At 47.6% G+C, this 98343-nt stretch carries 93 protein-coding genes and 1 riboswitch; of the genes, 69 read left to right on the top strand and 24 right to left on the bottom strand.

What is annotated here, in order from left to right:
- The first annotated feature begins 240 nt into the window (after positions 1–240).
- The 16 genes from LCF57_RS00475 (at position 241) to LCF57_RS00400 (ending at position 21656) form a co-directional block, all read left to right on the top strand.
- Positions 241–657, top strand: coding sequence for a cupredoxin domain-containing protein (locus tag LCF57_RS00475; RefSeq protein WP_318840565.1), 417 nt, complete (start codon positions 241–243; stop codon positions 655–657).
- 194 nt (positions 658–851) lie between these two features.
- On the top strand, positions 852–1838 hold the full coding sequence (locus LCF57_RS00470) for an ABC transporter permease (RefSeq protein WP_225998962.1): 987 nt from the start codon (positions 852–854) through the stop codon (positions 1836–1838).
- A 15-nt stretch (positions 1839–1853) separates the two neighbouring features.
- Positions 1854–2756 (top strand): carbohydrate ABC transporter permease, encoded by a 903-nt coding sequence (locus tag LCF57_RS00465; protein ID WP_225998961.1) that lies wholly within the window; start codon positions 1854–1856, stop codon positions 2754–2756.
- Positions 2757–2818: 62 nt separating this feature from the next.
- Positions 2819–4513 (top strand): ABC transporter substrate-binding protein, encoded by a 1695-nt coding sequence (locus LCF57_RS00460; RefSeq protein WP_225998960.1) that lies wholly within the window; start codon positions 2819–2821, stop codon positions 4511–4513.
- A gap of 104 nt (positions 4514–4617) precedes the next feature.
- Positions 4618–7098 (top strand): glycosyl hydrolase family 95 catalytic domain-containing protein, encoded by a 2481-nt coding sequence (locus LCF57_RS00455; protein ID WP_225998959.1) that lies wholly within the window; start codon positions 4618–4620, stop codon positions 7096–7098.
- Positions 7095–8441, top strand: a complete 1347-nt coding sequence (locus tag LCF57_RS00450) for a GH1 family beta-glucosidase (RefSeq protein ID WP_225998958.1) — start codon at positions 7095–7097, stop codon at positions 8439–8441. Before LCF57_RS00455 ends, LCF57_RS00450 begins: the two co-directional genes overlap by 4 nt.
- Positions 8442–8653: 212 nt before the next feature.
- Entirely contained in the window at positions 8654–8902 is a 249-nt protein-coding gene (locus LCF57_RS00445; RefSeq protein WP_225998957.1) for a hypothetical protein, read from the top strand.
- Between the two features lie 341 nt (positions 8903–9243).
- A complete protein-coding gene (gene cyoA / locus LCF57_RS00440; RefSeq protein ID WP_225998956.1) occupies positions 9244–10227 on the top strand; it encodes a ubiquinol oxidase subunit II in 984 nt (327 codons plus the stop codon).
- A gap of 25 nt (positions 10228–10252) precedes the next feature.
- Positions 10253–12229 (top strand): cbb3-type cytochrome c oxidase subunit I, encoded by a 1977-nt coding sequence (locus LCF57_RS00435; protein WP_225998955.1) that lies wholly within the window; start codon positions 10253–10255, stop codon positions 12227–12229.
- Positions 12229–12837, top strand: coding sequence for a cytochrome o ubiquinol oxidase subunit III (gene cyoC / locus LCF57_RS00430; protein WP_225998954.1), 609 nt, complete (start codon positions 12229–12231; stop codon positions 12835–12837). The genes LCF57_RS00435 and cyoC overlap by 1 nt, the downstream gene beginning before the upstream one ends.
- Positions 12838–13173, top strand: coding sequence for a cytochrome o ubiquinol oxidase subunit IV (gene cyoD, locus LCF57_RS00425; RefSeq protein WP_025718003.1), 336 nt, complete (start codon positions 12838–12840; stop codon positions 13171–13173).
- A gap of 184 nt (positions 13174–13357) precedes the next feature.
- Positions 13358–14479 carry an NADH:flavin oxidoreductase gene (locus LCF57_RS00420; RefSeq protein ID WP_225998953.1) on the top strand — a complete coding sequence of 374 codons (1122 nt, stop codon included), beginning with the start codon at positions 13358–13360 and terminating at the stop codon, positions 14477–14479.
- Between the two features lie 106 nt (positions 14480–14585).
- Positions 14586–14954, top strand: coding sequence for an ArsR/SmtB family transcription factor (locus tag LCF57_RS00415; protein ID WP_007432172.1), 369 nt, complete (start codon positions 14586–14588; stop codon positions 14952–14954).
- A gap of 187 nt (positions 14955–15141) precedes the next feature.
- Positions 15142–17571: a heavy metal translocating P-type ATPase gene (locus tag LCF57_RS00410; protein WP_225998952.1), complete on the top strand. Its 2430-nt coding sequence runs from the start codon at positions 15142–15144 to the stop codon at positions 17569–17571.
- A 319-nt stretch (positions 17572–17890) separates the two neighbouring features.
- A complete protein-coding gene (locus tag LCF57_RS00405) occupies positions 17891–19327 on the top strand; it encodes a PEP-utilizing protein (protein WP_225998951.1) in 1437 nt (478 codons plus the stop codon).
- A 346-nt stretch (positions 19328–19673) separates the two neighbouring features.
- Positions 19674–21656, top strand: a complete 1983-nt coding sequence (locus LCF57_RS00400) for a heavy metal translocating P-type ATPase (RefSeq protein WP_225998965.1) — start codon at positions 19674–19676, stop codon at positions 21654–21656.
- A gap of 110 nt (positions 21657–21766) precedes the next feature.
- Here LCF57_RS00400 and LCF57_RS00395 read toward each other — a convergent pair whose 3' ends face one another.
- Positions 21767–23290, bottom strand: a complete 1524-nt coding sequence (locus LCF57_RS00395; RefSeq protein WP_225998950.1) for a DHA2 family efflux MFS transporter permease subunit — start codon at positions 23288–23290, stop codon at positions 21767–21769.
- Between the two features lie 9 nt (positions 23291–23299).
- Positions 23300–23935 carry an HlyD family secretion protein gene (locus tag LCF57_RS00390; RefSeq protein ID WP_225998949.1) on the bottom strand — a complete coding sequence of 212 codons (636 nt, stop codon included), beginning with the start codon at positions 23933–23935 and terminating at the stop codon, positions 23300–23302.
- 130 nt (positions 23936–24065) lie between these two features.
- Here LCF57_RS00390 and LCF57_RS00385 point away from each other — a divergent pair, with 130 nt between their 5' ends.
- Together LCF57_RS00385 and LCF57_RS00380 are read left to right on the top strand one after the other, a co-directional pair.
- Positions 24066–24620, top strand: coding sequence for an NAD(P)H-dependent oxidoreductase (locus LCF57_RS00385; RefSeq protein ID WP_225998948.1), 555 nt, complete (start codon positions 24066–24068; stop codon positions 24618–24620).
- Positions 24621–24629: 9 nt separating this feature from the next.
- Complete coding sequence (locus tag LCF57_RS00380) at positions 24630–25091, top strand: hypothetical protein (protein WP_225998947.1); 462 nt, start codon at positions 24630–24632, stop codon at positions 25089–25091.
- A gap of 80 nt (positions 25092–25171) precedes the next feature.
- Here the strand turns inward: LCF57_RS00380 and LCF57_RS00375 are convergent, their stop codons facing one another.
- Positions 25172–25903, bottom strand: coding sequence for a ZIP family metal transporter (locus LCF57_RS00375; RefSeq protein ID WP_225998946.1), 732 nt, complete (start codon positions 25901–25903; stop codon positions 25172–25174).
- A gap of 280 nt (positions 25904–26183) precedes the next feature.
- On the opposite strand from LCF57_RS00375, the gene trxB reads away from it, so the two are divergent.
- Both trxB and LCF57_RS00365 read left to right on the top strand, forming a co-directional pair.
- A complete protein-coding gene (trxB, locus tag LCF57_RS00370; protein WP_225998945.1) occupies positions 26184–27125 on the top strand; it encodes a thioredoxin-disulfide reductase in 942 nt (313 codons plus the stop codon).
- Positions 27126–27187: 62 nt separating this feature from the next.
- Complete coding sequence (locus tag LCF57_RS00365; RefSeq protein ID WP_007432162.1) at positions 27188–27418, top strand: glutaredoxin family protein; 231 nt, start codon at positions 27188–27190, stop codon at positions 27416–27418.
- A gap of 66 nt (positions 27419–27484) precedes the next feature.
- Here LCF57_RS00365 and LCF57_RS00360 read toward each other — a convergent pair whose 3' ends face one another.
- Positions 27485–28657, bottom strand: a complete 1173-nt coding sequence (locus tag LCF57_RS00360) for an ROK family transcriptional regulator (protein ID WP_225998944.1) — start codon at positions 28655–28657, stop codon at positions 27485–27487.
- Positions 28658–28816: 159 nt separating this feature from the next.
- Between LCF57_RS00360 and xylA the strand changes: the two genes are divergently transcribed.
- Both xylA and xylB read left to right on the top strand, forming a co-directional pair.
- On the top strand, positions 28817–30133 hold the full coding sequence (gene xylA / locus LCF57_RS00355; RefSeq protein ID WP_225998943.1) for a xylose isomerase: 1317 nt from the start codon (positions 28817–28819) through the stop codon (positions 30131–30133).
- Between the two features lie 57 nt (positions 30134–30190).
- On the top strand, positions 30191–31714 hold the full coding sequence (gene xylB / locus LCF57_RS00350; RefSeq protein ID WP_225998942.1) for a xylulokinase: 1524 nt from the start codon (positions 30191–30193) through the stop codon (positions 31712–31714).
- An 87-nt stretch (positions 31715–31801) separates the two neighbouring features.
- Here the strand turns inward: xylB and LCF57_RS00345 are convergent, their stop codons facing one another.
- From LCF57_RS00345 to LCF57_RS00335, 3 genes are read right to left on the bottom strand one after another with little or no spacing between them, the layout of a single operon-like run.
- Complete coding sequence (locus tag LCF57_RS00345; RefSeq protein ID WP_225998941.1) at positions 31802–31978, bottom strand: FeoB-associated Cys-rich membrane protein; 177 nt, start codon at positions 31976–31978, stop codon at positions 31802–31804.
- Positions 31979–32013: 35 nt separating this feature from the next.
- Positions 32014–34023: a ferrous iron transport protein B gene (feoB, locus tag LCF57_RS00340; protein WP_225998940.1), complete on the bottom strand. Its 2010-nt coding sequence runs from the start codon at positions 34021–34023 to the stop codon at positions 32014–32016.
- Positions 34014–34226 (bottom strand): FeoA family protein, encoded by a 213-nt coding sequence (locus tag LCF57_RS00335; protein WP_413232174.1) that lies wholly within the window; start codon positions 34224–34226, stop codon positions 34014–34016. The genes feoB and LCF57_RS00335 overlap by 10 nt, the downstream gene beginning before the upstream one ends.
- Positions 34227–34540: 314 nt before the next feature.
- Between LCF57_RS00335 and LCF57_RS00330 the strand changes: the two genes are divergently transcribed.
- Positions 34541–35668: a transglutaminase domain-containing protein gene (locus LCF57_RS00330; RefSeq protein ID WP_225998938.1), complete on the top strand. Its 1128-nt coding sequence runs from the start codon at positions 34541–34543 to the stop codon at positions 35666–35668.
- Between the two features lie 48 nt (positions 35669–35716).
- Positions 35717–37099, top strand: a complete 1383-nt coding sequence (locus LCF57_RS00325; RefSeq protein WP_225998937.1) for an MFS transporter — start codon at positions 35717–35719, stop codon at positions 37097–37099.
- A gap of 113 nt (positions 37100–37212) precedes the next feature.
- Here LCF57_RS00325 and LCF57_RS00320 read toward each other — a convergent pair whose 3' ends face one another.
- The 4 genes from LCF57_RS00320 to LCF57_RS00305 form a co-directional block, all read right to left on the bottom strand.
- Positions 37213–38679 (bottom strand): amino acid permease, encoded by a 1467-nt coding sequence (locus LCF57_RS00320; RefSeq protein ID WP_318840563.1) that lies wholly within the window; start codon positions 38677–38679, stop codon positions 37213–37215.
- Positions 38680–38813: 134 nt separating this feature from the next.
- Positions 38814–39016, bottom strand: a riboswitch (Lysine riboswitch).
- A gap of 122 nt (positions 39017–39138) precedes the next feature.
- Complete coding sequence (locus LCF57_RS00315; RefSeq protein ID WP_225998935.1) at positions 39139–40272, bottom strand: virulence factor; 1134 nt, start codon at positions 40270–40272, stop codon at positions 39139–39141.
- A 302-nt stretch (positions 40273–40574) separates the two neighbouring features.
- On the bottom strand, positions 40575–41807 hold the full coding sequence (locus tag LCF57_RS00310; protein WP_225998934.1) for an MFS transporter: 1233 nt from the start codon (positions 41805–41807) through the stop codon (positions 40575–40577).
- 89 nt (positions 41808–41896) lie between these two features.
- Positions 41897–42451, bottom strand: coding sequence for a MarR family winged helix-turn-helix transcriptional regulator (locus LCF57_RS00305; protein ID WP_225998933.1), 555 nt, complete (start codon positions 42449–42451; stop codon positions 41897–41899).
- Positions 42452–42811: 360 nt separating this feature from the next.
- Between LCF57_RS00305 and LCF57_RS00300 the strand changes: the two genes are divergently transcribed.
- The 4 genes from LCF57_RS00300 (at position 42812) to LCF57_RS00290 (ending at position 46554) form a co-directional block, all read left to right on the top strand.
- Positions 42812–44158, top strand: a complete 1347-nt coding sequence (locus tag LCF57_RS00300) for a cytochrome ubiquinol oxidase subunit I (protein ID WP_225998932.1) — start codon at positions 42812–42814, stop codon at positions 44156–44158.
- Positions 44155–45186 carry a cytochrome d ubiquinol oxidase subunit II gene (locus tag LCF57_RS00295; RefSeq protein WP_225998931.1) on the top strand — a complete coding sequence of 344 codons (1032 nt, stop codon included), beginning with the start codon at positions 44155–44157 and terminating at the stop codon, positions 45184–45186. Before LCF57_RS00300 ends, LCF57_RS00295 begins: the two co-directional genes overlap by 4 nt.
- Before the next feature lie 5 nt (positions 45187–45191).
- Positions 45192–45302, top strand: coding sequence for a cytochrome bd oxidase small subunit CydS (gene cydS, locus LCF57_RS28060; protein WP_404520786.1), 111 nt, complete (start codon positions 45192–45194; stop codon positions 45300–45302).
- A gap of 241 nt (positions 45303–45543) precedes the next feature.
- Positions 45544–46554, top strand: coding sequence for an MBL fold metallo-hydrolase (locus LCF57_RS00290; RefSeq protein WP_225998930.1), 1011 nt, complete (start codon positions 45544–45546; stop codon positions 46552–46554).
- Positions 46555–46651: 97 nt separating this feature from the next.
- On the opposite strand, the gene isdG is transcribed toward LCF57_RS00290, so the two are convergent.
- From isdG to LCF57_RS00270, 4 genes are read right to left on the bottom strand one after another with little or no spacing between them, the layout of a single operon-like run.
- Positions 46652–47002: a heme oxygenase gene (gene isdG / locus LCF57_RS00285; RefSeq protein WP_225998929.1), complete on the bottom strand. Its 351-nt coding sequence runs from the start codon at positions 47000–47002 to the stop codon at positions 46652–46654.
- A 2-nt stretch (positions 47003–47004) separates the two neighbouring features.
- A complete protein-coding gene (locus LCF57_RS00280) occupies positions 47005–47796 on the bottom strand; it encodes an ABC transporter ATP-binding protein (RefSeq protein WP_225998928.1) in 792 nt (263 codons plus the stop codon).
- Positions 47793–48791: a FecCD family ABC transporter permease gene (locus LCF57_RS00275; RefSeq protein ID WP_225998927.1), complete on the bottom strand. Its 999-nt coding sequence runs from the start codon at positions 48789–48791 to the stop codon at positions 47793–47795. The genes LCF57_RS00280 and LCF57_RS00275 overlap by 4 nt, the downstream gene beginning before the upstream one ends.
- Before the next feature lie 3 nt (positions 48792–48794).
- Positions 48795–49775: an ABC transporter substrate-binding protein gene (locus tag LCF57_RS00270; RefSeq protein WP_225998926.1), complete on the bottom strand. Its 981-nt coding sequence runs from the start codon at positions 49773–49775 to the stop codon at positions 48795–48797.
- 398 nt (positions 49776–50173) lie between these two features.
- Between LCF57_RS00270 and isdC the strand changes: the two genes are divergently transcribed.
- The 8 genes from isdC (at position 50174) to LCF57_RS00230 (ending at position 60586) form a co-directional block, all read left to right on the top strand.
- Complete coding sequence (isdC, locus tag LCF57_RS00265; protein WP_225998925.1) at positions 50174–50689, top strand: heme uptake protein IsdC; 516 nt, start codon at positions 50174–50176, stop codon at positions 50687–50689.
- A gap of 70 nt (positions 50690–50759) precedes the next feature.
- Positions 50760–51227: an NEAT domain-containing protein gene (locus tag LCF57_RS00260; protein ID WP_225998924.1), complete on the top strand. Its 468-nt coding sequence runs from the start codon at positions 50760–50762 to the stop codon at positions 51225–51227.
- Positions 51228–51258: 31 nt separating this feature from the next.
- Positions 51259–51756: an NEAT domain-containing protein gene (locus LCF57_RS00255; protein ID WP_225998923.1), complete on the top strand. Its 498-nt coding sequence runs from the start codon at positions 51259–51261 to the stop codon at positions 51754–51756.
- Positions 51757–51855: 99 nt separating this feature from the next.
- The gene (locus LCF57_RS00250; RefSeq protein WP_225998922.1) at positions 51856–55830 is read left to right on the top strand and encodes an NEAT domain-containing protein; all 3975 of its coding nucleotides are present in this window, start codon (positions 51856–51858) and stop codon (positions 55828–55830) included.
- Between the two features lie 160 nt (positions 55831–55990).
- On the top strand, positions 55991–56950 hold the full coding sequence (gene isdE / locus LCF57_RS00245; RefSeq protein WP_225998921.1) for a heme ABC transporter substrate-binding protein IsdE: 960 nt from the start codon (positions 55991–55993) through the stop codon (positions 56948–56950).
- A 14-nt stretch (positions 56951–56964) separates the two neighbouring features.
- A complete protein-coding gene (locus LCF57_RS00240) occupies positions 56965–57948 on the top strand; it encodes a FecCD family ABC transporter permease (protein ID WP_225998920.1) in 984 nt (327 codons plus the stop codon).
- Positions 57938–58717, top strand: a complete 780-nt coding sequence (locus LCF57_RS00235) for an ABC transporter ATP-binding protein (RefSeq protein WP_225998919.1) — start codon at positions 57938–57940, stop codon at positions 58715–58717. The genes LCF57_RS00240 and LCF57_RS00235 overlap by 11 nt, the downstream gene beginning before the upstream one ends.
- A gap of 240 nt (positions 58718–58957) precedes the next feature.
- Complete coding sequence (locus LCF57_RS00230; protein WP_025717063.1) at positions 58958–60586, top strand: ABC-F family ATP-binding cassette domain-containing protein; 1629 nt, start codon at positions 58958–58960, stop codon at positions 60584–60586.
- A 190-nt stretch (positions 60587–60776) separates the two neighbouring features.
- Here the strand turns inward: LCF57_RS00230 and LCF57_RS00225 are convergent, their stop codons facing one another.
- Positions 60777–60962, bottom strand: a complete 186-nt coding sequence (locus LCF57_RS00225) for a hypothetical protein (protein ID WP_010344684.1) — start codon at positions 60960–60962, stop codon at positions 60777–60779.
- Between the two features lie 323 nt (positions 60963–61285).
- Between LCF57_RS00225 and LCF57_RS00220 the strand changes: the two genes are divergently transcribed.
- Positions 61286–62155, top strand: a complete 870-nt coding sequence (locus LCF57_RS00220) for a cation diffusion facilitator family transporter (protein ID WP_318840564.1) — start codon at positions 61286–61288, stop codon at positions 62153–62155.
- 190 nt (positions 62156–62345) lie between these two features.
- Entirely contained in the window at positions 62346–63515 is a 1170-nt protein-coding gene (locus tag LCF57_RS00215; RefSeq protein ID WP_225998917.1) for an SH3 domain-containing C40 family peptidase, read from the top strand.
- A 13-nt stretch (positions 63516–63528) separates the two neighbouring features.
- Here the strand turns inward: LCF57_RS00215 and LCF57_RS00210 are convergent, their stop codons facing one another.
- Positions 63529–63666, bottom strand: a complete 138-nt coding sequence (locus tag LCF57_RS00210; RefSeq protein ID WP_225998916.1) for a hypothetical protein — start codon at positions 63664–63666, stop codon at positions 63529–63531.
- A 264-nt stretch (positions 63667–63930) separates the two neighbouring features.
- On the opposite strand from LCF57_RS00210, the gene LCF57_RS00205 reads away from it, so the two are divergent.
- The 11 genes from LCF57_RS00205 to LCF57_RS00155 all read left to right on the top strand — a co-directional run bounded on the left by LCF57_RS00205 (position 63931) and on the right by LCF57_RS00155 (position 75987).
- Positions 63931–64452 (top strand): DUF948 domain-containing protein, encoded by a 522-nt coding sequence (locus tag LCF57_RS00205; RefSeq protein ID WP_225998915.1) that lies wholly within the window; start codon positions 63931–63933, stop codon positions 64450–64452.
- A 50-nt stretch (positions 64453–64502) separates the two neighbouring features.
- Positions 64503–65021, top strand: coding sequence for a hypothetical protein (locus tag LCF57_RS00200; RefSeq protein ID WP_318840562.1), 519 nt, complete (start codon positions 64503–64505; stop codon positions 65019–65021).
- A gap of 97 nt (positions 65022–65118) precedes the next feature.
- A complete protein-coding gene (locus LCF57_RS00195) occupies positions 65119–65460 on the top strand; it encodes a general stress protein (RefSeq protein ID WP_225998913.1) in 342 nt (113 codons plus the stop codon).
- Between the two features lie 252 nt (positions 65461–65712).
- Positions 65713–66894, top strand: coding sequence for a PP2C family protein-serine/threonine phosphatase (locus tag LCF57_RS00190; RefSeq protein ID WP_225998912.1), 1182 nt, complete (start codon positions 65713–65715; stop codon positions 66892–66894).
- Positions 66878–70594: a response regulator gene (locus tag LCF57_RS00185; RefSeq protein ID WP_225998911.1), complete on the top strand. Its 3717-nt coding sequence runs from the start codon at positions 66878–66880 to the stop codon at positions 70592–70594. The genes LCF57_RS00190 and LCF57_RS00185 overlap by 17 nt, the downstream gene beginning before the upstream one ends.
- 79 nt (positions 70595–70673) lie before the next feature.
- Entirely contained in the window at positions 70674–71543 is an 870-nt protein-coding gene (locus tag LCF57_RS00180; protein ID WP_225998910.1) for a CheR family methyltransferase, read from the top strand.
- Between the two features lie 19 nt (positions 71544–71562).
- Entirely contained in the window at positions 71563–73233 is a 1671-nt protein-coding gene (locus tag LCF57_RS00175; RefSeq protein WP_225998909.1) for a response regulator, read from the top strand.
- A gap of 100 nt (positions 73234–73333) precedes the next feature.
- Entirely contained in the window at positions 73334–73672 is a 339-nt protein-coding gene (locus LCF57_RS00170) for an STAS domain-containing protein (RefSeq protein WP_225998908.1), read from the top strand.
- Between the two features lie 18 nt (positions 73673–73690).
- Positions 73691–74143: an anti-sigma B factor RsbW gene (rsbW, locus tag LCF57_RS00165; RefSeq protein WP_225998907.1), complete on the top strand. Its 453-nt coding sequence runs from the start codon at positions 73691–73693 to the stop codon at positions 74141–74143.
- Entirely contained in the window at positions 74140–74913 is a 774-nt protein-coding gene (locus tag LCF57_RS00160; RefSeq protein ID WP_225998906.1) for a sigma-70 family RNA polymerase sigma factor, read from the top strand. The genes rsbW and LCF57_RS00160 overlap by 4 nt, the downstream gene beginning before the upstream one ends.
- 114 nt (positions 74914–75027) lie before the next feature.
- Positions 75028–75987, top strand: a complete 960-nt coding sequence (locus LCF57_RS00155; protein WP_225998905.1) for a magnesium transporter CorA family protein — start codon at positions 75028–75030, stop codon at positions 75985–75987.
- 116 nt (positions 75988–76103) lie between these two features.
- On the opposite strand, the gene LCF57_RS00150 is transcribed toward LCF57_RS00155, so the two are convergent.
- From LCF57_RS00150 to LCF57_RS00135, 4 genes are all read right to left on the bottom strand, one after another.
- Complete coding sequence (locus tag LCF57_RS00150; RefSeq protein WP_225998904.1) at positions 76104–76577, bottom strand: DUF5665 domain-containing protein; 474 nt, start codon at positions 76575–76577, stop codon at positions 76104–76106.
- A 96-nt stretch (positions 76578–76673) separates the two neighbouring features.
- A complete protein-coding gene (locus LCF57_RS00145; RefSeq protein WP_225998903.1) occupies positions 76674–77078 on the bottom strand; it encodes a YtxH domain-containing protein in 405 nt (134 codons plus the stop codon).
- Between the two features lie 43 nt (positions 77079–77121).
- Positions 77122–77379 (bottom strand): GlsB/YeaQ/YmgE family stress response membrane protein, encoded by a 258-nt coding sequence (locus tag LCF57_RS00140; RefSeq protein WP_225998902.1) that lies wholly within the window; start codon positions 77377–77379, stop codon positions 77122–77124.
- Between the two features lie 154 nt (positions 77380–77533).
- Entirely contained in the window at positions 77534–78247 is a 714-nt protein-coding gene (locus tag LCF57_RS00135; protein WP_225998901.1) for a phosphatase PAP2 family protein, read from the bottom strand.
- A gap of 157 nt (positions 78248–78404) precedes the next feature.
- Between LCF57_RS00135 and LCF57_RS00130 the strand changes: the two genes are divergently transcribed.
- The gene (locus tag LCF57_RS00130) at positions 78405–79202 is read left to right on the top strand and encodes a pirin family protein (protein ID WP_225998900.1); all 798 of its coding nucleotides are present in this window, start codon (positions 78405–78407) and stop codon (positions 79200–79202) included.
- Between the two features lie 198 nt (positions 79203–79400).
- Here LCF57_RS00130 and LCF57_RS00125 read toward each other — a convergent pair whose 3' ends face one another.
- Complete coding sequence (locus LCF57_RS00125; RefSeq protein WP_225998899.1) at positions 79401–79628, bottom strand: DUF1128 domain-containing protein; 228 nt, start codon at positions 79626–79628, stop codon at positions 79401–79403.
- Between the two features lie 120 nt (positions 79629–79748).
- Between LCF57_RS00125 and yyaC the strand changes: the two genes are divergently transcribed.
- Positions 79749–80339, top strand: coding sequence for a spore protease YyaC (gene yyaC / locus LCF57_RS00120; RefSeq protein WP_225998898.1), 591 nt, complete (start codon positions 79749–79751; stop codon positions 80337–80339).
- A gap of 88 nt (positions 80340–80427) precedes the next feature.
- Positions 80428–81222, top strand: a complete 795-nt coding sequence (locus LCF57_RS00115) for an alpha/beta fold hydrolase (RefSeq protein WP_225998897.1) — start codon at positions 80428–80430, stop codon at positions 81220–81222.
- Positions 81223–81348: 126 nt separating this feature from the next.
- Here the strand turns inward: LCF57_RS00115 and LCF57_RS00110 are convergent, their stop codons facing one another.
- Positions 81349–81915, bottom strand: coding sequence for a pyridoxamine 5'-phosphate oxidase family protein (locus tag LCF57_RS00110; RefSeq protein WP_225998896.1), 567 nt, complete (start codon positions 81913–81915; stop codon positions 81349–81351).
- Between the two features lie 401 nt (positions 81916–82316).
- Here LCF57_RS00110 and LCF57_RS00105 point away from each other — a divergent pair, with 401 nt between their 5' ends.
- Both LCF57_RS00105 and LCF57_RS00100 read left to right on the top strand, forming a co-directional pair.
- Positions 82317–82973 (top strand): DUF6483 family protein, encoded by a 657-nt coding sequence (locus tag LCF57_RS00105; RefSeq protein WP_225998895.1) that lies wholly within the window; start codon positions 82317–82319, stop codon positions 82971–82973.
- On the top strand, positions 82960–84174 hold the full coding sequence (locus LCF57_RS00100; protein WP_225998894.1) for a class I SAM-dependent methyltransferase: 1215 nt from the start codon (positions 82960–82962) through the stop codon (positions 84172–84174). Before LCF57_RS00105 ends, LCF57_RS00100 begins: the two co-directional genes overlap by 14 nt.
- Before the next feature lie 136 nt (positions 84175–84310).
- Here the strand turns inward: LCF57_RS00100 and LCF57_RS00095 are convergent, their stop codons facing one another.
- Positions 84311–84634, bottom strand: coding sequence for a dehydrogenase (locus tag LCF57_RS00095; RefSeq protein WP_225998893.1), 324 nt, complete (start codon positions 84632–84634; stop codon positions 84311–84313).
- Positions 84635–84779: 145 nt separating this feature from the next.
- Here LCF57_RS00095 and LCF57_RS00090 point away from each other — a divergent pair, with 145 nt between their 5' ends.
- The 15 genes from LCF57_RS00090 (at position 84780) to LCF57_RS00020 (ending at position 97892) form a co-directional block, all read left to right on the top strand.
- Entirely contained in the window at positions 84780–85394 is a 615-nt protein-coding gene (locus tag LCF57_RS00090) for a DedA family protein (RefSeq protein ID WP_225998964.1), read from the top strand.
- A gap of 1 nt (position 85395) precedes the next feature.
- Positions 85396–85965 carry a thioredoxin family protein gene (locus LCF57_RS00085; protein ID WP_225998892.1) on the top strand — a complete coding sequence of 190 codons (570 nt, stop codon included), beginning with the start codon at positions 85396–85398 and terminating at the stop codon, positions 85963–85965.
- 3 nt (positions 85966–85968) lie between these two features.
- Positions 85969–86598, top strand: coding sequence for an MBL fold metallo-hydrolase (locus LCF57_RS00080; protein ID WP_225998891.1), 630 nt, complete (start codon positions 85969–85971; stop codon positions 86596–86598).
- Positions 86599–86840: 242 nt separating this feature from the next.
- Positions 86841–87050 carry a hypothetical protein gene (locus LCF57_RS00075; protein ID WP_225998890.1) on the top strand — a complete coding sequence of 70 codons (210 nt, stop codon included), beginning with the start codon at positions 86841–86843 and terminating at the stop codon, positions 87048–87050.
- A 78-nt stretch (positions 87051–87128) separates the two neighbouring features.
- Positions 87129–87515: an ATPase gene (locus tag LCF57_RS00070; protein WP_225998889.1), complete on the top strand. Its 387-nt coding sequence runs from the start codon at positions 87129–87131 to the stop codon at positions 87513–87515.
- 241 nt (positions 87516–87756) lie between these two features.
- Positions 87757–88044 (top strand): Asp-tRNA(Asn)/Glu-tRNA(Gln) amidotransferase subunit GatC, encoded by a 288-nt coding sequence (gatC, locus tag LCF57_RS00065; RefSeq protein ID WP_025719083.1) that lies wholly within the window; start codon positions 87757–87759, stop codon positions 88042–88044.
- A gap of 27 nt (positions 88045–88071) precedes the next feature.
- Positions 88072–89529 (top strand): Asp-tRNA(Asn)/Glu-tRNA(Gln) amidotransferase subunit GatA, encoded by a 1458-nt coding sequence (gene gatA / locus LCF57_RS00060; RefSeq protein ID WP_225998888.1) that lies wholly within the window; start codon positions 88072–88074, stop codon positions 89527–89529.
- Between the two features lie 26 nt (positions 89530–89555).
- On the top strand, positions 89556–91001 hold the full coding sequence (gene gatB / locus LCF57_RS00055) for an Asp-tRNA(Asn)/Glu-tRNA(Gln) amidotransferase subunit GatB (RefSeq protein WP_225998887.1): 1446 nt from the start codon (positions 89556–89558) through the stop codon (positions 90999–91001).
- A 99-nt stretch (positions 91002–91100) separates the two neighbouring features.
- Positions 91101–91562, top strand: coding sequence for a GNAT family N-acetyltransferase (locus tag LCF57_RS00050; protein WP_225998886.1), 462 nt, complete (start codon positions 91101–91103; stop codon positions 91560–91562).
- A gap of 58 nt (positions 91563–91620) precedes the next feature.
- A complete protein-coding gene (locus LCF57_RS00045; RefSeq protein ID WP_225998885.1) occupies positions 91621–92334 on the top strand; it encodes an MgtC/SapB family protein in 714 nt (237 codons plus the stop codon).
- Between the two features lie 82 nt (positions 92335–92416).
- The gene (locus tag LCF57_RS00040; protein WP_225998884.1) at positions 92417–93070 is read left to right on the top strand and encodes a hypothetical protein; all 654 of its coding nucleotides are present in this window, start codon (positions 92417–92419) and stop codon (positions 93068–93070) included.
- Positions 93071–93077: 7 nt separating this feature from the next.
- Positions 93078–94481 (top strand): DUF4097 family beta strand repeat-containing protein, encoded by a 1404-nt coding sequence (locus LCF57_RS00035; protein WP_225998883.1) that lies wholly within the window; start codon positions 93078–93080, stop codon positions 94479–94481.
- A 108-nt stretch (positions 94482–94589) separates the two neighbouring features.
- A complete protein-coding gene (locus LCF57_RS00030; RefSeq protein ID WP_225998882.1) occupies positions 94590–95021 on the top strand; it encodes a Fur family transcriptional regulator in 432 nt (143 codons plus the stop codon).
- Positions 95022–95188: 167 nt separating this feature from the next.
- Entirely contained in the window at positions 95189–96907 is a 1719-nt protein-coding gene (locus LCF57_RS00025) for a glycosyl hydrolase family 18 protein (RefSeq protein ID WP_225998881.1), read from the top strand.
- 106 nt (positions 96908–97013) lie between these two features.
- Positions 97014–97892 (top strand): nucleotidyltransferase-like protein, encoded by an 879-nt coding sequence (locus LCF57_RS00020; protein WP_225998880.1) that lies wholly within the window; start codon positions 97014–97016, stop codon positions 97890–97892.
- Positions 97893–98343 lie beyond the last annotated feature (451 nt).

Below are 98343 nucleotides of genomic sequence, written 5' to 3'. Positions count from 1 at the left end.
GTCCGTTCTATACAATAGTTACCTATATTATACAACATTAACGCGGTGTCGTCTTAAACAAAATCAACATAAAAAAAGCTGTCGAGACTTTCTCGACAGCCTGAGACGACATGGAAATGTCGTCTTTTACTTTTTTAGCTACCATGTGTGAGCAAGGTATTTAAAATTTTGATTTATTTATATATACTGAGTAGAGTTGATGTGCCGCATGCGGACAATCAACTGGAAGGGATGGATAGAATGAAAACATTCTTTTCTAAAAATTGGCACTTTGTGCTCATTGGTTTTGTCGCGCTTATCGTGGGCGGCTTTGCCTTATTTTATTTTCAGGGGAATGTGTCGTCGTTTCCAGCTAGCCAATCCAAGACACTTCAAGAACAACCGGATCTTACAAAATACAAAATCGCTACGGTCGAGGTCAAGGATGATGGTTTTTATCCCAAAAATATTGAGGTAAAAGCGGGTGCCCCTACTAAAATCAATTTCAAGAGAACCACATCTTTTACCTGCATTGATGAAGTACAGTCGTTGAAGATCGGAATGGATGTTTTTCTGGATCATGAAAATAATTATTTTGACACTCAAGACCTGAAGCCTGGTGTATATAAGTATAATTGTGGTATGTATATGTTCTATGGGACTATTACAGTAAAATAAGCTTGTATACGATAAAGTAAACTTGTAGCCTCCAACACATTTTTTGTGCTGGGGGCTATTTGTTTGCCCAATCCAGCTCCCATATATCTAATTTTGAACTGATTTTTCTCCTAATTCGTCGGGTATCAGCTTCCGATCCAGCACAGTATGATAACTGTATGATAATAGTAACTACAGACGAGGAGGAGCTTGCTATGGAATCTTCAACTAAAACCGCTTCCAATCGAGGCAGACCGCGTAAGGCTCGCGGACCGAAGCCAGAACGTGGCAAAAAGGGCTTGTGGGACAGTGTGAAGCAACAAAAATATCTTTATTTTATGTCCATTCCTTTTGTTATATGGGTGTTTATTTTTAGTTATCTTCCGCTATGGGGCTGGACGATGGCGTTTCAAAATTATAAGCCGGCCAAATCCTTCTGGGATCAGAAATGGGTGGGATTCGACAACTTTATTGAGCTTTTTCAGGATGAACGGTTTTATCTGGTATTACGCAATACGCTGGCGATGAGCCTGATGGGCATTGTATTTGGTTTTGTTGTACCGATCTTTTTTGCAATTCTGCTAAATGAGCTGCGGGGAATGATGTTCAAGCGTTTCGTGCAGACGGTCTCCTACCTTCCGCATTTTGTATCCTGGGTGGTGGTTGCCGGATTGGTCACAAAGATGCTGTCCATTGACGGAGGTGTCGTCAACGATATATTGATAGCGCTTCATATTGTGGATGAGCCGATTCAGTTCATGGCCAAGGGGAGTTGGTTCTGGTATATTGTAACCGCTTCCGACATATGGAAGGAGACAGGCTGGAATACGATTATTTACTTAGCCGCCATCACCGGAATTGACCAGGAACAGTATGAAGCTTCGCGTGTGGATGGGGCGAGCCGCTGGAGACAGATGTGGCATATTACGTTGCCGGGGATCCGTTCGACCATTGCCGTTCTGTTTATTATGGCGATTGGACATCTGGTCAGCAACGGTTTTGAAAAGCAGTTCCTGCTCGGCAACAGTCTTGTTACGGATTATTCCGAAGTGCTGGATTTGTACGCACTGAATTACGGGATTAATTTGGGCCGCTTCTCTTACGGGACGGCGATCGGTATTTTCAACTCGTTGGTCAGCATTTTGTTGTTGTTTACGGCGAACGGTATATTCAAAAAACTGACTAAAGAAAGCATCATGTAGGGAGGGAGAGACGAAATGACAACCAAGGCTTTTAACGCGACCCGGTCTGAAAAGCTATTTGACCTGTTCAACTATATTCTCATGGCTTTCATCGTAGTAGTGACGCTGTATCCGTTTCTGAACGTGCTTGCGATTTCCTTGAACAATTCAACGGACACGGTTCGTGGGGGAATTTATATATGGCCTCGCCAATTTACGCTCGAAAATTACAAAACGATTTTTCAGTATGATGGCCTACTACAAGGACTACAGGTGTCAATTTTGCGTACAGTGGTCGGAACGGTGCTGGGACTCATTTGTGCATCCATGCTTGCATTTACACTGAGCCGAGTCGATTTTCGAGCCCGCAAATTCATATCCACGTTTCTGGCGTTGACAATGTATTTTTCCGGCGGGATGGTGCCTGTATTTATTTTGATGCGTGATTTGCAATTGCTGGGTACGTTCTGGGTATATATTTTTCCGGGACTGATTAGCGCGTTTAACGTTTTTGTCATTCGTTCCTTTATGGATGGTTTGCCGTATGCGTTACAGGAGTCTGCCAAGCTGGACGGAGCAAATGATTTTACAATATATTGGAAAATCATTTTACCGCTGTGCAAGCCTGTGCTGGCGACAATTGCTCTTTTTTTGGCGGTAAATCAATGGAATGCGTGGTTTGATACGTATTTGTACAACGGTACAGCCTCGCAATGGACAACGCTGCAATACGAGCTGATGAAGGTGCTGCAAAGTACACAGCAAGGTGGCTCCAGCATGACAAATAGTAATGATATGGCGAAGCAAATGGCTCAAATTTCGCCAGAATCGATCAAAATGGCAATCACGATTACCGTTACGCTCCCCATTCTGCTTGTGTATCCATTCCTGCAAAAGTATTTTGTAGGCGGTATGACGCTGGGAGCCGTTAAATCATAACAGTTGAAATATAGCGGTCAAATCATAATGAAAAGTCATTAAGAATACAGGAGGATCCGAACATGAAAAAACACTGGTCCAGATTTGCACTCATTCCCCTGCTTGCAGTATCACTTGCTGCACTGGCAGGCTGTGGCGGAAGCCAAAACGCAGCAAAGGAAGGCTCATCCAGCGGAACGGACCCGATTACGTTTAGCTTTTTTGGGGCTGATCCAAGCCCGCAATGGAGCGGCATGAAGGATGAAATAGGCAAGGAAATTACGAAAAGAACGGGAGTAACCCTGAATGCTGAATTTGATGTCAGCGGCGGAGGCGGTAATGATCGCATCGCTTTGATGGCAGCGAGCGGAGAGTACCCTGATCTGGTTTCTGCTAAAGCGAATATCAGCAAGCTCGTGGATGCCGGAGCCATGATTGATCTAACCGATCTAATCAATGAACACGCGCCGAATCTTAAAAAGCTGTACGGCCCCTACATGAATCGACTGAAATACAGCAACAAGGATCAGGCCATCTATGTTATCCCTACGTATGCAGGTGTAGGACAGAAAAACTTTGATGCGACGGGTGGATTTGAAATCCAGCATAGAGTACTTAAGGAACTGGGATATCCAAAGGTAAAAACATTACAGGATTTTGAAAACGTACTCAAAGCCTATGTAGCCAAACACCCAACCATTGACGGCAAAAAGGCAATTCCGCTCACGCTGGACGCGGACGACTGGAGAATCATGATTACCGTCACGAATCCTGCCTTCCTGACGACCGGAGCGGCGGACGATGGCGAATATTTTATTGATCCCAAGACGTTTGAATCCAAGCTCCATTACAAGCGTCCGGAGGAAAAGGAGTATTTCCGATGGTTGAACCACATGTACAATGAAGGGCTGCTGGATAAGGAATCCTTTGTGCAAAAAAGTGACCAATACAAATCCAAAATTGCCAGCGGCCGTGTCCTCGGTCTGATTGACCAGGAGTGGGGCTATCTGGAGGCTGAAAATGCGTTAAAAACGTCAGGCAAGGCGGATGCCAGCTATGCACATTTTCCAGTTACACTTTCGGAGGAATATAAGGATCATTCCTTTCAAGATGCAGGCTTTATGTCCGGTTATGGTGTAGGTATTACCGAGAGCTGCAAGGACCCGGTGCGGGCCATTAAGTTCCTTGATTATCTGGCTTCCGATGAAGGACAGGTGCTGGTGAATTGGGGAATTGAAGGGTTGCATTATGAGCTCAAGGACGGCAAACGCATGATTCCGGCAAATATACTGGAGCAAAAAACGAATAACGCCACCAGCTTCAACAAAACAAGCGGAATGGATCTGTACACGTTGATCAGCGGACACTATGGTGATGGCGTGAAGGACCCTACGGGGAACTACTATACTACCAAATTTCCGGAACAAATTATCGCAGCCTATTCGGAGCCGGAAAAGGAGTCGCTCAAGGCGTATGGCGTAAAAACGTGGAAGGAGCTGTTTCCAAGCGAAAAGGAATTTGAAGTGAAGCCATGGGGCGCTGCCTATAACCTAACGACAGACAATGAATCCAACTATAACGTTACGTTCAAAAAAACGACGGATATTATCCGCAAGCGTATACCGGAAGCTATTTTGGCACCAGCCTCCAATTTTGACACTGTGTACGACAACATGCTGAAAGAGCTGGATGCGGCTGGCGCTGTACAAATGGAACAGCAATACACGCAACTGGTCAAGGACAGAGTGGAGTTATGGAGTGGGAAGGCTTCCAAATAACGAATCCATTGAACCAAACTTTGAAACGCTGAAATGACAGAGCGCTTGTTTTAAGAGCAGAACGTGATCGGCGCTCTGTTTGATCTCAAAGGGGAGGGTTTGACGTGACGAAAGGCGAAAAGCCGCAGTCTCTGCGGTTATGGTATCGCCAACCTGCTGAGGTATGGGAGGAAGCATTGCCCGTCGGCAATGGGAGACTCGGCGCTATGGTGTTTGGCGGGATCAGGGAGGAGCGTTTGCAATTAAACGAGGATACGCTCTGGTCCGGATTTCCCAGAGATGGGGTTCAGTATGATGTATTGCGATACTTGAAGCCTGTCAGAGAGCTGATTGCAGCTGGAAAATACAAGGACGCGGAACATCTGATCAATACGTACATGCTGGGTTGCGATACGGAAGCGTATCAGCCTTTGGGAGACTTGTGGATTACGCAGGAGGGCTTCGGGGAAATCACGCATTATGAACGAGAACTGGATTTACATACCGGAACAGCAGCAATCGCTTTTCATAGCGATGGCATCCGCTATACCCGTGAAGTTATTGCCAGTGCACCAGATGGGATCATCATGGTATCGCTGACTGCGGATAAGGCTGAGAAGATTAATGCATCCGTGCACATCACTACACCGCATCCTTGTGATGACACAACTGGAGAGGATGTATATTTCGGTGATTCGTCCAAATGGGATAGCGATGTGGGTGAGGGGTCATCCGATGAAGCGGCGAAGGACTTTATTACGCTGACTGGACGAGCGCCCAGTCATGTGGAATCGAATGTTCACGGTGATCATCCGCAGTCGGTCGTTTACGAGAATGATTTGGGGATGGCTTTTGCGGTTCAGGCGAGAGTTGTTCCCGAGGGGGGAACTATGACGGTGGAGGCTGACGGAACATTGATCGTCTCAGGCGCCGATACACTCACGATATATTTGGCGGCAGCGACCGGATTTCGGGGATTCCACACCATGCCCAATAGTGATCCAGTGGAGTCAGCAGAAGCCTGCCAAATCACCTTGGATAAAGTGATATTACAGGGTAGCGAGCAGGTGCGGCGACGGCATGAGCAGGATCATCGCGCGCTGTTCGACCGCGTCGCATTAGAGCTGGGGGGTGATACTCTAACCGACAAGTCAGTTCTACCGACCGATCTGCGATTAGAACGTTATCGGAAGGGTGAGGTGGACCCGGGTTTGGAGGCGCTGTTATTTCAGTATGGACGCTACCTGCTCATGGGTAGTTCACGCCCGGGCAGTCAGCCTGCCAATCTCCAGGGCATCTGGAATGACCGGGTGCAGCCGCCGTGGAACAGTAATTATACAACCAATATTAATACACAGATGAATTACTGGCCGGCTGAAATATGCAATCTTGCCGAGTGCCATGAACCATTGCTAGACATGGTTGGAGAAATCAGTCGCACGGGACGCAGAGTAGCTTCCGTTAATTACGGCGCTCAAGGGTGGGCAGCTCATCACAATGTGGACCTGTGGAGATACGCCGGACCGTCAGGAGGCCACGCCAGTTGGGCATTTTGGCCCTTAGGGGGTGTATGGCTGACCGCCCATCTGTGGGATCGTTATCTGTTCACCCAGGATACAGCCTATTTGGCAGAGCAAGCTTATCCGCTGATGAAGGGTGCGGCTGCCTTTTGTATGGATTGGCTCGTAGAAGGCCTGGATGGTTGGCTCGTGACCTCCCCCTCCACATCACCCGAGAACAAATTCATAACGCCGTCCGGCGAGGAGTGCAGTATATCCATAGGTTCTACTATGGATATGTCGCTGATCCGGGAACTGCTCGGCAACTGCATTCAGGCAGCGGATCTGTTGGAATTAGATGAGGAGTTCCGCCATCGCTGCGAAGAGACACGGCTACGGCTACTGCCTTATCAACTGGGTCGTCAAGGGCAGCTGCAGGAGTGGTTTGTCGATTTTGAGGAGGCGGAGCCGGGGCATCGACATGTTTCGCACCTGTACGGATTGTATCCTGGCCGACAAATCCATATCCGCGATACTCCGGAGCTGGCAGAGGCGGCCCGCATTTCACTGCGCCGACGGCTGGATCATGGTGGAGGCCATACCGGGTGGAGCTGTGCCTGGTTGATTAACCTGTACGCCCGGTTGGAGGATGGCGAGGCGGCACATCGGTATATTCGCACATTGCTGTCGCGTTCGACCTATCCCAATCTATTCGACGCCCACCCGCCTTTTCAGATTGATGGTAATTTTGGCGCGACGGCGGGGATCGCGGAAATGCTGCTGCAAAGCCGTCCGGGTGAATTGACTTTACTGCCTGCCCTGCCTGCGGCATGGTCGCAGGGAAAGGTCAACGGATTGCGGGGGCGTGGCGGGGTGACGGTCAGCATGGAATGGTCCGGTTCCCGGCTCGTCCGTGCGGAACTTACTGCATCTGTCTCGACAGGAAGCTGCATCATTCGCAGTGCACAGCCCTTTAGAGCAGATGCCCGGCTAGCTCAGCCTGATCCAAAGCACGGAGGATTTATGTTGTCATGGATTTTTACCAAAGAGCAGGAAATAACGGAAGGACATACGATTATTATTCATGGAGAGGAAGATCAAATATGACCATTTTTCAATTTCCGCAGGACTTTATGTGGGGAACGGCAACGGCAGCCTATCAAATCGAGGGGGCTTATCAGGAGGGGGGAAGAGGCCTGTCCATTTGGGATACTTTTGCCCATACACCCGGTAAGGTGTTCAACGGAGATAACGGAAATGTAGCCTGTGACAGCTATCATCGCTATGAGGAGGATATTCGGCTGATGAAGGAGCTGGGCATCCGTACATATCGTTTTTCAGTATCATGGCCGCGGATATTCCCGAATGGTGACGGTGAAGTCAATCAAGAAGGCTTGGACTATTATCATCGCGTTGTCGATTTGTTGAACGAAAACGGGATTGAACCGTTTTGCACACTGTATCACTGGGATCTGCCACAGGTGCTTCAGGCTGCGGGAGGCTGGGAAAATCGCCGCACGGTTCAGGCATTTGTCCAGTTTGCGGAAACGATGTTCCGCGAGTTTCACGGAAAAATACACCATTGGCTCACATTCAATGAACCATGGTGCATCGCTTTTTTATCCAATATGCTGGGAGTTCACGCCCCAGGTCTGACGAATCTTCAGACAGCCATCGATGTGGGACATCATCTGCTGGTTGCGCATGGCCTTTCTGTGCGTCGTTTCCGCGAGCTGGGCACCAGTGGTCAGATTGGCATCGCGCCAAATGTCTCATGGGCTGTACCCTACAGCACTTCCGAGGAAGATAAAGCCGCATGTGCGCGTACGATTTCTTTGCACAGTGACTGGTTTCTCCAGCCTATCTATCAAGCTTCATATCCACAGTTTTTGGTAGACTGGTTTGCGGAGCAGGGAGCCAGCGTACCGATTCAAGACGGGGATATGGACATCATTAGTGAACCGATTGATATGATCGGTATCAATTACTACAGTATGTCGGTTAATCGCTTTAATCCAGAAGCTGGTTTCCTTCAATCCGAAGAGATCAATATGGGGCTGCCTGTCACGGATATCGGCTGGCCGGTAGAATCACGAGGGCTGTATGAGGTATTGCATTATTTGCAAAAATACGGCAACATCGACATTTACATTACAGAGAATGGGGCATGTATCAATGATGACATCGTAAACGGCAAGATTCAGGATGACCGCCGTATTTCGTATATGCAGCAGCATTTGGTACAGGTACACCGGGCTATTCATGACGGTCTTCATATCAAAGGATATATGGCATGGTCCCTGATGGACAATTTTGAATGGGCAGAAGGATACAATATGAGATTTGGCATGATTCATGTCGATTTTCGCACACAGGTCCGCACACCCAAGGAAAGCTACTACTGGTATCAAAATGTGGTAAATAATAACTGGCTGGAGACCAGACGCTAAAAAAGCTGCTTTGACATAGCGAAGCTAGTTCTGTCTTCACTCCCTTTTGTTTGAACAGCAGGCCCTCTGGGGTAATAATAGTCAGGATGTGCTACAGGTTGTTCCAAGTATGCAGCGGCCACAGGAATAAAAAAAGGAAGATATGTGCATACTGACAAAAATACCTGACGAGGGCGTTTGAAACTATTTTAAACTAAAGGGAGTGAGAGGGTATGGCTGCGAATTTTAGGAAATCTGGATCAACTGACAGGCAAATGAGCCGCACGGTATCTGTTATCGCGTGGATCGCCTGCATTGCAGGTATTATCCTTATTTTGTTTGATCTAGGCAATTTAAGTGATCGTAATATATATTTAATGGTAGGTATTGGCTGCGTCGTTGCCGGAATTTTTATTTTTCTCATTGGGAAATCATTTGTCATTGCCCGTAAGAAGGAAGACCAGGAAAACGGCCGCAGCTAGTATAAATAAAAAATGAAAACAACATATTCAATGAAACCAACATCGTGGGTCTTCGAGCAGTGTAGCATGATAACTGTACGGAGGTCCGCTTTTTGCTTTAATATAGCTTCTTTGCGATATAAAATTAGCGTATTTTATGTCATTTTTTTAGTAATAAAAGATTTTAAATTTGCAAGAGAAATTTTATTTTAAGAGAGGTTTTTCACAAAAAACGGACAAATAATCGACAATTCTGTTAACAATAAAAAAAATGGCCGCTTTTCTGCTATCTTATATAGGGGCAACATTACAGGAGTTCGTTAGTTTTGAGTAATTTACTATTTTAAGGAGAGGGGAACAACATGAACAAAAAACCAAAAGCGATTATTGCGTTGGTTTTGACCGTGCTCACGGTAGCATTGCTCATTTGGACGTGTTTTTATGCTGGCGGAAAATACGTTGTTTTCGATCCGAAAGGACCCATTGGGCAAGCACAAAAAGAATTGATTATTCTTTCAACGGCATTGTCTGCGCTTATAATTGTACCGGTCATGATTTTGACTTTCTTCATTATTTGGCGGTATCGCGATACACCGGCAAATAAGGTCAAGTATCAACCCCACTGGGATGACAGCAGAAAGCTGGAGACTGTATGGTGGGCTATTCCAATTATCGTTATCTGTATTATTGCCGTGATCACTGCGAGATATACCTACTTGCTGGAGCCTTCCAAGCCATTGGCAAGTACACAAAAGCCAGTAACTATTCAAGTGACTTCACTGGACTGGAAATGGCTCTTTATGTACCCGGAGGAAGGGATAGCTACAGTTAACCAAGTTCACATTCCTAAAGGTGTTCCAGTCCGTTTTGAACTGACTGCCGATGCCCCGATGAACTCTTTCTGGATTCCGCAATTAGGCGGTCAAATCTACACCATGTCAGGCATGGCTATGAAACTGCATTTGCAGGCCGATCACGAAGGAACTTACTTTGGCTCGGGTGCAAACTTTAGCGGTGAGCATTTTGGACAAATGCGATTTGATGTAGAAGTCCAGTCGGATGAAGAGTATAAAAACTGGGTCGCTGACATCAAGAAGCAGTCCAAACCGTTAACAAAGGACGGCTATTTGGCGCTTGCAAAACCAGGTTTGTCCCAGCCTGATGAGTATTCTTCAATTCCAGACGGATTGTTCCAGGACATCGTAACCAAGTATGTAGTAGACGGCGCTTCTAACCCGCATGCAGGACATGGCGAAGGAGCATCCACTGAAGATTCTTCCAAGTCCGGCACAGAGGATAAAAGTGCAATGGACATGAGTCATATGAATATGAGCGGACACAATTAAATGATTATAGGGAAGGAGGCCCCCAATGCTTGAGAAAATAAAAGAGTTTGCATCCACTTTCTTCGTCACTGGAGATCCGATGATTTATGGAGCGGACGTTTCTATCGCTCTTGCGACGATCGGGATCGTGTTTGTGCTCACTTATTTCAAAAAATGGGGCTGGCTTTGGAAAAACTGGTTGACTACCGTTGACCACAAAAAAGTCGGTATCATGTATATCCTCGCGTCCATCTTGATGTTATTCCGCGGAGGCGTGGATGCATTATTGATGCGTATTCAGCTTGCAACACCGGATGTTACACTGCTGCATCCTGAGCATTACAATCAGATCTTTACAACACACGGCACGATCATGATCTTGTTTATGGCGATGCCTTTGATGTTTGGTTTGTTTAATATCGCAGTACCTCTTCAAATTGGTGCGCGCGATGTAGCGTTCCCTTTCCTGAACGCACTGAGCTTCTGGCTTTTCTTTATGGGAGCGATGTTGTTCAACCTGTCCTTCGTTATTGGCGGTTCGCCAGATGCAGGTTGGTTGAGTTATCCGCCGCTTTCAGAACTGCAATTTAGTCCCGGCGTCGGCCAGAACTTCTATATCTGGGGTATTCAGATTTCTGGTATAGGTTCATTGGCTACAGGGATCAACTTTATTGTGACCATTATTAAAATGCGTGCACCTGGTATGACTTGGATGAAAATGCCTGTCTTTACGTGGTCCGTATTTTCATCATGTGTTATTATCATTTTCGCGTTCCCGATTCTGACGGTTACTTTGGCTTTGCTATTCCTTGACCGCTTCGGAGGAGGACACTTCTTTACCCTTGACTTTGGCGGCAACCCGATGATGTATATCAACCTGATTTGGATGTGGGGTCACCCTGAGGTATATATCGTAGTATTGCCTGCTTTCGGTATTTATTCCGAGGTCATCAGTGTATTCTCTAAAAAGAAATTGTTTGGCTACAAATCCATGGTTTACGCCATGTTCATGATTGCTATCCTGTCCTTCTTCACCTGGGCGCATCACTTCTTTACGATGGGATCAGGCGCAGATGTGAATGCATTCTTTGCGATTTCAACGATGGTTATCGCAATACCGACAGGGGTTAAGGTATTTAACTGGCTGTTCACGATGTATCGGGGCAAAATCACATTTAAAACTCCTATGATGTGGTCTATCGCATTTATTCCGAACTTCCTGATTGCAGGTTTGACAGGCGTCATGTTGTCTGTAGCGCCTGCTGACTTCCAGTTCCATAACAGTTACTTCCTGATCGCTCACTTTCACTCGGCTCTGATTGGCGGTGTAGTGTTCGGTTATCTGGCAGGTCTGTACTACTGGTGGCCTAAAATGTTTGGCTTCACTCTGCCTGAAACGCCTGGTAAATGGGCTTTCTGGTTCTGGAACATCGGTTTCTATGTATGTTTCATTCCGCAATATTCCCTCGGTCTGATGGGTATGACACGTCGTCTGAGCACTTACGGCTGGGATACCGGCTGGCAGCCGCTTAACATGGTTTCAACCATTGGAGCATTCCTGATGGGGATTGGTTTCTTGTTCCAGGTTCTTCAAATTCTGTTGGGTATCAAGAATTTCCGCAAGCTGAAGGATACAACAGGCGACCCTTGGGGTGGTCATACGTTGGAATGGTCGATTCCTTCACCTGCACCGGAATATAATTTTGCTACCATCCCGCAAGTGGAAGAACGTGACGACTGGTGGGCAGAGAAAGATAAACGTGCAAAAGGTATTTTCAGAAAGCAACCGCCAATTGAAGCAATTCATATGCCGAAAAACTCGGCGATTCCGTTCATTATGTCGGTATTCTTTTTCATCGCAGGCTTCGGGTTCGTATTCGGTTGGTCGTTCTTCTATATTCCAGGGCTGATCGGTGTGGCAATTTGTATGATTTGCCGTTCGTTCTTCTCCTATGATGGCGACTACTATATCCCTGCGGATGAAGTTAAACGCACGGAAGCCGCAATAAGGGGGTCTGTATAATGGCACAAGCAGCAGCACATCAAAGCCATGATCATGACCACGGACATCACGATCCGCAAGAATTGAAGATGCTTGGTTTTTGGATCTTCCTCGTAACAGACGTGATCCTGTTCAGTACCTTGTTTGCTACCTTCGTCGTCCTTCGGAACAATACAGCCGGAGGACCAGGGGGCGCAGAGCTGTTTAACATGACGGGCGTTATTATTGAAACGTTCCTCTTGCTTACAAGCAGCTTTACAAGTGGTCTGGCCGTGTTGGCTATGAACAAGGGAAGCCTGAAGGGATTAATCAGTTGGTTAATCGTGACGGCGATCCTGGGTCTTGGTTTTATCGGTTTTGAGGTTTACGAGTTTGTTGAAATGGTACACGAAGGAGCCAATTTCGGAACCAGTGCGTTCCTGTCGGCATTCTTCACTCTGGTCGGTACACACGGACTTCACGTTTCCTTGGGTCTGGTGTGGATGATCGGACTTATGTTGCAGGTGAAAAAGCGTGGGCTTACTCCTGAAACGAAGGGTAAAGTCTCAGCACTGAGCTTGTACTGGCACTTTTTGGACGCTGTCTGGATTTTCTTGCTGTCAGTCGTTTATTTGATGGGGGTGATGTAGATGGCACAGCATCAATCAGGAGCAGGTTCGCATGGTCATGATGATTCTCACGGTTCAGTGAAATCCTATGTTATCGGGTTCATTCTGTCCATCGTACTGACCATCATTCCTCTCGGTGTGGTTATGAATCATATGTTGAGCCGCACTTCAACCTTGGTCGTTATTTTGGCCACGGCAGTGCTGCAATTTCTGGTTCAGCTTTTCTTCTTCATGCACATTCGTGAGAGCAATGGACCACGCTGGAATGTCATGACTTTGATTTTCGGTGTAGTCATCCTGTTGACCATTGTTGGTGGTTCCGTATGGATTATGGAATACAACATGGTGGCACACTAATAAATGGTGTGAGACCACCGTATAAAAGAGGGATCGGCTTAAAGCCGATCCCTTTTTTGTGTATAGAATATGTTGGAAAAATTAACTGTGGCTTCTTGAACTCAAGTTTACATATGTGTAGAATGGAATTGTATAGCAGAAGAGTAAAAACGATAATACTAGTTGAGAGTGGAGGAACAAGTTAATGAATACCGAATTACTGTTTGCGCCTTTTACTGCAGGTAATTTATCTCTTCCCAATCGGATTGTTATGGCTCCAATGACACGGAATTTTTCCCCTCAAGGTATTCCGGGCTCTGAAGTTGCTGCGTATTATCGTCATCGTGCGGAGAATGCAGTGGGCTTGATTATTACCGAAGGAACCGCAATTAATCATCCCTCAGCCGTGGAGCACACGAGTATTCCTAATTTTTATGGTGAAGGCTTGAAGGGATGGGCGAAGGTTGTCCAGGAGGTTCATGCGGCAGGTGGCAAGATTATACCGCAGCTCTGGCATGTGGGTACAGCTCGCCAAATAGGCGCGGATAACCAACCGAATCCCGAGGCATTGCCTGTCGGCCCGTCCGGTATTTCTCCTGCCGGTGAAAAGGTAGTTGAGCCGTTGACCGAGACCGAGATTGCTGATATTATCGCAGCCTATGCCCAGGCCGCAGCGGATGCAAAGCGGGTCGGCTTCGACGGCATTGAGCTTCATGGAGCACACGGCTATTTAATTGATCAGTTTTTCTGGGACAAAACGAATAAGCGTACAGATCAATACGGAGGCAATTTGGTCCAGCGTACTCGGTTTGCGGTAGAGGTCATTGAGGCCTGCCGCCGTGCAGTGGGCCCGGATTTTCCAATTGTACTGCGATTTTCTCAGTGGAAGATGTACCATTATGGAGAAAAATTGGCACAGACACCGCAGGAACTTGAACAGTTTTTGGCTCCATTGGTGAAGGCCGGGGTGGATGTATTCCACTGCTCAAGCCGCCGTTTCTGGGAACCTGAGTTTGAAGGTTCTGATTTAACTTTAGCAGCTTGGACCAAAAAGCTAACAGGCAAGCCCGTTATTACTGTAGGCTCCATTGGCTTGGAGAAGGCGTTTTTGAGTGAGCTGGAATCTCACCATAGTGAGAGCAATAAATCAAATAGCGTTGAGGCGAGACTAGAACAGCTTGTTGGGCTAGTAGAGCGAGAAGAGGTTGATCTGATCGCGGTTGGACGGGCTTTACTGGTAGACCCGGCGTTTGCGGTCAAGCTGCGGGATCAACAGATAGATGAAATTATCCCTTACAGTGATGAAGTTTTGAAATCGTTGAATTAAGCTTGAAATTTCTCTGTTACAGGGCAAGCTGTAATATAAGCTATTCGTAAATTCTACGAATTTGCTATAATAGGAGCATCAAGTCGAAACACATGGGGTGAAAATGATGAATTCTGAAACGGAAGCTTTGGATTGCGAGCCGGCTTGTCACGGTTCAGACCAAGAAATTGAGCGCATAAAATCTTCCCTTGTTGAGGATTCCATCGCATACAAAATGTCGGAGCTGTTCAAAGCACTGGGTGATCCGACACGGATCAAGCTAATATACGCCCTGGCTCAAAAGGAACTGTGTGTTCATGATCTGACTCAGGTGTTGAACATGGGCCAATCTGCGGTATCCCATCAGCTTCGTTACTTACGCAACCTGCGTATTGTCAAACGGCGCAAGGAAGGCAAGACGGTGTTTTATTCGCTGGATGATAATCATGTGGAGCAGATCTTTTTGCAAACCCACCAGCACATTTCACATCAATAGTTTTATGGATAAACAAACAGCAGGGCGCCAAGGGATTGGCGCTCTTTTGGTGCTTGTCCGTTGAAAATGATTTTTTTGGTAAAAAGGGGCTATGATCATTGACTTCTGCCCCTAATTCTGAATATAATGGCCTTAACAAATAATATATGAATAATTGCTCATATATAGCTATTAGGAGGCCAATGATATGGATGCTCTGAAAAGAACGGAACGTCACGAATGGGTTTTGGAAGGCTTGGATTGCGCCAACTGTGCTCTAAAGATTGAAAATGGAGTCAGTAAAATAGAAGGTGTTCTTGATTGCTCGGTCAATTTTGTTACGAAAACATTGACGATGACCGCAAGCCCGGACCAAGAAGAAGAGGTTCTTCGTCAAACGGAACGCAAGGTTCACAGACTGGAGCCTCACATTCGGATGATTGTCAAAAATGCCCGGGGACGCTTGCGTGAAGACAGCCGAAGTGAAGTTGGCACAGTGCAGGCAGGCAGCACAGAGGACTGCGCATGTGGTGGTCATGAGCATGCTGATCATCCTCACTCGCATGCTGGTCATCATCACAGCCATGAGGTACATGGCGAGGAAGCTCATGTGCGCGACGGGCATGACCATGACGATCATGCAGATGGTAAACGTGCACACGCGCCTCATGACCACCACACAACGGATGGTCATAGTCACGCCACCCATTCTCATTCTCATTCGCATGGAGATGACAGCCACGCCGGGCATACACATGATCATGGGACTGAAGGTATGCGCCCTATGATTGCACGCTTGGCTGCCGGTGCAGTCATTGCTGCTGTTGCCTGGTGGTTGCCCGTGGAGGGTGTGGGCAAGCTGGCTCTGTTCTTGCTGGCATATATCATCGTTGGCGGTGATGTTGTCCTACAGGCTGCGCGCAGTCTGGTGCGGGGAATGGCCTTTGACGAATACTTCCTGATGACACTGGCTACGGTAGGTGCATTTGCGATTGGAGAATACCCTGAGGGCGTAGCCGTCATGTTTTTTTATCAGATCGGAGAGCTGTTCCAAGGCGTTGCTGTCAACCGTTCGCGCAAATCCATCGGTGATCTGATGGATATTCGACCGGACTATGCCAACCTGAAGACGGCTGACTCTGTGCAGAGGGTTTCGCCAGAGGACGTGCGCATAGGTGATTTGATCGTGATTAAGCCGGGCGAGAAGATTCCGCTGGATGGTAAGGTTGTAGACGGTGAATCGCATGTGGATACCTCGGCGTTGACAGGTGAATCTGTGCCTCGCACCGTTGAGCCGGGAAGCAGTGTATTGAGCGGATTTATAAATACGAACGGACTTTTGACTGTAGAGGTCGGCAAGGAATTTGGCGAATCCGCAGTCTCTAAAATTTTGGAGCTTGTGCAAAATGCGAGCGCCAAGAAAGCGCCGACTGAAAAATTTATCACCAAGTTTTCCAGATACTACACCCCTGTTGTGGTTATCGTCGCGCTGCTGCTGGCGGTCGTTCCACCGCTTGTCGTTCCGGGTGCACAGTTTGCTGATTGGATATACCGCGCGCTTGTTTTCCTCGTCATTTCTTGTCCATGTGCGCTGGTGGTATCTATTCCGCTGGGTTTCTTTGGCGGAATCGGGGCAGCGTCACGTTCAGGTGTGCTGATCAAGGGCGGGAACTATCTTGAGGCTCTGAATGATGTAAAATACGCTGTTTTTGATAAAACAGGTACGCTCACCAAAGGTGTTTTCCGCGTAACAGGGATTTATCCTGCCGAAGCCTTTACGAAGGAAAGTCTGCTGGAAACCGCCGCATTGGCGGAGCTACACTCCACGCATCCTATCGCAGCATCTCTGCGTGAATCCTATGGCAAAGAGCTTCTGACAGAGCGGGTTCAGCAATATAGTGAAATATCCGGTCACGGAATTCAAGCACAGATTGATGGTCGTCTGGTGTTGGCCGGAAATGCGAAGCTGATGGAGCGGGAGCATGTTGCTTTTGACGCAGCACAGCAGGCAGGGACGTTGGATGAAGGAACGGTCGTTCATGTAGCTGTAGATAAAGTTTATGCCGGATGCATTCTGATCTCGGATGAGGTCAAGGAGGACGCGGCGAAGACGATTGCTTCGCTGAAAAAGTTGGGTGTGGTGAAAACCATCATGCTAACGGGTGATAATCGGACGGTTGCTGAGGCTGTAGGACGCCAGCTGGGTCTGGATGAAGTACGGGCAGAGCTGTTGCCTCAGCATAAAGCCGAAGCGATTGAGCAGCTGTCTGCAACTAAGAAAACGAGTGACAAGGTTTTATTTGTGGGCGATGGGATTAATGATACCCCTGTGCTGGCACTGGCAGACGTAGGTGTAGCGATGGGCGGTTTGGGTTCGGATGCTGCGATTGAAGCAGCAGATATCGTAATCATGAACGATGAGCCCTCAAGATTGGTTACGGCGATTCATATCGCCAAGCGTACGCGTCGTATCGTATGGCAAAATATTATATTTGCGTTGGGTGTCAAAGCGGTATTTCTCACGTTGGGCGCGTTTGGTATTGCTACCATGTGGGAGGCTGTATTTTCCGATGTAGGTGTAACACTGCTGGCCGTATTGAATGTGATGCGTGTATTGAAGGCCCGCTCTTATGAATAAAACTTACGAGTAAAAAATGAACACTTCCGGACGAACATTGGATGTATGCATCCTGTGAAACCCGGAGGTGTTCTTTTATAACCAGCACGTTTCGGATGGAACTTGCTGTCGGCAGTAATGGAGGGTATTTTATGATTTTTGATCGTTGTGTAGAGATGTATAAATGCAGGGTGTACCTAATACGTTAAGGTAGGGACTTTACAGGTAAGGTCCATGTGAAATTGGCTTGACCATTAATGAGTAAGCGCTCTCTTTTTGGGTGGTATACTCGAATTTGTGTGTGCCAACTTGCTGATGGAAGAAAGGATGGATTAGTAGCATGGAGGCTAAACTGATGCATGTATTCGCAGAGCTGTTGGATAGTCAAAACAGCCGGGATCGCAAAGATCAAGAGCCGGGCAGCAAGGCTGCTGCACGAAGGTTGATTATCAATTCGTTTATGACAGGGTACAATGAAATATCTGCTTCGCAGGAGGAAGATCCGCTGAACTGGCTGGTCAATTTAGCCGATCAGGGCCTAATCAGTCGGGAGGAGGCATTGCTGGCTGCGAACCCGGAGTTACTTGAAGAAATAACGCTGAATAAGGGTAACACCTATGGCAGGGAAGCGATAGATGCACTATTAAAATGGAGCGATGAATACAGGCGCACACCTATACGAATTTATGCGGATGCTCCTGCCAATGTCAGTCGTATAGGTACAGAGCCAGCATCCAGACTAGAAGTAGGAAGTCTTGACGGCTACAGCCTTCTGCGCGGTCCTTTGTCACAGACGTCTAGTCGTGTAGCGGAATTATGCTATGCCTATCTGGATGCCGCAGAGTCTGGGCAGATGGTTCATGTCCCTGACGGGGAGCCGAATCCCATCCTTATTCCCGGCGCTTGTGCATCAGACGTTTACAAAAGCTTTAACCAGGCTTCTGGCTTGCCTGGATTGTGTGAGCATTTGTCCCGGCGAATCATCGGTCTGCTCGAAACAGAGTATGAAGGCTTGTTCGAATCTCTCGACGGATCACCGCTCACGATAGCCCTGATCGAACAAAGCAACGTAGTGGGGATTGCAAGCCTGCAGGATATGCAATTGGAGGCATTGCTGCGTGCAGCGTTGCGAAGCGTACGACAAGGGGGAGAACCACAGCTGGAGATTATGGTACGCAATCCGGCTGATGCTAATCAATTCCGGGCAACCCGAGACTGGATTGATGGTGTGGCGGAGCAAACCTTATGTGGACGTTTGCGGTGCATTCCATATCGGGTAGGCGTGCTTTTGACGGTTGATGCGCCTTTAACGCCTGACGTAAGCCAATCATGGAATGGGCAGGCGGTACGTTCCGGGGAGTTCGCCAGTGCCAATAATATGCCAGAAGTGAAAGCGAAACAGATCAAGCAGGCGACTCAAGCCGCAGATATGGCACGTTTTGCCGATATGATGATTTTGAATGTCGCACCGATTCCAATCGATAGCAGTGAGACCGAGGACCAGCTAAATCCAGCTTGCGCTCATGGTCATATGAATGCTGATGCTGCGATAAAATGCATAACAGATGCTATTCGGCGTGTAAAGCCAGAGCTTTCCATCTGGGTGGCGTTAGATGAAATTCGCCAGTCTCTGGATGGGAATGCGATTTGGGGAAGCGGTCTGACGGGGGTCATTTGTCCAGGCGAAGCAGTCTCCATTGCACGTCTGGCGGCTGCACGTTATGGACTACTGCAATATGCAGAGCAGCAACAACATAACTCTGACGCTTTACACTAGCACGCACAGCAATATCTACTGTAAGAGCCAGAGCATGAAGGTAACAATAAATCTCATATGCTGATTGCTTCAAATTAAAAAGGGTACCCGCATTGTCTTCGCGGGTATCCTTTTTAATTGGGGCTATTGCGGGTTTACAACAAGAAAAGAAGAGTATATAATAAAGCAAAAGTTTCACCAAACCAAAATAATTGTATTAATGCAAAAATGATTATCATTCTCATTGCCAAACATGCTGCTTCGGGCCTCCCGAAGCAGCATGTGCTATTTTAAGGCCCTTAACAATGGATATCATTCTCAATGGGATGCAGGCACAAATAACAAATATGGAAAGGAACGTGACATGATGCAAGCTGTTCAACAACTTCAAAAGACATTATCTCCTTCTAATCAGATACGTTCAAAAAACAGTGGCAGCGGACGACCCGGCCCGAATCGCAAACCACAGTTTCAGCTCAAAAGCATGCTGAAAAACAAGGAGATGCAGGCTGCCCTGGGCAGCGGAATGCTGATGCTGATGGCATGGGGCATCTCGCATTGGTCGCAATGGCTATCGGTCATCTTGTATGTGGTGTCCTATGCTCTGGGGGGATGGTCCAAGGCCAGAGAAGGGATCGAAACACTGATCCGAGAACGTGATCTGGATGTTAATCTGCTTATGATTGCAGCGTCTCTGGGAGCTGCGACCATTGGCTATTGGAATGAAGGAGCCATGCTGATTTTCATTTTTGCACTCAGCGGTGCGTTGGAGAGCTATACAACCGAGCGCAGCAGCAAGGATATTTCCGAGCTTATGGCGTTGAAGCCGGAGACGGCTTTGCGTTTGTCTCCCGAGGGGACAGAAACTGTCGGCATTGAGCAGCTGCTGCCAGGTGACCTGCTGCTGGTGAAGCCGGGTGAACTGATTCCGGCAGACGGCCGAATTTCCAAGGGCATGTCGGCGGTGAATCAGGCGTCCATTACCGGAGAATCCGTTCCGGTGAATAAGGTGGCGGGTGACGAGGTATATGCGGGCACCATTAACGGGGAAGGTGTGCTGTACGTAGAGGTTAGCCAGTCCTCCGAAGACACTTTATTTTCAAAAATCATTCGTATGGTAGAAGAAGCCCAGACCGAGGTTCCCGATTCCCAGCGGTTTATCAAAACGTTCGAGTCGGTGTATGCACGTATTGTTGTTGTTGTCACGCTGATTGTCATTGCAGGTGCGCCCATCGTATTAGGCTGGACGTGGGCAGCAGCCTTTTACAAGGCGATGGTGTTTCTCGTCGTTGCCTCGCCATGTGCTCTCGTGTCTTCCATCATGCCAGTGATGCTGTCGGCCATTTCCAACCGTGCTCGCCGGGGTATCCTGTTTAAAGGTGGCGCGCATGTGGAAAATATGGCATTGACTTCTGTTGTTGCTTTTGACAAAACAGGCACGTTAACGATGGGAACACCTGTCGTCACCGATTGGGTTACCGCCTCAGACTACGATACGGATGAGCTTGTGCACATTGTCGCCACGATCGAAAGCTATTCTTTGCATCCGCTGGCCCGGGCGATTGTAGCCAAAGCGGAAGTCGAGTTCGGATCGAGAGAGCCTCTCGCAGCCGAGCAGGTGCAGGCAATCACCGGATGGGGGATGGAGGGAATCATCGGTGGGGTGAAGTGGAAAATCGGTCGCACAAATGTGCTGGATGGATCTAGTCCTCTGGCAGAGCCGGAGTGGATAGAGACTCGCGCCCAACTGGAGGCTGAGGGCAAAACCGTATCCATCATCCTCGCAGATGACCGGATTGCCGGGATGCTGGCACTGCGTGACGAGCTGCGTCCACAGGCGCAGGAGTCCGTGAAACGCCTGCAGACACAGGGCATCCGGGTCGTCATGCTGACCGGAGACCGACCAGAAACCGCCGCCGTGATCGCGGCGCAGGCCGGAGTCGACGCCGTATATGCCGGCTTGATGCCGGAGGACAAAGTCAGCCATATTCGCATGCTGCGGGAGCAATACGGGCATGTCGTCATGGTTGGCGACGGTGTAAATGATGCTCCGGCGTTGACCGCAGCAACCGTCGGACTAGGCATGGGCATGCACGGCAGCGGAGCTGCGCTGGAGGTTGCAGACGTCGTGCTGATGAACGACGGAATTGAAGAGATTGCTCCGACGATAGCGCTGGCGCGCAAGGCGCAGCGGGTGGTCAAACAAAATATGATCTTCGCCGTAAGTGTCATCTTGCTGCTTGTGGTTAGCAACTTTGCGAAAGATATAGCCCTGCCATTTGGTGTTATTGGGCATGAGGGCAGCACAATACTTGTTATTTTGAACGGCTTGCGCTTGCTGCGTTCATAAGCTAATAAATCACACGACAACAAGAAGGAGCATTCAACCCTCTTAAAATCCAAGGGGGTGAATGCTCCTTCTGTCCATCTCATACATCTAGCTCGCCAGGTGCTGTATGTCTATCTTCGGCGCGGTGTAGAGCGCCGCAAGAACAGGGAAAAAATGAGCCCTGCTATCGCAATCCCTGTGGCAATGATAAAGGCATCATTAATGCCATGGATCGTCGATTCTGTAACGGCACTTCGGTATACCTGCTGTAGCGCCAGTGCTGAGCCGGTTTCCGTCGAGACGCCCGCCGTTTGCGCGAGGGTTTGTCCCAGTTGTGATACCCCTTCCGTTACAGAGGCATTGGCTGTGGTAGCTGCATTGGCATAATCCGCCAAATGAATCGTAGTTCGACTGCTCATTACAGTAATAAGCCAAGCCGTACCAATGGAGCCAGCAATTTGCCGCACCGTATTGGACATGGCTGTGCCGTGGCTGCCGAGATGGGGAGGAAGCTGGTTTAGTCCCTCCGTTTGTACGGACATCATCAGCAAGGACATGCCAAAGCTGCGAATCGTATAGATGATCATAATGTGCCCGTAGGTGGTCGCATCGGTCAGCAGACTGAATTCCCATGTCGTCACTACTGTAATGATCAGTCCGATAATCGCCAACGGCCTCGCGCCGATACGGTCGAAAATGGCCCCCGATATCGGTGACATCACACCCATCAGCAATGCACCCGGAAGCAGTAGCAGACCGGATTGCAGCGGCGTAAAACCGCGTATATTTTGCAGATAGATCGGTAGTAGCAGCATCCCACCGAACATCGTCATATTGACCGTCGCCCCAACCAGCGTAGATACCGTAAAAATATCATATTTAAACACACGGAACTCCAGCATGGGCTGTATCATGTTCAGCTCACGCACGACAAAAAATACAATAAACACGATCCCGGCAGCGAGGGAGAGTATGACGGTGTTGCTGCTCCAGCCCTTGTCTCCGGCGGAACTAAAGCCATACAACAGAAGGCCGAAGCCAAGGGTGGAAAAAATGGTTCCCAGCAGGTCAAACTGCGGCTTCGTCAGCTTGGACACATTTTTGAGCCAGCGTACGGCGAACAGAATATCAATGATCGCCAGCGGAATAACGAGCAAAAATAGCAGCCTCCAGCTATAATGCTCTACAATCCAGCCGGATAAAGTTGGTCCGACCGCCGGGGCAAACATCATGGCGATACCCATCGTACCCATGGCGGCGCCACGTTTTTCCGGGGGGAACACCGTCAGGAACACGTTCATGACCACAGGCATAATGATGCCCGCTCCGCTGGCCTGAATAACACGTCCGACCAGCATCGGTGCAAATCCGGTACTGGTAGCGCAGACGACAGACCCGGCGGTGAATAACCCCATCGCGGTGATAAAAAGCGCACGGGTTCCGAATGACTCAATCAAAAAAGCGGTGATTGGAATCAGAATCCCGTTCGTCAGCATATATCCGGTGGATAGCCACTGAACGGTAGTAGCCGACACATTGAAATCATTCATCAAGTGTGGAATGGCCACGTTAAGCAGTGTTTGATTTAAGATGGATATGAAGGCGCCTAACAACAGGACGGACAGAATACGCCCGACGGACATTTTTTGATCCATGACAGCCTCCTACTTGTGAACTCTGATGGTTGCACTCATCCCCGGAATAATACCTAACCCTTTATAACCTTGAATGGATATATTAACAGGTACGACCTGTGTCACCTTGGTATAGTTGGCAGTGGTGTTGGAAGTGGGCAGTAGTGAAAAAGTCGATGCGGTTGCTAGGCCGATTTTTTCGAGTTTACCGCTCAGGGCCGTATCCGGATATGCATCAATATATACATCCACCGTCTGTCCTACCTGAAGATCCTGTATAGCCGTTTCATCTATATTGGCGGTAATCCATAAATTGTTTAGATCAAAAGCCTTCGCTAAAGGTGTGCCTGCCCCAACAATCGAGTTGTTAACCGCCGATTGCTGCACAATGGTACCATCGGTAGGAATCGTGACGCTAATCCGGCTTCCGCCTCCCTCTACCGTACCGATTGTGCTTCCGGCGGTGTAGGTTTTGCCAACCTCAGCATTCCAGCCCGTGAGTTTGCCCGCACCTGGAGAGGCAACGGTAACCGCTTGTCCGCTTACTTGGGCATTGTCCGTCTTTATGTAGTTGGCGGCTTGATTGTAGTAATAGGCGGCGGCTCCGCCTCCTGCCAGAATAATGATAATAACTAGCAGGTTGACTAATATGGCGCGTGAATTCATGTTACATGCCTCCCTAGTTCTTGGATTTTCAAAGTATGCGCCATACGTTTCATAATATTCAGATGGATTTTGGGAGAGGCTAAGAGCGCATGCGAAAAGATGATTTTGCAGACAAAGGATGATGCGCATAATGACGACTAGAATCATGATTGTATATGATAGTGAAAATGGGCATACCGAGCGTCTGGCTCGTTCGATCGCAGAAGGCGCGCGCCAGGAGCACACGGAAGTGATGCTAAAGCATGTGAATGAGGCCGATGTGAAGGATCTGGGAAGTGTAGACGCGATTATATGGGGATGTCCGGGTCATTTTGGCACGATCAGTAGCGGTCTGAAAAGCTGGATCGACAAGCTTGGGTATCTGTGGGCACAGGGCAAGCTGGTGGATAAAATCGGTGCGGTGTTCTGCACAACCGCCACGGTTCATGGTGGCTTGGAATCAACACTTCTCAATTTGATTACCCCGATGCTTCATCAAGGCATGATTATTGTAGGACTACCCGCCAATATTACGGAAAATGCACTCTACGGCTCTTATTACGGCGTGGGGATAACCTGTCCGGTGGAGACAGACCCGAATGGGCCGCCAAATTTCCCAACAGGTGATGATCTTGCATTAGGTCGCTCTCTGGGCAAACGGGTCGCTAAGATGGCGGGACGGTATCGTAACGCTGCAAAAGAATAGGAGGCCCCCATGACCATTGCTTTTATCGGAGTAGCTGCGGTTGCCCTTATCTTTTTGCTGGTATTTAATACGAAGATGGCGCGCAAGTCCTCACCCAAGGCTCGTCAAGCCGATGAGGATTCACGGCAAAGGAGCAAACGTCCTTATCCTGTGCAAGTGGAGCCCGAGACCCGGGAGTTGACGGATCATGCGCGAGAGGCACAGCATAAAGCTGCTGATACCAGGGAACATCATGCCGAGGAGCATCACAAGGTGCCTGATACCCATGCAGATGTGAAGGTGGAAAGGGAGCATGGAGATCACCAGGCTACTTACGATGATCAGGATTACCGAGCGGCTTTACGTGGATTTGCTGGAAAGGGCGAGGAAAAGGATGGACGCTCCCAAATGACCCATGGAGAGAATGAGACTCCGAAAAGTGAGGACGAGCAGTACCGTGAGGCACTGCGCTCCATGAATCGGAAAAAATAAGGGTTCTTCATTGAACACGCCAAAAGGCTGTTTTTCTGTCTGGATTACAGGCAGAAAAACAGCCTTTTTGTGTTGCCCGGCTATAGCCATTCGGTCAGCCCAATCATCGTAATCAAGCCGAGAATAAAAGAGAATGTGGCGATCCGCTGGTTGCCGTCCCCGTGACTTTCAGGAATCAGTTCCTTGTAGACGATAAACATCATGGCTCCAGCGGCAAAAGCAAGTCCATAGGGTACCAGTCCGTTGACCCAGCTGCTCAAATAAAATCCGATCAGACTCGTAATGATTTCTACAGCTCCGGTGAGGGTGGCAATGCCCAATGCCTTGAAACGACCGATGTTTTGATTCACGAGAAATAAGGCTACGATAAAGCCTTCCGGGGCATTTTGCAGGCCGATGGAAAAGGCGATCAGATTGCCGAGATTTTGGGTTTCACTTGCATAGCTGACTCCGACGGAAAGCCCCTCCGGCAAATTGTGCAGCGTAATAGCCGCAATAATGAGGAAAGATTTGGACTCCAGCTGAAAGGTCTTGGAATCCGGGTCCTCCAGGTCGGCGTGGGGGATATACATTTCCATCACCAATAATACGAGACAGCCGAGCAAAATGCCGGCAGACAGCACAAACCAATTGGAATGCCGGATGGCTTCGGGAATCAAGTTATACACAGATGCAGAGGTCATGATTCCTGCGGCATAAGCCAGCAAAACATCGCGAAGTCGATGGGTAACATTGCGCATAAATAATATGGGCACCGCGCCGAGTCCAGTGGACAGGGCAGAAATCAGACTGCCTACAAAAACGTCATTCATAATCGGGATAACCCCTCCATACCTATTAATCTTCCAGCTTCGCTTCATGAAAACTTCATTTGACTGTTTACAGCTATTTCCGCATAATGAAATTAGGATTTAGAATCAGTCTAAGTCATAGGAAGTTATTAAACAAGTGATTCGTTTTTGCAACAGCCGGGTGTCCACATTTTGGGATAGGCTTCTGACAGAACTGCTTTTAGAGTATATGCAGTAGCCCAGCGCCCGGTACCGAAAACTCGCTATATAATACTTATGATATTTTAGGAGGAACCAAGATATGTACAAGTCCATTATTATAGGCACCGGCCCTGCCGGTCTGACCGCTGCGATCTATCTGGCACGTGCCAACATGAACCCACTGGTGATCGAAGGACCACAGCCAGGTGGACAATTGACCACGACTACAGAGGTCGAAAACTTCCCCGGATTTCCTGAAGGGATCATGGGACCCGATTTGATGGATAATATGCGTAAGCAAGCGGAGCGTTTTGGCGCTGAATTCCGTACAGGCTGGGTGAACAAGGTAGACACAACCACTCGTCCTTTTACATTGGATGTTGAGGGTTTGGGTGAACTGGTTACCGACACACTGATTATTTCCACAGGCGCAACTGCAAAATACCTGGGGATTCCCGGCGAACAGGATAACATCGGACGTGGCGTGAGCACCTGCGCAACCTGTGACGGATTCTTTTTCCGTGGTAAGGAAATTGTGGTCATCGGTGGTGGGGATTCCGCGCTGGAGGAAGCTAACTTCCTGACACGTTTTGCCTCCAAAGTAACGTTGATACATCGCCGCGAAGAACTGCGCGCCTCTAAAATTATGCAGGATCGAGCTCGTGCCAACAGTAAAATTGAGTGGGCGCTCAATCGTACTCCTGTAGAAGTGATTGCTGACGAGAACGGGGTAACCGGCTTGAAGGTACTGAACAATGCTACAGGCGAAGAAGAAATTATTACGGTTAGCGGCGTATTCGTAGCCATCGGTCACCATCCGAACACAGGCTTCCTCGAGGGTCAAATTACAACCGATGCGAACGGTTATATCGTCGTAAATCCAGGTACTTCCGAAACGAACGTACCTGGGGTATTCGCTTGTGGTGACGTACAGGATACACGCTACAGACAAGCGATTACAGCAGCAGGCAGCGGCTGCATGGCCGCTATGGACAGCGAGAAGTATATCGAAAGCCTGGAGCACAGCGCACTGGCTCTGTAATATTTCGTTACAAGTATGAATAAAAATATTATTTACAACAATAATTGATGAGGTGAGCTATCATGGAAAAAGCAATTGTATACACATCTACAAACTGCCCGCATTGCCGTCAAGTCAAAAGCTATTTGAGCGAAAAAGGCGTAGAGTACGAAGAACGCAACATTGAAACAAATGAAGCGTTCGCACAAGAGGTTTGGGATATGGGCATTCGTGCCGTTCCGTTGACTCTGATCGGGGAAGAACGTATTTCCGGTATGAACAAAACCAAGTTTGAAAAAGTGTTGAACGCTTAATCAACTGGGGAATAATCAAAATAAAAGGGCGTATAGGAGCTTTTAATGTTCCTGTACGCCTTTTTTTTACAGAGATACCCGTACACGCCCGAGAAAAGGGGCTGTCGCTGCATAGGCAGCGCCCAACATGGTCGAACGGCTGCCCAGCGTGGAAAAACGGATTTGCAGTTGCCGACGATGATAGGGCAGGGCACGTTCTTCAATCACCTCACGCATACTCTGTTCCAGCCATGGTCTGGCTTCGGCCAGTGGACCGCCGATGATAAGCATTCCGGGGTTAAGGCTGTTCACAATGTTGGTAATGCCCACACCCAAATATCGCCCGATGTCATGAAAGACGCTTAACGTATCCGCGTCACCTTGCCGGGCATACGGCAGTAATTCCGCTGTACTGTGCGCGGACAGGGCGAGGGTGGATGCTGTATATGCTTTTTCCGAAGCATACAGCTCCCAACAGCCCCGGCTACCGCAGGAGCAGAGCCGTCCATTCCAGTCAATGGTCATATGACCCGTCTCTCCGGCATATCCCCAGGCTCCTTGATACGGCTTGCCGTCAATGATAATTCCGGCCCCAATCCCGGACCCTGCACTGATATAGACCAGATCCCGTACCAGCTGTCGATGCTCGCCGTCCATACCATAGTACAGCTCGCCCTGCGCGCCAACGTTGGCCTCGTTATCTACGATGACGGGAAGGCCAAGCGCTGTCTCAAGCTGCTGCCGAAGTGGGACCTCTTCCCAGCCCAGATTGGGTGCGAATAGAACCGTTCCTGATTCATCCACCATACCCGGCACCCCCAGTCCAATGCCGACGATACCGTGAGGGGAGGGAGGAGTGACCTGCATAAGCTCCTGAACCAGCTTTTGAATCTGCTCCATGACAAAGGCAGGATCATGCTGTCTCAGGGGGAGGGTAAGCTCTGTCTCAATGGCTCCTGCCAAATCAGTTAGAGCACCCTTGATATACTGCACACTAACCTCGATGCCAAGCACAAAGCCAGCGCGGCTGTTGAACAGCAGTATTAAAGGCTTGCGCCCGCCACTGGATTCACCTAATCCCGTTTCATATACAAGTTCCTCGGTGATCAGCTCCGCTACCAGATTGGAGACGGTGGCCTTGTTTAACCCGGTTTGACTTGATAATTGTGCTCGGGATAGTGGGGCATGGAGGCGGATGCGCTCCAGCACAATGGATTTATTCAGCTTTTTGACAAGCGCCTGATCGCCAGTGACATTCATGATCTTTTCACTTCCTGTTGGTGTAATTCTCGATATTATATCATAAAAACAAACTTAGTTTAAGCAATAGACAAAGTCTTTTTGCTGTGCTAGAATCTTTTTTGTAAACGGTTACTATAACGATTGACATAGCAGTTACTATAAAGGAGGAACTTATTGATGGCTTATTTCGAGCAGGTATCTAAAATTAATTTTGAGGGCAAGCAATCCAATAATCCTTTTGCATTTAAATTTTATAATCCACAAGAAGTTGTGGCTGGGAAAACGATGGAAGAGCATATGCGTTTTAGCATGGCTTATTGGCACACACTCGTCGCAGGCGGCACTGATCCATTTGGGGTAGAGACAGCTGAACGCCCGTGGTCCAAGTTCAGCGGGCTGGATTTGGCGAAGGCTCGTGTGGAAGCTGCCTTTGAGCTGCTGGATAAGCTGAATCTGCCTTATTTCGCTTTTCACGATGTGGATATTGCCCCGGAGGGCGCTTCCCTGAAGGAATTCCACAGCAATCTGGATACGATCGTGGACCTGATTGAGGAACATATGAAGGCTACGGGGAAAAAACTGCTGTGGAACACGGCAAACATGTTTAGCCATCCTCGTTATTTGCATGGAGCTGCAACCACCTGCAATGCGGACGTATACGCCCATGCAGCCGCCCAGATTAAAAAGGGCCTGGAAGTAGGCAAGCGCTTGGGCGCAGACAACTATGTGTTCTGGGGAGGCCGCGAAGGCTACGAAACACTGCTGAATACGGATATGAAGCTGGAGCAGGACAATTTGGGACGAATGTTCCATATGGCTGTGGACTATGCACGTGAAATTGGCTTTGACGCTCAGTTCCTGATCGAGCCTAAACCGAAGGAGCCAACCAAGCATCAGTATGATTTTGATGCGGCAACGACGATTGCCTTCCTGCAAAAATACGATCTGGATCAGCATTTCAAACTGAATCTGGAAGCGAACCATGCGACGTTGGCAGGTCATACTTTTGATCATGAGCTGCGTGTGGCACGGATTAACGGTATGCTGGGATCACTGGATGCCAACCAGGGAGATTTGCTGCTGGGCTGGGATACAGACGAATTCCCGGTTGATCTGTATGATGCGACCCTGACCATGTATGAAGTGCTGCAAAACGCGGGCCTGGGCCGTGGTGGTATCAACTTTGATGCCAAGGTGCGCAGAGCATCGTTTGAGCCAGAGGATCTGTTCCTCGCACACATTGCAGGCATGGATACGTATGCAAAAGGCTTGAAAATAGCCGCCAAACTGATCGAGGATCGTGTATTTGAGGACTTTATTGAAAAACGCTACAGCAGCTTTAAAGAAGGCATTGGGGCAGATATCGTTTCTGGAAAGGCAACGCTTGCTTCTCTGTCTGAATATGCACTGGCGAACGAAGCACCACGCAAAAACATGTCCGGTCGTCAGGAGTATTTGAAGGCGACATTAAATCAATACATTTTGGCGGATTAAAGCCAGAATTTGTACATGAAATCAAGGCTACACGTTAGCAGGGAAGGAGGAACTTCGATGCAGGAAAAGCTAAAACAGGAGCAGGAACACTATGTCATCGGCGTCGATCTGGGTACCAGCGCAATCAAAACGGTACTGGTCAACCGCAAGGGGCAGGTAGCTTGGGAAACCTCCCAGTCTTATCCACTCCATCAGCCCAAGGCAGGGTATAGCGAGCAGCATCCCGAGGATTGGGTCAGCGGCACGTTAACAGCATTGAAGCAGCTCGTTGAAAAGGCCGGAATCGGCGGGGCAGAGGCCGTGGACGGGATTAGCTTTTCGGGACAGATGCACGGGCTTGTGCTGATCGACAAGGACGGCCAGGTTTTGCGTCCGGCTATTCTGTGGAATGACACGCGTACAACGGCTCAATGCCGCCACATTGAAGAAAAGCTCGGACCGGAGCTGCTGAGCATTGCACGCAATCGCGCGCTGGAGGGCTTCACGCTGCCCAAGCTGCTGTGGGTGCAGGAGCATGAGCCGGACGTGCTGGCTCGTGCAGCTCATTTTATGCTGCCGAAGGATTATGTGCGATACCGTCTGACAGGAAAGCTGGCAATGGAATATTCGGATGCGGCGGGCACGCTGCTGCTGGATGTCGCTCAGAAGCAGTGGAGCCAAAAGATTGCCGCTGCTTTTGAGCTGCCGTTGTCATTGTTCCCTCCGCTGGTGGAATCCTTTGACCAGACGGGTACATTATTGCCGGAGATGGCGGACCAGAGCGGACTTTCGCCTGCAACGAAGGTATATGCAGGGGGAGCGGACAACGCATGCGGTGCGATTGGCGCTGGCATTTTGAGTGAAGGCCGTACCTTGTGCAGCATCGGCACCTCAGGCGTTGTGCTTTCCTATGAGGAACGCAAGGATATTGATGTGCAGGGCCGGGCGCATTTTTTTAATCATAGTGAGCAGGACGCTTATTATATCATGGGCGTTACACTCGCGGCCGGCTATAGCCTGACCTGGTTTAAGGATACCTTTGCACCGGAGCATTCCTTTGATGCGCTGTTGGAAGGTGTAGACTCGGTTGAACCGGGTAGCCGCGGGCTGCTGTTTACGCCTTATATTGTCGGCGAACGTACCCCTCATCCGGATGCCACCATTCGAGGCAGCTTTATCGGGATGGATGCGGGGCATAAGCTGGCGCATTTTACACGGGCGGTGCTGGAGGGAATTACGTTCTCGCTCAAGGAATCGATTGATATTCTCAGAGGAACGGGCAAGACGGTGAAGGAAGTCATCTCCATCGGCGGTGGGGCCCGTAATGAGGCGTGGCTGCAAATGCAGGCAGATATTTTCAATACGGATATCATCAAGCTGGAGAGTGAGCAGGGACCTGCCTTGGGGGCGGCCATGCTGGCTGCATACGGTAGCGGCTGGTTTGAATCGCTGCAAGCGTGTGCTGAAGCTTTTCTTCGGGAGGCGGCGAGATATTCCCCGAACCCCGAGCGTGTGGCACGATATGAAGGATTATATGAGCTGTATCGTGAAGTTTATCTGCACACGCGTGAGCTCAATGAGCATTTGGCGGAATATCGCTAGATAGGGCGGGCTTTGAGTGTAAAGGAAAAGCGTCTGCGGGTTAGGATCAACCTGCAGACGCTTTTTTCATGGGATGCTGAGTACGGATTAGATATTTCTCTTAATGTTCGCAGGGTTTTCATTCACAGCACTCGCGGCACAGCCCGGACATGACTTGCTCGATGAGCACCCGGCACAGGCGCCTTGGCGGCTTTTTCGCAAAAAGCGTACCAACACCCACGCGCTATAACCAAGGATCGCCAACAAAATAATAATATTAATCATGGAATCCACTTCCTTTTATATTCATAGCGTCTAGCTTAACCCCAACCTAATAATCTGCCACACTGATAAATGAAGACGGCGATAATATATGCAACGGTCAAAGGATAGATCACAGAAAATGCGGTCCAGCGCCACGAAAGTGTCTCTTTACGAATAACCGCTACCGTAGCCAGACACGGCACATACAACAGAATGAACACCATAAAGCTAAAAGAGGCCAGCGGTGTAAAGGCATGGCTAACTTGCAGCTCCAGTCCCTGCATATCGGGAACGTGGTAAATGATATTCATCGTTGATACGATAACCTCCTTGGCCATAAAGCCCGTGAGCAGAGACGCGCCTGCTTGCCAGGTGCCAAAACCGAGAGGGGCCAATATGGGTGCAAACCATCCTCCAACCGTGGCTAGCAGACTGTCATCCATTTCTGCACCGAAGCCTTGCGGACCAAAATTGGACAACAGCCAGATGCCGACGGAGCCTGCAAGAATAATCGTTCCGGCCTTACGGACGAAGCCCTTGACCTTCTCCCATGTGCTGCGAAACAGTGTAAGAGCTTGCGGCACCCGATAGGGAGGGAGCTCCACGATGAAGAGGGAGGGCTCGCCTGACAAAACGGACACTTTGGAAAAAATTTTGGCAAGTATAAGCGATACGGTGATTCCGAGTACGTACATCAGCATAATGATGCTTGCCGCATGTGTCGGGAAAAATACCCCCGCAAACAACGCATACACCGGCAGGCGGGCCGAGCAGGACATAAAAGGCACCAGCAACGTTGTAATGAGGCGTTCTCTCGGCTGCTCGATGGTGCGTGCCGCCATAATCGCCGGAACATTGCAGCCAAATCCGATGATGAACGGGATGAAGCTTTTCCCGTTCAAGCCAACCGCCTGCATCAGACGGTCCATTAATATCGTGACCCTCGCCATATATCCGGAATCTTCAATCACCGAGATGATCAGGAATAAGATAGCGATCTGAGGCAGAAAAACGAGCACGCCCCCTACTCCAGCCACGATGCCGTCCACGACCAGACTTTGCGTAAAAGCAGAGGCATTCCATTGAACAAGCACTTCGGAAATAAAGCTGCTTAGTGTCCCGGAAAAGAATCCGTCCAGCATATCTGAAAGGATCGTACCCGCCCAATCGAAGGTGAACTTGAAGGTAGCGTACATCAGCAGCAGAAAGATCGGAATTCCCAAATACCGATGGGTTAGCACCGCGTCCAGCTTATCCGTCAGACCGTGTGGCTTGAGCTTGGAGGTGTCGAGCGTCTTGGCGCACAGATCAGCGATCCATGCTGAACGTACAGAACGGATATGCTGGGCAGGGGTGGCTGTATAACCTTCGCCGAGAAGATCTTCCTCGCAGCGCTGGATACGTGCAGTGACCTTTTCACGCTGTACCTCATTCGTCATCCAGTCCATGACGACAGGATTGTTTTCCAGACATTGCAGCGCGGCCCATCGAAGTTGAAGTACAGGTGCCTCCGTCAACAGGCTGCTAATATCTGTAATCGCGGCTTCGACGGCGGGACCGTAGTCCAACCGGAAATTATTGGATGTACGCCGTACCTCTCGCAGAGAGGCAAGCATTTGCTTACTTCCGCTGCCTGTACGGGCCACCATAGGAATAATAGGAACGTTCAATTGCTTAGCCAGCAATTCTTTGTTTACGCGAAGACCCGTCGCATCAGCTACGTCGGTCATGTTTAAGCCGAGTACAAGCGGACGGCCATACTCCAGTAGCTGTACGGTCAGATACAGATTTCGCTGGAGCTGGGAGGCATCCACGATGTTAATTAGGGCCGCTGGTGGCTCCTCCAGCAAATAACGGGTTGCGACACCTTCATCCAGCGAAAGAGGAAGTAGGGAATAGGCACCTGGCAAATCCACCAAAACGGCAGACTTGTCGCGCAGGAGCCCTGTTTTCTTTTCCACTGTGACTCCCGACCAGTTGCCTACCTCTGCATACGTACGAGTCAGCTTGTTGAATAATGAGGTTTTTCCCGTATTGGGATTACCAAACAGAGCGATCATGTCCATGTCGGGACGACCTCCAGTTGCTTCACTTGATTTTGACGTAGGCCAACCAGTTGACCATTGCATTCAATGACAATAGGACCGCCCAACAAACTGATTTTTTTCAACCGTATAATGGAACCTTCGTCAATACCCATGTCCGTTAAGCGGCGGCGCAATGAGGGATGGAGAGGTGCAAGAGATTGCAAACGCACAGTCTGGCCCAATGGAGTACGAAGGAGCGAGATACATTCTGGCATGGTGCTCAGCCTTTCTGATGTAGAATGAGAATCAATATCATTTAGTCCGATGCCAGTACCATATCATAAGGAGTGCCAGGCTGCTGTGATAAAATTCTCTCTGTGAATGACATATATGGCTGCTGTCCCGTCTGTTATAAAGGCGGGGATGGTGTCGCAACCTGCCTCTGATTGGGCCCATACTCGTCTGCAACCGACAAAACTAGAGCGCTTGGGGCAGCTGTTTTTATGGTAAGATAGAGCTGTTTACAACTATGTTAAGAAGGGCAGGAACGCTCTGTATGAATAGAAAAATCGGGGTTAGGCTTGTAAAATGTCTGGTTGCGGGTGCAGCGCTGGCTGTGTTGCTGCCGCAGGCTGTGGAGTGGGGGAACAACGTATATGCGGCGTCGGTCAAGCCGACTTTATCCGTATCATCGCAGCAGCTTCAGAATAAGCTTCTGCAGGCCATGGATACGCGGAGTGAAACGCTGACCTTTACATATCAAGGGCGGGTGAACGGCCTCAAGCAGCAGCTAGAGACAGCCATCCAACAGGCCATGGAGAGCGATCCGTATGTGAATTATACGATCAAAAGTTATGCATTCAGCTATACTGGCACCACCACGTCCGCTCAGGTTACGATTCGTTTGAGCTACCGTGAAACGAAGGAACAGACGGCCTACGTGGATAGCACGGTTCAATCTGTGCTGGGTGACATCATTACGAAGGGCATGACCGATCATGAGAAGGTAAAGGCCATTCACGACTGGATCGTGGTTCGTCTGAAATATGATGAAACGCAGCAAAAGTATACAGCCTACGATGGTCTGAAAACCGGGAGCACTGTCTGTCAGGGCTATTCACTGTTAGCCTACAAAATGCTGGAACGTGCAGGGATTACGAATCGGATTGTAGAAGGAAGAGCAGGGGGCCAGCTGCATGCATGGAATCTTGTATTGCTGGATGGTCACTGGTATCACATGGATACGACCTGGGATGATCCAACCCCGGATCGCGGGAACGAGGTAAGTACTTCCTATTATCTGCTGACTGATACCGAAATGCGCCGGGACCATTCATGGGTTAAACCGTACCCTCAGGCGAACACAACATATCGGCAGACCTTATCAGCACGGATAGCTGCGGGAGGACCAAAGGCTGCTGTGTATCAAAAGCTGTACAATAACCTGGAATATCCACTGCAAGACGGCAAAGGGTTGGTTAAAACATCTACCGACATCAAGGAGCAGGTTCGCACGGCTATAAATAAAGGGGGGACGACGCTTACCTTCGGATATCAGGGAACAGAGCGAAGCCTCAAGGAAGATTTGCAGCCATTGTATCAGCTCGGTTTGAAGTCTATCTCCTATCAGATTACGAATTTAGGCAGTACCGGGAATCTTCGTGTAACGCTGAAATGGACCTGATCATCTTGCTGTAAATTAGCTACACTACTAAAGGAGTATTTTATTGATATGCACAAGCGTTCCTTTACCTATTTGCTTGGCACGCAGACGATGTCAAATGCGGCCGACATTCTTTATATTATGGCACTTGTATCGCTCGTTTTTCACGAAACGGATTCGATCTTTTCCTCGGTGCTGGTTCCGTTGCTGCGGATGGGGGCACAGATGATCAGCGGCTTTTTGGCACCGCTGCTTTTGGCCCGATTTCAGCTGCCTTTTATTTTATTCGTTTCCCAGCTCGGGCAGCTGGCTTTCTTCGCCGTTCTGCTGGGTCACTTGTGGTCAGCGGGCACGGAGCCGATATGGGTGTTTGTGTTTACGATGGTGGCAGCCATGTCTTTTCTGGACGGCTGGACTACGCCTGCACGTAATGCGCTGATTCCTCGCCTTGCTTCCGGGGATGGGCTGATGCGGGCGAACAGTCTTGTATCGGTCAGCGATCAGACGGTGCAGTTAGCGGGTTGGGGGCTTAGCGGTGTGCTTGTAGCCATGTTGGGCTCTGAGAAGACACTACTGGTGGCTGGTGGGCTATATATGGTGGCTCTGATGTTCACCAGCTTGATTCGAGATCCATTAGAGGGCAAGGTTCATTACTTGCTGCAGCCCGGAACACGGGTACGAAGCGGAGATGCTTTAGCGTCCGAAACTGTATCTGAGCCGGGGCAAGGGCATCATGACATGCCTCCTGTGCATTTGGAAGATACGCTGCTTGGCCATGAGTCAGAGAGCCCGGCATTACCTCCGAAGCGTAAAAAGGAGATACTGCGTGAAGGCTGGAGCCTTATCGGAGCCAGTCGAAGGCTCAAAGCTCTTATTTTTATGGATATGATTGACCTGCTAGGAGGCTCAGTTTGGGTCGGTGCGTTCACGCTTGCTTTCGCTCAGCAGGTTCTGCACAAGAGCGAGGCATGGTGGGGATACATTAATGCAGCGTATTTTGCAGGCGCCATCGGTGGAGGCATCGTTGTCCTCGCCTGCGTCAAGCTTTTGCAGCGCAGACTGCTGCCTGCCATGCTGGCGGGGATGGCAGGCTACTGCCTGCTGACAGCTTGGTATGCACTGAACACACTGCCGCCGCTGACGTTGCTTATCGTGCTGTTGATGGGACTACCTGCGGAAATGTCTGTCGTATCCCGCCGCACGATGATGCAAATGAGTGTGTCTGTGCATGATTTGCCCAAGGTGCTGTCTGCCCAGGCCACACTGACAAGTCTGACCTTTTGCATATCGCTGCTCTTAATGGGCTGGATTGCAGATCATCTGGGCATCGTTAATTTGTACTTGTTTTCCTCATTGTTGACACTAATCGCTGTGATATATGGCATCTTTAGCCGACGTGCCTTAGCTACGTCTTTGACAGCTACAGTAGCAGCAGCTCCTTCCTCCAAATAACAATAAAAAGCCCGTCTCCGGGCATATAAGGTGAACATGCGGATGAACGGTCTAGGACCAGAAATACCGCATGTTTTCCCTGATATGTGGAGACGGGCTTTTTTATTTATCTTTTATTTTTCCGAAGATGCATCTGAGCTCAAATCGCATTCTTTTAATGGAACGACTTTGGTACGTTTGATCCATTTGTAGCCGAACCACAAAATAAGGAATAGAGGCACACTCATGTACGTAGCAATCATCGTCTTCCAGTCGATTTCCTGTCCGGTGAAGGCATCCGCACCTTGCCCGATAATAACAATGATACACAGCGCAAAAGCGAACAACGGCCCAAACGGGAACCAGCGTGCTGTGTATGGAAGCTCACTCAGACTGCGGCCCTGTGCCGTAAAGGCACGGCGGAAGCGATAGTGGCTGACCGCAATCCCGACCCACGTAATAAATCCGCACATCCCGGAGGCATTTAGCAGCCAGTTATAGACGACACCGTCCCCGTATAGAGAAGCGAGAAAGGCCAGCATCCCGACAGCAGTTGTAATCAGCAAGGCATTCATAGGAATGCCGCGTCGATTGACGCGTCCGAGGAAGCGGGGAGCTTTGCCTTCACGTGCCAAAGCAAACAATACACGTGTCGCCGCGTACATCCCCGAGTTGCCTGCCGACAATACGGAAGTCAAAATAACGGCGTTCATGACAGAGGCGGCAATCGCAAGCCCGGCTTTTTCAAACACAAGCGTGAACGGGCTGACTCCAATGTCACTGATATCTCCCCGCAGCAAATTCGGATTCGTGTACGGAATGATCAATCCAATGACGAGAATCGCCAGAATATAAAAGAACAGGATGCGCCAAAAGATTTGGCGAATAGCACGCGGCACGTTATCACGCGGATTTTCACTCTCTCCAGCGGCTACGCCGATCAGCTCTGTTCCCTGAAAGGAAAAGCCCGCAGCCATGAATACACCCAATACGGCAAAGAATCCGCCATGGAACGGAGCGTCTCCGACAGTGAAATTGGCGAAGCCAACCGCCGGCCCCCCCATAATGCCAAAGATCATCAGCACACCCACAGCCAAAAAGATCACAACGGTCACAATTTTAATCATGGCAAACCAGTATTCAGACTCACCATACCCTTTGACCGTCAACGCGTTCAACGCGAAGATTACGGCCAAAAATAATAGACTCCACCAGGCGGAGTGGCTTTCCGGGAACCAGTATTTGATCAGCACTGTCGCTGCTGCCAGCTCGGCGGCAATCGTTACCGCCCAGTTGTACCAGAAGTTCCAGCCCATAGCGAAACCAAAGGCCGGATCGACGAAGCGACCTGCATAGGTGTTAAAAGAGCCGGATTCGGGCATAAACGTAGCCAATTCACCAAGGCTGGTCATCAGGAAGTAAACCATGAGGCCGACTGCGGCATAGGCCAGCAGGGCTCCGCCGGGTCCAGCTTCGGCAACCGCGCCTCCACTGGCGAGGAACAGGCCTGTTCCGATGGAGCCCCCGAGGGCGATCATCGTCATATGACGGGCTTTGAGACTTTTGCGCAAGGTTGCGTCAGGTGTTGCTTTGTGTTGCACGTTCAAACACTCCTTCATGAAATTGTATTTCATGTCAGGGCAAGAGCCAGAAGGAGGGGGAGTATATAAACCAAAAGACCGCAGGGAATACGCCTGCGGCCTTGTCTATGCATTCCGCACCATACCTTCTTCTATAACAAGATAGCTCAACACACGTGTCTGTGTTAGGACATCGTGTGACAGTTCTGCTCCTTTCGGTCAGCAGCCCCAGCATTCGGAGTATTTACAAAGAGTCAGCTCCGCATACTTCGGCGGGTGTACCTTTCCACTGGAATCACAGACGGCTCTTGACGTCTCCCCCGGTGTACTGATTACATCCGCGACCTCTACCTCATCATAAAACAGGGTTGATGAGGTGTATGACATGATATTTTATTGTATAGCGAACTACAGTATAACGTACCTGTACATCTTCTGACAATCGACAATTTTTTGAAAATCCACTCGTAAAATCTTAAATCAAGAGTTGCGCTTGGCCATCTGCTGCCACACGGTGCCTGCGGCTTGCTCGCCTGACTCGATGCGCTCCAGCGCCATTTTGGCCTGTAGACTGACCTCGAATTCGGGGTCATCGACAGCCTTCTCCAGCGCGTCACGCGCATCCTCGGTTCCGACCTCGTATAAAAAACGGGCGGCCCGCCAGCGCACTAGCTTGCTGCTATCCGATAGGGCTCCAATCATCGCACCAGTAGCGACCGGATCGCCGATGTCCGACAGCGTGTCGCCTGCGGTACGGCGTACTGCCGCTGAAGGATCGCGCAGCGCCTCGCCCAGCAGCTCCATCGCCTCCGGTGAGCGAATATCGCCCAGATAGACGACAGCCAGCCGTCGCAGCTGCATTTTTTCGTCATGCAGCGCTTGCCGAATAAGCGGCAAATGCTCAGGTGTTGGCTCCAGCCGATCAAGCGCGGCATAGCGTGTGCGCCAATCCTCGTGCTGCAGGGCTTGCTCCAGTTCGGCATCGCTCCACTCGCGGCGCTCCTCCACGAATTCGTTGTTGTCTGTGCCGTGGGCAATCGCCTGCTGGATAATCTGCTCCAGCCGTTCCTGCGGGAAGGCGGCCTCCAACTCCTGCTCGACCTCGCGTGCAATGTCCGGCAACTCACCGTAACGAACGCCATAATCACTGAGCTTGCGCTCCTTGATTAGCGTAGCACTCGCTACACGCGTAACGGCTTGCACAAAGCGGTCGGACAATGAAATCCGTTCCTCCTTCTGTCCCGCCTTAACCCGAATTTGCATTGGAATGCCGCGGAAAAATTGCACAAAGACCTGTGCTTCGCCAAACGCTTCCCCCGAGGTTTCCTCCGGCAAATCCCAATTGGCGTCAGCACCTTCCTCGCCCAGTTGATCCCGGACTTGACCCAGAATGATAGACCAATCTGCATTTCCTTTGCGATCAAGGGCGACAAAATCCGTCGTGTGAAACACACTTTTGACCCCTTCAATAGCCAGCATACGCCGGATAAATGGGGGGGCGGAACGCTCATTGTCTCGTGTATATGTTCTGCGGATACCTGCTTCCAGTCGCTCATCCAGATGCAGCATCATGGTGTTCGGACTGGGAGTCGGCTCGATAGATGTTATTTTCATAGCTCGGTACAGCCTCCTGTTCAAAAGTTCTCCATATATAGCTTATCTGTATTGTACCTCATTCTACGTATGTCTCCAAAGAGAGAGTTTGTAATTTTGAGGAAAATGCAATGACATATCTCACACAAATCGTATAAACATGCCTGATGAATATGGAGTTTTTAAGTGAAAACAGGATGAATGGTGCTGTACAAGCGTAGCGGTCGCTTTAAAAGCTTTCCATAGGAAAGCTCGCTTCGGAAGCATCACTTCCTCGGATTTCTACCCTAATCATAGGCTTTTCTAGATAGTTTGATACTGTACTATGCATTCTGCTTCAGCGAATCGTTCTGGTGGTTGCGAATGAGCAGGGAGGCGATAAAGCCCACAGAGAGTACAGCTGCCAGCAGCATAAATGTAGCCGCCTGATTTCCGCCATCACCCATCAAACGAATAGAAAGCATAGGGGCTAGACTCGTACCGGCAAACAGAATGAAGGTATACAGTGAGACCGCTATCGCTCTTGCCGAACCTCCAAGCTGGCCGACAATGGCAATCAGTGAAGGAACGCTGAGGGCAATGCCGCTTACATAACATATACTCAACACCACGATAGCGATAAGAGAATGCGTCATTCCCATCAGCGCCAAGCTGAGAATGGCAAGGACAAGAGCTGTACGTAATATAAAATGTACACCGAATTTTTGAGCTAGCTTTCCGGCAAACGGTGATAGAAGCATGCCGATGATGCCAGCGGATCTTACATAAAGCATCTGTGTGCGATTCAAGGCAAATTCGGATCCGCCCAGATAGTTGCCTAAAACGGTATACATGCTCACAAAGGACATCAGGAGAACAAAAGCGACCGTGTAGCTTAACCATAAAGGATACGAGCGCACAACGGTGCCCAACTGACTGAAGGCCGCTAAAACTCGGACGTCTCGTTGTGGTGAGGAAGCTTTAGGCAGGAAAAAAAAGACGATCAGGAAGGTTATGGCGTACAATACGCCTAGCATCCGAAATACCATATTCCATCCCATAGATTCACTAACAACAATACTAAATACCTGCCCGGCAATACCTGCTACCAGAAACCCGGTGCTGATAAAGCCAATGGCTGTTACCCGCTTCTCGGTCGGAAACATATCTACAGCGTAAGCCAGAGCTACGGGAGAAAAGGTGGCTGCCGCCAAGCCCTGAAGCAAGCGCAGTGTCACCAATACCGAATACTGACTGGTTAAGCCGAGGCACAGCGAAATGATCGTTAATGCGAGCAGTCCGTAGACAATTACCTGCTTTCGTCCAAAGCGGTCAGACAGTCCCCCATAAACAAGGCAACCCGCCGCAAAGCCCAAAGAAAAGATACTGCCTGGCAAGGTCGCTTCGGCAGGCGTTATTCCAAATATACTGTCAAAGAGGGGAACCAGAGGAACTGTTACATACAGGCTGGACATGACGGCAACCGCTGACCAGCATAGAATGACTATCATCCAACCATAAGGGAGAACTGTAGTTTCCTTCTGTGTAGCGGTATGATTTGTTCGTAATTTACTCATTCATTAAACACTCCTTCATGACAAAATAATCAACTGTTAATGTATACAATTGAAGCTATTAGATAATCTAATTATATACTCAAAAAAAATTATCTACCCACCCCCAATCTGTGCTCCATATGATGGTGGAGCTTCTCTATAATCCGCGAAAAAACGACCTGCTCCTCAGGCTCCAAAATGCTCGCCAGAGAAGCACAGGAAGACCAAAATACAGGGAGTACCTGTTGTACAAGCCGGGAGCCTTCTTCTGTAATACGTACATGAATCTTACGTCGATCTGTGGAAGTATGTTCCCTGATAATCCATCCTCTTTGCTCTGTCCAGTCCAGGATCGATGTCACGGATGCGCGTCGAATTCCAAGACGGTCGGCAATCATAGATGGGCTCATCTGATTTTGTGATTGGTGCAGGGTTAGCAGCAACAGCAAATCCAGCTTGCTCTCTGTCAGTCCGTAAGCAGACAAATCCAGATCAATCGCGTCGAGCACGTTATCACCCGTCCATAGCAAAAACAGACCCATACGGGCAAGATCCCGATCCGTTTCCGGGAGAGCAGTTTCATCCATTAACTCCAGATAGGGCTTTGGACCAAGACGGGGAAGGGGGGGCTGAACGGTGTCCCGCTTATGTTGTTTTGGCGGCATACATTCACTCTTTTCATGTAATTAGGTTATCTAACTATTTTTAATATAGCGGATTTGAAGGCATAAAACAATATCTAAATAGAAAAACGGCTACATTCAGCACCAAAGCAGGGTTAAAAATCGGCTGAGTGAACCAAACTGAGAGTAGGTTACCAAAATGCGCCAAAAGATAAGTGAAGGAGGCGTTCCCATGTTCCGCAAGCAGGAAAGAACGCTCATTATTGTATGTATTGTGATTGCGGCTATTATGCTGTACGCCGTAATTAAAAGCATAGCTCGCTTGACTCCTTAGCTGGTAATCAAGAGCAATTCACGATGTTTTTCCTATTTTAAAATGTGAAATGAAGGAGTGAATATCATTTGTCTTCACTGGACCCTGTATTGCTAAGCCGGATGCTGACCGGAATTACCCTGTTTGTTCATATTGTATTTGCATCTATCGGCGTTGGCGTACCCTTAATGATTGCACTTGCAGAATGGCGCGGGCTGCGAACCGGTGATCCGCATTATACTTTGTTGGCCCGACGGTGGGCGCGGGGGTTTGTCATCACTGTTGCCGTAGGTGTCGTTACAGGCACCGCGATTGGTCTGCAGCTCAGCCTACTCTGGCCTACCTTTATGCGGGTGGCTGGACAAGCGATTGCGTTGCCTTTGTTTTTGGAGACGTTTGCTTTCTTTATCGAAGCTATATTTCTGGGGATCTACTTGTACACCTGGGATCGGTTTAAAAGCAAATATTTTCATCTGATGCTGCTTATCCCGGTAGCGATTGCCTCATCTGCATCAGCGGTTTTTATTACGACTGTGAACTCGTTCATGAACCAGCCCCAAGGCTTTACACTCAAAAATGGAGTCATGACAAATATTCATCCCATCGAGGCCATGCTGAATCCGGCCACGCCGACCAAGGTTTCACATGTACTGGCTTCCTCGTATACATTGAGCGCCGGGGTGCTGATGGGACTGGCTGCTTACAGTATGCTGCGGGGGCGTAATCACCCGTATTTCAAAAAAGCGCTGAAGCTGACTGCGACCTGCACCATTGTGTTTGCCATCAGCACAGTAATGATCGGGGACGCCTCTGGCAAATTTTTAGCCAAATATCAGCCTGAGAAGCTGGCTGCTGCCGAATGGCACTTTGATACGATGACGCATGCTCCCTTTGTATATGGCGGCTACATGGATAAGAACGGTGAAATCAAGTATGCCCTGAAAGTGCCTTATGCGCTTAGTGTGTTGGCCGGGAATTTGCCCAGTACGGAGGTCAAGGGATTAAATGATTATCCCGTAGATGAGCGTCCGCCGCTGTCTATCCACTATATGTTTGACCTCAAAATTACCACCGGGGTGCTGATTTTGGTCATCCCGCTGCTATATCTGATCCGCAAGCGTTTGCCGGGTCGCAAACCATATCCCAAATGGCTGCTGCTAGCGCTCATTCTGGTCGGACCGATGGCTATGGTGGCCATTGAACTGGGATGGATGTTCGCAGAGGTCGGCAGACAGCCGTGGATTTTACGTGGATACATGAAGGTGTCCGAGGCAGCAACCACCTCTACCAGTGTCGGGTGGATGCTGGTGCTGTTTGTTATTTTGTATCTCGTGTTGTGCTTCTCGGCCATTAAGGTACTAAGCAAGCTATTCCGTAATAAGGATGCGGTAGAAGAGATGAAGCAGCTGGGCCTGGAAGGGGCTGAAAGCAAGTGAGCTATGAAATTGTCGGTATCGCCATTTTGTGGACCTTCCTGTTTGGTTATTTGGTTGTGGCATCTATTGATTTTGGTGCAGGCTTTTTCAGCTTTTACAGTGTGCTGACAGGTCACCAGAACAAAATCCACAATATCATTCAACGGTATCTGTCCCCGGTGTGGGAGGTAACGAATGTATTTCTTATTTTTTTCGTGGTGGGATTGAACGGGTTCTTCCCGGATGCGGCTTATTATTATGGCACAGCGTTACTCGTTCCCGGCAGTATTGCGATTGTGCTTCTCGCGATCCGGGGAGTGTATTATGCGTACAATACGTATGGGCATTCCGGTACAAATAATATTGTCTACATGGCGTTGTACGGTGCGACAGGGTTGCTGATTCCGGCGGCACTGTCCACGGTTCTCGTCATTTCGGAAGGCGGCATTATTATGGAAAACAGCACAGGTGTTCATCTGCAATGGGGCCAGCTATTAAGCAACCCCTACACGTGGGCAGTTATTATTCTGGCGCTGGTGAGTGTGCTGTATATATCTGCGATGTTTCTGTCCTTTTATGCCAAAAGGGCGGGAGACAAGGTCGCTTTCGAAATCGTACGGGGATACGCGTTGTTCTGGAGTGTTCCTACGATTTTGGCGAGTCTGTTCGCATTTTTTCAGATTAACAAACAAAATCCGGACCATTTTGCCAATATGCTGAGCATGGCCTGGATGTTTGTCGCATCCTTCATATGCTTTGTGGGGGCTGTTTATCTGGTATGGCAACGGCGCTATTTGGGAACCTCATTCATCCTGGTGATGCTGCAATTTGCATTTGCCTGGTATGGCTATGGGCGCTCACATCTTCCGTATGTTTTGTATCCCTACATTAATGTGCATGACAGCTTTACGAACCCTGTAATGGCGTATGCATTGATTACAGCGTTTAGTGCGGGACTGCTGGTATTGATCCCTTCGCTAATTCTGATCTTAAGACTGTTCCTGTTCGATGCAAAATATGTGCGAGGACAAACGGGGAAGAAAGGGTGAGTTCAATGGCTGCTTTCGAGCATTTTACGATTATGTACGAGTCGCCTATCATTATTGTCGTGGCGATTGTGTTTTTGTTTATGTATTCGGCACGCTTTAAAAATCCACAGGACTAAAATCATCGGCAGACGGGCCTTCCCGATTCATGAGGAGGGTCCCTTGATGTGCCTTGATGTGCTTTGATGTATGCTGTGGAATTTCCATTACATATTTCCATTAGATTGGGGATTGAATTATACTTTACATATACCAGCATGTTGTATCATTTGGTTTTCATACTCATGTGTACAATATATAGATGAATGAAACCCTTTGGATCACTTGGGAGAACGGGTTTGTCAGGGAGGGAATTACATCATGCCCAAAGTTCGTTTTAACAATATGGATCATGTAAATACCGATAAAACCATCAAGCAATTCAGACAATGGCGGCAGGAGCGACGCAGCAAAATAAAGGATTATACGTTCGTTGTGCCAAACCATCCTCCAGAGCTGGAGTTTTTGCACAGTAATCGGGAAATGACGACAGCAACCTGGGTAGGGCATTCCACCTTTTTCATCCAGTATCTTGGGCTGAATATCATCACTGATCCGGTATGGGCCGAGCGTATGGCCTTGGACAAAAGGTTGGCTCCGCCTGGCATTCGCATTCAGGATGTACCGCCGCTGGATATCATTCTGTTGTCCCATTCGCATTATGATCACTTACATATACAATCGTTGCGCAAATTATATCGCGCAGACACGCTTATGCTCGTACCCTCGGGGCTAAAGTCGAAAATGGTCCGCAAAGGCTTTCGCAATTGCCATGAGCTGCAATGGTGGGAGCATTTTACGGTAGGCGGGGTGCGGATTACATTTGTTCCGGCACAGCACTGGACACGGCGTACGCCGTTCGATACCAACACTTCACATTGGGGTGGATATATACTGCAAAGTGAGCAGCAGGTGATCGGCTCTGCCACGTCCGTTTCGGACGTAGATTCTCATGCAGATTCAGATTCAACGAATGCACCGACGTTGTATTTTGTGGGAGATACCGGGTATTTTCGTGGTTTTAAGGAGATTGGCGAGCGTTTTGCCATTGACCTGACTTTTATGCCGATTGGCGCGTATGAACCGGAATGGTTCATGACCTCGCAGCATGTGACACCAGAGGAGGCATTGCAAGGATTTGTCGATTGCGGCGCAGATCAGATGATCCCGATGCATTACGGAGCCTTTAAGCTGGCGGATGATACGCCGAGAGAGGCCTTGGATCGTCTCGAAGCCGAGCGCGAGCGTTTGGGCATCGCGAAGGAACGTATCCATGTATTGGGGCACGGAGAGACGCTAAAAATTGGGCGCCGCAGCTCCACTACAATCTGAGGAGTTCAACAAAATACTCATTGAAAAAAGCGACCCTGCGGACATATAATGCTGTCTGCGGAGCCGCTTTTTTTGTTTTTAAGGCTATGATTCAGGATTAAACGGCTTCGGTGTCACTCGCCAAAGAGGAGTCGCTGTTGGCGATGGGATGACGAACGATTTTAACTTCATAGAACGTGATTTTATTTTCAATAATGTAGTCCGGAATTTGACGGTGGCTATGGGACTCGCGGAACGCTTCGCTTTTCGTCCAGCCTTGGAAGTTCTCTTTTTCCTTCCAGCGTGTGCTGATCGTTACTTCCTCATAATCCTCCGTGTTTTCAGTCAGCAGCACTTCCAGACCAAGGAAGCCCTCCATTTTCTCTACTTTTCCTTCTTTGTTGAAGCGTTCGATGAGCAGATGGGCATTGCCCGGTGTGATTTTAGACGTATTTGTAACGATAACCATATTTAAATTCCTCCTAAATGATGTGGTATGGTCGGTATAATGACCGGATAGCCATCCTCGAATTTGATCGTGGCGTTCATTTCATAAATGTCGCGAAGAAAATCAGATGTCAAAATCTGACGGGGTTCGCCGGCAACGGCAATTCGTCCCCTTTTAAGCGCAATCATATGATGACAATAGGCCGCAGCTTGCTGCAAATCATGCAGTACCATAACAATCGTCAAGCCGGACTCGTGATTGATACGCCGCAGCATATCCATAACCTCAAATTGATGGGCGATATCCAGAAAAGTGGTCGGTTCATCGAGCAAAAGAATACCTGTTTGTTGGGCCAAAGTCATTGCAATTCGCGCTTTTTGTTGTTCACCTCCCGATAGAGTATGGAACATCCGATCCGCATAGGGCTTGATACCTGTGATTTCCATGACATGGTCCACGATATGCTGGTCCTGTCCGGTATGTCGTGTTCTCAAGCCTTTGGCATGAGGAGATCTTCCGTAAGCGACCAGCTCACGAACCGTTAATAACGGCAGCATATCCTTCATTTGCGGCAGCATCGTAATCGTCTGGGCAAAATCGCGCCGCTTGTAGTCCTCTACTTGCTTACCTAGTACGGAAACCTGCCCCTGATCCTGCTTGAGCAGCCGGGTCATAATGCGCAGAAGCGTAGATTTGCCTGAGCCGTTGGGTCCGACAATTGCGGTGAGCTTCCCGGCGGGCAAGGTGATGTTTACATCGTTCAGCTGGAAATATCCGCGCTGTAAGAAGAGATGCTCACCCTGTATGGCTGTCATCCGAAATTCCCCCGTTTCTTGAGCAGGATTAAGAAGAACGGCGCCCCGATGACGGCCAGTAAAATACCCACAGGCAGCTCAATCGGATCAAACCAGGAGCGTGCCACCGTATCCGCCAGGACTACCAGCGTCCCGCCGCCCAAAATGGAAAGGGGCAGGAGGAAACGATAATCCTCCCCAATCAGCAGTCGTATGACATGGGGAACGACCAGTCCTACGAAACCGATCAGCCCGGCTACACTGACCGCTGTACCGGCGAGCAGGGCTGAGAGCAGGATAATCAGCAGACGTTGAAGCTCTACCCGCTGACCTAGCAGCTGAGCTGAATCGTCGCCTAGTAGCAGCAAATTGGCAGGCTTGATCGCCAACAGAGAGGCGATTAAGCCAACGATGGCGTAAGGAGCCATAAACTCCAGGTGATGCCAGCTTCGCCCGTTTAATCCGCCGGATAGCCAAGGGAGAACGGCCTGGACGCGGTCGCTGTACATGACCATCACGCCATTGGTGAGTGCACCCAGCAGCGCGTTGATCGCAACACCAGCCAGCACAATTTTGACAGGGGAAGCTCCTCGGTCCCATGCCAGCAGGTAAATGATGAGCGCGCTCAGAAAGGCGCCCAAAAAGGCCGTTACCGGAAGGAGGTAGCTAAGCTGTGGAAGCATGACCATCGTAATGACGGCAGCGAGTCCACCCCCGGCAGATACACCAATAACACCAGGGTCGGCCAGTGGATTTTTCATGACTCCTTGAAGAAGGGCTCCAGAAGCTGCGAGGCAAGCTCCTACAAGCAAACCTACGAGCACTCTGGGGAGCCGGAGATCCATCAGGATCGTGCGATAGATAGAGTCATCGTTATGTAACAAAACCTGATTGATTTCTTGGAGCGGAATCGACACCGAACCGTAGGCCAGGCCGTACACAGAGACAGCCAGCAGTAGGACCGGAAGGGTAATCCAGGCGATGGTGCGCCTTCTGGCACGCTGTAGTTTGTTCATCGCCTATTTCGCCGGATACAGCTTGTCGTGCATCAAATCCAGCGCCTTTGTCACCCGCGCGCCTGGATTCGTTCCGAACAAATCTGATGGCAACACCTCGACCTGATTGCTTTTGACCGCCTGAATTCCGTTCCAAGCTGCATTTTCCTGCATTTCCTTTAAAAATGCGGCTTTCACTTCTTCAGTATTGCCATGGGTCATGATGAAGATGTAATCAGGGTCGGCCTGTATGATACGCTCTGTGTTTAGCTGTGCATATTGCGGGAAATTTTGCAGGCCCGGAAAATCAGCGGCAATATTGGAGCCGCCTGCAACCTCCAGAATGTTTCCGCCTAGTGAATTCGGCAATGCCGCCATATACGTGGCTGGGGCTCCGTAGACCAGCAGCACCTTCGGTTTGGAGCTGGAGGCTGTATCCTTTTGCAGCTTGGCTACCTGTTGGTCAATTTGCTCGTTCAGCTTCACGGCCTGAGCCTGCTTTTGCAGTAATTGTCCGAATAATGTAATTTGCGATTGAATATCTTTGACTGAATTAGCTCCAGTCAGCAGCAGTTGTGAACCGACCCCTTCAATGGCCGGAATGTCCTTTTCATTCATTGGGTAATTGCCCAATACGACATCTGGTTTGAGCATCGTAATTTTCTCCAGATCGACCTCATGAGTAGAGCCTACCTGTTGAACATTCTCAGCAGTTGGGACGACGGAAGGTCCATTCGAGTTGGGTCTGCCGACGGCAGTCCCGCCCAAAGCATATATAATGTCCAGATCGCCGTTGCTTAAAGCCACGATATGTTGAGGGATACCTTGGAACGCCAATGTTCGCTTGGAAAAATCAGTAACCTGAATCGTGGCATTGTTTGCCCGGCTTGAAGTGGCAGATACAGATACATTGGTTGGTTTGTGATCTGCGGTCGGAGCGCCACTACTACATCCGGTGACAGCCAATAAAAGCGCCGCGGATGACCACAACACATGAGATTTCATGTCATTCCTCCTGCAATTTTGTGTTGAATAATAATGATAATCATTTTCATTTAAACATAAGAGAATGATAATGAATATCAATGGGGATTGTCAATTAAAAAAACAAAATTTTAAATAAATTTTGAATTGAAAATGAGGAGGGGGTTGTTCATGTTATAGAGGAAGATGCTCCAAATTTTTCTTAAAAAATAGCATATATCAAGGAGTTATATACACGCAAATACATATTGACATTTTTGAAAAGTGTAAGATATATTGATGATGGGTTCACTTGGTTTTGCGAATTTCTGGAATAGAGAGGTGGGGAGAGAAGCTCAATAAGAGCTATTTTTTTTCAATTATCAATTGAGAATGATAATCAATTAGTTATATTCTCGTGGGGAGGGACTGCTGTCAAAATGAAGAAGGGGCTTTCTGCAATTATTGGTGTGTTTCTGCTGGTGAGTATGCTGGGCTTCTGGCCAACTTCGTCATCTGTAGGAGCCGCTTCGGCTTCTCCAAAATTGGCGGATGGTACATACACGCTCAAATACAATATTCTCAAGGCGGAAAATGATTCGGTATCCATGGCTAATGATTATTTTGAGAAGCCAGCTAAATTGTATGTGAAAAAAGGCCAAATGACGATGCAAATTAAGCTGAATCATAGCGAATGGACAACCGGGTTTAAAGTAGATCACAAAGGCAAAATCATAGATACAAAGGTCATCCATAAGGATGCCAAAACCGATACCCGAACTGTACAATTTCCAATTGCAAGTGTGAACAGTCCGCTGATCTCTAAAATTCATGTTACTGTTCCTGCGTATAACTACGATCATGACTACACGATCCGTTTCGCGTTTGATTCCAAGAGCGTCAAAAAAGTGGCAGCCGTCCAGTCTGCGAAATCATCCAAATCTTCCAAGAAGTAATTCAAGCATCTTTATCGTTCATAAAATCAACATAAATTCAAGCATAAACCATTGAGGAGTGTGTGTAGATATGAATAGGGTAATGAATCGTTTTGAGCCATTTTCTTTGAAGAAGGTTTTTGTAGCGTTGATCATGACAGCACTTGTTTTTGCACTCATTGCGCCATTCTCAGCTAAAGCGGCAGCAGCCGATGGGACATACACCGTAAACTATACCGTTTTGAAGGATCAAACGAATGAAACGTCCCGATTGGACAGCTATCTGACGAAGCCAGCTCAGGTTATTGTAGCTAATGGTAAAAATGTCGTTCGTCTGACTGTGAAAAGCAGCAATCTGATTACAGCGTTCAAAGTAGAGCAAAATGGCGTTCTGCAAGACGCAACTGTAGTGAGCACGGATACTGCCAGCAACACTCGTGTAGTGGAATTCGAAGTTGCTGATCTGAATGCCAAAGTGAATGCTTATGCTGAAATCACAATTCCGGTCATCGGCTACACAGGCAAGTACCATGTACAACTGCAATTCGACGAAATCTAATCCAAATACAACGTAAAAGGAGATTGAGAACATGAACATGGTAATGAATCGTATGGAGAAATTGTCTTTGAAAAAGGTAATGCTCACGGTATTGATGGCAGCGCTTGTTTTTGTGGTACTAGCTCCATTTTCCTCTAACAAAGCGAGTGCGGCTTTGCCAAATGGTACGTATCAATTGCCTTATACCGTTTATAAAGATGGAACCACCGAACCATCTTACATGGATACAAATGGTTATGTGAAAAAACCAGCCACTCTGATTGTTACGAATGGTCAATATAAAGTGAGAGTAGCTATTACCAAAAGTGCCTGGGTCACTGAATTCAAAACAGAACAAAATGGTCAGTATGTGAATGCGACTGTGGTAAGCACATCAGGAGACACAAGAATAGTAGAATTCCCTGTAACTAGCCCTTCCCAAAAATTGAACGTTAAACTACATGTCAGTGTACCTAAAGAATACACTGGTGGTATTCCATACGATCACGATTATGTTGTTCAATTCCAATTTGACGACAGCGATATTTAACAGTTTCTTTGTGGAAATATGGATTTGAATTGAATACTCATTTGGAGTTTAGTTTCAAAGCTCCAAATGAGTATATTTTAAGTAGGGGGATACATCACCTTGAAAAGCCGATTTAACAAATATATTACGACATTTGCAGCTATTCTGATGTTGTTTTCTTTATTTTCACCATATGTACGGGCGACACCTAAGGGGGAGTCCACCTCATCGAATTCGTCTGATTCAAGCACTACAGTGACTAGTGCTACTTATGCTACTTATGAGGTTCCGGCAGAAGTGCCTACCCCATCTTCTGAACCTACTACTACTTTAACCGCTAGTGACGCGACCTATGCAGATGGAGAGTATCTTATTGACTACAAGCCTTTAAGAAAAACAGTCAGTGGAAGCACCAAGGATTCGAGTTTCAAAACAAACTACACCTTTCCTGGAGATTTGATCATTAAAGATGGAAAATACCATTTTTCATTTAAGTTTGCGGAAGCACAAGGTCTCTCGAAATTTTTAGTAGAACAAAACGGGGAAACGGTTCCCGCCAAAATAGAAGTAGATTCCGGAAAATCTTCCGGGACTGTAAACTTCGATGTTTATGATTTTCATCAAAATGTAAATACGGAGTTTGGATTTAATAGCAGTTCTCCATGGTATGTAGATACCGATCCGGACTATTCGGTGAAGGAATGGATTGAGTTTGATCCCTCCAGTCTGAGACTTAAAAACTCGACGGAGAATCCAACCGTTCCACCAGTGACACCGCCGGTAACGCCTCCTATCGGAGGAGACAAGCTATCTGATTTGGACTTTTCTCTTTTAAAAGATGGAACGAATGAAAAGTCCATGATGGATGGATATACGGAAAAGCCAGGCGTTTTGATTGAACGTGATGGCAAGAAGTATGTTCGTTTTACCTTGAAAAATAGCAAGCAGATTGATGGCTTTAAGGTAGAGCAAAACGGAGTATTGACCAATGTTGCCACAGTAAGTGAAGATCAAACTGCGAATACACGCGTGATCGAATTCGAAGTAAAAGAAGTTCCTGCCAAGCTGAACGCATGGGTGAGTATCAACTGGCCTGAGCTGAGCTACGTGAATACGTATAATGTGGATCTTGAATTGGCTTCTGTACCTGCACCATCGGATTTGGCAGATGGAACGTACTCGATTAACTTTAACGCGCTGCACGCAACAAAAGATCAACCGTCAGCCATGGCGCAATATCTGTTATCTCCGGCAACTTTGACGGTATCCAAAGGGAAAAAAGAGGTTTCCTTTACCATCAAAGACAGCACCACGGTGACGGAATTCAAAACAGAACAAAATGGAACATTGACGGATGCGAATATTGTAAGCGAAGACAAGACAGCCAATACCCGTGTGGTGAAATTCAAGGTAGCGGATTTGGATGTTATTCTGAACGCACAGGTGCATGTAAGCACGACCTATCCGGGTGGAGTTTATGAGATGGATCATAAGCTTCGTCTTCAATTTGACAAGAGTAGTATTACTGAAAATGGCACCTCTCCAGAAACGAGCTCCAATCTGGACTTCACCCTTTTAAAAGATGGAACGAATGAAAAGTCCATGATGGATGGATATACGGAAAAGCCAGGCGTTTTGATTGAACGTGATGGCAAGAAGTATGTTCGTTTTACCTTGAAAAATAGCAAGCAGATTGATGGCTTTAAGGTAGAGCAGAACGGAGTATTAACGAATGCTACGACAGTAAGTGAAGATCAAACTGCGAATACATGCGTGATCGAATTCGAAGTAAAAGAAGTACCTGCCAAGCTGAACGCGTGGGTAAGCATTAATTGGCCTGAGCTGAACTACGTGAATACCTATAATGTAGATCTCCAATTAGGAGCGACAACAACTCCGGTTGATCCTGGAACGCCAGGTACCCCGGGAAAGGTTTTAGCCGATGGAACGTACTCGATTAACTTTAACGCGCTACATGCAACAAAAGATCAACCATCAGCCATGGCGCAATATTTGTTGTCTCAAGCCACACTAACGGTATCGAAAGGCAAGTATGAAGCCTCTTTTACCATCAAAGACAGCGCCACGGTGACAGCGTTCAAATCGGAACAAAACGGAACGTTGACGGATGCGGATATTGTAAGTGAAGACAAGACAGCTGATACACGTGTCGTGAAATTTAAAGTAGCGGATTTGGACGCTATTCTGAATGCACAGGTCCACGTAAGTACGAGTTTTAATGGATCGGTATATGAAATGGATCATAAGATCCGTCTGCAATTTGATCGTAGCAGCATTGCGGTGAAAGGAACGGATGGCGGTACAACTCCTGTGACTGAAAACGGCAGATATAGTATTGATTTTTCTGTACTTAAAAACGGAAGCAATGAAATATCTGTGATGGATGGCTATATGCAAAAACCAGCCACGCTGTTAAGACAGTCTGGTAAAAATGTGATTCAGATCAAAATGGACAAGAGCAGCTGGATAAAAACGTTCAAAGTCAATGGTTCAGAAGCTCAGGTGGTTGATCAATCGACCTCTGCAGATACAAGAACGGTACAATTTGAAGTGCCAAATCTCTCGGATAAAGTGACAGTAAATACTCATGTGATCGTACCTGGATTGGATTTGGGTGGCATCCCATATGATCACGTATATGACGTGCAATTCCAATTCGAGCCTGCTACCATTCGCAGCTTTGTCGAACCGTCCTCTTCAGGAGCGGCAGATCCTATCGTTAAATTGGATTTTGACAAGCTTGTCAATGGTAAATATGCTTTGAAATTCAGCATTGTTTTACCAGATGGCTCGACAGGAGTGGATTCACCGGCTCAACGCTTCATCAGCGATGAACCTGCGCAATTGGTCGTGGAAGGCGACAAACGTTTTGTAGGTCTGAAGCTGCAAAACAGTAATGAAGTGAAGGCGTTGCGCATTTGGGATAACACAACTGGGGACTACCGAGACGCAGAAGTGACCCAGGAAGATGCAGCAAGCAATACGAAGGACGTTCGTTTTGGCGTAAATGACTTTAAGAGCAATGTGAAAGGCCAACTGGTTGTTTATGAAGCCCCTAAAGTGGCAATTGCCACTCCGATGGTCTTCAAGGCCGAGGATCGTGTTGAAAAGGTATACGACTTTGAATTTAAATTCGATACCAGTAATGTATCGTATTACAACGACAAGAAGTCAGCTGAAGAAGAAAAAGGGAAAAACAACTTGCCAGACGGAGAGTATACAGCGGATTTCCGTCTTCTGGCGAACGGTACAGAGAAGGACTCTATTGTAGCTCTTTTTGTAGAGCCTCTCGCGAAGCTGGTCGTGAAGAACGGCAGGGTTCAGGCTCATCTGACCATTACGGACAGACAGGCTTTGAAACAATTCCAAACCGATTTTGAAGGTCGTTATACCACTCCGACTATTGTTGGTTCTAGCACCAAGGGTGATACGAGTACCATCGCTTTTGAAGTCCCTGATTTGGACAAAAAGCTGAGTGTGTATACCCAGGTATATCTGCCTGAGAAATACATTTTAAATGAGAAGTTCGGCGGACAGATTCAATTTGACCGTGCATCGCTTAAAGGTGAGGGAGTAAGTGCAGCTACAACTGCAACCGGCGCTGAACCGGCACCAGCCTCTCCGGACAAAGCAGCACAAACAACCACACCTGTGGCTGAACAAAAGCCCGTAGCGGAACAACCTGTTCAGCCCGCAGCTACCGAGAAGCAGTACACGATCAATTACAACGTATTTAAAGATAAAACGAGCGAAGCTTCCGTTATGGATGGATACCTCGATAAGCCAGCTACACTGATTGAAAAGGGAGACAAGCGCTATATTCAAGTCACTTTGAAAAATAGCTCCTGGATGCCGGTTCTACAAGTGGAGCAGAACGGTACCCTGAAAGACGTAGAAGTAATCTCGACATCCGGCGATACGCGCATCGTTCAATTCGAGATAGGGGACTTGTCCCAGAAAATCAGTGCCTACACCCACGTCATTGTACCTGGCTTGGTCCTGGGCGGGGTGCCATATGATCACTGGTATACGGTTCAGTTCCAATTTGATGAAGCAAGCCTGAAAGCGAAGTAAATTCAGGCTACAACATCAATGAAACTCCAATAAACAGTAAAATTTGTATGTAAGCAAGTCTTGGTGCCTGGCATCAAGACTTGTCAGCATTTACATACCCGAAAAAGCTGGGGCTTATGCTGTTCTCTCTAATATTTTGAATTGAGGTGATTTGATTTTCATGAAACGCTATACAGCTTTTGCACAAGGCAAATCATTCTGCTTTTACATGTTGATCGGTATTCTAATCTTGTTGCTCGCCGGATGCTCGGGAGGAGCAGAGGCCGAACCGAGCAGTAGCAATGGTTCGAAATCGTCAGCGACGTCTGAGACCGCAGGAAAGTCGTCTGATGATAAAGCCCAAACCCCGCGTATTGTTGCGACTACGGTAGCCATTACAGAAATTACGGATGCACTGGGTTTGGATTTGGCAGGCAAGCCGACAAGTACAAAAGCACTGCCTGACCGATACAAGGATGTCCCTGATGTGGGTAATCCGATGAGCCCTGATATGGAAAAAGTGATGTCACTGAAGCCGACAGATGTATTATCGGTCACGACGCTTAAATATGATCTGGAGCCCAAGTTTAAGGACTTGAACATCAATGCTGAATTCTTGAATTTTGAAAGCCTTGCGAATATGCAAAAGGAAATCCAAAAGCTGGGAGACAGGTTTGATAAAGCCGATAAGGCAAAAGAGATGAATGGAGCTTTGGATGCCAAAGTAGCCGAGGTTCAACAGAAAATCAAGGGAAAGAAATCTCCTAAAGTCCTGATTTTGCTGGGGGTACCGGGAAGTTATCTGGTGGCTACTGAGCATTCCTATATTGGCGATCTGGTCAAAATTGCAGGCGGGACGAATGTAGTCCAAGATCAGAAGGTTGAGTATATTGCTCACAATACGGAAGCCTTGCAGCAGTCCAATCCAGATATTATATTGCGCGCCGCGCACGGGATGCCGGATGAGGTGGTCAAAATGTTCGACGATGAGTTCAAAACCAACGACATCTGGAAGCATTTTAACGCTGTGAAAAATGGACACGTCTACGATCTGCCTGAGCCGCTGTTTGGCACCACAGGCAATCTGGCTGCCAGCTCGGCGCTGGATGAGTTGATGAAGATGATGTACCCTTCGAACTAAAGGAAGCTGATGACATGTCAAAAAAAGGTTGGAGCATTATCATTGTGATCGTCCTGCTCATCGGCGTCATTTTGTATTCGGCGATGACGGGCAGTCTCAAGGTCAACTTGGATCAATTGGTTACAGGTTTGTGGACAGGGACAGATGAGCAGGTCAATGTGGTTAAGGATTTGAGATTACCGAGAATTATTGTGGCTGTGATGGCTGGAGCAGCTCTTGCAGTGGCGGGCGTCTTGCTGCAAGCTGTCATGAAAAATCCGCTGGCAGATGCCGGGGTTATCGGCATTTCTTCGGGAGCGGCATTGATCTCGCTGATTGCGGTGACGATCTTTCCGGCGCTTTATTTCTGGATGCCGTTCTTTTCTTTTATAGGCGGCGCGCTGGCCTGCCTGATGGTCTACGGATTTTCTTGGAAATCAGGTCTGCACCCGATTCGCCTGATCTTGATCGGGGTTGCTGTGAATGCCATTTTTTCCGGTCTGGGGCAGTCGTTTAACTATCGGGGAAGTTATGCGGTTACCAGCATTAATCAGGTCACTACCTCTACCCTGTCCATGAAAAAATGGGTTGATGTTGAGGTGATCGTGAGCTACGGCGGAATTGGGTTGATTTTGGCCATGCTCGTGTTTTCCTGGTGTAATTTCTTGTCCCTTCAGGATAAAACGGCTAAAAACCTCGGATTCAATGTGACGCGCGCACGACTTTTGATTTCCGTCATTGCCGTGCTGCTGGCAGCAACGGCTACAGCCATCGCAGGAGTTATCGCCTTTATCGGCCTGCTCGTTCCGCATTGTGCCCGCTACCTGGTTGGCTCGGATCATAAGTGGCTGATTCCGTTCTCTGCCTTATGCGGCGGCTTGCTGTTGCTGCTTGCGGATACACTGGGGCGAACGGTGCTTGCTCCCAATGAAATTCCGGCTTCTATTATTATGGCCGTCATTGGTGGACCGTTCCTGATATTCCTGATCAGAAAGGCGGATCGCACCTATGGACATTAAGGATATTACCTTTTCATACGACCGCAAAACGGATCGTCTACACGCCATTAATGCTGTGATTGAACCGGGACAGATTACCACTATTATTGGTCCCAATGGTTGCGGCAAATCGACGCTGCTTAGTGTAATGTCCAACAATGCGGTTCCCCGGTTGGGACAAGTAGTTTTGGACGGCAAGGAGCTTGCTCGCTATAAGCCCAAGGAATTGGCCCGTCAATTAGCGGTGGTTCACCAGCAAAATGAGGCGCCATCGGACTTGACGGTAGAGAAGCTCGTCAGCTTTGGAAGACTGCCTCATAAGCATATGTTCACAGGCAACCGGGACGAGGACGAGGAAGCAGTTGAATGGGCGATGGCCTGTACCAACCTGGAGGAACGCAGAACACGTACGCTGGATCAGCTTTCAGGGGGAGAACGACAGCGCGTATGGATTGCGATGGCCTTGGCACAGCGAACGCCGATTTTATTTTTGGACGAGCCAACTACTTATCTGGATATGTATTACCAGCTTGAGATTTTGGAGCTTATCCGGCAGCTAAATCAGGAGCACGGTCTGACCATCGTGATGGTGCTGCATGATATTAATCAGGCTATTCGGTATAGCGACGTGATGATCGCTATGAAGGAAGGACGGATCATAGCAAACGGCCCGCCCGCAAAGGTTGTAACATCCGAGCTGATTCAAGCCGTCTATGGTGTGGAGGTCGTTGTAAGACAGGACGACGAGGCGGGAATGTATCTCATTCCGATGGGTGTCGGTGTTTCCTGACAGTTCTGGCTTCTGGCGGTATCGAGTTTAAAAACAAGAAAATGGTTCTGGTCCGCGTATTTGTCAGGGGTGACAATTGTGGAGACAGAAGCATTTTTTATTTTATTTTAAGATATGACCTGATGTTCTGGAGGTATTCTACTTATACTACGGTTCGAATCCGATCTTTTGTGTGTTATACTATTGCCGTCGGTAATTTTGTGTTTAGCACTTAACTAATGATAAGGATGGTATGCTTATATGATCAGTACAAGCGGCGTAACGCTTCGTTATGGTAAACGCCCACTTTTTGAAGACGTAAATATCAAATTTACTCCTGGGAACTGCTACGGCCTGATTGGGGCGAATGGCGCGGGCAAATCCACTTTTTTGAAAATTCTTTCCGGTGAAATCGAAGCCAATTCAGGCGAGGTCCACATGACACCGGGCGAACGGATGGCAGTGCTCAAGCAGAACCATTATGAATACGATGAATTCCCTGTTCTGGAAACCGTTATTATGGGTCACACGCGCCTGTATGAGATCATGAAGGAAAAGGATGCGCTGTACGCTAAAGCTGAGTTTTCTGAAGCAGACGGTTTGCGCGCTGGTGAGCTGGAAGGCGAATTTGCAGAGCTGAACGGCTGGGATGCCGAGCCGGATGCGGCCGCATTGCTGATCGGCCTCGGTATTCCGCGTGATCTGCATGATAAAAAGATGGCTGAGATGAGCGGCAACGATAAGGTACGCGTTCTCTTGGCACAAGCGTTGTTTGGTCGTCCGAACAATTTGCTGCTCGATGAGCCTACGAACCATTTGGATCTCGAATCCATTCAATGGCTCGAAAACTTTCTGATGGACTATGAAGGCACCGTTATTGTCGTATCCCATGACCGTCACTTCCTGAACAAGGTATGTACGCATATTGCGGATATTGATTTCGGTAAAATTCAGATGTATGTCGGTAACTATGACTTCTGGTATGAGTCCAGCCAGCTCGCGCTTACACTGGCTCGTGATGCCAACAAGAAGAAGGAAGAGAAGATTAAGGAACTGCAAGCCTTTATCCAGCGTTTCTCCGCAAATGCTTCCAAGTCCAAACAGGCAACCTCGCGTAAAAAGCAACTGGATAAAATTACGCTGGACGACATCCGTCCGTCGAACCGTAAATATCCGTTCATTAACTTCAAGCCTGAGCGTGAAGCGGGCAAGCAGCTGCTGACCGTAGATAGCCTCAGTAAAACCGTTGAAGGCGAGCAAGTGCTGAACGAGTTCAGTCTGGTTGTGAACAAAGGGGATAAAATTGCGTTCGTTGGCCCGAACGGCCTGCCTAAAACGACGCTTTTCCAAATCTTGATGAACGAGTTGGAAGCGGACAACGGCGAATTTTCCTGGGGGATTACGACCAGCCAGGCGTATTTTCCGAAAGATAACTCCACCTATTTTGAAGGTGTGGATATGAATCTTGTGGAATGGCTGCGTCAATATTCAAAGGATCAGGACGAAACGTTCCTGCGTGGCTTCTTGGGACGTATGCTTTTCTCAGGTGAAGAAGCGCTTAAGAAAGCAAGCGTGCTGTCCGGGGGAGAAAAGGTTCGCTGTATGCTTGCGAAAATGATGTTGAATGGCGCCAATGTGCTGTTGCTGGAAGAACCAACCAATCACTTGGATCTGGAATCCATCACAGCGCTGAACAATGGTCTGATCGACTTTGACGGTACCATTTTGTTCACTTCCCATGACCATCAGTTCATTCAAACCATCGCGAACCGCATCGTCGAAATTACACCAAACGGTGTAATCGACCGTACGATGAGCTATGATGAATACTTGGAAAGCGAAGAAATTGCGAAATTGCGTGAGCGTATGTATCCGGTAGAAATCGGCTAATACCCTAACAGCTAACCCAGCTAATTTCAGCAAATAGATACGAAAGAGGAGCTCCCTGAGCCATGGATATGGCTGGGGAGGCTCCTCTTTTTCGTTTGTGCCATTGTCCATAACTAACTCGGTTCCGGTAACGAGGTCAGATTTACCTCGTCAGGCCTCTGTTACCGTAACAGCCTATGAACGGGGTGGCTTATGATCCGCCTGTACGACGGCGTTGGTTGTTCGGCTTCTTCGTATTTTGGCTTTTCAATGTTTTGGTGGAACCGCCTTGAAAGCCGCCCTGCTGTGAAGCCCCGGACTGCTGTTTTTTTTGTGCCAGTTTTTCCTTAATGGCATCTGCAAGATTAATTTTACGTGGTTCATTGGCATCGCTCATGAATAAATTCCTCCTGTTGCCGCCAGATTCATGTCAATCATGCTGATTGAAGAACAACGCGGCTGTGTCCTCATTTTATACGTTTTTAAAAGAAGGGACAAGGGCAACAATAATAACACGAGCATAGGGCGGATTGGGAGCGCAGAGCCTGTTTTTTGCACGAAGGAAAAAATGTTTTGCAACCCCTACAGGAATGGGGCTCGGCAATACTTTTTCGTTGCCTCTACAGCGGTGCGGAGAGGAAAGACTGTTTCTGTAGACCCACACAAAGATCGTCTGCTATGCTGAAACTAACAGTTGCTTTTGAAGGAGTGTCCTCCGTTGTGGTAAATGTTTATGATGAAATACGAAAAGGTGAGCGAGGGGCGTGGGTGAGCATTGGCGCTTACCTTTTGCTGTCCGGATTCAAGCTGATTAGTGGATATATTTTTGCTTCCAGCGCGTTGCTGGCCGATGGTTTTAACAATGTCACCGATATTGTAGTGTCTGTTGCCGTGCTCATTGGCCTGAGAATATCCCAGAAACCGCCGGATTCTGATCATGCCTACGGACATTTTCGGGCAGAAACGATCGCAGCGCTGCTGGCGTCCTTTATTATGGCTGTCGTCGGTCTTCAGGTGCTTATTGATGGAATCGGGAGTATTTTTAAGGGTGGAAAGCAAACACCGGATATCATCTCCGCAGGTGTAGCAGTGATTTGTGCAGTTATTATGTTGGGAGTGTACCTCTACAATAGCAGACTGGCCCGGCAGATTAACAATAAGGCTTTGCAGGCGGCGGCTAAGGATAATCTGTCAGATGCGCTAGTCAGTGTCGGAGCAGCGGTAGGTATTATCGGCGCACAGTTCGGATTGCCATGGCTCGATACTGTTGCGGCGATCGCGGTAGGATTTATTATATGTAAGACGGCATGGGATATCTTTAAAGATTCTACACACAGTTTGACAGATGGATTTGACGAGCAGGAGCTGTCTGACTTACGGAGTACGATTGCCCATATACCTGGAGTAGAGGGGATTCGAGACGTTAAGGCACGGGTACACGGTAATCATGCGCTGGTGGATGTGGTCATTGAGGTGAATCCGAAACTCAGCTTGATTGAAGGACATCGAATCAGTGACCGAATTGAAGAACGCTTGCAAGAGGTTCATAACACGATGCATGTCCACGTTCATGTGGAACCCAAATTATAGTTTAATTATTAAATAGTTAACGTTAAAAGAGACTTTAGACCTATATATAAAGAGTGGATGCGTTCTCTTTTGTGACTTTTGGATTATATCTCTCTTCCTGCTGCTTTTACTATAATGAAGGCATGTCCGGCTATATTGGTCGGAATTGGACAGCTCTTCAAATTTGTAAAAACAGCCAGGAGGTGCAACATTGAGAAGACGCGTGATGGGAACGCTCATGACGTCAGCCGCGCTATTGGCAGCAATTCACATATCGCCGGGTCAGGTTGACGCAGCGGCATCGACAGCATCCACAGGCCAGAAGGCGGTTATTCAAGCGGCTGTAAAGCTCAGATCCAATCCTTCGACGACAGGGGATGTCGTCAGCTTTATGAAGCAGGGAGAGGCCGTAACGGTATTAGAGAAAACAAACAGCTATTGGTATAAGGTCAAGACTTCTGGTGGAGTTACCGGATACACGAGCAGCTCCGACAAGTACATAAAAGTTGGCGCTACCAGCGTCGCTGCTACTGTCATCCCGTCTGCCAGCCGCAAACCGGAAGTCACAGAATCAGTTAAAAACAACGTTTCAACTAAAGAGGCTTCAGCCTCAGTGAATAGTTCTGCCGGTCAAACGAAAGCTACGATTCAAACGTCCGTTCGTTTGCGGGCGGAGGCATCCACTTCTTCCGAGATTTTGGGCTATTTGAATACAGGGGATGTCGTTACAATTACCGATCCAAGTAACTCTTATTGGTTCAAGGTTACCACGACTGATGGTACTACAGGCTATGTCAGCTCATCTCCACAATATATTCGTATTGGTGAGGGCATTATTGTGGAGCAGCCTGTGGCTTCTTCAGAGGCACCTGCTTCGGATCCTACTGCTCTGCCTGCGGTAGCGTCTTCTGCGTCGACGGTTAGCTTGCCTTCCGGCGATGCAGCGGCTGCAATCGAACAGGTTATTAACACAGGTATGACTTACCTCGGGACACCCTATGAATATGGTTCTGATCGTAATAGTACGGCTACTTTTGATTGCTCTGCATTTACCCGCCAAATTTTCCGTCAGGCTGTAGGTATCCAGCTTCCGGCAGATTCTCGTTCACAGGGTGAGTGGATCAAACAAAACAGTCAGCCGAATACCGACATGACTACGCTCAAACGTGGCGATTTGCTCTTCTTTACCAATTATAATGCTTCTTCCGGGGCGTACACGTCCCTGGACAATTCCTCCCAAACGATTACGCACGTTGCTGTATATTTGGGAGACAACAAGCTTCTTCATACGTTTTCTGTAGCGGGTGGCGGTGTTAAAGTTACCGATTTCAGCAAAGCTTGGCAGGACCGTTTTCTGTTCGGGGGCAGCGTAATTCAATAAAGCATCGCAACAGTTAAAAAGCTGCATCAAAAAAAGGATGTTTCACAGCCCTGTAATCAGGTTGGAAACATCCTTTTTTTAATATTGGGAAATATCCATCTGTCGCGTCTATGCCAACGATATGAAGCCTGTTTTCTTCGGACCATTTCAACCTGTTCTGTATCCTCCTTTTTTTGTATATAATGTGGCATACTCGTGCCTGTTAGGGCTCAGTCGCGAGTGATGCAAGATCATTCGTATTTTTCGTGGCTGAGCCATCGTTATACGGTGTTCTAAACCGTGATCTATTCCGTGAAACATAGCGTCTGGGGCGCGTAGAAGAAGCAAGTTTCGACGTTGTTTCGCGTCTGAACGTAAAGGGTAACTATGCAATAATCAAACACATCATCGTGAAGGATGAAAGAGAGGTTACGCCATGTTAACACAGATCAGTATTTTTATTATTGCTATTGCATTTGCAGTTCTCGTTATTTTCCTTATTAAAACACTTAAGGCAGCACAAGGATCTCTGGATAAGGTAACTCAAACCTTGCAGGATGTACAAAAAACAGTCGACGAACTGAGCTATGAAGTAAAACAAACGGTTCGACATGCGAATGACATCACCATAGATGTTGATCATAAATTAAAGCAAATAGAGCCTGTGATGGAATCTGTTAAAAACCTGGGCGAGGTGCTGAGCGAAGTGACACTGGCTGCCAAGCAGGCTTCGACCGCGTTAATGACCCGGTTTCAAAAGCCACATAGCACAGCGGACAAGACATCCAGTACAGGAACCGCGATCAAGCCAGTGACACCGGACAGACCTTTAACCGCAACAGAGCGGACGGTTCAAAGCTACAATGCGACCTATGAGGAGCCTGCAGCGAAGTCGGCTAAAAACTGGTTAAGCTATATGGATATCGCTGCCAGCCTGTGGCAGAAAATGCGCCAGTAGCACAGGGTCGAACCGTAAACTACAGGAAATTCATTGAAAGGGTGAGATTTATGATGAAGACTTTATTACTGATTGCTGGTTTGCTCACTCCCTTTTCCGGACAGGATACGGTTCACCAAACCGTTTCCCCGCAAGCAGCGGGGCATATGGTGAGGGCTGTGCAGATGATCCCCGCTCAACATGCCGTACCGGCTGATTTTCAAACGTTAAATGGCATATCTCTGGAGGATACACGCGCGGTTGTATTGAAAAAACTGGGCAAGCCGCTTCGGATAAAGAAGGATATGTTGCAGCTTTCTACAGAATATCAATATCCTGATGTCATAGTAGGCATGCGTGGAGACGTCGTTTCTTATGTACATGTAGACCCTGCTGCTGGCCGAATTAAGGTAAATGACGAGTGGCTGCCGCTGAAACGGCAAACGCTGGATCAGGCGCTCGGTGGCTCACAATTTACAGCAGAAGACGGAGAGGTATATGTACGTGGACAGCGGGCGATTAAGGTATTTACGGATGAGACGTCAGATAAGCCCAAATATGTTGAGTTTTTTGATGAGACCGAGTGGTAAATCCATTTTTTAAGCTCTTGACATAACATGGAAGTTTCAAATGCATGTGTAGCGTGTAATAATCAGAGAAGTCAATCCTTAAAGGAGCGTGAGAAACATGAATCAGACCCATCATAATTCTTATGCCAAAGTGGTAGAGAACGGTGTACAAGCCGTTGAAGCGGTGAATGAGTTGCGCAACACGGGCTATCGTTATGAGGATGTGTTCGTGCTCGCTCATGATCAGGATCGGACGGATCGTATTGCCGATACGGTGGATGCCAAGGAAATCGGGATTAAGGAAGAGGGCGTTTTCGACTCATTAGCCAATTTGTTCCGTTCCCGTGGCGACGAGCTTCGTGCCAAGATTACTTCCTTGGGATTTACAGACACGGAAGCTGATTTTTATGAAAAAGAACTGGATCAGGGCAAGGTGCTGGTCATCGCAAAAAAAGCGTGATAGTGCCGGTTAATCAACATATGAGACTGGCATTGGACTTGTAAACAGGATGTTGACCTCAGCACGAGTGCTTAACGGGTCCTCCAAAAACATAGATAAGGAATGGGGTTTCAGCCTCATTCCTTATCTATGTTTTTGGAATGCCTTCTTTTACGGGTAGTCTCTTTAAGGGAACGGTATTCCTAATCAACAAGGATGTCGCCGCTTAAGTAGGTATAGTATAATACATGGGTTACAGATAAGGAGAGGCCAATGAGAATTCTAATTGTTGACGATAATCCGACCAATGTCATTATTATTCGCGAAATACTAAAAAAGGAAAATTATAGAGATGTTATTTCAGCTAGTTCAGCTGCAGAAATGTTGGAGCATCTGGGGATTGGTGATCGCACCATCGGTCTTCGACCTCGTCCTTCTGATATTGATCTGGTACTGCTGGATATGATGATGCCCGAAATGGATGGCATTGAAGCTTGTAGCATTGTGCAGGAATATGAGCATTTAAAAGATATTCCGATCATCATGGTAACTGCTGTAGGGGATTCCAAGAAGCTGGCTGAAGCACTGGATGTAGGGGCCGTTGATTACGTCACGAAGCCGATTAACAAGGTAGAGCTGATGGCGAGAATTCGATCTGCCTTGCGTCTTAAGCAGGAGAAGGACTGGCACAAGGATCGGGATCAGCGGATTCAGGATGAGCTGAAGCTGGCTGCGATGGTACAGCAGGCGGTGCTGAGTCCAGCTATTCAAGACCCGGTGCTGGAAGTGAATGCTCTATATCAGCCCTCCTTTGAATTAGCGGGAGATTTATATTCATGGTATCCGCTAGGAGAAGGAAGGTATGCCATCATCCTGCTGGATATGATGGGGCATGGCATTTCTTCCTCGCTGTTCTGCATGTTCATTGCGTCAGTGCTTAAGGATACTGTGACCACATATGTAGAGCCTGAGAAGGTCATACAGGAGTTGAATCGCCGTTTTAACCAACTGGATCTCGGCAAACAGCTGGTACAGTATTATTTTACAGCGATCTATTTGGTGATTGATACTCGTTCCCGGCGGATTGACTATGTGAACGCAGGGCATCCTCCCGGTTTGCTGTTCGGTCAGGACGGCAGCATCATCAAGTTCGACCGGGCCTGTAGTCCGGTAGGCTTGTTTGATAAAATTGATGCCGAAATGCACACGATCCATTATGAAGGAGCGGGGCATATCGCTTTGTATACGGATGGCTTGCTGGAGGCCGTAGAAGGCGAATATGAGGAGCAATTGGAGTATTTGACTACGTGTCTTCGCAAGTATGAGGAATGGAATGAAGAAGCGATGCTGGATGCTTTTTTTCGTAAAGAGGCAGCTCAGGATCGTGATGATGACAAGTGCCTGATCTGGATTTCATTGAAAGAGGGAGAGAGCTTGCATGAAAATCAGAAATAAGCTGCTGATCGGCTTTGGATCGTTAATGGCGATCCTCCTTGTGCTGACATTGATTAGCTATGATCGGATGGGGAGCCTGAATGAGCAGTTGAATCAGGTCTATCAGGACCGATATATGAAGGTCCGAAAAACAACGGCTATTCGCGGTCAGGTGAACGATATGGCCAAGGTTATGGCCAACCTGATCTTGAATCCCGGGTCCTCCGTCAGTGAGGCCAAACGCGAGCTTGATAATATTTCCGCTACAGGAACGAAAGTGCTGGCAAATCTGCAAGACAGCTCCGGCACCAGTGAAGAACAGCAGCAAGTTGACCGGGTAGCTGTTGCATGGAAAGAATTTTTAAGCTACCAAGAGAGGCTCGTTTCCTTATTGGGGCAAGATCGCATTGATGAGGCGAATGCTTTCCGCAATAGCACAGGGTTGCCTGCTCAAGAGGAGGCGATGGACAGCATTAATGCCCTGGCCGTTTTTCAGGATCGGGAAATAGACAGCGACATGAAGCAAGCCAATCAGGCTTATGAGGAATCTGTGCAGATGACCACGATTCTGATGGCTATCGGTCTTATGATGGGGTTACTGGTTATTTTATGGGTGCTTCCTAGCATAGCCAAAGGCTTGAATACCGTTAATCTGATGATTAACGGCTTTGGCAAAGGAAAATATAGGGCGATCAGCCGGATGAGTGTCGCTTCCAAGGACGAAATCGGGGAGGTTGCCCGCGTATTTCAACAAATGGCTGGAGACCTGGAGGAAAAGCGTAGATTCGAGCATTCCGTTCTTCAGGCGCAGAAGGATCAAACCTGGCTTAATGCCAATACTGCGCGTGTGACTGAGCTGTTCCGAGGTGTGAATTCAATGGAGCAGGTCGCTCAGATGTTTATCAGCGAATTTACGCCCATTTTGGGAGGCAGCTATGGAGCGATTTATTTGCAAGGCAAGGATGTGGAAGAGGACCAATTTAAGCTGTATGGCTCCTATGCCAAGGCAGACGGCAAAGACTCGCTTAAGGATACCATCCATGTTGGCGAAGGATTGCTAGGACAAACTGTTCTGGATCGAAAACCGATCCTGATTACAGAGACTCCTGACGGATACCTGTCTATCGGCTCCGCCTTGGGAGAAAGCAAGCCGGTGGGGATTATGATTTTCCCTATTTTGTTCGAAGATGAATGCATTGGTGCCGTAGAAATTGCATCATTGGATCGCTTCAGTGAGCTGGAAACGAAGCTGCTTGCTCAATTGGTAGAAAGCCTGGGAATCATTTTGAACAACATCAAGGGGCGGATGCGGGTTGAGCAATTGCTGCGAGAATCACAGGCGTTGACCGAGGAATTGCAATGCCAGTCCGAAGAGCTGCAAACCCAGCAAGAGGAACTCAAGCGCTCCAACGAAAGCCTGGAGGAGCAGACAGAGGAGCTTAAACGTTCCGAAGAATTGCTACAGCGTCAGCAGGAGGAATTGGAGCATTTTAATACCGAGCTAATTGCCAAAACGAGAGCGCTGGAAGAACAGGTTCGGGAAGTGGAAGAAAAGAACGACGAGATCGAACGTGCACGAGCCAAGTTGGAGCAGCAGGCGATGCAGTTGGGAATCACAAGTAAGTACAAATCCGAGTTTTTGGCCAACATGTCTCATGAACTGCGGACTCCGCTAAATAGCTTGCTTATTCTTTCTCAGCTCCTGTCTGAAAACAAGGAAGGCAATCTCAAGCCCAAACAAGTGGAATATGCACAAACCATTTATATGTCAGGCGCGGATTTGTTGAAAATGATTGATGAAATTCTGGATTTATCCAAGGTGGACGCTGGAAAAATGGATATTAACCATGAAACAGTCCATTTGAAGGAACTGGAGTTATTTGTGGAGCAGAATTTTGCTCCAATTGCAGCCAAACGAGAGCTTCAACTGCATACCGAGATCGAAGAAAATCTGCCGGAGGCCATTATAAGTGACGGCTATCGACTCAAACAAATTCTACGTAATTTGCTGTCCAATGCGTTCAAGTTTACTACAGCAGGTTCTGTTCGTTTCAGTGTGTCTCGGGCAACTGGAGAGCAGCTTCCTGGCCTGCTGAATCCACAAAAATCTTATCTAGCTCTATCCGTGCGTGATACGGGCATCGGGATTGCTTCAGATAAAACGGAGCTGATCTTCGAAGCCTTCCAGCAGGTAGATGGAACCACCAGCCGCAAATACGGCGGAACGGGGCTTGGTCTGTCGATTAGTCGCGAGCTCTCCAGATTGCTGGGCGGTGCCATTACCGTGGAATCTGAGCAGGGGCAGGGCAGTTGCTTTACACTGTATTTGCCGGAACAACAGCCTACGGTTGCGGATATGGAACATTCGAGAGAGAGCCTTAACGGATCGCTTGTGAACCCGGATATCGAGAATGTCGCCGCAGCGGCCGAAGAGGATCTCCCTATGATTGTGCCTGCGGAACGGCTGCCAATGTATCAGATGTCCTCGAAGAATAAAGCGGAGGACATTATACATCCGGGTGACGACCGAAATGAAATTACCTCGAAGGATAAGGTGTTGCTCATTATTGAGGATGATGTTCATTTTGCTAATATCCTATACGATATGGCCCGTAGCCGAGACTTTAAGGCACTTATTGCTCTCCAGGGAGACGATGGGCTGAACATGGCCCAATCCTATTTACCGGATGCCATTATTTTAGATATTCAGCTACCTGTGATGGATGGCTGGTCGATATTGGGCGAGTTGAAAGGAAATTCGTCAACACGTCATATTCCGGTGCATGTCATCTCGGTCATAGATGATGTGAAGCAAGGATTGATGATGGGCGCGATTGCCTACCTCAAAAAGCCATCCTCGAAGGAAAGTTTGGATAAGGCATTTTCACATATTAAATCGTATACAGACCAAACGGTAAAACGCCTCCTCGTGGTCGAGGATGACGATAATCAGCGTAAGTCCATTATTGAGCTGATTGACCATGATGATGTCGCCATTACGGCGGTATCTACTGGTCACGAAGCGCTGAATGAGTTGGGAACACAGCGGTATGACTGCATGGTGCTGGATCTGATGCTGAGCGACATGACAGGTTTTGAGCTGTTGGATCGTATTCGGGAGAATGAGCAACTAACCGATCTGCCGATCATTATTTACACAGGCAAGGATCTGGATAGCAAAGAAGAAACGCAACTTCGCAAATATGCAGAGTCTATTATTATTAAGGATGTCAAATCCCCGGAACGGCTTTTGGATGAAACTACGCTGTTCCTGCATCGGGTCGAGGCGAATCTTCCTGAGGATAAACGCAAAATTTTGCAGAAGCTATACAACAAGGAAGAACTGTTTGAAGGTAAAAAGATACTGCTGGTCGATGATGATATCCGCAATGTGTTCGCTCTGTCGAGTGTGCTGGAAAGCTATCGCATGGAAGTCACCTTTGCGGAAAATGGCAGAGAGGCTCTGGAGCTGCTGGAGCAAACACCTGATTTTGATCTGATCCTAATGGATATGATGATGCCGGAAATGGACGGATATGAGGCCATGCGGCGTATCCGGCTGATGCCACATTTTGAGAAGCTGCCTATTATCGCGCTGACGGCCAAGGCCATGAAGGATGATCGTTCCAAGTGTATTGAGGCGGGTGCTTCCGATTATGTGAAGAAGCCGATTCAAACCGAACAGCTTTTGTCATTAATGCGGGTGTGGCTGTATTCGTAGCCCGAAAAAATGGGTAATATACATCAACACATGATTGGAGCGGTACAGGCAGAACCTATTTAGGAATTGGAGAGAGATTATGACATCGAAGGATATGGCGGATAATGCTGCTAAGGAACCAAAATCGAATGACACGGAGCGGGAAATGATTGAGATTGAGCTGTTGCTGGAAGGAATACATCGACTGTACGGCTATGATTTTCGCAATTATGCTCTGCCTTCGATCAAGCGGCGTATTTATTATCATGCACAGTCCGAGAATGTAAGCACGGTATCAGGGCTTCAGGAGAAGGTGCTGCATGACCGCAGCGCCTTCGACAGGCTGGTACAGAGCCTGTCGATTCCAGTGACCGAGATGTTCCGCGACCCGGAGCTATTTTTGAAATTCAGGCAGAAAATCATACCGATTTTGCGGACGTATCCGTACATTCGAATATGGCATGCAGGGTGCTCTACAGGTGAGGAAGTATACTCTATGGCGATCCTGCTGCATGAGGAGGGCTTATATGATAAGGCCCGTATTTATGCGACGGATATGAATAATCTGTCTTTACAGCAGGCGAAGGAAGGCGTATACGGGATTGATCGAATGAAGCTGTATACCAAAAATTATTTGGAGTCAGGGGGCACGCAATCGTTCTCTGAATACTATACAGCCAAGTATGATTCAGTGATGTTTCACCCCTTTTTACGTAAAAACATCATTTTTGCGGAGCACAACCTGGCGACAGACCGGTCCTTTAATGAATTTAATGTTATTTTTTGCCGGAATGTCATGATCTATTTTAACGACGAACTTCGCAACCACGTACATGGGTTGTTTTATGATAGCTTGAGTCATTTTGGCGTGTTGGTGCTTGGGGCCAAGGAATCCATACATTTTACCGATTATAGTGATTCCTACGAGCCGCTGGACCGGTTAGAAAAAATATACCGGAAGATTAAATAGAGATGCTTAGGAGGATTCCATGGGGCTTCATGAACCGATTCATATATTGCTGGTAGATGACAGACCTGAGAACCTGCTCGCTCTTGAGGCGGTGCTGGAGAGTGAACAATATAATCTGGTAAAAGCTACATCCGGAGAAGAAGCACTGCGATGTCTGTTAAAAGATGAATTCGCACTTGTAGTTCTTGATGTGCAAATGCCGGGTATGGATGGAATTGAGACTGCAAAGCTGATTAAGGCCAGAGAGAAAACAAAGGATATTCCGATTATCTTCATTTCAGCTAACAGCAAGGAAGCTGAACATTTGTTTGCAGGCTATTCAGCGGGTGGGATTGATTATATGGTGAAGCCATTCATTCCTCAAATTCTCAAGTCCAAAATTGATGGCTTTGTGCAAATGTATTTGACCAACAAGCGCTTGAAGACACAGTCTATGCTGCTTCACCAGAAGACTCAGGAGCTGGAGAAGATGAACAGCGAGCTGATTGCCGCCAAGGAGGCAGCGGAAATTGCGGCCAATGCCAAAACGGAGTTTTTGGCGATGATGAGCCATGAGATTCGCACACCTATGAACGGTGTCATTGGCATGATTGATTTGCTGATGGAGACGGAGCTGCAAAGCGATCAACAGGAATATGCTGATATCATCCGCCGCAGTGCAGACGCGCTTGTTGCGGTCATTAATGATATTCTGGATTTTACCAAGCTGGAGTCAGGCAAAATGGAAGTAGAGGAATATCCATTCGAACTGGTTTCCTGTATCAAGGAAGTTTTCAGCCTGTTTACGGTAGAAGTGAACCGAAAAAATTTGGAGCTGGTTTATTTTCTCGATGAGCAGATGCCTTCCGTGCTGTATGGAGATATGGGAAGACTGCGTCAAATACTGATTAATCTGGTATCCAATGCCGTTAAATTTACAGACCAAGGCGGTGTATATGTCTTTGCCTCTGTCAAAGAGCGTAGCGACAAGGGACTTACCGTTGAGTTTTCTGTGAAGGATACCGGTATTGGTATTGAGCCAGCTAAGGTTGGAAGGCTGTTTCAGCCCTTTTCCCAGCTTGATTCTTCAATGACACGTAAATATGGAGGGACCGGCTTGGGACTCGCCATATGCAAAACGCTGGTCAATATGATGGGCGGGGATATCCGGGTAGATACGAGCGGAGAACAGGGTGTAACGTTTCATTTTACAATGAAGATGGGCTTTGCTCAGGAAAATGAACTGGAGGGAGAGTCCAGTCATGATTGGGAAATTCCGCATGAGGAGACCCCAAGCCGTAAACCTGTATTGGTCGTGGATGACCATCCGATCAACCAGAAGCTGATGGTTAATATACTGGATAAGCTCGGTTTGGCTTCAGACGTTGCGGCTGACGGGCAGCAGGCGCTTGATATGGTTATCACTAATCAGGACTATGACTATATCTTTATGGACCTGCAAATGCCCGTGATGGACGGTCTGGAGTGTACAGGCAGAGTGCGTGAACAGCTGGCTGGAAGATCTCAACCTGCCATTATCGCCATGACGGCTAACGTCATGGACGGTATTCAGCCTCGCTGTATCGAAGCCGGTATGAATGATTATATTAGCAAGCCTGTTAAAATCAGCAGTGTAAAACAGGTGCTGCTACGGCATTCTCCAGATCATTTCCCGATGCGGTCAGGCAAAAATCAAATCAATGAAGCTTAGCTGGTGGCATTTGGAAGCTGCTGAAAAGGTTATAGCGTGATTCAAGGACCCGTATAATGGGTTAGTATGTAGGGAAATCTTTTTTTGGGAGCGTAGGCCTATGAATACTAATAAAAATGAAAAGTTCAATGCAATTACAGAAACGAGCGATGGCGTAAATATCGTGTATCTGAGTGGAGAATTGGATCTTTCGGTAGCACCTGACTTTCGTCTGGTGATGGAGCCTTTGGTAGAGGAATCCAGCCAGGATTTGATTATTAATTTGAGAGACCTTAAATACATTGACAGCACGGGCATCGGCATTTTGTTATCTATTTTAAAAGCAAGACACGGGATGGAGTCTCGGTTTGCCGTTCAGGAGGTACCGCCTCAAATTCAAAAGCTGTTCGATATGACCGGTATTGCCAAATTCTTTGTCCCTCAGGAGAATTCCCAATAGGAAAGGAAAGAAAAAGAAATGAACGCTCAAATTCAAAAAGTAGTTCTTAATTTGCCCGCCACTGCTGACTTTGTTGATATTGTAAGATTAAATTTATACGGTATTGCCGCGAAAATGGGATTCTCTTATGAGGAGATTGAAGACATGAAAGTGGCTGTATCGGAAGCATGTAATAACTCTGTCCTTTATGCATATGGTCATAAGGGAGGAGTCGTGGAAGTGACATTCGAATTTGACGAAGCTTCGTTGTCTATCCGTGTCAAAGATGAAGGGGAGAGCTTTGAACGGGTAGAGGACCCGTCCCGTATGGCATCCTTGCATGACAAGGAGCTAAATGATGCACAGGTGGGCGGACTAGGCTTTTATCTCATGCAGGCGCTTATGGATGATGTCCATATCTTGAATGAGGCTGGAAAAGGTACAGAAGTGGTGCTGATAAAGCGTCTAACCAGAAGTGAGGAGAAAGTATGAATGAAAAGGTAACTCCCCCGGAGTCGATGGATGAAGCCGTTGGTCTAATCTGGGAGTACCAGCAAACCAAAGATAACGAGATTGCTACCGTGCTGATTCGCAAGTATGAGCCGATGGTTAAAATGGCTGCCGGGAAGATCTCCCGTAATCGCCCGGACTTATACGAGGATTTATATCAGACCGGTCAGATGGCCTTGATCCGTCTGCTTCAGCAATACGATATCAGCTTGGGTATTCCCTTTGAGCCGTATGCTATGAAAAGTATGCTGGGACATATGAAAAATTATTTACGCGATAAATCATGGTATATTCAGGTTCCCCGCCGCATTAAGGAAAAGGGGGCGCTTGTTCAGCATGCTATCGACGAACTGACTGTTAAACTGGAACGTTCACCGAATGTGAACGAGATTGCAGAATATTTGGATCTGACTGTAGAAGAAACGATCGAAGTGCTTGCGGGTCGTGAATGCTACCATTATGTTTCACTGGACTCGCCTTTATCCCAGGAAGAGAGTGCAGCAACATTAGGTGAGCTTATCAGTTCGGAGGCCAACGATTATGATACAGTCGAAAAACGGATGGATTTGCAGCAGGCTTTAAGTCAGCTGAAAGAGCAGGAACAAAAGGTGCTCCTTCTCGCATTTCAAGACGGCCAATCCCAACGTGCGATTGCGCAGACGTTGGGCGTATCACAGATGAGTGTTTCCCGTATCCAGAAGCGGGCAACAGAAAAGCTGAAGCAGATTATGTCTAATTCCTCTATCTCATGAGAAGACCATGGAATTTATCGTTTCGAATATTTGACGTCACATCATAAGGACACGTTATTCCATTAGGGAAGCGTGTCCTTTTTAAAACGAAAAAAGGGAGGAAGGATAGAATTTATGCCAGCATTTGAACAGATTTCTTCCTTTCGTGGAGGATGGGAATGGTGGGACATCAGCGCTGCGAACTGGCAGGACCCGGTCATACAAGAGTTGAAGGGGAAGCTCCCGGAGGCCGCAGAATGGCTGAATAAGGTGGAGGACATTCCCTCAAGCTTTATTTCTGTTCGCTTCCCAGATGCCATTCGGCCTTTGATGTGCGGGTCGTTGATCTATTCCGTTCAGGAGGAGATCGACAGTCAGCGTAATTGCAACAAGTTTTATTTTTTGGTTCTGAACCAGAAGCTGGTGACGTTAAATCTGGATCAAAATACCCGCGAAATTATGCACACCGCTGAACGACAAAAAATGCTTGCACAGTGTGAGAACGCAGCTGACGGCATGTTTGTATTGGCCAGAGCCGTGCTTCATTATTTTCATACAGGGATGGACAAGTTCGAGATCAATCTGAGAAAACTGGAAGAGGACATGGAGAGAAGAAATGCACGCACACTGATGGATTCTATATTGAATGCGCGTTTCGAGCTGTTGTACTGGAGCAATATGTTTATTCCTTTTTCAGAGCTGGTAACAGCCTCCCGAGAGGCGTATCTCGAAAAGCTGGAGGAGAACCGCTTTTTTAAGCAGCTACTTTACCGTGTCACCCGGATGGAGGGGCTTTTCCGGCATTATGAAAAGGAGATCGACACGCTGATCTCTATTGACGATGCCATTTCCGCGTTTAGGGGGAATGAGATTACGAAGACGCTTACCATTGTAACTGCCGTGTTTACACCCGCAACCGTAGTGGGGGCCATTTGGGGCATGAACTTTAAAAATCTGCCCTGGCTTGAAACAGGCTGGGGCTTTACCGCTGTGATTGCAGCGACCCTGCTGAGTATGGCGGGGATGTATGGCTGGCTAATGATGAAGGGGTGGACAGGAGACTTGTTGAAAACGAACAAGCGCAGAAAATTGTAGCGGCCGCCTAGCAGCTGCAATATAAAGATAAAAAACGATCCATTGTAACTTGAGGCTCTTGTAGGAGCACGCTACGGTTACAATGGATCGTTTTTATAGGATTGATGGAGGAATGATCACTTACCACCTTGGCTCATTTTAATATATTCCAACAATTCAGCGATATAATCTCCGATGACCGGAAGGTTTAGCTGTACCAGGAAGCTAAGCAACCAGGCGAGTAAGGCGAGTATAACCACTGTACCCAGCGTGAGGCCAAGTCCCCGTGCAATCCCTGCCGTCAGGTTACTCATAATTCTTCGTTTAGTGCTGGAGTAGTTCTCCAGAATATCACGAAATTCTGCTCTTTCCAGCGTATCTGCGATTTGATCTAACCGTTTGTTAAGCCGCTTGATCTCATGTCGTAGCTCAAAAGGATGTTCATTAACGTCAAAATCCTCTTCTCGAATATGCTTTTTAACAGGATTATGAGCTGAGGAAGCCTGCTTGGATGAAACCTCTGGTTGATCTTGAGCTTGTCGGGGATGAAAGGTTCTTTTGTTGTTTGCGGTAAGATCATCTCCATATGAGTTTGGCTTGTTCATCGTCATCCCTGCCCTTCTATCATTTAAAAAACAGCCAGCTTCTTGCATGCTGGCTGTTCAGTGTTTAAGATCTATTCCTGTTGTAATCAGAACGTTTGGCTACTAGGATGTTGCATTCAATTGTTTTTGCGAATCCTTGGCTGCCTTGGCTGTTGCATCCATAATCTCTTGATCTGCCTTGGTTGCTTCATCAGCAACATCGGCAGAAGCTTTGGCTACGCTGGATACGATGTTGTCTTTACTCTCGGCTACTGTTTTGGCTACATCTGCTGTTTTGGTGGAAACGGTTTTGGCTAAATCCGTCGCTTTGCTGCTGACTACAGATGCGACGTCTTTTGTTTTATCGGATACAATCGTCATTTTATCAGACAGTTCGCTGCGCAAATCACGTCCTGGCTTCGGTGCGAACAGCAGGGCTGCCGCAGCACCAATTAAACCTCCGATGAATAAACCCTTTGCAAAGCTTGAAGTATTGCCTACCGTATTTTGATTGTCCATGTTACTCATGTCATATCACTCCTTTTATATAATAAAAAAATATATATAAATATTAAGTAGCCCTTCTTAAAAGCCTGGACACAAGTCCAAGCAGGAACACGAACAATGCGGTTCCGAGTATGGCGGGAATGACTGCAAAATCACCAATGACCGGACCCCAGCTTCCCAATAGGGTGACACCGAGCCAAGCTCCTACAAATCCGGCAATCATGGAGCCTGCAATGCCGCCTGGCATTTCATGTCCAGCCAGCGCATCGCCTATTAATCCGATAATAATAGCCATGATAACACTTAGTACAATTCCCCACACAAGGATCGCCTCCCTTATCCTTCAGTCTCACAGAAGCATAATACTTTTGATAATACGAAAGCTTCGTGTGCTGCTTTGTCATGCTTACTTCGTATATAAACGCAGGGACCTTGAGTGAAACAACAAGCCATCCGGCTTCGCTTACAGGCGAGGCTTACAGGCGAGGAGTAGAGGAAGGGGAAGAAGGCCGTAGACACGCTCGCCAGTAAAGCACAGGAACGGTAAACATCAGCCAAATGATACCCGCCAGATAGCCACCCGCAATGTCGGTAGGAAAGTGAACCCCTAAATATACGCGGCTCAGCCCAATCAAAAGAATGAGCAGTGTACCAAGGACGCACGGAAGGAAGAGCGGACGATTATGAATCTTACGTTCTATGCCCCAAATGGCAAATAGGGTTCCGTAAAATCCCATGGAGATCATGGCATGTCCACTGGGAAAGCTGTAACCTCCGGCTTCTACCAAATGTTGAAGTGCCGGGCGCTCTCGCTGCAAAATTTCTTTGATGAGCGCATTCAGTCCCCACATCGCCGTAAAGCTGCCTATGACTGCAAAGGAATAAGTCTTTGACCGAAAATATACCCAGCACAAGACGGCAACGCCGAGGGCAACGAGCAACGATATACGGAATGAACCGAAGGATGTAATGAATATAGCAACAGGGAGCAGGCTGTAATAAGTAGTGGTCTTCTCTGGAAAAATCACACTTTGAATACGTTCATCCCAATGTAAAAAAGGAGCTGTGCCGATCCATCGGATCAAGTAGGCAATGAGAAGCAAAACAACAATCATGACGATAGACGCATACAGACTGCGGCGTAAATAACTTGGCAAGAAACGGAATGATTGAGGCTCTTGAAGTAGCATATATAGTCAATCTCCTCCTTATGGCTAAGTGATAGATGTATTATGTTGTACTATAAACTTAACGAATAATGAAATTGAAAGCAAAAACCTGACTGAAGCGTAGGCTGATTGACGTATATAAGCCCGGGGTAAAGGGATCGTATCACAGCGTTTGTAAATGCCAGGGCCTGAAGTGGGACAAGAAGAACAAAGTAAAGGCTGCTTTACGGAACTGGAATCCATGGAGGTGCTAGGGATGATTAAAGTAGTGACATCGGCAGAGAGACATACCTCAAATAAAGGATGGATTCATAGCGAGTTTAGCTTTTCGTTTGCGGATTATGAGGATCCGAGCAATGCTCATTTTGGCTGTATGCTAGCTCATAATGATAATGAGCTCAAACCGCAGCAAGGGTTTAGAAGACATCCGCATCACGATCTGGAAATAGTCACCTATGTAATCGAAGGCCAGCTACATCATAGTGACAGCTTGGGGCATGAGCAGGATTTGAAAAGCAGCACCATTCAGGTTATCAGTGCAGGCACCGGGATTGAACACGAAGAGCGAAATATTAGGGACGAAAAGCCAGTCCGTTTTTTGCAAATGTGGTTTTTACCCGAGAGTCCAGGTATTCGGCCTGCCTATCAGGTGCATAGTTTCAAACATTGTGAGCGGTTAAACCGACTTCAGCCCGTCGTATCCGGCTCCGGATTGGAAGGTGCACTAATCATCGCACAGGATGTAAATCTGTATCTGAGCAGATTGGAAAATGGACAGCAGCTTGAGTATCCACAGCAGGAGCAGAGACGCACCCATATTTACGTCGTTAGCGGTCATGTAGAAATTACATGTAAAGACGGCGACTTTCAGTTAGGGCCCGGTGATGCCGCGCGGATTCATAAAAGATGTCCATTAAAAATACAAGCTACGGGCAATGAGGATGTGTCTGAATTGGTGTTGACGGATTTGCCTTGAGACCTCTACAGGTGAATGAAAAAATGGCAAATGACAAAATGGATAAAAATGTATATATATTGAATGATAAAAATAAAGCTCGTATTCCGCTGCGCTTCTGTTGATGCGACCGGAGATACGAGCTTTATTTATGCACATCATCAGTGTTGCCAAAAAAAGATAGGTCATAAGGCATTAAACGCCCTGTCGTACGGGTGATCAGGAGGGGTTACGTAATCTGCCCAGTTCAGAGACGACGGCTTCAACCTCTGAGATACTCAGGTTAGGTTTGCTTATCACCATATCATAGACATCGTAAATGTCCTCATATTGCTCCAGCGAGAAAGCGGAGGCTTGCATAGCAGCTCCACTCGCCATACGAAGCTTGGTTTTAATACCTTCAATCATATACTCAATGTTGGCATGAGACGGTACAGACAAATCCATTGTTAATGTTCCATCCTTTCATAACAGGGGAAGTTGCCTGTATTGTATCATGTTTTTGTTGTAGAATGTACTGAAAGCCAGAATGCCGATAAACAACAGAATCAAGGAGGATGGACAAAGGTGTCTTTGTATAATCGAGCTTCCGCATCTGGTCGCTCCCCCTTAGATCGTAATGTAGAAAAAACAGATCGTGAGGGACTCTTACCGTTTTTTCGGGAAATTCATGATCAGCATACTATAGATAAGTTGACCTTTGTTTGTATTGGTACGGATCGTTCATCAGGTGACTCGCTGGGGCCGCTGGTTGGCACCATGCTTAAGGAGCAGGGGTTTCCGCACGTAATTGGCACATTGACGGAGCCGTGTGACGCGGATCATCTGGTTTCGTATCTGGAGCGTATTCCCCAGGATCATCACGTCATCGCCATAGACGCTTGTCTTGGACAACAGGGATCGACGGGGATGTTTCTTACTGCACGCGAGCCGTTGACCCCGGCCCGCTCCGTTGGACTGGCTCTGCCGTCTGTCGGACATTACAGCGTCGCAGCTATTGTGAACGAGCGCAGCCCCAAGCCCTATTGGACCTTGCAAATGACATCGCTCCACCTCGTCATGACGATGGCTGCACATATTGCTCACGCCGCGGCCTCTGAATTTGGACTAAGAGCAGCAACGCAAGATTTTCCAGATGGCTACCGTTTCAGATATTGATGGTCTGCTTAATAATATACATCAGCATATTCTACTTACTAATATATTCAGCTCCAATAGATTATATACAGAGAAGGAAGGGTTTCACATGAAGAAGGTATTGTGCGAAGGAACGACGATCTGCTATGCCGAACAGGGGAAAGGAGAACCGATCATTCTGCTGCACGGATTTTGCGGAAGCTCCTCCTATTGGGATGAGGTTGTTCCCTTGTTATCCCGAAGCTATCGTTGTATTGTTCCAGATCTGCGTGGGCATGGGCGCAGCGATGCTCCGCTCGGGGCCTATACCATTGATCAAATGGCAGACGATGTGCTTAAACTTCAAGAGCAGCTGGACATCCCGCAGGCTGCCTGGTTCGGTCACTCCTTAGGCGGCTATTTGACGCTTTCTGCAGTACAGAGATATGCGGAGCGTCTTACAGCCTTTGGGCTAATTCACTCAACTGCTTATGCGGATACCGAGGAAGGTAAAGAAAAGCGGAACAAGGCTGTATCCACCATTCAAATAGAGGGGATTACAAGCTTTGTAGACGGTCTCGTACCCGGGCTGTTTGCTCCAGACCATGTGGAGTCTATGCCCGGACAGCTCCTTAAAGCCAAAGAAATTGGCTATAAAACGCCACCGCAAGGGGCTGTAGGAACCTCACTGGCTATGCGTGAGCGTTCTGACCGTCGAGATGTGCTGTCAGGTTCAGTCTTGCCAGCCCTTTTAGTGGCAGGTGAGCAGGATCATGCAGTTCCTCCAGCCCGCACGTTTACAACGGATCGGCCCGGGGTAACTCAGGTTACCATACCGACAGCGGGTCACATGAGCCTGTTTGAAGCACCTGAATTATTAGCTAATGCAATCTTGTCATTTTTGGAACAAAATTTGAAAAAGTAAGCCTGGAGAAGAACTCCAAAACCGGAGGCATCTGTTCTGATAATAAGATGCCTCCGGTTTTTTTGTGCTGCAAATTGTCTTAGATGCAGCAACTATATATTCGGGTTTCGGATTTCTGCCAGGCGTCTAATTCATATTGCTTTTATTCAAGGCAAACGCCGTCGGCAAACCGTCAATACTTTCCAAATTTTTCTCGTATGCATACTTTTTAATTACTTCTTCGCCCATTTGAATCGACACGTCCTTCAGCTTTTCCCGTTCGCTCGTAAAAGTCATGAAGGGGACCGCAAAGCCACATGAATCTTGTACCATGTGAACGTCAATAACAATGATTTGTCTTGCTCCGGGAAGCGGGTCAAAGAGAGGATACAGCTCATTCCATCGCTCTGTGTCGGGCAGCACGACTGTGCCAGTACCGTAGAGCCTTAATACAGAGGGCTCGCCCTCAAATGCGCAGAACATAATAGTTACCCGTCCGTTTTCTATGAGATGCGCACTTGTCTCGTTGCCGCTTCCCGACAAGTCGAGATAGGCTACCTCATGGTCTGACAGAATACGAAAGGAATCATATCCCTTGGGAGAAAGATTAACGTGCCCTGCCTTGGATAGCGGTGCTGATCCTACAAAGAACATATGCTGTCGCTGTATGAACTCTTTATGCTCCGGTAAAATCGAACTGAATTGTTTACCCATACTCCATCATCCTTTCCCATAAAACATTTAACTAAAGATTTTGTTTCTGTAGAAAATAAATTTTACATTTTACATACTAATCAATTAATTATAATAGATTATTTTCGTTTCATATGAAACAAAAATAACATGATACTAACGGAGAAGCAATATAAAATTTTTAAAACACTTGTATTTCACCAGTCACATGATCGGCTACAAAGCATTGTACTGTCGGAATGTCGGATGCCATACATGAGCATTCTGACTACCAGATCACTGATGCTATAAACTGAGTGCAATTGTTATAAGTCGGATTACTGCATGGCGGCGGTATTTGGCTTTTGGAGAAGGATGTCTTACAATCAGAAGGAACGGGGTTCCTGGTTGTCTAGGCATCGGGATGAAAGGAAGGGAACGGCTTGCTTAGAAAAGATTATTTGCTCAGTATGATGGAAGAATTGACATCCGCAGTAGCAACGGTGCTCGGTCTAAGGCGTGAAAATAAACATATCGAAGCGCTGAAGCAACTAGATGACCTGCTCAACAAGCAGTTTCGTCTTCGTTCAGATTTGCTCAGACGATTGCCGCCGGAACAAATGATTGAGCTTTTCCGATTGGGCCCTGGAATTGAAGCGGATAAGCTTCAGCAGGTGGCACGTATTTTGGAAGAAGAAGCCGTGATTTACCTGGAAACCGACAGAACAGACGAAGGAATACGAATCCTGATGAAATCTCTTCATCTATATTTGTACAGCGATTCGCACGGCGCAACTCGTGAGCTACAGGTCCTGCCTGAACGGATTGCGTGTATCGTGAATCTGGTGCGTGAATATGAGCTGCCCCCTGAAACCAGTAAGCTGTTGGCTGCTTATTATGAGCGTGAAGACAGGCTGGACGAAGCTGCTGATGTTTGGTTCGGACTGGCATGGGAGCAGCCAGAGCTGCTGTCGGAAGCAAAGTCATTTTACAGCCAATTGCTGGATAAGACCAATACGGAACTGGAGCGGGGTGGAATTTCACGCCAGGAAGTCATCGAGGGTTTGGCCGAGATCACCCAATTACATGAAAGAAAGTGAGATGTACCTTTTGGATTCACTGCGTGAACTTATATACCAATTGACCACAGGAGGTTCTCTTATAACCGCGACGCTAAGTCAGCTTCGCAAACGGGAGGATGCTTCCTTTACTAAAGTACACATCAAGCCTGTGGAATTGAAAAACAAGCTGCATTACCAGTTTGCTTTTCATTACAGCAACAAAGTCATTCATGAAAACCTAAGCCCTGACGAAGCTAATGAGCGCATGACCGCCTTGTTTGAGGATACGTTCCGTCAAGGACTTTTATGTGCCAAGAATGCGGATTATCAGGTGCTGATCAGTAAAAAATATAAAGTTTCCATTTTGACAAAATCACCGAGTAAAAGTAAAGCCGACCTGTCTCATAATCGCAAAAAGCAGTATGTGCTGGAGGAAGGGGAACGAATCCCGTTCCTGATTGAGCTGGGGATTATGAATGAGGATGGCAAGGTACTGGCTCGCAAGTACGATAAGTTTCGTCAAATCAACCGTTTCCTCGAAATGGTGCAGGATGTACTGCCTAGCCTTCCCGTAGGCCGTCCTTTGACGATTGTGGATTTTGGCTGTGGCAAATCGTATTTGACCTTTGCCTTGTATCACTACTTGGCTGTACAGCAAAAACGACCTTTACAGATCGTCGGCTTGGACTTGAAGGCAGATGTCATTGAAACCTGTAACCTTCTGGCGCAAAAGCTGCAATATCGCCAATTGGAGTTTCTGGTCGGTGATATCGCAGATTATAACGAACTGGAGCAGGTAGATATGGTCGTTACCTTGCATGCCTGCGATACAGCTACGGATGCTGCGCTGGAAAAGGCCGTGCGCTGGGGAGCGTCCGTCATTTTGTCGGTTCCGTGCTGCCAGCATGAGCTGTTTGGCCAGCTGGAAAATCCCGTGCTGGAGCCATTACTTTCTCATGGTATTCTGAAGGAGCGTTTTTCTGCACTGGCAACGGATGGAATCCGGGCCAAGCTCCTGGATATGATGGGATATCGGACACAGCTGCTGGAGTTTATCGACATGGAGCACACACCTAAAAATATTCTGATTCGTGCCGTCAAAGGTCAAGCGGGAGAAAAGTCCGTTCTATGGCGTGAATACACGGCATTTCGGGATTTTATTCATGCTGATCCTTATTTGGAGCGGGCTTGTGCAGATTTGCTTCCTGAGGGAGCAGGGAAGACGCAGACACATCATTAGAAATATAGTAAAAGTGGGGCCACTGCAGCGGCTCCACTTTTTTGCAGTTCACAGCTTGCAGTTCACAGCTTGCAGTTTGCAGCCACAGGTCACAGGTGGTTTACCCGTGCTCTACGTACTCATGTATAGGGAGCTTCTACCCGCCGTAGGCACTTCTGAAAGCAGTGCATAAAGCGTCGCGATCCACCTTCCACAATGTCGCGAGCTCCTCGCTCACATCTTCGTCCCACCAGTCGCACAGTAGTTTGCGGTTGCTACGGTTTTCCGCAATCCAGATAAGATGTCCGATGACCTTGCGATAGTACAGCTCCTCGCCCTGCTTGACCAGATTAGGAGCAATATGAACAGGCAGACGCTTGCGTGCTCGGTATAGCTCCTTGCTGCATGCGCGCCTGATACCACGGGCTGTGGGTAAACGGGATTGCGGATTGTCATGTTTAGGAAATTTGCCGGGAGGCATATCGTACCCCCTCCTCTCTCCCACAGCTTATGCGGACAGAAGGCCAGGGGTCACTGACTCCCTGTTTGAGCGAAGTGGCGACTTGTTCAGCCGCTGTGATAAACTAATGAAAATAGAGCAAAGAAGGCAGGGAGTGGGCAGAGAGATGGATTATATATCTGGTGTCATTAATTATTTGTTTGAGATTATTCGTAGTCTTGGATATTTTGGTATTATGCTCGGATTGATGGTTGAGGTCATTCCGAGTGAAATTGTTCTCGCGTATGGTGGTTTCTTAGTATCCTCGGGTCATATTAATTTTATAGGCGCGGTCGTGTTTGGAACCATTGGTGGGGTGCTGGCTCAGTTGTTTATTTATTGGATTGGACGTTATGGTGGCAGGCCGGTATTGGATAAGTACGGCAAATACATACTTATCAAAAAGAGTCATGTCGACCACGCTGAAGCATGGTTTAACAAATACGGCACAGGGGTCATTTTCACAGCTCGCTTTATCCCTGTTGTGCGTCACGCAATCTCAATTCCTGCCGGGCTTGCTCGAATGAACGTATGGCGCTTTATTATTTTGACGACGCTGGCGATTATACCTTGGTCTGTTCTGTTTATTTATTTAGGTATGCTGCTGGGAGACAAATGGGAGCAAATCGATGAAGTGGCTGCACCTTACATCAAACCGATTTTGCTGGTTGCTCTTGCGCTCTTGATCATTTATTTTGTCATCAAATGGATTATATCCAAAAACAAAAAAGGAAGTGTATAACATGAGCCGTACTAACGTATCGCAATATTTCGGAAAGGGCTTGAGCCCTGAGCAGTTTATGGAGGGAATGGAAAAGAACAAGGAAGCTTTCCGCTCCGGGTACGACCAGTTTGTCTGGAACAGCGAAGAGGATCGGGGGTATTTTGAAAGCTTGAACCATCGGGATGATCTGCGTGTGCTTATTTTGGCTGCCGACTGGTGTGGCGACGTGGTACGCAACGTGCCAGTTGTATTCCGTGCGTTGGAGAATAGCGGCATTCCGACCGAAGTATTGATTTTGGAAAATCATCAGGCGTTAATGGACGACTTCCTGACCATGGGCGGACGTGCAGTGCCAATTGTGATTTTTGCAGATACAGGGGGCCACGTACTGGGTCACTGGGGACCACGCCCTGCGCATGTTCAACAAATCATGATCGAGTTCAAACGTGAAAATCCAGATCGGGAAGCCGATGATTATCAAGAAAAAATTGCGGTGGCCCGCCAAGAAATGGCTGAAAAATATGGGGAGGGAACCGAGGTTCATCCTGTAATTGTTCAGGAATTGCGCGAGCTGATCTCGGGATTTTAACTCATGACATTATCCATTCGCAGCTTTAATCTCGGTCCACTCCAAACGAATGCTTATTTGCTTCAAGGGGATGATCCGCAGCGTGCCATTATTATTGATCCGGGAATGAATCCCGGCCCTTTGCTGAAAGCAATTGAACCGCTGACCATTGAGGCAATCTTGCTGACTCACGCCCATTTTGACCATATCGGTGGAGTAGAAGCGATTCGCAACGCCAAAGGGTGCCCGGTTTACCTGCACGCCTTGGAGCAAGACTGGCTAACATCTCCTAAGCTGAATGGCTCCCTGATGTGGCCGGAGGCGTCCCCGCCGATCTCGACGGAGCCTGCCGAATATGATTTGGCGGAAGGCCAGCAATTGAACCTGGTCGGGCATACATTCAAGGTGCTCCATACACCGGGGCATTCACCTGGTAGTGTAAGCTTTTTGTGCGGCAAGGATCTTTTTTCCGGGGATGTGCTATTCCGTCAAGGCGTCGGGCGTACGGATCTGCCTGGCGGTCGGGAACGAGACTTGTATGATTCGATTCAGAACAAATTGTTCCCGCTTGGAGATGATGTTACAGTGTATTCCGGTCACGGGCCCAAAACATCCATCGGTTATGAAAAAGCCAATAATCCGTATATCCGGTAAAATGTACGAATGTTTGAATTGGGGCAGAACCAAAGATGTGACAGGTGTTGCCCCTTTTCGACAACAAATTATAAATTATGTATAGACAAAGGTTTTTATTTTTGTTAACATAAATTTATTGAAGTTACATACTAAACTCGCGAAGCACGCAAGCTGTGGATGAATCCCGGTTTGCGTTCTTTTTTTTGCCCATTAAGAGGATAAAGAGGCATGAGGCCGTTAGATCACAAGGGGGAGCAAGGATGAAAAGAAAACATATATATGGGTTACAGCGTGAGCGTGGAGGCAGCCTCCGTTTTTCTAATATAGTAGAAGATGAAGCTTCACTGATAGGCTCTGAACCGAAGGTCATAACATGGAAGAAGGTAACAAGACGGGCCTGTACCTATACACAAAACTGGCATGTAAGGCTGAATGAGCACAGGCTGGGGCGTGGAGACGGTCAATTTTAAGAAGCATAGATGATATAGACAAGCTACTTATTTTTTAGTAGACTTAGCAGATAAGTTCAGACAAACGGGGGGCTAACGATGCATCATTTAGGAGCTAGAATTATGATCGTCGCGGATGCTTTTGAGCAGAATCTTCCTGTGGGCGAACACGGTTATATCATTGCTTACGATCGTAATGCGGACAATGCTTTTGACTATGTCATTCGCGTCCCGAAGGTAAATCGCAACTTTTTTGTACCATCCGGGGACGTCGAGTTAGAAGAAAGTATTCTGAAGCTGGAAGCCGAGCGGATTGAGCGTGAAGCGCTGATAGATTACGCCCTTGCTACTCATAATGAGAAACTGTTCAAGCATGTGATGAACGGTGGTCTTGATTCAGTAGAGGCTGAGGAAGAAGAAACCGCGGCAGAATTATTGTCACAGGCTGATTTTATCAAACAAGTCAATTTACGTGCTTGGATATAGGAGTCGGCTACTGCCGACTCTTTTTAGGAATATATAATGCACGATCTCGTTCCTATAGTTTTCGCGAAAGGCACCGAGAGGTGCTTTTTTTATATCCTTTTAGCAACATTTGCCTCATTGATGTACGGTTTGCTTCTGTACCGCGCCAAAGATTGAATTGTAAAAGGTTCTATCCTATAATTAAAAACGTTATTTCAAAGTTCGGTGCAGCATTTTTTGATATACATGAGGAGGGTTTTGTATGAACATTTCCACGGAAGATGTCCGTCACGTAGCCAAGCTGTCCCGGTTGAATCTGACCGCGGCCGAAGAAGAAACGATGACAGGGCAATTGAACGCCATTCTCCATTATGCGGAGAAATTGAATGAGCTGGATACGGAGCAGGTAAAGCCGACCACTCATGTACTGCACGTCAGCAATGTCATGCGGGACGACGAAGTTCGCGACAGTTTGACACTGGAGCAAGTCATGCGTAATGCACCTGAAGAAGAAGACGGACAGTTTAAAGTTCCTGCTGTATTGGAATAGATTTTACATTTGAAAGGAGGATGCAAATTGAGCTTGTTCAATAACACATTGCCGGAAATACATAACAAGCTGCATCAAAAGGAAATTTCTGTGAGTGACCTGGTAGGACACGCTCTGGAGACGATTGGTGCGCGGGAAGACAAGATCAGGGCTTACATCACCGTTGACGAGGAGCAGGCCCGTGCATCCGCACGTCAGCTGGATGATCAGCTGGTTTCGGGAGAGGAACGCGGGTTATTGTTTGGCCTGCCAGTCGGTATTAAGGATAATATCGTGACGGAAGGGTTGCGTACAACATGCGGCAGTCAGTTTTTGAAAAATTTTAATCCTGTGTACAATGCCACGGTTGTCGACAAATTACGAGCAGCCCAAACCGTGACACTCGGTAAAATGAATATGGATGAATTCGCCATGGGTGGCTCTAACGAGAACTCCAGTTTTTTCCCGGCCCGTAACCCATGGGATCTGGAGCGTGTACCTGGCGGTTCCAGTGGCGGTTCGGCGGCGGCTGTAGCAGCGGGTGAGGCTTATTTCACCCTCGGCTCCGACACAGGAGGTTCCATTCGTCAGCCCGCTTCTTATTGCGGTGTAGTTGGTCTGAAGCCGACCTATGGTCTGGTATCACGTTATGGACTGGTGGCCTTCGCCTCCTCCTTGGATCAAATTGGACCTATCACCAAAAGTGTTCAAGATTCGGCGTATGTCCTGCAGGCTATTGCAGGCTACGATCAGAAGGACTCTACTTCTGCGAAGGTTGACGTTCCTGATTATTTGAACGCTTTGACCGGAGATGTAAAAGGACTCCGCATTGCTGTACCTAAGGAGTACCTTGGTGAGGGCGTTGATCCACAGGTCAAGGAAAAGGTGCTGGATGCACTGAAAACGCTGGAAGGACTGGGCGCGGTATGGGAAGAGGTGTCTCTCCCCCACACTGAATATGCGGTAGCTACATATTACCTGCTGGCTTCATCCGAAGCATCCTCCAATCTGGCCCGTTTTGACGGCGTGCGCTACGGTGTGCGTTCTGACAATCCAGACAACCTGCTTGATCTATATCATCAGTCCCGTACGCAGGGCTTTGGCCCTGAGGTGAAGCGCCGGATTATGCTGGGGACCTATGCGCTCAGTTCCGGGTACTATGATGCTTACTACCTGAAAGCTCAAAAAGTACGTACGCTGATTAAACAGGATTTTGACCGTATATTTGAGCAATATGATGTTATTATCGGACCTACTGTGCCGACAACTGCTTTCAAAATCGGTTCGCAGGTGGATGATCCATTGACGATGTATTTGAACGATATTTTGACGATTCCGGTGAGCCTGGCCGGTGTGCCAGCTATCAGTATTCCTTGTGGTCTTGCAGATGGATTGCCAGTCGGACTGCAAATTATCGGGAAAGCCTTTGACGAGTCTTCCGTGCTGCGCGTCGCGCATGCATTCGAACAAAATACCGAATTTCACAAGCAGCGCCCACAGCTGTAATTTACCGAAAAGGAGGGAACCCATTCATGTCTACAACTACATCCAAGTATGAGACGGTCATCGGACTTGAAGTCCATGTGGAATTGCATACGAAGTCAAAAATATTTTGCGGATGCTCGACATCCTTCGGAGCACCGCCAAACTCACATACATGTCCAGTATGTCTCGGACATCCAGGAGTATTGCCGGTACTGAACCGTCAGGCCGTCGATTATGCGATGAAAGCAGCGATGGCGCTCAATTGTACCATTGCTGATGTGAGCAAGTTTGACCGCAAAAACTATTTTTATCCCGATTCACCGAAAGCTTACCAAATCTCGCAATACGATCAACCCATCGGCGAGAACGGCTGGATTGATATTGAGGTGAACGGTGAGACCAAACGTATCGGCATAACTCGACTGCATCTGGAAGAAGACGCAGGTAAATTAACCCATGTGGATGGCGGTTATGCGTCACTGGTTGATTTTAACCGGGTCGGTACACCATTGGTTGAAATCGTTTCGGAGCCGGAAATCTCTTCGCCGGAAGAGGCCAAGGCTTATCTGGAAAAAATACGTGCCATCATGCAGTATTGTGATGTATCCGATGTGAAGATGGAAGAAGGCTCACTTCGCTGTGACGCGAACATCAGTCTTCGTCCACGTGGACAAAAAGAGCTGGGTACCAAAGCGGAACTGAAAAACATGAACTCCTTCCGTGGCGTACAGCGCGGACTGGAATATGAGCAGTTCCGGCAGGAGCAGACGCTGGAGGAAGGCGGAACGATTGTACAGGAGACACGTCGTTGGGATGAGGCCCAAGGTAAAACCCTGTCCATGCGTGGCAAGGAACAGGCGCATGACTATCGTTATTTCCCGGACCCGGATCTTGTTACACTGCATATTGATGAGGAATGGAAAGAGCGCATCCGTGCTTCGATTCCTGAATTGCCTGACCAGCGTAAAGCACGCTACACTTCGGAATATGGATTGCCTGAGTATGATGCCCAGGTGATTACGTCCTCCAAGCCATTGGCTGATTTGTTCGAGGATAGCCTTCAATATACCAAGGATGCCAAAGCAGTATCCAACTGGATAATGGGGGATTTACTCGGCTATTTGAACAGTGCCGGTGTAGAGCTGTCGCAGGTTAAGTTGACAGGCCAGGGCTTGGGTGAAATGATCGGACTGCTGGAGAAGGGGACGATTAATAGCAAAATCGCTAAAACGGTCTTCAAGGAAATGCTGGAGAGTGATAAGCTTCCACAGCAAATTGTTGAAGAAAAAGGGCTTGTGCAAATCAGTGATGAGGGTGCGGTCCTGACGATCGTCGAACAGGTTGTAGCGGCTAACCCGCAATCGGTGGAGGATTACAAAGCCGGCAAGCAAAAGGCCATCGGCTTCCTGGTTGGTCAAGTAATGAAGGAGAGCAAGGGTAAAGCAAACCCTGGCCTCGCCAATAAATTGCTGACTGAAGTGCTAAATCGCTAATGGCATAGTTTTGACAGGGGGGCTTGTCTTTAAGGGACAGGCCTCTTTTTGTATAGACGATGAGAAAAATTATGAGTTTCCTTTAGGAGGGAAAACAACATGGTTACCCTGTGTTCATTAAAAGACGATGATATCGTAAGCCAGATATGGCGTCTGCAACACCTTGCTTATAGGCTGGAAGCGGAGCGAATTGGGTTTGACGAGATTCCGCCCCTCATGGATACATTTGATACGCTGAAAAGCTGTGGTGAGTCCTTTTATGGCTGGATGGAAGATGGGGAGCTGCTAGGCGCACTGGCTGTGCAGTCTGAGTCGCCCGGTTCACTTACTTTTACGCGTATGATGGTTCATCCGGATCATTTTCGTAAAGGGATTGCGGACTCCCTAATGAGGCATGTTTTGAATGAACATCATAATATACCATTGTTTATCGTCTCCACAGGAACTTTAAATACTCCCGCGGTTGCACTTTATCGTAAACATGGCTTTCGTCCTGTGTCAGCGGCTGAGGTTGCTCCCGGCGTGGAATTAACCACCTACCATCTGCATAACGTGGAATAATGCTCATAAACCGCGCACCCGGAGAGGGAAGCACACACAACCGGGAGGAGAGACTCGAATGAATAATCCGTGGATTATAGACGATTCACATATCATTTTACGGCTTTTATTATCTATGCTTCTCGGAGGTTTCATTGGCTTTGAGCGCGAACGCTCCAATCACGCTGCCGGTTTGAGAACTCATATCATGGTCAGCCTTGGCTCGACACTGATTATGCTGCTCTCCATTTATGGCTTTGCCGACTTTATTAAAGAAGCCAATGTACGTATAGATCCAGCCCGTTTGGCCACAGCGGTGATTACTGGAGTGGGCTTTTTGGGCGCAGGGACCATTATGTTTACAGGCAAATCCATTACCGGCTTAACGACTGCCGCTTCGATTTGGGTCGTGGCAGCCATTGGCCTTGGTGTCGGTGCAGGCTTTTATTTCCCTTCAATCGCAGCGACGGTGCTTGTGTTTTTGAATTTATGGGTATTTAACAAAATCGAACTGCGGTATATGAGTGGACGCAAACGTCATTTAATTACTTTGTACGGATTGTCCTCTCATGGATTACTGGAGCAAATTTCGAATTATTTAGAACAAGAAAAAGTAGAAATACGGAAAATAACGATTAAGGAACATGAGCATGTGCCTTTTCATGAACTACACCCAAATCAGCAGAGTATGGAGGTCTCTTTGGAAGTATTGGCCCGCCACGATTTTGATCCCGTACGTATTGCAGCTGAGCTTCGACAGTGGGAAGATGTAGCGGCAGTTTCCGTAGAATGATGGGTTACCACGTTTTTTCCAGTTACTCTTAAATCCAATTGGGGTACTATTTAACCATCAATGTGTTTTCAACGGAACACGTATGGAATTCAAAGGGGAGGATGGCATGAACTCGGAACAACCGTTACCGTCTGGAGAGGCACGGCGTCTACAAGGGCCAGAACAGCGGGAACAACCCTCACAGGCGAAACGTCTAAAATACGCTAAATTTCGCAAAGTGATTGCCATTATCATGGCGGCGTTAATACCTGGACTGGGGCATCTATTTTTGGGGTTATTTATTAGGGGGCTTACATTCATTGTATTGCTCCTGTTAGATATTTTTGCGATGCTGTATGTTTCCTCCGACGGCTTAAGGATCAACATCCCGTTGCTTATTTTGCTTGGATTATTTATCCCTATTTTATATTTTTACAATGTGTATGACGTCTTACAATCAGCAGATTACATGGTTCGTTACCGTCGCAAGCCAGATCGTTATGCACGAATGGATGCCAGAGGTCAGCAAAGTAGTCCTTTTTATGCATGGGAGAGAGGCTTGGCTTTTGCCGTACTGCTGGTAGCAGGCGGTGGACTTATGATTCTGTTCCGCATGAAGCCTCGCTGGCTGAGCATCTTTTTTGAGGATTATGGGTTCCTGACGCTGGCCATTTTATTAATACTGATCGGTTTATTCATTTTTGTGCGGGAAATTGTCCTATCCTATAAGCGGAACAAGTTGAAGGAAAGAGGGTGAAGTTGGCGTGCACCGTAAAATAAGAGTCGGGCGCTACACCTCTTCGCTTCTGTTGATGGCTGTAGGTGTTCTGCTTATCGTAGATGTGCTTCAAAATGCTGAATATATGCTTCAACTCCTTGTATGGTGGCCCGTAGTTTTCGTGCTTTGGGGACTGGAATATCTTATTTTTTTTGGTGTGTACTACCGCAAAGAGGGCAAGCCTGACAATGGTAGGCGTTTCAGACCTGATCTGAAAGGGATTATCTCTTCATTGGTAGTAGCTGCTTCTGTATTTATCGTGACCCAGCAAAATCATTATATGTACCTGTGGAACCGGGTCAGCCTCAATCTGACGTCAGCCTCCATGGATTTTAGCCAGGCTAAAGAGAACCGGTATGATATGGGCGGTGTGCTGGTGCCTGTAACCATGCAGACGTCCGATTTAGTGGTTGAATCGGTTAATGGTGATATAACGCTGATCAGACGGCCTGTGTCCAATATAGAGGTGCGTGGGACCCTGTGGGTGGATCAAGCACCTGCCGCTGAAGCGGACAAGATTGCCCAGGCTTCCTCACTGACTTCTACCGACGGCAAGACCATTCAGATTCGTCCGGAGGTTCAGTCATATGGAGCATCCAGCAAGCGCCAGCCCCGTATGAATATGCTGATTACCGTACCGGAGGATCGGCGCTTCAATATGCAGATCAGAACTTCCAACGGGAATATTACCCTGAACGGAGTAGATGCCATCGACAGCATCCGGCTTGAGAGCGGCAATGGGAATCTCACCGTCAATGATGCTATCGGGAATGTCAAAGGGTCAACCCTGAATGGTCAGGTCAAATTGCACCGGATTACCGGAGATGTGGATATGCGAACAAACCGTGGCGACATGCAGGCAGGAGATATTGAAGGCGCCGTGTCACTGTACACAGTGGTAGGCGATATTCAACTCGCTCGCTCAAAAGGAGATATCACGACGGATACGCAAAATGGGGATATCAATGTACTGAACTCTACAGCCCAACTGAATGCAAATTCGCTTAATGGTGCGATCAAGGTGCATAGCGAGCAGGTGGGTGGAGATTGGAAAATATACAGCGCCGTCGGTGATATTGCTTTAGATCTTCCGTCGAACGGAGATTTTCAGTTAGAGGGCTCCAGCAGTTATGGCAATCTTCAATCTGAATTTCCTTTTAAGATAGATAGTAAAAGTATTTCGGGCCAAAACGGGACAGGCAAATACGTGATCAACGTAGAAGGTAACAGTAATTTAATGATTAAAAGGTTACTAATGCCGACGTTGCCTGATTTGGATGGGTCCGGGAATCCGACTGTGCCTGATCCATCTGAGAGCTCTCTAGTTGAACCGGAAGCCTCTGTTACAGATACCTCCACAGAGACATCCGGCGATACTACAGCGCGTTGACAAGAAACTTCGGTAGACCGTACAATGTGAGTATGTCTAAAATCGGTTGTAAATAGATGGGTTATACATGGATAGAATCGTAAGTAAGGGATAAGGCGGTGGACATATATGGCAGCACGCGTCCAGCATGCTTTGGAACTTCTGAAGAAGACAGGTGTACGCATAACACCCCAGCGCCATGCCATATTAAACTATTTGATGGAATCTATGGGGCATCCGACCGCAGATGAAATATATCGAGCGCTCGAATCCAAGTTTCCAAGCATGAGTGTGGCTACGGTTTATAATAACTTAAAGATGTTTATAGAAGCGGGTATGGTACATGAGTTGACCTATGGAGATAACGCCAGTCGTTACGATGCTAATGTTTCGGAGCACTATCATATCATTTGCGAAAAATGCGGTAAGATTGAGGATTTCAGTTATCCTTATTTGGCTGATGTGGAACGCCATGCTGCGTTGGAGACAGGCTTCGAGGTACGTGGACATCGTATGGAGTTATACGGAGTATGCAAAGATTGTAATAACCAACAAACGTAGGAATAGAAGCTTCATGATGAGCATGCATATATTGTAATGGATTGGAAACGTGAGAACTCCCCATAAGTGGGGATTTACCGCGTTTTTTTGTTTAAATCACTTTTTCAAGTAATCTATCAAGTTTACAATATCCAGAAATCCAAAGTTCATATAATGGAGGTTCAATATTGGCCAGAAATCATTCCAGACGTCGCCGTAAGCGTTCACGATTCAAAGGAGCAGCAGGCTTGTTATTGTTTGCAGCGATCATCTGCACAATTACTGTCGTAAGGTATGGTAATCCCTTGCATGAGAAACCCGATTGGCAAGGCAGTGTGCGTCCTATTTTTATCGAGGGCAAGTTAACCGGATATGAGGCACAGAGCTCCGGCAAGAACATGCTGATTCCCCTCAAGTTAGTACAAAATCAAATTGATCCTACCATTCGGTATGAGGATGAGAACCAGACCATCATTTTGGCGACAAGACAAAACCTGCTCTATATGAACGTTTCGAAGTGGCAAGGAGAGCTAAATGGGAAAGCATACGCGCTGACCGCAACCCCGCAAGTGATTAGCGGTGAATTGTACATCCCTATACAAGCTGTTCGTGAAGTATATGGTGTGTCCGTTCACGAAGATCCGGTGACAGGTGCAGTCATCCTAATGAGAGCCGGGGATAAGGTCAAATTGGGAAGTGTAGAAAAGAAAGATGGGGGGCGGGATGATAAAATCGCTTTGCGTAAAGATGCCTCTAGCTTATCTTTTATTTTGACAGATATATCTCAGCAGACGAAGGTGCGTATTTGGTCCAAACAGGGCGATTGGTATTTTGTGCAATTGGATAATGGCTATGCAGGATACGTCAAGGTAGACAATGTCTTTGAAGGCGGAGAGCTTGCGGTGCCTTCAGTTAAGGACGTTTTGTCCATCTCGGAGAAGCATTGGGAGGGTAGACCAGTTAACCTAGCTTGGGAGGCTGTCTATAATCGTAAGCCCAATCCTTCTACATTTGATCCTATGCCTGGGGTCAATGTAGTGAGTCCCACATGGTTCAGTGTGGTTGATCAGGAGGGTACTGTAGAAAGCAAGGCTGATTCGGCTTATGTCAGTTGGGCGCATCGTCAGGGGATGGAGGTATGGGGCTTACTGAGCAACAGCTTTAATCCCGAACTAACGACAGAAGCATTGTCTACCTTTGAACGGCGAAAGTCAATTGTGGATCAGATGATTTCATATGCCCAAGAATATGACCTGGACGGCATTAATATTGATTTTGAAAATGTTCATACGAAGGACGGCCCTAATGTTACCCAATTCTTGCGGGAGCTTAAGCCAATGGCTCGGGAACATGATTTGATATTATCCGTTGATGTTACGCCCAAATCTCAGAGTGAGATGTGGTCTGCTTTTTTAGATCGAAAATCATTGGGGAGTATTACAGATTACCTTATGGTAATGGCGTATGATGAACATTGGGCTGCCAGTCCCAAGGCAGGTTCTGTGGCCTCGCTGCCGTGGACGGAAGCGTCAATGAAGCGAATTCTTCAGGAGGACGAGGTCCCGTCGCAAAAAGTAGTGTTGGGAATTCCGTTATATACCCGTGTTTGGTCGGAGACTCCTGAAAAAGGGAAGATTAAGGTTACCTCTAAATCACTTGGCATGGAGTCAGCAGCGGCCATCGTAGAAAAGTTTAAATTAAAGCCTAAATTCAGAGCTTCCGAAGGTCAAAATTATGTGGAGTATACTGAAGACGGTGTGGTCAAAAAGATTTGGCTGGAGGATCGGGTGTCTCTGGAGGCGAGAGTGGAACTTGCCAAATCCCTGAAACTCGGAGGAATTGGTGTGTGGAATCGGTCCTTTGCAGATAAAAACGCATGGGAGACTTTAAAAGAAATAAGTAAATAAGCATAAAAAATTATACAATTGAAGAAGGAAGTTGTTTCTTTATGTAGAAGTGTTCACATATATCCAAATTTAGCGGTTAAGCCGCCTTGCAGGTATGGAGGGAGAAGTGCAGCAAACCAAATTAAACTTGATGTATGATGAATTGTTGCAGAAAAATTCGATAGGTGTTATTTCGTACAGGAAACCGGGAGAGTTTTTTCACGGAGCGATGTTGTACGACTTTGATGAACTTATTCTAATTATTGGAGAAGGCCAGCCACCAGCCAGGTTCATACAGCATTTACTTATTGATGGATTAAGATGTCAGGTGTTGCATGTATCACTTGCTTGTTTGAAGGGCTGGATTATCGCTGGTGAATATGCCTACGTTATAGATTATTTGCTGGAAGGCCGTATCGTTTGGGAGAGAGATGACAAGGTCCGTCTTTTAAGACAGGAAATTGTCGAATTCAATGAACCGCTGCGGGAGCAGAAGAGGTTTCATGAGTTTTCTCGCTTCCTGGTCAATTACGTTCATGGTAAAAGAGCAATGCGAGAAGGTCGAACCATTGACGCGTATCAAAGTGTCTTGAAGGCGTTGGATCATTGGGCCTCAATTGAACTCATTGAGCGGGGGATTTATCCGAAGGTACATTTATGGCTTCAGGTACAGCCGTTGGATCGAACAGTCTATAAGCTGTATAACGAGCTCACATTGAGTATGGAAACTTTGGAGCAGCGGATTGAACTGGTACTGCTTGCTTGCGAATTTTCAGTCATGTCTAAAATGAAAGAGTGCTCTTCCCCGCTATTCCGCATATTAGGTAGCAGACGTGAGCCTTGGTCTATAGATGAACTCATTAATCATCCTGAGCTAAAAAATCTCCAACTGGATCTTACCGTCGTGCTTCGCAAACTGGTGTACCGTTCACTCATTAAGGAATCAAGTGTTGAGGGCTTTATAGATCGCACGCATCGTCGTGAACTGCGTTACTCTCTTATTTGATTGAGCAAGATCAGTTTTGTCAGGAAGAAAGGTCGTTAAGCTGACTTTTCTTCCTTTTTTTCATTTGGATAAAGTTATAAGTGGCTTAAAACATATAAATTATCAATTTAGGTTGACGAGTATATAAAATATGTGCTAAGTTATAACTCGCCCCATGAAGCAGCATGAATAATTTAGAACTGTTTAAAGCAGGATAAACGTGTTGCATCAAGCAAAAAAATGAAGTGGGAAAATAAATTTTAAAAAAATGCTTGACGAAAAATGAGGTTATGTGTTACATTATTTAAGTCGCCGCTGAGACGCGGTGGTGAAACAAAGCAAGAACAAAAGCAAGACAATAATGCAGGTTTGATCTTTGAAAACTGAACAACGAGTGAGTAATGATTTTGTTCGCAAAATCAACAATGAGATATTTTATCTCGTCAGTTTCAACATGAGCTAATCGCTCTTT

The sequence above is a fragment of the Paenibacillus sp. BJ-4 genome (assembly GCF_020404765.1).
Taxonomy (GTDB): Bacteria; Bacillota; Bacilli; order Paenibacillales; family Paenibacillaceae; genus Paenibacillus.
This window is presented reverse-complemented; position numbering and strand designations above follow the sequence as displayed.

Coding starts and splice junctions, on each gene's coding strand:
- LCF57_RS00475 (WP_318840565.1), top strand. CDS start 241: ATGAAAACATTCTTTTCTAAAAATTGGCACTTTGTGCTCATTGGTTTT.
- LCF57_RS00470 (WP_225998962.1), top strand. CDS start 852: ATGGAATCTTCAACTAAAACCGCTTCCAATCGAGGCAGACCGCGTAAG.
- LCF57_RS00465 (WP_225998961.1), top strand. CDS start 1,854: ATGACAACCAAGGCTTTTAACGCGACCCGGTCTGAAAAGCTATTTGAC.
- LCF57_RS00460 (WP_225998960.1), top strand. CDS start 2,819: ATGAAAAAACACTGGTCCAGATTTGCACTCATTCCCCTGCTTGCAGTA.
- LCF57_RS00450 (WP_225998958.1), top strand. CDS start 7,095: ATGACCATTTTTCAATTTCCGCAGGACTTTATGTGGGGAACGGCAACG.
- LCF57_RS00445 (WP_225998957.1), top strand. CDS start 8,654: ATGGCTGCGAATTTTAGGAAATCTGGATCAACTGACAGGCAAATGAGC.
- cyoA (WP_225998956.1), top strand. CDS start 9,244: ATGAACAAAAAACCAAAAGCGATTATTGCGTTGGTTTTGACCGTGCTC.
- LCF57_RS00435 (WP_225998955.1), top strand. CDS start 10,253: ATGCTTGAGAAAATAAAAGAGTTTGCATCCACTTTCTTCGTCACTGGA.
- cyoC (WP_225998954.1), top strand. CDS start 12,229: ATGGCACAAGCAGCAGCACATCAAAGCCATGATCATGACCACGGACAT.
- cyoD (WP_025718003.1), top strand. CDS start 12,838: ATGGCACAGCATCAATCAGGAGCAGGTTCGCATGGTCATGATGATTCT.
- LCF57_RS00420 (WP_225998953.1), top strand. CDS start 13,358: ATGAATACCGAATTACTGTTTGCGCCTTTTACTGCAGGTAATTTATCT.
- LCF57_RS00415 (WP_007432172.1), top strand. CDS start 14,586: ATGAATTCTGAAACGGAAGCTTTGGATTGCGAGCCGGCTTGTCACGGT.
- LCF57_RS00410 (WP_225998952.1), top strand. CDS start 15,142: ATGGATGCTCTGAAAAGAACGGAACGTCACGAATGGGTTTTGGAAGGC.
- LCF57_RS00405 (WP_225998951.1), top strand. CDS start 17,891: ATGGAGGCTAAACTGATGCATGTATTCGCAGAGCTGTTGGATAGTCAA.
- LCF57_RS00400 (WP_225998965.1), top strand. CDS start 19,674: ATGCAAGCTGTTCAACAACTTCAAAAGACATTATCTCCTTCTAATCAG.
- LCF57_RS00395 (WP_225998950.1), bottom strand. CDS start 23,290: ATGGATCAAAAAATGTCCGTCGGGCGTATTCTGTCCGTCCTGTTGTTA.
- LCF57_RS00390 (WP_225998949.1), bottom strand. CDS start 23,935: ATGAATTCACGCGCCATATTAGTCAACCTGCTAGTTATTATCATTATT.
- LCF57_RS00385 (WP_225998948.1), top strand. CDS start 24,066: ATGACGACTAGAATCATGATTGTATATGATAGTGAAAATGGGCATACC.
- LCF57_RS00380 (WP_225998947.1), top strand. CDS start 24,630: ATGACCATTGCTTTTATCGGAGTAGCTGCGGTTGCCCTTATCTTTTTG.
- LCF57_RS00375 (WP_225998946.1), bottom strand. CDS start 25,903: ATGAATGACGTTTTTGTAGGCAGTCTGATTTCTGCCCTGTCCACTGGA.
- trxB (WP_225998945.1), top strand. CDS start 26,184: ATGTACAAGTCCATTATTATAGGCACCGGCCCTGCCGGTCTGACCGCT.
- LCF57_RS00365 (WP_007432162.1), top strand. CDS start 27,188: ATGGAAAAAGCAATTGTATACACATCTACAAACTGCCCGCATTGCCGT.
- LCF57_RS00360 (WP_225998944.1), bottom strand. CDS start 28,657: ATGAATGTCACTGGCGATCAGGCGCTTGTCAAAAAGCTGAATAAATCC.
- xylA (WP_225998943.1), top strand. CDS start 28,817: ATGGCTTATTTCGAGCAGGTATCTAAAATTAATTTTGAGGGCAAGCAA.
- xylB (WP_225998942.1), top strand. CDS start 30,191: ATGCAGGAAAAGCTAAAACAGGAGCAGGAACACTATGTCATCGGCGTC.
- LCF57_RS00345 (WP_225998941.1), bottom strand. CDS start 31,978: ATGATTAATATTATTATTTTGTTGGCGATCCTTGGTTATAGCGCGTGG.
- feoB (WP_225998940.1), bottom strand. CDS start 34,023: ATGGACATGATCGCTCTGTTTGGTAATCCCAATACGGGAAAAACCTCA.
- LCF57_RS00330 (WP_225998938.1), top strand. CDS start 34,541: ATGAATAGAAAAATCGGGGTTAGGCTTGTAAAATGTCTGGTTGCGGGT.
- LCF57_RS00325 (WP_225998937.1), top strand. CDS start 35,717: ATGCACAAGCGTTCCTTTACCTATTTGCTTGGCACGCAGACGATGTCA.
- LCF57_RS00315 (WP_225998935.1), bottom strand. CDS start 40,272: ATGAAAATAACATCTATCGAGCCGACTCCCAGTCCGAACACCATGATG.
- LCF57_RS00310 (WP_225998934.1), bottom strand. CDS start 41,807: ATGAGTAAATTACGAACAAATCATACCGCTACACAGAAGGAAACTACA.
- LCF57_RS00305 (WP_225998933.1), bottom strand. CDS start 42,451: ATGCCGCCAAAACAACATAAGCGGGACACCGTTCAGCCCCCCCTTCCC.
- cydS (WP_404520786.1), top strand. CDS start 45,192: ATGGCTGCTTTCGAGCATTTTACGATTATGTACGAGTCGCCTATCATT.
- LCF57_RS00290 (WP_225998930.1), top strand. CDS start 45,544: ATGCCCAAAGTTCGTTTTAACAATATGGATCATGTAAATACCGATAAA.
- isdG (WP_225998929.1), bottom strand. CDS start 47,002: ATGGTTATCGTTACAAATACGTCTAAAATCACACCGGGCAATGCCCAT.
- LCF57_RS00280 (WP_225998928.1), bottom strand. CDS start 47,796: ATGACAGCCATACAGGGTGAGCATCTCTTCTTACAGCGCGGATATTTC.
- LCF57_RS00275 (WP_225998927.1), bottom strand. CDS start 48,791: ATGAACAAACTACAGCGTGCCAGAAGGCGCACCATCGCCTGGATTACC.
- LCF57_RS00270 (WP_225998926.1), bottom strand. CDS start 49,775: ATGAAATCTCATGTGTTGTGGTCATCCGCGGCGCTTTTATTGGCTGTC.
- isdC (WP_225998925.1), top strand. CDS start 50,174: ATGAAGAAGGGGCTTTCTGCAATTATTGGTGTGTTTCTGCTGGTGAGT.
- LCF57_RS00260 (WP_225998924.1), top strand. CDS start 50,760: ATGAATAGGGTAATGAATCGTTTTGAGCCATTTTCTTTGAAGAAGGTT.
- LCF57_RS00255 (WP_225998923.1), top strand. CDS start 51,259: ATGAACATGGTAATGAATCGTATGGAGAAATTGTCTTTGAAAAAGGTA.
- isdE (WP_225998921.1), top strand. CDS start 55,991: ATGAAACGCTATACAGCTTTTGCACAAGGCAAATCATTCTGCTTTTAC.
- LCF57_RS00240 (WP_225998920.1), top strand. CDS start 56,965: ATGTCAAAAAAAGGTTGGAGCATTATCATTGTGATCGTCCTGCTCATC.
- LCF57_RS00235 (WP_225998919.1), top strand. CDS start 57,938: ATGGACATTAAGGATATTACCTTTTCATACGACCGCAAAACGGATCGT.
- LCF57_RS00230 (WP_025717063.1), top strand. CDS start 58,958: ATGATCAGTACAAGCGGCGTAACGCTTCGTTATGGTAAACGCCCACTT.
- LCF57_RS00225 (WP_010344684.1), bottom strand. CDS start 60,962: ATGAGCGATGCCAATGAACCACGTAAAATTAATCTTGCAGATGCCATT.
- LCF57_RS00205 (WP_225998915.1), top strand. CDS start 63,931: ATGTTAACACAGATCAGTATTTTTATTATTGCTATTGCATTTGCAGTT.
- LCF57_RS00200 (WP_318840562.1), top strand. CDS start 64,503: ATGATGAAGACTTTATTACTGATTGCTGGTTTGCTCACTCCCTTTTCC.
- LCF57_RS00195 (WP_225998913.1), top strand. CDS start 65,119: ATGAATCAGACCCATCATAATTCTTATGCCAAAGTGGTAGAGAACGGT.
- LCF57_RS00190 (WP_225998912.1), top strand. CDS start 65,713: ATGAGAATTCTAATTGTTGACGATAATCCGACCAATGTCATTATTATT.
- LCF57_RS00185 (WP_225998911.1), top strand. CDS start 66,878: ATGAAAATCAGAAATAAGCTGCTGATCGGCTTTGGATCGTTAATGGCG.
- LCF57_RS00180 (WP_225998910.1), top strand. CDS start 70,674: ATGACATCGAAGGATATGGCGGATAATGCTGCTAAGGAACCAAAATCG.
- LCF57_RS00175 (WP_225998909.1), top strand. CDS start 71,563: ATGGGGCTTCATGAACCGATTCATATATTGCTGGTAGATGACAGACCT.
- LCF57_RS00170 (WP_225998908.1), top strand. CDS start 73,334: ATGAATACTAATAAAAATGAAAAGTTCAATGCAATTACAGAAACGAGC.
- rsbW (WP_225998907.1), top strand. CDS start 73,691: ATGAACGCTCAAATTCAAAAAGTAGTTCTTAATTTGCCCGCCACTGCT.
- LCF57_RS00160 (WP_225998906.1), top strand. CDS start 74,140: ATGAATGAAAAGGTAACTCCCCCGGAGTCGATGGATGAAGCCGTTGGT.
- LCF57_RS00155 (WP_225998905.1), top strand. CDS start 75,028: ATGCCAGCATTTGAACAGATTTCTTCCTTTCGTGGAGGATGGGAATGG.
- LCF57_RS00150 (WP_225998904.1), bottom strand. CDS start 76,577: ATGACGATGAACAAGCCAAACTCATATGGAGATGATCTTACCGCAAAC.
- LCF57_RS00145 (WP_225998903.1), bottom strand. CDS start 77,078: ATGAGTAACATGGACAATCAAAATACGGTAGGCAATACTTCAAGCTTT.
- LCF57_RS00135 (WP_225998901.1), bottom strand. CDS start 78,247: ATGCTACTTCAAGAGCCTCAATCATTCCGTTTCTTGCCAAGTTATTTA.
- LCF57_RS00130 (WP_225998900.1), top strand. CDS start 78,405: ATGCCAGGGCCTGAAGTGGGACAAGAAGAACAAAGTAAAGGCTGCTTT.
- LCF57_RS00125 (WP_225998899.1), bottom strand. CDS start 79,628: ATGGATTTGTCTGTACCGTCTCATGCCAACATTGAGTATATGATTGAA.
- LCF57_RS00115 (WP_225998897.1), top strand. CDS start 80,428: ATGAAGAAGGTATTGTGCGAAGGAACGACGATCTGCTATGCCGAACAG.
- LCF57_RS00110 (WP_225998896.1), bottom strand. CDS start 81,915: ATGGGTAAACAATTCAGTTCGATTTTACCGGAGCATAAAGAGTTCATA.
- LCF57_RS00100 (WP_225998894.1), top strand. CDS start 82,960: ATGAAAGAAAGTGAGATGTACCTTTTGGATTCACTGCGTGAACTTATA.
- LCF57_RS00095 (WP_225998893.1), bottom strand. CDS start 84,634: ATGCCTCCCGGCAAATTTCCTAAACATGACAATCCGCAATCCCGTTTA.
- LCF57_RS00090 (WP_225998964.1), top strand. CDS start 84,780: ATGGATTATATATCTGGTGTCATTAATTATTTGTTTGAGATTATTCGT.
- LCF57_RS00085 (WP_225998892.1), top strand. CDS start 85,396: ATGAGCCGTACTAACGTATCGCAATATTTCGGAAAGGGCTTGAGCCCT.
- LCF57_RS00080 (WP_225998891.1), top strand. CDS start 85,969: ATGACATTATCCATTCGCAGCTTTAATCTCGGTCCACTCCAAACGAAT.
- LCF57_RS00075 (WP_225998890.1), top strand. CDS start 86,841: ATGAAAAGAAAACATATATATGGGTTACAGCGTGAGCGTGGAGGCAGC.
- LCF57_RS00070 (WP_225998889.1), top strand. CDS start 87,129: ATGCATCATTTAGGAGCTAGAATTATGATCGTCGCGGATGCTTTTGAG.
- gatC (WP_025719083.1), top strand. CDS start 87,757: ATGAACATTTCCACGGAAGATGTCCGTCACGTAGCCAAGCTGTCCCGG.
- gatB (WP_225998887.1), top strand. CDS start 89,556: ATGTCTACAACTACATCCAAGTATGAGACGGTCATCGGACTTGAAGTC.
- LCF57_RS00050 (WP_225998886.1), top strand. CDS start 91,101: ATGGTTACCCTGTGTTCATTAAAAGACGATGATATCGTAAGCCAGATA.
- LCF57_RS00045 (WP_225998885.1), top strand. CDS start 91,621: ATGAATAATCCGTGGATTATAGACGATTCACATATCATTTTACGGCTT.
- LCF57_RS00040 (WP_225998884.1), top strand. CDS start 92,417: ATGGAATTCAAAGGGGAGGATGGCATGAACTCGGAACAACCGTTACCG.
- LCF57_RS00030 (WP_225998882.1), top strand. CDS start 94,590: ATGGCAGCACGCGTCCAGCATGCTTTGGAACTTCTGAAGAAGACAGGT.